General features: G+C 49.1%; 117 protein-coding genes and 3 pseudogenes (2 of these 120 cut by a window edge). 76 read left to right on the top strand and 44 right to left on the bottom strand.

Features of this window, described 5'->3' with window-relative positions:
* The 5 genes in view from EPYR_RS10390 to EPYR_RS10370 are tightly spaced (each overlapping or abutting the next) and all read left to right on the top strand, a layout consistent with a single transcriptional unit that may run on beyond the window.
* Positions 1–357, top strand: partial view of a helix-turn-helix domain-containing protein gene (locus EPYR_RS10390; RefSeq protein ID WP_012668363.1) — the 3' portion only. The gene continues 696 nt to the left of window position 1, outside the view; only the last 357 of its 1053 coding nucleotides appear in the window; its start codon lies off the left edge, out of view; its stop codon occupies positions 355–357.
* Positions 354–806, top strand: coding sequence for a PerC family transcriptional regulator (locus EPYR_RS10385; protein WP_012668362.1), 453 nt, complete (start codon positions 354–356; stop codon positions 804–806). Before EPYR_RS10390 ends, EPYR_RS10385 begins: the two co-directional genes overlap by 4 nt.
* A complete protein-coding gene (locus EPYR_RS10380; RefSeq protein WP_012668361.1) occupies positions 800–1681 on the top strand; it encodes a phage N-6-adenine-methyltransferase in 882 nt (293 codons plus the stop codon). Before EPYR_RS10385 ends, EPYR_RS10380 begins: the two co-directional genes overlap by 7 nt.
* Positions 1678–2754 (top strand): DUF968 domain-containing protein, encoded by a 1077-nt coding sequence (locus EPYR_RS10375; protein WP_012668360.1) that lies wholly within the window; start codon positions 1678–1680, stop codon positions 2752–2754. Before EPYR_RS10380 ends, EPYR_RS10375 begins: the two co-directional genes overlap by 4 nt.
* Complete coding sequence (locus EPYR_RS10370; RefSeq protein WP_012668359.1) at positions 2747–3118, top strand: antiterminator Q family protein; 372 nt, start codon at positions 2747–2749, stop codon at positions 3116–3118. The genes EPYR_RS10375 and EPYR_RS10370 overlap by 8 nt, the downstream gene beginning before the upstream one ends.
* A 35-nt stretch (positions 3119–3153) precedes the next feature.
* On the opposite strand, the gene EPYR_RS10365 is transcribed toward EPYR_RS10370, so the two are convergent.
* Both EPYR_RS10365 and EPYR_RS10360 read right to left on the bottom strand, forming a co-directional pair.
* Complete coding sequence (locus EPYR_RS10365) at positions 3154–3447, bottom strand: contact-dependent growth inhibition system immunity protein (protein ID WP_012668358.1); 294 nt, start codon at positions 3445–3447, stop codon at positions 3154–3156.
* Between the two features lie 5 nt (positions 3448–3452).
* A complete protein-coding gene (locus EPYR_RS10360) occupies positions 3453–4268 on the bottom strand; it encodes an RNase A-like domain-containing protein (protein ID WP_012668357.1) in 816 nt (271 codons plus the stop codon).
* A 236-nt stretch (positions 4269–4504) separates the two neighbouring features.
* On the opposite strand from EPYR_RS10360, the gene EPYR_RS10355 reads away from it, so the two are divergent.
* Entirely contained in the window at positions 4505–4705 is a 201-nt protein-coding gene (locus tag EPYR_RS10355; RefSeq protein WP_012668356.1) for a hypothetical protein, read from the top strand.
* A gap of 148 nt (positions 4706–4853) precedes the next feature.
* Positions 4854–5912 (top strand): site-specific DNA-methyltransferase, encoded by a 1059-nt coding sequence (locus EPYR_RS10350; RefSeq protein WP_012668355.1) that lies wholly within the window; start codon positions 4854–4856, stop codon positions 5910–5912.
* 54 nt (positions 5913–5966) lie between these two features.
* Here the strand turns inward: EPYR_RS10350 and EPYR_RS10345 are convergent, their stop codons facing one another.
* Together EPYR_RS10345 and EPYR_RS10340 are read right to left on the bottom strand one after the other, a co-directional pair.
* Positions 5967–6380, bottom strand: coding sequence for a type II toxin-antitoxin system HicB family antitoxin (locus EPYR_RS10345; RefSeq protein ID WP_012668354.1), 414 nt, complete (start codon positions 6378–6380; stop codon positions 5967–5969).
* A 56-nt stretch (positions 6381–6436) separates the two neighbouring features.
* Positions 6437–6619 carry a type II toxin-antitoxin system HicA family toxin gene (locus tag EPYR_RS10340; protein WP_041474006.1) on the bottom strand — a complete coding sequence of 61 codons (183 nt, stop codon included), beginning with the start codon at positions 6617–6619 and terminating at the stop codon, positions 6437–6439.
* Positions 6620–6777: 158 nt separating this feature from the next.
* Here EPYR_RS10340 and EPYR_RS10335 point away from each other — a divergent pair, with 158 nt between their 5' ends.
* From EPYR_RS10335 to EPYR_RS10205, 27 genes are all read left to right on the top strand, one after another.
* Positions 6778–7125 (top strand): phage holin, lambda family, encoded by a 348-nt coding sequence (locus tag EPYR_RS10335; protein ID WP_012668353.1) that lies wholly within the window; start codon positions 6778–6780, stop codon positions 7123–7125.
* Positions 7106–7525, top strand: coding sequence for a structural protein (locus EPYR_RS10330; protein ID WP_041474005.1), 420 nt, complete (start codon positions 7106–7108; stop codon positions 7523–7525). Before EPYR_RS10335 ends, EPYR_RS10330 begins: the two co-directional genes overlap by 20 nt.
* On the top strand, positions 7525–8085 hold the full coding sequence (locus tag EPYR_RS10325; RefSeq protein WP_012668351.1) for a lysis protein: 561 nt from the start codon (positions 7525–7527) through the stop codon (positions 8083–8085). The genes EPYR_RS10330 and EPYR_RS10325 overlap by 1 nt, the downstream gene beginning before the upstream one ends.
* On the top strand, positions 8063–8413 hold the full coding sequence (locus EPYR_RS10320) for an HNH endonuclease (protein WP_014539028.1): 351 nt from the start codon (positions 8063–8065) through the stop codon (positions 8411–8413). The genes EPYR_RS10325 and EPYR_RS10320 overlap by 23 nt, the downstream gene beginning before the upstream one ends.
* A 321-nt stretch (positions 8414–8734) precedes the next feature.
* Positions 8735–9202, top strand: a complete 468-nt coding sequence (locus EPYR_RS10315) for a phage terminase small subunit P27 family (RefSeq protein ID WP_012668349.1) — start codon at positions 8735–8737, stop codon at positions 9200–9202.
* The gene (locus EPYR_RS10310; protein WP_014539025.1) at positions 9156–10901 is read left to right on the top strand and encodes a terminase large subunit; all 1746 of its coding nucleotides are present in this window, start codon (positions 9156–9158) and stop codon (positions 10899–10901) included. Before EPYR_RS10315 ends, EPYR_RS10310 begins: the two co-directional genes overlap by 47 nt.
* Positions 10901–12205 (top strand): phage portal protein, encoded by a 1305-nt coding sequence (locus EPYR_RS10305; protein WP_012668347.1) that lies wholly within the window; start codon positions 10901–10903, stop codon positions 12203–12205. The genes EPYR_RS10310 and EPYR_RS10305 overlap by 1 nt, the downstream gene beginning before the upstream one ends.
* A gap of 11 nt (positions 12206–12216) precedes the next feature.
* Complete coding sequence (locus EPYR_RS10300) at positions 12217–13065, top strand: head maturation protease, ClpP-related (RefSeq protein WP_014539024.1); 849 nt, start codon at positions 12217–12219, stop codon at positions 13063–13065.
* A gap of 9 nt (positions 13066–13074) precedes the next feature.
* Positions 13075–14292 (top strand): phage major capsid protein, encoded by a 1218-nt coding sequence (locus EPYR_RS10295; RefSeq protein ID WP_012668345.1) that lies wholly within the window; start codon positions 13075–13077, stop codon positions 14290–14292.
* Positions 14293–14333: 41 nt separating this feature from the next.
* A complete protein-coding gene (locus tag EPYR_RS10290) occupies positions 14334–14750 on the top strand; it encodes a hypothetical protein (RefSeq protein ID WP_148217836.1) in 417 nt (138 codons plus the stop codon).
* A gap of 9 nt (positions 14751–14759) precedes the next feature.
* Positions 14760–15089 (top strand): head-tail connector protein, encoded by a 330-nt coding sequence (locus tag EPYR_RS10285; protein ID WP_012668343.1) that lies wholly within the window; start codon positions 14760–14762, stop codon positions 15087–15089.
* 1 nt (position 15090) lies between these two features.
* A complete protein-coding gene (locus tag EPYR_RS10280) occupies positions 15091–15480 on the top strand; it encodes a phage head closure protein (RefSeq protein WP_012668342.1) in 390 nt (129 codons plus the stop codon).
* Positions 15473–15979, top strand: a complete 507-nt coding sequence (locus EPYR_RS10275) for a hypothetical protein (protein WP_012668341.1) — start codon at positions 15473–15475, stop codon at positions 15977–15979. Before EPYR_RS10280 ends, EPYR_RS10275 begins: the two co-directional genes overlap by 8 nt.
* Positions 15976–16536 carry a phage tail terminator protein gene (locus tag EPYR_RS10270; RefSeq protein ID WP_012668340.1) on the top strand — a complete coding sequence of 187 codons (561 nt, stop codon included), beginning with the start codon at positions 15976–15978 and terminating at the stop codon, positions 16534–16536. The genes EPYR_RS10275 and EPYR_RS10270 overlap by 4 nt, the downstream gene beginning before the upstream one ends.
* A gap of 3 nt (positions 16537–16539) precedes the next feature.
* Positions 16540–16719, top strand: a complete 180-nt coding sequence (locus EPYR_RS10265) for a DUF2635 domain-containing protein (protein WP_012668339.1) — start codon at positions 16540–16542, stop codon at positions 16717–16719.
* Positions 16719–18215: a phage tail sheath subtilisin-like domain-containing protein gene (locus EPYR_RS10260; protein WP_012668338.1), complete on the top strand. Its 1497-nt coding sequence runs from the start codon at positions 16719–16721 to the stop codon at positions 18213–18215. Before EPYR_RS10265 ends, EPYR_RS10260 begins: the two co-directional genes overlap by 1 nt.
* Complete coding sequence (locus EPYR_RS10255) at positions 18215–18571, top strand: phage tail tube protein (RefSeq protein ID WP_012668337.1); 357 nt, start codon at positions 18215–18217, stop codon at positions 18569–18571. The genes EPYR_RS10260 and EPYR_RS10255 overlap by 1 nt, the downstream gene beginning before the upstream one ends.
* On the top strand, positions 18568–18891 hold the full coding sequence (locus tag EPYR_RS10250) for a phage tail assembly protein (RefSeq protein ID WP_012668336.1): 324 nt from the start codon (positions 18568–18570) through the stop codon (positions 18889–18891). The genes EPYR_RS10255 and EPYR_RS10250 overlap by 4 nt, the downstream gene beginning before the upstream one ends.
* A gap of 84 nt (positions 18892–18975) precedes the next feature.
* Positions 18976–20883 (top strand): phage tail tape measure protein, encoded by a 1908-nt coding sequence (locus EPYR_RS10245; RefSeq protein ID WP_012668335.1) that lies wholly within the window; start codon positions 18976–18978, stop codon positions 20881–20883.
* Between the two features lie 35 nt (positions 20884–20918).
* A complete protein-coding gene (locus EPYR_RS10240; RefSeq protein WP_012668334.1) occupies positions 20919–22220 on the top strand; it encodes a DNA circularization protein in 1302 nt (433 codons plus the stop codon).
* Positions 22217–23293, top strand: a complete 1077-nt coding sequence (locus EPYR_RS10235) for a phage baseplate assembly protein (RefSeq protein WP_012668333.1) — start codon at positions 22217–22219, stop codon at positions 23291–23293. Before EPYR_RS10240 ends, EPYR_RS10235 begins: the two co-directional genes overlap by 4 nt.
* Positions 23293–23829 (top strand): phage baseplate assembly protein V, encoded by a 537-nt coding sequence (locus EPYR_RS10230; protein WP_012668332.1) that lies wholly within the window; start codon positions 23293–23295, stop codon positions 23827–23829. Before EPYR_RS10235 ends, EPYR_RS10230 begins: the two co-directional genes overlap by 1 nt.
* Positions 23829–24242, top strand: coding sequence for a phage GP46 family protein (locus EPYR_RS10225; RefSeq protein ID WP_012668331.1), 414 nt, complete (start codon positions 23829–23831; stop codon positions 24240–24242). Before EPYR_RS10230 ends, EPYR_RS10225 begins: the two co-directional genes overlap by 1 nt.
* Positions 24235–25308, top strand: coding sequence for a baseplate J/gp47 family protein (locus EPYR_RS10220; protein WP_012668330.1), 1074 nt, complete (start codon positions 24235–24237; stop codon positions 25306–25308). The genes EPYR_RS10225 and EPYR_RS10220 overlap by 8 nt, the downstream gene beginning before the upstream one ends.
* Positions 25309–25310: 2 nt before the next feature.
* Positions 25311–25892 carry a YmfQ family protein gene (locus EPYR_RS10215; RefSeq protein WP_012668329.1) on the top strand — a complete coding sequence of 194 codons (582 nt, stop codon included), beginning with the start codon at positions 25311–25313 and terminating at the stop codon, positions 25890–25892.
* Positions 25885–26847, top strand: coding sequence for a hypothetical protein (locus EPYR_RS10210; protein ID WP_012668328.1), 963 nt, complete (start codon positions 25885–25887; stop codon positions 26845–26847). The genes EPYR_RS10215 and EPYR_RS10210 overlap by 8 nt, the downstream gene beginning before the upstream one ends.
* Positions 26844–27404: a tail fiber assembly protein gene (locus tag EPYR_RS10205; RefSeq protein WP_012668327.1), complete on the top strand. Its 561-nt coding sequence runs from the start codon at positions 26844–26846 to the stop codon at positions 27402–27404. The genes EPYR_RS10210 and EPYR_RS10205 overlap by 4 nt, the downstream gene beginning before the upstream one ends.
* A 120-nt stretch (positions 27405–27524) precedes the next feature.
* Here the strand turns inward: EPYR_RS10205 and EPYR_RS10200 are convergent, their stop codons facing one another.
* Entirely contained in the window at positions 27525–28349 is an 825-nt protein-coding gene (locus EPYR_RS10200) for a hypothetical protein (RefSeq protein ID WP_226060739.1), read from the bottom strand.
* Between the two features lie 263 nt (positions 28350–28612).
* Here EPYR_RS10200 and EPYR_RS19235 point away from each other — a divergent pair.
* A pseudogene (locus EPYR_RS19235) lies at positions 28613–28783 on the top strand (isocitrate/isopropylmalate family dehydrogenase); the annotation flags it as partial.
* Positions 28784–28903: 120 nt separating this feature from the next.
* Here the strand turns inward: EPYR_RS19235 and EPYR_RS21085 are convergent.
* From EPYR_RS21085 to EPYR_RS10185, 3 genes and pseudogenes are all read right to left on the bottom strand, one after another.
* Positions 28904–29110 (bottom strand): annotated as a pseudogene (locus EPYR_RS21085) (site-specific integrase); the annotation flags it as partial.
* Between the two features lie 479 nt (positions 29111–29589).
* A protein-coding gene (locus tag EPYR_RS10195; protein ID WP_104945024.1) for an IS3 family transposase occupies positions 29590–30725 on the bottom strand; the annotation gives its coding sequence in 2 pieces (ribosomal slippage) (positions 29590–30479 and positions 30479–30725; 1137 coding nt in all).
* A gap of 121 nt (positions 30726–30846) precedes the next feature.
* Positions 30847–31767, bottom strand: coding sequence for a GNAT family protein (locus EPYR_RS10185; RefSeq protein ID WP_012668325.1), 921 nt, complete (start codon positions 31765–31767; stop codon positions 30847–30849).
* 373 nt (positions 31768–32140) lie between these two features.
* On the opposite strand from EPYR_RS10185, the gene EPYR_RS10180 reads away from it, so the two are divergent.
* Both EPYR_RS10180 and EPYR_RS10175 read left to right on the top strand, forming a co-directional pair.
* Complete coding sequence (locus tag EPYR_RS10180) at positions 32141–32521, top strand: putative holin (RefSeq protein WP_012668324.1); 381 nt, start codon at positions 32141–32143, stop codon at positions 32519–32521.
* Positions 32508–32798 (top strand): phage holin family protein, encoded by a 291-nt coding sequence (locus EPYR_RS10175; RefSeq protein ID WP_014544100.1) that lies wholly within the window; start codon positions 32508–32510, stop codon positions 32796–32798. The genes EPYR_RS10180 and EPYR_RS10175 overlap by 14 nt, the downstream gene beginning before the upstream one ends.
* A 499-nt stretch (positions 32799–33297) precedes the next feature.
* Here the strand turns inward: EPYR_RS10175 and EPYR_RS10170 are convergent, their stop codons facing one another.
* The 3 genes from EPYR_RS10170 to ldcA all read right to left on the bottom strand — a co-directional run bounded on the left by EPYR_RS10170 (position 33298) and on the right by ldcA (position 35460).
* Entirely contained in the window at positions 33298–33543 is a 246-nt protein-coding gene (locus EPYR_RS10170) for a DinI-like family protein (protein ID WP_012668322.1), read from the bottom strand.
* Positions 33544–33844: 301 nt separating this feature from the next.
* Positions 33845–34519 carry an MBL fold metallo-hydrolase gene (locus EPYR_RS10165; RefSeq protein WP_012668321.1) on the bottom strand — a complete coding sequence of 225 codons (675 nt, stop codon included), beginning with the start codon at positions 34517–34519 and terminating at the stop codon, positions 33845–33847.
* On the bottom strand, positions 34516–35460 hold the full coding sequence (ldcA, locus tag EPYR_RS10160; RefSeq protein ID WP_012668320.1) for a muramoyltetrapeptide carboxypeptidase: 945 nt from the start codon (positions 35458–35460) through the stop codon (positions 34516–34518). The genes EPYR_RS10165 and ldcA overlap by 4 nt, the downstream gene beginning before the upstream one ends.
* Positions 35461–35654: 194 nt before the next feature.
* Here ldcA and emtA point away from each other — a divergent pair, with 194 nt between their 5' ends.
* Positions 35655–36290 (top strand): membrane-bound lytic murein transglycosylase EmtA, encoded by a 636-nt coding sequence (gene emtA, locus EPYR_RS10155; protein ID WP_012668319.1) that lies wholly within the window; start codon positions 35655–35657, stop codon positions 36288–36290.
* 658 nt (positions 36291–36948) lie between these two features.
* The gene (locus tag EPYR_RS10150; protein WP_012668318.1) at positions 36949–37197 is read left to right on the top strand and encodes a GlsB/YeaQ/YmgE family stress response membrane protein; all 249 of its coding nucleotides are present in this window, start codon (positions 36949–36951) and stop codon (positions 37195–37197) included.
* Positions 37198–37283: 86 nt separating this feature from the next.
* Here the strand turns inward: EPYR_RS10150 and treA are convergent, their stop codons facing one another.
* The 5 genes from treA to EPYR_RS10125 all read right to left on the bottom strand — a co-directional run bounded on the left by treA (position 37284) and on the right by EPYR_RS10125 (position 44341).
* Positions 37284–38960 carry an alpha,alpha-trehalase TreA gene (treA, locus tag EPYR_RS10145; RefSeq protein ID WP_012668317.1) on the bottom strand — a complete coding sequence of 559 codons (1677 nt, stop codon included), beginning with the start codon at positions 38958–38960 and terminating at the stop codon, positions 37284–37286.
* Positions 38961–39242: 282 nt separating this feature from the next.
* On the bottom strand, positions 39243–40172 hold the full coding sequence (gene argC / locus EPYR_RS10140; protein ID WP_012668316.1) for an N-acetyl-gamma-glutamyl-phosphate reductase: 930 nt from the start codon (positions 40170–40172) through the stop codon (positions 39243–39245).
* A 136-nt stretch (positions 40173–40308) separates the two neighbouring features.
* Positions 40309–40572: a hypothetical protein gene (locus tag EPYR_RS10135; protein ID WP_012668315.1), complete on the bottom strand. Its 264-nt coding sequence runs from the start codon at positions 40570–40572 to the stop codon at positions 40309–40311.
* Positions 40573–41001: 429 nt separating this feature from the next.
* The gene (gene fumA, locus EPYR_RS10130) at positions 41002–42648 is read right to left on the bottom strand and encodes a class I fumarate hydratase FumA (protein ID WP_012668314.1); all 1647 of its coding nucleotides are present in this window, start codon (positions 42646–42648) and stop codon (positions 41002–41004) included.
* A gap of 181 nt (positions 42649–42829) precedes the next feature.
* The gene (locus tag EPYR_RS10125; protein ID WP_012668313.1) at positions 42830–44341 is read right to left on the bottom strand and encodes a DASS family sodium-coupled anion symporter; all 1512 of its coding nucleotides are present in this window, start codon (positions 44339–44341) and stop codon (positions 42830–42832) included.
* Between the two features lie 577 nt (positions 44342–44918).
* On the opposite strand from EPYR_RS10125, the gene EPYR_RS10120 reads away from it, so the two are divergent.
* Both EPYR_RS10120 and EPYR_RS10115 read left to right on the top strand, forming a co-directional pair.
* Positions 44919–47696, top strand: a complete 2778-nt coding sequence (locus EPYR_RS10120) for a flavocytochrome c (RefSeq protein WP_012668312.1) — start codon at positions 44919–44921, stop codon at positions 47694–47696.
* Positions 47697–47769: 73 nt separating this feature from the next.
* Positions 47770–48738 carry an FAD:protein FMN transferase gene (locus EPYR_RS10115; protein ID WP_012668311.1) on the top strand — a complete coding sequence of 323 codons (969 nt, stop codon included), beginning with the start codon at positions 47770–47772 and terminating at the stop codon, positions 48736–48738.
* On the opposite strand, the gene dcuR is transcribed toward EPYR_RS10115, so the two are convergent.
* From dcuR to EPYR_RS10095, 4 genes are all read right to left on the bottom strand, one after another.
* Positions 48719–49438, bottom strand: a complete 720-nt coding sequence (gene dcuR, locus EPYR_RS10110) for a two-component system response regulator DcuR (RefSeq protein WP_012668310.1) — start codon at positions 49436–49438, stop codon at positions 48719–48721. The two genes, EPYR_RS10115 and dcuR, sit on opposite strands and share 20 nt — an antisense overlap.
* On the bottom strand, positions 49435–51075 hold the full coding sequence (locus EPYR_RS10105) for a sensor histidine kinase (RefSeq protein WP_012668309.1): 1641 nt from the start codon (positions 51073–51075) through the stop codon (positions 49435–49437). The genes dcuR and EPYR_RS10105 overlap by 4 nt, the downstream gene beginning before the upstream one ends.
* Before the next feature lie 357 nt (positions 51076–51432).
* Positions 51433–51663 carry a YgdI/YgdR family lipoprotein gene (locus tag EPYR_RS10100; RefSeq protein WP_012668308.1) on the bottom strand — a complete coding sequence of 77 codons (231 nt, stop codon included), beginning with the start codon at positions 51661–51663 and terminating at the stop codon, positions 51433–51435.
* A 15-nt stretch (positions 51664–51678) separates the two neighbouring features.
* Positions 51679–51912: a YgdI/YgdR family lipoprotein gene (locus tag EPYR_RS10095; RefSeq protein WP_012668307.1), complete on the bottom strand. Its 234-nt coding sequence runs from the start codon at positions 51910–51912 to the stop codon at positions 51679–51681.
* Positions 51913–52413: 501 nt separating this feature from the next.
* Here EPYR_RS10095 and EPYR_RS21080 point away from each other — a divergent pair.
* Both EPYR_RS21080 and EPYR_RS21075 read left to right on the top strand, forming a co-directional pair.
* Entirely contained in the window at positions 52414–52713 is a 300-nt protein-coding gene (locus EPYR_RS21080) for a transposase (RefSeq protein WP_011078074.1), read from the top strand.
* Between the two features lie 3 nt (positions 52714–52716).
* The gene (locus EPYR_RS21075; RefSeq protein ID WP_331387094.1) at positions 52717–53565 is read left to right on the top strand and encodes an IS3 family transposase; all 849 of its coding nucleotides are present in this window, start codon (positions 52717–52719) and stop codon (positions 53563–53565) included.
* A 269-nt stretch (positions 53566–53834) separates the two neighbouring features.
* Here the strand turns inward: EPYR_RS21075 and EPYR_RS10080 are convergent, their stop codons facing one another.
* Complete coding sequence (locus EPYR_RS10080; protein ID WP_012668306.1) at positions 53835–54023, bottom strand: hypothetical protein; 189 nt, start codon at positions 54021–54023, stop codon at positions 53835–53837.
* Between the two features lie 176 nt (positions 54024–54199).
* A complete protein-coding gene (gene ycgZ / locus EPYR_RS10075) occupies positions 54200–54445 on the bottom strand; it encodes a regulatory protein YcgZ (protein WP_012668305.1) in 246 nt (81 codons plus the stop codon).
* A gap of 1362 nt (positions 54446–55807) precedes the next feature.
* On the opposite strand from ycgZ, the gene EPYR_RS10070 reads away from it, so the two are divergent.
* Positions 55808–56440 (top strand): winged helix-turn-helix domain-containing protein, encoded by a 633-nt coding sequence (locus tag EPYR_RS10070; RefSeq protein WP_049779061.1) that lies wholly within the window; start codon positions 55808–55810, stop codon positions 56438–56440.
* Positions 56441–56769: 329 nt separating this feature from the next.
* Here the strand turns inward: EPYR_RS10070 and EPYR_RS10065 are convergent, their stop codons facing one another.
* Genes EPYR_RS10065 through EPYR_RS10035 form a run of 7 tightly spaced genes read right to left on the bottom strand, consistent with a single transcriptional unit; the run spans position 56770 to position 61015 of the window.
* On the bottom strand, positions 56770–57135 hold the full coding sequence (locus EPYR_RS10065; RefSeq protein ID WP_012668303.1) for a hypothetical protein: 366 nt from the start codon (positions 57133–57135) through the stop codon (positions 56770–56772).
* Positions 57122–57811 carry a hypothetical protein gene (locus EPYR_RS10060; protein WP_012668302.1) on the bottom strand — a complete coding sequence of 230 codons (690 nt, stop codon included), beginning with the start codon at positions 57809–57811 and terminating at the stop codon, positions 57122–57124. The genes EPYR_RS10065 and EPYR_RS10060 overlap by 14 nt, the downstream gene beginning before the upstream one ends.
* Positions 57792–58346, bottom strand: a complete 555-nt coding sequence (locus EPYR_RS10055) for an oxidoreductase (RefSeq protein ID WP_012668301.1) — start codon at positions 58344–58346, stop codon at positions 57792–57794. The genes EPYR_RS10060 and EPYR_RS10055 overlap by 20 nt, the downstream gene beginning before the upstream one ends.
* Before the next feature lie 4 nt (positions 58347–58350).
* Positions 58351–59112, bottom strand: coding sequence for a type III secretion system inner membrane ring lipoprotein SctJ (sctJ, locus tag EPYR_RS10050; protein WP_012668300.1), 762 nt, complete (start codon positions 59110–59112; stop codon positions 58351–58353).
* Positions 59112–59435 (bottom strand): type III secretion system inner rod subunit SctI, encoded by a 324-nt coding sequence (gene sctI, locus EPYR_RS10045; protein WP_012668299.1) that lies wholly within the window; start codon positions 59433–59435, stop codon positions 59112–59114. Before sctI ends, sctJ begins: the two co-directional genes overlap by 1 nt.
* Positions 59436–59478: 43 nt before the next feature.
* Positions 59479–59751, bottom strand: a complete 273-nt coding sequence (gene sctF / locus EPYR_RS10040; RefSeq protein WP_014539007.1) for a type III secretion system needle filament subunit SctF — start codon at positions 59749–59751, stop codon at positions 59479–59481.
* Complete coding sequence (locus tag EPYR_RS10035) at positions 59729–61015, bottom strand: PrgH/EprH family type III secretion apparatus protein (RefSeq protein ID WP_012668297.1); 1287 nt, start codon at positions 61013–61015, stop codon at positions 59729–59731. Before EPYR_RS10035 ends, sctF begins: the two co-directional genes overlap by 23 nt.
* A gap of 358 nt (positions 61016–61373) precedes the next feature.
* Here EPYR_RS10035 and EPYR_RS10030 point away from each other — a divergent pair, with 358 nt between their 5' ends.
* The 20 genes from EPYR_RS10030 (at position 61374) to EPYR_RS09935 (ending at position 85277) form a co-directional block, all read left to right on the top strand.
* Positions 61374–62240: a helix-turn-helix domain-containing protein gene (locus tag EPYR_RS10030; protein ID WP_012668296.1), complete on the top strand. Its 867-nt coding sequence runs from the start codon at positions 61374–61376 to the stop codon at positions 62238–62240.
* Positions 62233–63999: a type III secretion system outer membrane ring subunit SctC gene (gene sctC, locus EPYR_RS10025; RefSeq protein WP_012668295.1), complete on the top strand. Its 1767-nt coding sequence runs from the start codon at positions 62233–62235 to the stop codon at positions 63997–63999. The genes EPYR_RS10030 and sctC overlap by 8 nt, the downstream gene beginning before the upstream one ends.
* Positions 64000–64011: 12 nt before the next feature.
* Positions 64012–65127 carry an HrpJ domain-containing protein gene (locus EPYR_RS10020; protein ID WP_012668294.1) on the top strand — a complete coding sequence of 372 codons (1116 nt, stop codon included), beginning with the start codon at positions 64012–64014 and terminating at the stop codon, positions 65125–65127.
* A 41-nt stretch (positions 65128–65168) separates the two neighbouring features.
* Positions 65169–67244 carry an EscV/YscV/HrcV family type III secretion system export apparatus protein gene (locus EPYR_RS10015; RefSeq protein WP_012668293.1) on the top strand — a complete coding sequence of 692 codons (2076 nt, stop codon included), beginning with the start codon at positions 65169–65171 and terminating at the stop codon, positions 67242–67244.
* Positions 67234–67641 (top strand): InvB/SpaK family type III secretion system chaperone, encoded by a 408-nt coding sequence (locus EPYR_RS10010; RefSeq protein ID WP_012668292.1) that lies wholly within the window; start codon positions 67234–67236, stop codon positions 67639–67641. Before EPYR_RS10015 ends, EPYR_RS10010 begins: the two co-directional genes overlap by 11 nt.
* A 16-nt stretch (positions 67642–67657) precedes the next feature.
* Positions 67658–68953 (top strand): type III secretion system ATPase SctN, encoded by a 1296-nt coding sequence (gene sctN, locus EPYR_RS10005; RefSeq protein ID WP_012668291.1) that lies wholly within the window; start codon positions 67658–67660, stop codon positions 68951–68953.
* On the top strand, positions 68937–69398 hold the full coding sequence (locus EPYR_RS10000) for a hypothetical protein (RefSeq protein WP_014539003.1): 462 nt from the start codon (positions 68937–68939) through the stop codon (positions 69396–69398). Before sctN ends, EPYR_RS10000 begins: the two co-directional genes overlap by 17 nt.
* Positions 69379–70224, top strand: a complete 846-nt coding sequence (locus EPYR_RS09995) for a SpaN/EivJ family type III secretion system needle length determinant (RefSeq protein WP_041474003.1) — start codon at positions 69379–69381, stop codon at positions 70222–70224. Before EPYR_RS10000 ends, EPYR_RS09995 begins: the two co-directional genes overlap by 20 nt.
* Positions 70221–71147 carry a FliM/FliN family flagellar motor switch protein gene (locus EPYR_RS09990; RefSeq protein WP_012668288.1) on the top strand — a complete coding sequence of 309 codons (927 nt, stop codon included), beginning with the start codon at positions 70221–70223 and terminating at the stop codon, positions 71145–71147. Before EPYR_RS09995 ends, EPYR_RS09990 begins: the two co-directional genes overlap by 4 nt.
* Entirely contained in the window at positions 71137–71808 is a 672-nt protein-coding gene (locus EPYR_RS09985; protein WP_012668287.1) for an EscR/YscR/HrcR family type III secretion system export apparatus protein, read from the top strand. Before EPYR_RS09990 ends, EPYR_RS09985 begins: the two co-directional genes overlap by 11 nt.
* Positions 71805–72059, top strand: a complete 255-nt coding sequence (gene sctS / locus EPYR_RS09980) for a type III secretion system export apparatus subunit SctS (RefSeq protein WP_012668286.1) — start codon at positions 71805–71807, stop codon at positions 72057–72059. Before EPYR_RS09985 ends, sctS begins: the two co-directional genes overlap by 4 nt.
* A gap of 12 nt (positions 72060–72071) precedes the next feature.
* Positions 72072–72842 carry a type III secretion system export apparatus subunit SctT gene (gene sctT, locus EPYR_RS09975; RefSeq protein ID WP_012668285.1) on the top strand — a complete coding sequence of 257 codons (771 nt, stop codon included), beginning with the start codon at positions 72072–72074 and terminating at the stop codon, positions 72840–72842.
* 13 nt (positions 72843–72855) lie between these two features.
* Positions 72856–73947 carry an EscU/YscU/HrcU family type III secretion system export apparatus switch protein gene (locus tag EPYR_RS09970; RefSeq protein ID WP_012668284.1) on the top strand — a complete coding sequence of 364 codons (1092 nt, stop codon included), beginning with the start codon at positions 72856–72858 and terminating at the stop codon, positions 73945–73947.
* A 154-nt stretch (positions 73948–74101) separates the two neighbouring features.
* Entirely contained in the window at positions 74102–74659 is a 558-nt protein-coding gene (locus EPYR_RS09965) for a SycD/LcrH family type III secretion system chaperone (protein ID WP_012668283.1), read from the top strand.
* A complete protein-coding gene (sctE, locus tag EPYR_RS09960) occupies positions 74656–76557 on the top strand; it encodes a type III secretion system translocon subunit SseC family protein (protein WP_012668282.1) in 1902 nt (633 codons plus the stop codon). The genes EPYR_RS09965 and sctE overlap by 4 nt, the downstream gene beginning before the upstream one ends.
* A gap of 40 nt (positions 76558–76597) precedes the next feature.
* On the top strand, positions 76598–77599 hold the full coding sequence (locus EPYR_RS09955) for a hypothetical protein (protein WP_012668281.1): 1002 nt from the start codon (positions 76598–76600) through the stop codon (positions 77597–77599).
* A 65-nt stretch (positions 77600–77664) separates the two neighbouring features.
* Entirely contained in the window at positions 77665–78816 is a 1152-nt protein-coding gene (locus tag EPYR_RS09950; protein ID WP_012668280.1) for an IpaD/SipD/SspD family type III secretion system needle tip protein, read from the top strand.
* 269 nt (positions 78817–79085) lie between these two features.
* A complete protein-coding gene (locus EPYR_RS09945; protein ID WP_012668279.1) occupies positions 79086–80291 on the top strand; it encodes a hypothetical protein in 1206 nt (401 codons plus the stop codon).
* 206 nt (positions 80292–80497) lie between these two features.
* Entirely contained in the window at positions 80498–80827 is a 330-nt protein-coding gene (locus EPYR_RS09940; RefSeq protein ID WP_012668278.1) for a type III secretion system protein, read from the top strand.
* A gap of 295 nt (positions 80828–81122) precedes the next feature.
* Positions 81123–85277 (top strand): hypothetical protein, encoded by a 4155-nt coding sequence (locus EPYR_RS09935; RefSeq protein WP_012668277.1) that lies wholly within the window; start codon positions 81123–81125, stop codon positions 85275–85277.
* A gap of 352 nt (positions 85278–85629) precedes the next feature.
* Here EPYR_RS09935 and ychF read toward each other — a convergent pair whose 3' ends face one another.
* Positions 85630–86721 (bottom strand): redox-regulated ATPase YchF, encoded by a 1092-nt coding sequence (gene ychF / locus EPYR_RS09930; RefSeq protein ID WP_012668276.1) that lies wholly within the window; start codon positions 86719–86721, stop codon positions 85630–85632.
* Between the two features lie 358 nt (positions 86722–87079).
* On the opposite strand from ychF, the gene EPYR_RS09925 reads away from it, so the two are divergent.
* Both EPYR_RS09925 and EPYR_RS09920 read left to right on the top strand, forming a co-directional pair.
* Positions 87080–88561 (top strand): SulP family inorganic anion transporter, encoded by a 1482-nt coding sequence (locus EPYR_RS09925; protein ID WP_012668275.1) that lies wholly within the window; start codon positions 87080–87082, stop codon positions 88559–88561.
* A gap of 242 nt (positions 88562–88803) precedes the next feature.
* Entirely contained in the window at positions 88804–89376 is a 573-nt protein-coding gene (locus EPYR_RS09920) for an EAL domain-containing protein (RefSeq protein WP_226060738.1), read from the top strand.
* 34 nt (positions 89377–89410) lie between these two features.
* On the opposite strand, the gene pth is transcribed toward EPYR_RS09920, so the two are convergent.
* Complete coding sequence (pth, locus tag EPYR_RS09915) at positions 89411–89998, bottom strand: aminoacyl-tRNA hydrolase (RefSeq protein ID WP_012668273.1); 588 nt, start codon at positions 89996–89998, stop codon at positions 89411–89413.
* A 270-nt stretch (positions 89999–90268) separates the two neighbouring features.
* Here pth and ychH point away from each other — a divergent pair, with 270 nt between their 5' ends.
* Entirely contained in the window at positions 90269–90553 is a 285-nt protein-coding gene (ychH, locus tag EPYR_RS09910; protein WP_012668272.1) for a stress-induced protein YchH, read from the top strand.
* Positions 90554–90867: 314 nt separating this feature from the next.
* Here ychH and prs read toward each other — a convergent pair whose 3' ends face one another.
* The 3 genes from prs to lolB all read right to left on the bottom strand — a co-directional run bounded on the left by prs (position 90868) and on the right by lolB (position 93559).
* The gene (gene prs, locus EPYR_RS09905) at positions 90868–91815 is read right to left on the bottom strand and encodes a ribose-phosphate diphosphokinase (RefSeq protein WP_013201847.1); all 948 of its coding nucleotides are present in this window, start codon (positions 91813–91815) and stop codon (positions 90868–90870) included.
* A gap of 257 nt (positions 91816–92072) precedes the next feature.
* The gene (gene ispE / locus EPYR_RS09900; protein WP_012668270.1) at positions 92073–92936 is read right to left on the bottom strand and encodes a 4-(cytidine 5'-diphospho)-2-C-methyl-D-erythritol kinase; all 864 of its coding nucleotides are present in this window, start codon (positions 92934–92936) and stop codon (positions 92073–92075) included.
* A complete protein-coding gene (lolB, locus tag EPYR_RS09895) occupies positions 92933–93559 on the bottom strand; it encodes a lipoprotein insertase outer membrane protein LolB (RefSeq protein ID WP_012668269.1) in 627 nt (208 codons plus the stop codon). Before lolB ends, ispE begins: the two co-directional genes overlap by 4 nt.
* A gap of 225 nt (positions 93560–93784) precedes the next feature.
* Between lolB and hemA the strand changes: the two genes are divergently transcribed.
* The 7 genes from hemA to EPYR_RS09860 all read left to right on the top strand — a co-directional run bounded on the left by hemA (position 93785) and on the right by EPYR_RS09860 (position 99611).
* Complete coding sequence (hemA, locus tag EPYR_RS09890; protein ID WP_014544146.1) at positions 93785–95041, top strand: glutamyl-tRNA reductase; 1257 nt, start codon at positions 93785–93787, stop codon at positions 95039–95041.
* 39 nt (positions 95042–95080) lie between these two features.
* Positions 95081–96163, top strand: coding sequence for a peptide chain release factor 1 (gene prfA / locus EPYR_RS09885; protein ID WP_012668267.1), 1083 nt, complete (start codon positions 95081–95083; stop codon positions 96161–96163).
* Complete coding sequence (gene prmC, locus EPYR_RS09880; protein ID WP_012668266.1) at positions 96163–97008, top strand: peptide chain release factor N(5)-glutamine methyltransferase; 846 nt, start codon at positions 96163–96165, stop codon at positions 97006–97008. The genes prfA and prmC overlap by 1 nt, the downstream gene beginning before the upstream one ends.
* The gene (locus tag EPYR_RS09875) at positions 97009–97416 is read left to right on the top strand and encodes a SirB2 family protein (RefSeq protein WP_012668265.1); all 408 of its coding nucleotides are present in this window, start codon (positions 97009–97011) and stop codon (positions 97414–97416) included.
* Positions 97407–98213, top strand: coding sequence for an invasion regulator SirB1 (gene sirB1 / locus EPYR_RS09870; RefSeq protein WP_012668264.1), 807 nt, complete (start codon positions 97407–97409; stop codon positions 98211–98213). Before EPYR_RS09875 ends, sirB1 begins: the two co-directional genes overlap by 10 nt.
* A gap of 31 nt (positions 98214–98244) precedes the next feature.
* The gene (gene kdsA, locus EPYR_RS09865) at positions 98245–99099 is read left to right on the top strand and encodes a 3-deoxy-8-phosphooctulonate synthase (RefSeq protein WP_012668263.1); all 855 of its coding nucleotides are present in this window, start codon (positions 98245–98247) and stop codon (positions 99097–99099) included.
* 92 nt (positions 99100–99191) lie between these two features.
* Positions 99192–99611 carry an META domain-containing protein gene (locus tag EPYR_RS09860; RefSeq protein ID WP_012668262.1) on the top strand — a complete coding sequence of 140 codons (420 nt, stop codon included), beginning with the start codon at positions 99192–99194 and terminating at the stop codon, positions 99609–99611.
* 213 nt (positions 99612–99824) lie between these two features.
* Here EPYR_RS09860 and chaA read toward each other — a convergent pair whose 3' ends face one another.
* From chaA to EPYR_RS09830, 6 genes are all read right to left on the bottom strand, one after another.
* Positions 99825–100916, bottom strand: coding sequence for a sodium-potassium/proton antiporter ChaA (chaA, locus tag EPYR_RS09855; protein WP_012668261.1), 1092 nt, complete (start codon positions 100914–100916; stop codon positions 99825–99827).
* Positions 100917–101278: 362 nt separating this feature from the next.
* On the bottom strand, positions 101279–102307 hold the full coding sequence (locus tag EPYR_RS09850; protein WP_012668260.1) for a substrate-binding domain-containing protein: 1029 nt from the start codon (positions 102305–102307) through the stop codon (positions 101279–101281).
* Positions 102308–102335: 28 nt separating this feature from the next.
* Positions 102336–103745: a sucrose-6-phosphate hydrolase gene (locus EPYR_RS09845; RefSeq protein ID WP_012668259.1), complete on the bottom strand. Its 1410-nt coding sequence runs from the start codon at positions 103743–103745 to the stop codon at positions 102336–102338.
* On the bottom strand, positions 103742–105115 hold the full coding sequence (locus EPYR_RS09840; RefSeq protein ID WP_012668258.1) for a sucrose-specific PTS transporter subunit IIBC: 1374 nt from the start codon (positions 105113–105115) through the stop codon (positions 103742–103744). Before EPYR_RS09840 ends, EPYR_RS09845 begins: the two co-directional genes overlap by 4 nt.
* Positions 105116–105149: 34 nt before the next feature.
* Positions 105150–106694: a carbohydrate porin gene (locus EPYR_RS09835; RefSeq protein ID WP_012668257.1), complete on the bottom strand. Its 1545-nt coding sequence runs from the start codon at positions 106692–106694 to the stop codon at positions 105150–105152.
* A 279-nt stretch (positions 106695–106973) separates the two neighbouring features.
* On the bottom strand, positions 106974–107900 hold the full coding sequence (locus tag EPYR_RS09830; RefSeq protein WP_012668256.1) for an aminoimidazole riboside kinase: 927 nt from the start codon (positions 107898–107900) through the stop codon (positions 106974–106976).
* Between the two features lie 285 nt (positions 107901–108185).
* Between EPYR_RS09830 and EPYR_RS09825 the strand changes: the two genes are divergently transcribed.
* Positions 108186–108863: a gamma-glutamylcyclotransferase gene (locus tag EPYR_RS09825; RefSeq protein ID WP_012668255.1), complete on the top strand. Its 678-nt coding sequence runs from the start codon at positions 108186–108188 to the stop codon at positions 108861–108863.
* Positions 108864–109011: 148 nt separating this feature from the next.
* On the opposite strand, the gene tagH is transcribed toward EPYR_RS09825, so the two are convergent.
* The 4 genes and pseudogenes from tagH to icmH form a co-directional block, all read right to left on the bottom strand.
* On the bottom strand, positions 109012–110184 hold the full coding sequence (tagH, locus tag EPYR_RS09820; RefSeq protein WP_012668254.1) for a type VI secretion system-associated FHA domain protein TagH: 1173 nt from the start codon (positions 110182–110184) through the stop codon (positions 109012–109014).
* Between the two features lie 37 nt (positions 110185–110221).
* Positions 110222–110920 carry a type VI secretion system-associated protein TagF gene (tagF, locus tag EPYR_RS09815; protein WP_012668253.1) on the bottom strand — a complete coding sequence of 233 codons (699 nt, stop codon included), beginning with the start codon at positions 110918–110920 and terminating at the stop codon, positions 110222–110224.
* A 12-nt stretch (positions 110921–110932) separates the two neighbouring features.
* Positions 110933–113043: pseudogene (tssM, locus tag EPYR_RS09810) on the bottom strand (type VI secretion system membrane subunit TssM).
* Positions 113043–114266: a type IVB secretion system protein IcmH/DotU gene (icmH, locus tag EPYR_RS09805; protein WP_012668251.1), complete on the bottom strand. Its 1224-nt coding sequence runs from the start codon at positions 114264–114266 to the stop codon at positions 113043–113045. The pseudogene tssM and the gene icmH overlap by 1 nt, the downstream one beginning before the upstream one ends.
* A gap of 398 nt (positions 114267–114664) precedes the next feature.
* On the opposite strand from icmH, the gene EPYR_RS09800 reads away from it, so the two are divergent.
* Positions 114665–115100, top strand: the start of a protein-coding gene (locus tag EPYR_RS09800; RefSeq protein ID WP_041474113.1) for a YchO/YchP family invasin. 1052 nt of this gene lie beyond the right edge of the window; the window shows 436 of its 1488 coding nt (coding positions 1–436); its start codon is at positions 114665–114667; the stop codon falls past the right edge of the window.

The following is a 115100-nucleotide window of genomic DNA, read 5'->3' as shown; positions in this document are numbered from 1 at the left end:
ATTGCCAAAAACTGCCGCTGGATGCTGGAGAACCGGCCTGATGCGGCATCTGGCAAGACGTGGCGAAAAAAGAGCTTCGATTACTTGATAACCGTGAAGTGCTATATCGCCGTGATTGAAAAGCGGGCTAACGATCTGCCTACCGTTGCCCGGGTTAACGGCGCAGAGCGTGACGATGCGTTCAGCCGCCTGGTGGCGAACCCGGGAAAACCCAGAAATCGGGTTGAAGAGTTAGCCAGAGGTGCTGCGTCCGGCCTGGGGCGAATGAATGAAGTGATGGGCCGCGCCGCCTGGAAATCTATCTGGGCTGAGGCAGTCAGGAAAGCGTCAGAAGAAAACGTACAGAGGCCAGCATGAATATTCGTGAAAACGCCGTTGAATATATCCGCCTGAACCCGGGCTGCACGTCAACGCAGATCGCTAACGGCGCTGGCATACCGAAACGCATGGTTCAGCCGCTGATGACCGAGCTGTACACACAGGAAGTGGTTTTGCGCTATGCGCTGAAATCTCATCCCTTTTTCTACCGTCTTCCTGATGAGAGCGACAAACGCAGGTTAAACGATGCCTACGAGGCGCACCGGGAAAAAGCCGAAGAACTTGAAAAGAAACATCTCTGGAACCGCGCCGCCCGTGAATGGCTGCTGGCGATGGATGAAACAAGAGATGAAGAAGCCCGGGAGAAAGCAATCCGCCGAAGGGAATACTGCATCAGCCACGGTAAAAAGGGCGGTGTGGCAGAGACTTCCGGCATCAACGTTTTCTGTACTCGTTATCGGGCCGTGGGGGAACTCATCGCATGGTAAACGCCTATTGTGAATCACTGGCAAAGCTGCGCTCAGCGCCCACGCATTACCTGAAAGATGTTGGCGATCAGTGGCGCTCACCGGATCTGCTGTTCTGGGGTATTAACGCGCTGTTTGGTCCGCTGGTACTCGATTTGTTCGCAGACGACAGCAATGCCAAATGCCCGGCATGGTACACGGCAGAGGATAACGCTCTGACTCAGGACTGGTCAGAACGCCTGGCCGAACTCGGGGGCGCGGCGTTTGCCAATCCGCCGTACAGCCGCTCTCAGTATGTTGATAAGCAGGCGATTACGGGTATGAGGCACATTCTCAAGCACACGCTGGCCATGCGCGAGAAAGGCGGCCGCTATGTTTTCCTGATCAAAGCGGCAACCAGTGAAACCTGGTGGCGGGAAGAAGCGGATCACGTTGCCTTTATCCGTGGACGCATTAGATTCGACCTTCCTGCATGGTTTGTGCCTGCTGACGCCAGACAGCAGCCTACCGGCGCTTCTTTTGCGGGTGCCGTTGTCGTTTTCGATAAGAGCTGGCGCGGTGAGCGATTCAGTTATATCCAGCGTTCCGATCTGGAGGCGAAAGGAAGGGCGTTTATGGCGCTGGCGCAGTTTGCCGTCGGAAAGGTTCAGATCGCAGCACCAGAACCGAAACCTACCCGTACAGCACCGGTAACGTTGCCAGAATCAGATTCAAGGGTCTGGCCGCTGGAAGTCGGCATTGTATTTTCCCGAGTGGAAGGTGCTGGCGCTCTCGAAGTGGCGCAGCAAAACAAGCTGAAAGCACACATTAACCAGCTCTGGCTGGAGCGTATGCCGACCAGCGAGATCATTACTGTCGCTGGTGGTCTGGTCAGCAGTATGCAGGGGGTGGCATGAGAGCGCTGCTAACTCCGGAAATCGCACCGCGCCTTGGCGTGGTGTTATTCAGACCCGGCGCGGATGTGATGAATCTGTTCAGACAGGGGCGGGTACTGATCGAAAATGTCCCTGAACATCTGCAGTCCCTGCCGTCCGGCCACGTTCCGGCAGCATTGCAACCGCTGGCTGACGATCCGGCACTTCATCCGTTTCTCACTGATGAGCGGGTGATATCGGCTGCGGGTGGTCTCAACGGGCTGGAATACTGGCTAGTACGCCAGGATGGCGGCTGTCAGTGGGCGCATGGAGATTATCACCATCCCGAGTGGGTCACGCTTCGCCATCCCCCTGGCGCCGTGCGCCTGTGCTGGAGCTGTGACAACAGGCTCAGAGAGCAGTCAACCGATACGCTGGAAGGGTTAGCCGCCAGCAATGTGTTCCAGTGGGTGATTCACCAGGCGCGGCAGTCGCTGGGATTTGATGAAAGCCACGTACTGACGTTGCCGGAGCTGTGCTGGTGGGCCATTCGCTGTGATGTTGTGGCGGCGTTGCCGGAAGGGATGGCGCGTAAAGCCCTGCGTATGCCGGATGAGGTGATACAGTCAGTAACCCGCGAAAGTGACATTGTTCCCGCAGTACAGGCCACCCGCATCGTGCTGGCGAAAGCACAATCCGCACATACTGCATTAAGAAGTCACGAAAGCCTGCCGGTGCCGGAAAAGCCGGTTATGAAGCTTGCCGTCGACCCCGAAAGCCCGGAATCATTTATGTTGAGACCGAAGCGCCGCCGTTGGGAAAATCAGACCTATACCCGCTGGGTGAAAACGCAACCGTGCGCGGGCTGCGGCCGCCCTGCTGACGACCCGCATCACGTCATCGGTCATGGAATGGGTGGAACCGGCACGAAAGCCCACGATCTGTTTGTCATTCCCCTGTGCCGGTGTTGCCACAACGAGCTGCACGCAGACGTGGCCGCTTTCGAGAGGAAATATGGTACGCAACTGGCGCTGCTGTTTCGGTTCCTCGACCGGGTATTGGCGATCGGCGTTATTGCCACGGGAAAGAAAAATAGCGGAGACAAGAATGCGTGATATTCAGCTGATACTGGAGCGCTGGGGCAACTGGTCAAAACACCGGATTGAAAATGATGTCGGCTATTCTGCCATTGCTGCCGGGTTTAAGGGGCTGTTACCTGAAAACTCTGCGGGTATCAGTTGCACCGAAAACGATGCGCTGATCGTTGATGCATGCGTTGGACGGCTGAAACAGAAACGCCCGGATGAGTACGCTTTGCTGTCTGACCACTATATTAAAGATATTTCAAAACGCGCGCTGGGGCGCAAGTTGAAGCTGTCTGAGGGCATGATCCGGATAAAGTTTCAGATGGCAGAAGGGTTTATTGAGGGCTGCCTGGCGATGCTGGATCTGCGTCTGGAGATGGACGTAGAAGGGTAAACTGTCAGGCCCACTCCATTCTGTGGGCCTGACAGTCATATTTTACCGGACGCTATAACCTTCTCTTTGAAGAGGGTAAAGAATTCCTCAACATCATTAATGATCACTTCTGGGTGAAAGGTTTCTTCAAAAGTTTCATTGGCAGCGTCCGAATGTATGGTTATGAACGTTTCAAATTCGAGCAGCAATTCTTCCAAAATTTTAGGCGAAGAGTTGCGTATGTAATAGTCTACAGCGCCCTCAATAGTTTCTGACTCACATATATAATCGTAATCCTGGTTAAGCCAGGCATCCATCAGATTAGCTATCAACGGATAATTATTTTCCATTTAATTTACCATGTAGGGTATGCGGTAAGTATGTAATAGGGCTTGCCGTTGTAAGGCTTGTATTCAAGAACTACCCGGAATTTAGAGGTATGCACTAATTCTTTGCTCCCCCTTTGAATGTATGCTCCAACTGGAGATCCGGCAACGTGATTAAACGCTAAAGGTCGCTGTGGATAATGGCCCCACAATTTTATCCGTGTGGCGTTAGCCCTCATCGCATCAGTTATAGCCTTTTCTGCAATGTCGATATTAGTGAAGGAGCTTGAACCACGTAACCCCGGCGTCAACTCAAGACGTTTAAGTAACTCGTCTCTGGATTTGCCTATATGTTTCTCAATCGTGTGGCCACCGGGTTTCGCGCCGGTAGATGATTCATGGAGTTTTAGCCGAATACGCCCGATGCGGACAGCAGCAACTCTGGCAGCTCCTACCGAAAGAGCAAACCCGACAGGTACCGCGATATCAACGGTGAGGCCAATTTTCCAGGCGGTCTTATCATCAGCACCAAACTGTTTGGCAAGGGCCACTGCCGTCCTGTAGGTTGCTGTACGGGTATCATGCCCGTCGATCATTCTTTGGGCTGCGGCATTGATACTGTCCATACTATGCACGCCGCCGACAACGCAAATCGCCTTTGTAAACCCTGTAGGTTCAGGCACAAGGCATAAAGCCGTCGCACCGGCCAGTTCGAGGCTGCCCATCAGTAAATCAAGACCGCCCAGCAGTCTGTTACTCATCGTTTCAGCTTCCGTCACCGATTTGTCTGACATTACGGCGGCAAGCTGCACAGGAGACATTGCAATCTGAAGTCCATTGTCCACAGCGTCTATTCCTTATGAAATATTGTCTGTCCGATAGTAAATAATTCTACTGCGTTACGCAAAAAGTGTTGTAACGTGTTAAGAGTGGTGACAACGACAACAGCTTATCATCATAAGAATTCACAGCCCTGGCCCCTGCCGGGGCTTTTTTTTTATTCTGAAAACGATAAATGAGTTGCTGTTAAATTGAACACGAGTTATCTGTGTGTCATCAGACACGGAACGGATAAAAAGACATGTTAAAACAGCAGGATATGACATATAGCGCGAATATTCTTTATTACTGCCTCAGCAACACGCACTGGAAGTCGGTTGAATATCTGGCAAACCTTATGCGTATGAGCGTGGGGCGCTGCCAGCTGATACTGACTCAGCTTGTGATGGCAGGGATGGCGGTTGAGGATATTAACGGGGAAATGTACAAACGCTGCCTGTAACAGGCAATTTTAGCTGTGAAATGGGCGGCTGGCGGGTGTTAGTAGCATCCACCAGCCATTCGCCCGTTGTAAGAGTCACGGGCGAACCGGGGCCCACCGCTTTAGCGCTAAAGCAAAGTGAGCCTATCAAAAAAGGTCTTACTTATCCATGAAAAACACTGGTTATCTATCCAGTTGTGAGTTAGTTAACGCTGATTCACTCGTTTACATCAAAACCCTTCCCGATAATTCTGTCGATCTGATTGCGACCGATCCGCCGTACTACCGCGTGAAAAACTGTGCGTGGGACAGGCAGTGGGACACCGTGACCGACTATCTGGCCTGGCTTGATGAGTTCCTGGCAGAGTTCTGGCGGGTGCTGAAGCCCAGCGGTAGTCTGTATCTGTTTTGCGGTTCAAAGCTGGCGGCAGATACCGAAATTCTGGTGCGCCAGCGCATGCAGGTGCTTAGCGCCATCACCTGGGCGAAACCACACGGAGCATGGCTGCGGCAGAATAAAGCATCACTAAGGGCATTCTTTCCGGCGACTGAACGCATTATCTTTGCCGGGCATTATGGGGCAGAAGGTTTTGCCAAAGGACAGACCGGGTATGCCTCAAAATGTGCCGCGCTGAAAGGGGACGTGTTCGCGCCACTGACAGATTATTTTATCACTGCGCGTGCATCTTTAGGCGTTACTGCGAAAGAGATTAACGAGGCAACAGGGCGGCAGATGTGCAGCCACTGGTTCTCACGCTCACAATGGCAATTGCCAAATCGTGAGCAGTACGAGAGCCTGCAGCGCCTTTTCGCCAGCATAGCGAAAGCTAAGGGCTTGCACTCAACGCTCGATAATGATTATTCAGGACTGGCAGAAAACTACGCAACCCTGCAGCAGGATTACAGGCTGCTGCGTAAACAGTTCGATGAGTTACGCCAGCAGTATGAAGCCTTGCGCCGACCGTTCAGCGTTACCGCTGATGTGCCTTACACGGACGTGTGGACTTTCAGGCCTGTTGCCAGCTATGCCGGCAAGCACCCATGCGAGAAGCCAGCCGAACTAATGGAACATATCATCACCAGCAGCAGCAGGCCGGGTGATGTGGTGGCTGATTTCTTTATGGGATCGGGCGCTACTGTGAAAGCGGCGCTGAAGCATGGGCGTTCCGCGATCGGTGTTGAGCTGGAAGAAGAGCGTTTTTTTCAGACAAAAGCAGAGATTGGATGAAATAAAACCCCGGCAAAATACCGGGGTAGGGAAAGTGAAGACGGAGGAGAGCCGCTAAACTGCTTTGTGTAACTCGTTACGCGTAGCAGAGGCAATGAATCCGCTACGGCTCTTGTACTCTGGTTTGTTTCTGACAACATCATCAATTTGGTGTAATAACCGGTGCGGCAGCGTGATGTTAATTCTCTCTGCCCGTCCATCAAACTTATCCATGTTTACCCATACCAGCGCCCACTGGCCAGCTGTGTATTGCGCCGCGTCTTTCATGATGTGGTCCTGCATAGTTTTAGGTGCAGGAATGTCCATATCACTTTCGGTCAGCGCTTCAAAGTGCGCATCAATGGCGCTTTGTGCGTCAACATAGGCATCATCAATGGAGTCTCCGGCAAAAATGCAGCCATCTACATCGGGAAACCACCCGCTGGCCGTACCGTCTTTGTCGATCTCAATAAATGCTGGATAATGCATATTTATCTCCCCGTGGAGTTCGTCGTAAAGGAGCGCCCCGGGGGGACGCTTCCTGATTACTTGATCCCGGCCTTCTTCAATATCTGCCTGAGGGTTCCAGGTTTAATATCCTTGCTGGGATGGGGTACTGTGATTAAGTCAGTAAAATCTGGATTTTTGAACGTGTGGTGACTTCCTTTTACCCTTACCAACGTCCATCCCTTTTCTTCTAACCGCTCTATCAGTTTCGAACTCTTCAAGCATCCTCCGTCTCGCTAACTGACAGGGTAATTATACACACTACACACATCATAATGCAATGAAATAATGTGTACTGTGTGTATTCATCACAAGCCCACTTCGGTGGGTTTTTTGTTTCTTTCAACCCACACACCACGGCTGGCCGGAGGTGAGAGATATGCGTATGCCAAACAATCCAAACTCCTGGCCAGACCTGTATGACGTGATGCATAGCTGGTGGCGCGGTGAAACCCCGATCGGTGCAGTAGTGATGGCCTGTGGTATGGCGGTAATACGCATTGCCTACACGGGCGGCGGCTGGAAAAAGATGATCCTTGAGGGGCTGCTGTGTGGTGCGCTGACGCTCACCTTTGCATCTGCGCTGGAGTATCTCGATCTGCCCAAGTCAATCTCTATCGCCATCGGCGGTGGTATCGGTTTTATCGGCGTGGACGCGTTTCGTGCGTTTGCGTTGCGTTTTATCGGCAATCGTTTTGGAGTTAATGATGACAACCAGCGGCAGTAGAGGTATTCGCAACAACAATCCAGGCAACATCCGCTGGGGTGATGACTGGAAAGGGTTGGTTCCGGTAGCACAGCGTACGGACAAATCATTCTGCCAGTTTACAAAGCCAGAGTACGGCATCAGGGCGATGATAATCATTCTGCGCAACTACCAGAGAAAGCATGGCCTGAACACCATCACAGGGATCATTCACCGATGGGCACCCACGGTAGAGAATGACACCCAGGCGTATATCGACAGCGTTGCCAAATCGACAGGTGTGCCAGCTGATAAGCAGATTGATACAACGGATAGCCGATTTATGACCCGGTTGCTGCAGGCGATCATTAACCATGAAAACGGCAGTCAGCCCTATGCTTTTGACGTGTTTATTCGCGCCTTTGATCTTGCTGGTGGTTGATGATGCTCATAACCCTGCTAACGCGCTACTGGAAGCCATTGGTGATGTTGCTGCTGGTGGTTTTTTTATTTATTGGCGGCTGGTGGTGTGGAGCTATCACGACAACAAAGGTCTGGGAACTTAAATGGTCGCAGCGTGATGCTGCTGACGTTAAAGCCATTGCCAGGCGAGAGCAGGCAGAACGGGAAGACAGCCAGCGCCGCCAGCGTGAAGTTGCAGCGCTTGACGTTAAACATACACGGGAACTGAATAATGCGAAGTCTGAAAACGATGATTTTCGCCGCCGCGTTGCTCTCGGTGGCCGGGTGCACGTTAAAGGAAAGTGCAAGCCAGCAGATAAGCCAGCCGCCTCCGGCCGCATGGGCAATGATGCCACCGTCGAACTCTCTGCAACTGCTGGACAAAACTTTCTCGATATCAGAGAAGGAATTACCAGCGACCAGGCAAAAATAAAATATTTACAGGATTACATCCGAGCCAGCCAGTATGAAGGTGATACACCTGAGCCACCAGAATCCTTACCGATCGAGTTTACCAATGAAAGAGCCACGCATCTATAACAGCCGCTGGGACACCGCGAGGCGGTCATTCCTGAAATCTCATCCACTCTGCGTGATGTGCTTACGGCAGAACCGGGCAGAAGCCGCAACGGTTGTTGATCACATTAAGCCACATAAGCTGAAGGAAGCATTGAATGTCGGTGATAAGGCGACAGTCGCAAAAGCTCAAAAAATATTTTGGGATAAAGGCAACTGGCAAAGCCTCTGTAAGATCCATCACGACTCGACCAAACAACGCGAAGAGAAGCGCGGGCGCGCCATCGGATGCGATGAGAACGGCATGCCGCTTGACCCGCAGTCACACTGGAAGAACTCATGGGAAGCATAATGACAGAAGAAGATCAAACCATTCTGATGTTCAAAGGGCTGATTGCGTTCGGTCTGACCGGCTCACAGATGCGGGCAGGGCAGCGATGATGGCAAACGAGAAAGGGCGATAAGGGCATTAAATGATAATGATTATCAATCACGTTGAGCGAGGCCGACCATTTATCTCAAATGAGAATTAATATCATCTAGAGTAAATGAGAATGAATATCATCATCGATGGGGGGCGGGTCAAAACTTCAGGTGCAATTGTTCCCCTGACCGCCCGCCCCCCTTTTTACGCACAACCGCGAAATGAAAAGATTTTTTCTGGAGGTTGGAAATGGCCGGAAGACGACCAAAACCAACCCATCTGAAAGTTGTAACCGGCAATCCGGGTAAGCGCGCGCTGAATAAGAATGAGCCTAAGCCCGCCCGCGAAATTCCAAGCCCACCATCGCATCTTACTGACTGGGGTAAAACAGCCTGGGGCAAACTCACCGTGCTTCTTGACGGCATGAGAGTGCTGACGGTAGCTGATACCCTGGCGCTTGAACGTCTCTGCGATTTATACGCGGAAATCTTACAGCTGCGTCAGATAGTCGATATCGAAGGGCGCACCTATACGACTAAAACCCAGATGGGTGATTTTTTAATTAAAGCGAACCCGGCTGTAGCCATGCTGGCTGATACCGATCGCCGTTTCAAAAGTTACCTGGTGGAGTTCGGTCTTACACCTGCTGCCCGGTCAAAGGTGGATGTGAATGGTGGAGAAAAAGAAGAAGACCCGCTCAACCAGTTCTTCGGTTGATCCGGCTACGCAGTATGCACTCGATGTTACCAGTGGCAATGTTCTGGCTGGACCGGATATTCGGGCCGCTTGTGCCCGGCACATCCGCGATTTAGAGCATGGGTACAAGCGGGGCCTTGCATGGGATGTTGATGCAGTAACGCGTGTTATCAACTTTTTTGCTCAGGTACTGAAGCTTAACGGCGGAAAGCATGAGGGACAGCCCTTTAACCTGTTGCCCTGGCAGTGCTTCATTGTTGGCTCTCTTTTTGGATGGAAAGCAGAGGATGGAACACGCCGTTTCCGCATGAGCTACATCGAATCCGGTAAAGGCTCGGGCAAGTCGCCGCTGGCCGGAGGCGTTGGCCTGTATCTGCTGATGGCTGACAAAGAGCCACGCGCTGAAGTTTACGCCGCTGCCACAAAAAAAGACCAGGCGATGATATTGTTCCGCGATGCGGTGACGATGGTTGATCAGTCCCCCGCGCTGGCGAAACGGATCACAAAATCTGGTACCGGGCTGAACGTCTGGAACCTGGCATTTCTGCAGACAGGTTCTTTCTTCAAGCCGATAAGTTCCGATGATGGTCAGTCAGGCCCCCGCCCGCATGGCGCGCTGATTGACGAAGTGCATGAGCACAAAACAAACGCCGTTGTTGAGATGATGCGCGCAGGGACAAAAGGTCGCCGACAGGCGCTGATGTTCCTTATCACCAACAGTGGCCACGATAAAACCAGTGTGTGCTTTGAGTATCACGAATATGGACGAAAGGTCGCTGCGGGCGATCTGGAGGACGACAGTTTTTTCAGTTTCATCTGTTCACTTGATGAGGGCGACGACCCGTTTAAAGACGAAACCTGTTGGGGCAAAGCCAACCCATCGCTGGGCCAGACGTTTACAGCAAAATACCTCCGCGAGCAGGTTACCCAGGCTCGCGGCATGCCATCGAAAGAAAGCATCGTCCGGCGACTCAATTTCTGTCAGTGGGTGGAATCTGCCGATCCGTGGATTGATAGCGACACATGGATGAACTGCGAACAAGACTTCGATCCTGATGAACTGGCCGGCGAAGAGTGTTATGGAGGTCTGGACCTGTCCGGCTCACGGGACCTTACCGCGTTGGCGTTGTACTTCCCGAAAACGAAAAAACTTCTTGTTGAGTTTTGGACGCCCAAAGATTCATTGCTTGAGCGTGCTAAAACTGACCACGTCCCCTATGACGCCTGGCGTCGCAACGGTTATATCCATGCACCGCCCGGGAAGGCTGTTAATTACGGCTTTGTGGCAGTGCGCATCGGTGAGCTGGCAGCAAAGTACAACATTAAATGCATCGCGTTTGACCAGTACCGTATTAAATATTTGGAGCCAGAACTTGAAAGCGAATCGGTGAACGTTGACCTGATCCCGCACGGGCAAGGGTTCTACAAGGCGCAAGAGTCCGGCTTGTGGATGCCGCGCTCAATTGAGCTTTTCGAAGAGCACCTGAATAACAAAGTGCTCGTTATCCGCTCGAATCCCTGTCTTCGCTGGAACGCCGCGTCTGCAGTTCTTGAAGCTGACCAGAAGGACAACCGGATTTTCGCAAAGAAGAAGAGCACTGGGCGTATTGATGGCGTGGTGGCTTCAGCAATGGCTATCGGCGCAGCGGAAGATGCTGTACTGGTGGAGACTGGCGATCCTGATGATTTTTTTGACGACCCGATTATGGTAGGTATCTGATGAAGGAAAAAAAACGGCCGGGTCGCATAAAAAGCGCGATTGTTAACTGGCTCGGTGAGTCGATTGGACTCAATGACGCTGCGCTCTGGTATGAGTGGTACGGCACCAGTAGCAGCGGCAAAGTTGTGACAGCAGAAAAAGCGCTGGCCCTGGCTTCGGTATGGGCCTGTGTACGCCTGCTGAGCGAGTCAGTTTCAACCCTTCCTATGAAGGTTTATGAACGGGCTTCTGACGGTTCCCGCAAACTGGCAAGCACGCATCCAGCGTATCAGGTGCTGTGCCGCCGCCCAAACAGTGAAATGACACCGTCGCGTTTTATGCTGATGGTGGTCGCCAGTATCTGTCTGCGGGGGAATGCCTACGTCGAGAAAAAGATGATCGGTACCAAGCCTGTTTCCCTGGTACCGCTTCTCCCTCAGTGTATGAAGGTGGAGCGGCTGGACAGCGGGGAACTGCAGTATACGTACACCGAAAAGGGCGTAGCGCGCATCGTCCCAGTCAGAAACATGATGCACATCCGGGGGTTTGGTCTGGACGGCGTCTGCGGCATGATGCCAATGCGCACCGGCCGTGACGTCTTCGGCGCGGCGATGGCGGTGGAAGAGTCAGCAGCGAAGATCTTTGAAAACGGTATACAGACGTCGGGCTTCTTTCTGTCAAAGAATCTGCTGTCGAAAGAGCAGCGCCAGAAAAACCGCGAAAACCTCAACCGCTTCGTGGGCTCTAAAAATGCCGGTAAGGTAATGGTACTCGAGGGTGACATGTCTTATCAGGGCATCACCCTGAATCCCGAAGACGCCCAGATGCTGGAATCGCGGTCATTCAGCATCGAAGAAATCTGCCGCTGGTTCCGGGTGCCGCCGTTTATGGTGGGGCATGTTGATAAGCAAAGCAGTTGGGCATCAAGTGTCGAGGGTATGAACCTGCTGTTCCTGACCAATACACTGCGCCCTTTGCTGGTTAACATTGAGCAAGAGATTTCACGCTGCCTGCTTAACGGCGATGAAGATTTATTCGCTGAATTCTCTGTTGAGGGTCTGTTGCGTGCTGATAGCGCCGGACGTTCTGCCTACTACACCACAGCATTGCAGAACGGCTGGATGTCGCGTAATGACGTGCGCCGCCTGGAAAACCTGCCGCCAATTGAAGGTGGTGATATCTACACCGTGCAGCTGAACCTGACCCCGCTTGAGGACTTACGTAAAAACAGCAGTGCCGAAAGGGCTAAGCTGCTTCGCGAAATCCACAATGCCGTTTTCCCGGACATTCCTTTCGAACAATCACCGCTTAAACAAGCGGCTTAGGAGCACTCCCAATGACATTGAAAAGTCTTCCGGCAGCACCGGAGGGGCGGCCTTTTGCGCACGAAAAACGCCATTTGCCGCCTTCAGCTATGGCGCGCTGGAATGGCGGCATCAAAGCCGCTAAGTCTGATGAGAACAGTATCTCTGTGTTTGACGTGATCGGCGCTGACTGGTACGACGAAGGCGTGACCGCCAGCCGTATCGCCGCCGCGCTCCGCTCTATTGGGGGCGAGGACGTGACCGTGAACATCAACTCGCCTGGCGGCGATATGTTCGAAGGGCTGGCGATTTATAACCTGTTACGTGAGTACGAAGGGAAGGTCACCGTCAAAGTGCTGGGTCTGGCAGCGTCCGCTGCGTCAATTATCGCTATGGCCGGTGATGAAGTACAGATTGGACGCGCTGCATTTCTTATGATCCATAATTGTTGGACATTCGCGATGGGTAACCGTCACGAGATGGCAAAAATTGCGGCAGAACTGGAGCCGTTCGACAGGGCTATGAATGATATTTATGGCGCGCGCACAGGGTTGGATGCGGCCACTATAGAAACGATGATGAATGCAGAAACCTATATCGGCGGCAGTGAATCCGTAGAAAAANGATTTGCGGACAGGCTGCTGACTGCTGACGAAATTTTAGATGATGACGAAAGCCCTGCTGCCGCACTTCGCAAAATTGACGCAATGCTGGCGAAAACAGACGCGCCGCGATCTGAACGCCGAAAACTTCTTAAAGCTTTAACCGGCAGCAAGCCTGGCGCTGTTGCTACCCCTGAAGGTATGCCGGGCGCTACCGACGAAATCAACCCCGAAAATATTGCACAACTTAGAAACGCGCTGGCCGCGTTCGGCAAATAAGGACTAAAAATGTCTGAAGTAAATGAAGTACTGAAGCAGGTAACAGCCAGCATTAATGATGCCAGCAGCAAGTTTAACGCCAAGGCTGAAGAAGCCCTGACTGAGGCGAAAAAATCAGGCTCTTTGTCAGCGGAAACTAAAGTTTCTGTGGATAAGATGGCGAGTGAGCTTAACGCCATGCGTGAAGCAGAAAAAACACTAAAAGCGGCGCTGGGTGAGCTGGAGCAGCACGTAGCGCAGATGCCGCTGGCGAATGCGAAAAACGTTGTCGAAACCGTGGGCGGCCAGGTTGTTTCATCTGAAGCCCTGAAAGCTTTTTCAGCCAGCATCGAAGGCAACAAGCGCCTCAGTATTCCGGTTAAGGCTGCGTTGCTGTCAGTCAACGTGCCTGGCCAGATCGTTGCGCCCGACCGTCTTCCTGGTATCGATCAGCAGCCGAAACAGCGACTGTTTATCCGCGACCTGATCGCACCGGGGCGTACTGAGTCCAGCACCATCTACTGGGTGCAGCAAACCGGGTTTACCAACAAGGCGGCGACCGTCGCTGAAAACACCACCAAGCCTTACAGCGATATCACCTTTGCGGAAAAAATCACACCGGTCCGCACCATTGCGCACCTGTTCAAAGCCGCGAAACAGATTCTGGACGATATGCCACAACTGCAGTCGACGGTTGACGCTGAGCTACGCTACGGCCTGAAGTACGTTGAAGAGCAGGAGATTCTGTTCGGTGACGGCACAGGCACACACCTGAACGGCATCGTGCCACAGGCATCGAAATACGCTGCCGCCTTCAGCGTGGTGAATCAGAGCGGTATTGATGACCTTCGTCTGGCAATGCTGCAGGCTCAACTGGCACGCTTCCCGGCGTCCGGTCACGTATTGCACTTCATCGACTGGGCGAAGATCGAACTGACCAAAGACTCACTGGGTCGCTACATTCTGGCGAATCCGGCAGCGCTGGCCGGTCCTACCCTGTGGGGGTTGCCGGTTGTCGCTACCGAAGCTGCTGCGTTCCAGGGCAAGTTTCTTACCGGCGCGTTTAACGCTGGCGCGCAGATTTTCGAACGCGAAGACGCCAACGTGGTGATCTCCACCGAAAACGCCGATGACTTTGAGAAGAACATGATCTCAATCCGTTGTGAAGAGCGTCTGGCGCTGGCCGTCAAGCGCCCTGAGGCATTCGTGTATGGCACCTTCACCGCTCCGACCCCTGCTGCTGGGTAATGATGATGGCGGCCTTCGGGCCGCTTTTCCGGGATAAAAACATGAAACTGTTTCTTATTAAGCCGAACTACTTCGGCGGCACGGTCGTTTCCGAAGGCAATACCATCGAGACCACCGAACAGCACGGTCGAGAGCTGATTAAACTCGGCTATGCCACCGAGGTGGACAGCGCAGAACTGAAAGCGGCAGCTGAGGCAAAGGAAAAAGGCGAGGCCGAATCGCTGGCGAAGGCTGAAGAAGAGGCCAAAGCTCAGGCCGCTGCTGAAGCGCAGGAAAAAGCGGATGCCGAAGCCAGTGCGAAAGCGGCAGCTGAGGCAAAGGAAAAAGGCGAGGCCGAATCGCTGGCGAAGGCTGAAGAAGAGGCCAAAGCTCAGGCCGCTGCTGAAGCGCAGGAAAAAGCGGATGCCGAAGCCAGTGCGAAAGCGGCAGCTGAGGCGAAGGAAAAGGCAAAAAAATAAGGTCATGCCATGCTGCTGACGCTTGAAGAAATCAAAATGCAGTGCCGGCTGGAAAACGATTTCACGGAAGAGGATCGTCTGCTGGAACTGTTTGCGCGGGCGGCAGAGGCGAAGGCAACGACCTACCTCAACCGCAACCTTTATAAAACCGTGACCGATATCGGGCCGCTGGATACTGACGGTCTGGTAATTACCGAAGATATACGGCTTGCCCTGCTGATGCTGGTCAGTCACTGGTATGAACACCGAAGCTCTGTGTCCGAGCTGGAGATGTCGGAGACGCCGCAGGCATTTGAGTTCCTGCTCTATTCGCGGCGTCTTCCTGTGTCGGGGTATTAACGTGCAAAGAAGATCATCAAACACCAGTGCGGTATTCACACTGCCAGACCCCGGCGAACTCAATAAGCGCATTCACCTGCGCCAGCGCATCGACCAGGCGGCGGCAGACTATGGCACTGAGCCGCTCTATCAGAATGAGAAGGGCGTATGGGCAAAGGTGCGGCAGGTGGGCGCAACCACCTATCACGAATCCGTTCAGGCTGACGAGACCATTACCCATTACATGACCATCCGCTATCGCCGGGGGATCACGTCAGATTTTGAAGTGGTCTTCAGCGGTAATGTTTACCGTGTTAAGCGCCTTCGCGACCTCAACTCTGCCGGGCGCTACCTGCTGCTGGAATGCGAGGAGCTGGGTGCAGTCGAGCGCGACGGGGAGATGTATGGCTAAGCCGCTTCTGCACGTTGACTTTGAGCAGCCTAAAGACCTCGTTTTCAACCGGGCAAAAATGCGCCGCGCCTTTGTTCAAATTGGTCAGGTTCACATGCGTGACGCCAGACGCCTGGTGATGCGTCGAGGACGATCATCACCGGGACAGTATCCGGGGTTCAGGACGGGCAGACTGGCGCGGTCAATCGGCTATTACGTTCCCCGCGCATCAAAAAGCCGTCCGGGCCTGATGGTGCGCATTGCGCCAAACCAGAAGCGGGGAGAAGGTAACCGCCTTATTGAAGGTGATTTTTATCCCGCCTTTCTGTTTTTTGGTGTACGTCGCGGTGCCAAAAGGCGCAAGAGCCACCACAAAGGCAAATCAGGCGGCAGCGGATGGAAGGTTGCGCCACGTAAAAACTACATGACTGAGGTGCTGGAGTCGCGTAAAGCCTGGACACGTTATGTCCTGAGCCGCGCACTGCGCACCTCACTGCGACCCGAAAGGAAAAAGAAATGAAGCTTTCTCTTGTGATCGCCGCGTTGCGCATGCGTTGCCCGACCTTTGCCGGTAACGTGGCCGGGGCGGCAGAGTTTAAGTCCATCCCGGAAACGGGGAAAATGCGCCTGCCAGCCGCTTATGTGGTCCCTGTGGAAGATGTTACCGCTGAACAGAAGTCACTAACCGATTACTGGCAGAACGTCACTGAAGGCTTTGCAGTTGTCGTGGTGCTGGACAATACACGCGACGAGCGCGGGCAGGCCGCTGGTTATGATGCGGTACATGACGTGCGGGCTGAAATCTGGAGGGCGTTGCTGGGATGGGAGCCGGACAAAGATGCCGGGCCGGTAGCTTATTCAGGCGGCCAGCTGCTGGATATGGATCGGGGAAGACTTTATTACCAGTTTGAGTTCATATCGACGCGTGAAATTTCTGAAGAAGACACCAGGCAACAGGACGATCTGGAAACGTTGGATGAACTAAAAACCGTCGCCATTGATATGGATTACATCGATCCAGGTAACGGGCCTGACGGAAATCCTGAACACCACACCGAAATAAAACTCAGCGAGTAAACCATGCTAATCAAACCCAAACGCGGGCGGTCAGTTCCTGACCCTGTCCGGGGCGATCTGCTGCCTTCAGAAGGCCGGAACGTCGAAGAAAGCAGCTACTGGCACCGCCGCATTGCGGATGGTGATGTCGAAGAAGTCATCACGGATAAGTCCGTGGCGGACACCAAGAAGAAAGGTGAATAATGTCAATTTCCTTCCCGACCGTTCCATCCGGCCTTCGTGTGCCGCTATTCTGGGCAGAGATGGATAACAGCGAGGCCAACACAACGCAGGATAGCGGCCCCGCTTTGCTGATTGGTTGCGCGAATACCGGCAGTGAAATCGTAAAGAACAAACTCACTATCATGCCGTCAGCGTCACTGGCCGGAAAACTGGCCGGGCGTGGCAGTCAGCTGGCGCGTATGGTTGCGCGCTACCGTGCGGTTGATCCGCTTGGTGAACTCTGGGTTATCGCTACTGAAGAACCTAAGGGGGACACTGCCACAGGGTTTTTGACTATCAGCGGAAAAGCGCAGGAGTCTGGCACAATCAGCATGTACATTGGTGTTGTACGTGTCCAGGCGCAGGTATCAACTGGCGATAGCGCTACTACTGCCGCTGCTACGCTGACTGCCGCGATAACTGCTAATCCCGATCTGCCCGTTACCGCGATCGCAGAAGCCGAAGTAATCACGCTGACGGCGCGACACAGGGGGTTGCCTGGCAACGATATTCCACTAATGCTGAACTATTACGGCACAGTCGGCGGTGAAAATATCCCTGATGGCATCAACGTGGTAATCACGCCTATGGCGGGTGGAACGGGTGCGCCGGAGCTTGGTAACACGATTGCAGCGATGGGCGATGAGCCGTTCGATTTTATCGGCACGCCGTTCAGTGATTCAGCATCACTGGCAACTATCGCGCTGGAAATGAACGATACGGCCGGGCGCTGGAGCTATATGCGCCAACTGTACGGTCACGCATACACGGCCAGAAGCGGTTCTCTGTCTGACTTGGTGGCGTTCGGTGACACGCTGAACAACCAGCATATTACCGTTGCAGGTTATGAGGCTGATATCCAGACACCGATTGATGAGCTGGTTGGCTATCGCCTGGCGCGTGACGCCGTGTTTTTACGAAACGATCCTGCACGACCGACGCAAACCGGTGAGCTTAACGGGGCGCTACCCGCACCTACAGGAAAGCGCTTTATTACTACTGAGCAGCAGTCGCTTCTGACCCACGGTATCGCGACCGCGTACACCGAAGGCGGTAGCTTACGTATCCAGCGTGATATCACCACCTACAAGAAAAACGCTTACGGCGTGGCAGATAACAGCTATCTGGACAGCGAAACGTTGCACACCAGCGCCTATGTTCTGCGCCGCCTTAAATCGGTGATTACCTCGAAATATGGCCGCCAAAAGCTGGCTAACGATGGCACCCGCTTTGGGTCAGGTCAGGCCATTGTGACGCCGGCCGTGATTCGCGGTGAGTTGTGTGCGACCTATCGCCAGCTTGAGCGCGAAGGCATCGTTGAGAACTTCGAAATGTTCCAGAAGTACCTGATTGTTGAGCGTAACGCCAATGACCCAAGTCGTCTGGATGTGCTGTTCCCACCGGATTACATCAACCAGTTGCGGGTATTTGCCCTGCTTAATCAATTCCGTCTGCAGTACAACGAGGAGGCCGCCTGATGGCTAAGATCGCCGGTACCTGTTACCTAAAAATTGACGGCCAACAGTTGTCGCTGACCGGGGGCATTGAAGTGCCGATGAACACCGTGGTCCGTGATGATGTGATTGGCCTGGCGGGGGACGTGGATCACAAAGAGACCCACCGTGCCCCTTATGTGAAAGGCACCTTTAAAGTGCCGAAGGCGTTTCCTATCAACAAGCTGGTGTCATCCACGGCGATGACCATTACCGCCGAGCTGGCAAACGGCATGGTGTACGTGCTGGGCAATGCCTGGTTGAGCGGTGAGGCCAACCACAACCCTGAGGAAGGCACGGCCGACCTGGAATTCCACGGTGAAGAAGGATTCTATCAATGAAACCCATTGCACTGAGCAAACCGATCACGGCACATGGCGAGACGCTGCATGTTATTGAGCTGCTGGAACCCACCTATGACCAGGTGGCGAAATTTGGCATGCCGTTTTCGCTGGCCGAATCGGGTGTCGTCAAGCTGGACGCTGCTGCGGCGCTGGCGTATATCCCGGAGCTGGCAGGCATCCCGCTTTCGTCCGCCAGGCAGTTAGCCCTGTACGATATTTTCGTTATCTCGATGTCAATTCTGGGTTTTTTTACGGGGTCGAAACCCCAGGAGAACTCCGAAAACGACTCTACAACACAGCCTACTTCTGGCGAATAAACCCGTTGGAACTGCGCCGGCTCGCCCTGAGCCGGTTTTTTGAGCTGGAGGCTGAGGCCGTCCGCATTGATGAGGAAATGAAACGTGGCTGACAGTTTCCAGTTAAAGGCGATCATTACGGCGGTCGATCAGTTGTCCGAACCCATGAAGAAGATGCAGAAGAACATCAAGGGGTTTGGCAAAGAGTTCTCTTCCATCATGGCCGGCGCGGCTGCCGTGGGCGCCGGTATTGTCACTGCGATGGCTGTGCCGATCAATCAGGCCATTCAGTTCGAATCGACTATGGCCGATGTGCGTAAGGTGGTGGATTTCGATACCCCCGAACAATTCAAGCAGATGAGCGAGGATGTGCTGTCGCTGTCCACCCGGTTGCCGATGGCCGCCGAGGGGATAGGGCAGATTGTGGCGGCGGGCGGCCAGGCGGGTATTGCCAAAGAGGAGCTGCTTTCCTTCGCTGAGTCTGCGGTGAAGATGGGGGTTGCATTTGATCAGACCGCCGAAGAGTCCGGGCAGATGATGGCGCAGTGGCGTACGGCCTTCAAAATGACCCAAACGGACGTTGTTGGGTTGGCGGACAAGATTAACTACCTGGGTAATACCGGTCCGGCGAACGCCGCCAAAATTTCAGAGGTGGTGACCCGTATTGGCCCGTTGGGCGAAGTCGCCGGTGTGGCATCCGGTGAGATTGCGGCGATGGGCGCAACCATTGCTGGGATGGGGGTAGAGTCAGAGATTGCTTCGACGGGGATCAAAAACTTCATGCTGTCATTGACGGCGGGTGGTGCAGCGACGGCTTCGCAGAAGAAAGCGCTTCGGGCATTGAAGATCAACCCGAAAGCACTGGCCGCTGACATGCAGAAAGATGCCAAGGGCACCATGTTAAAGGTGCTGGACTCTATGGCGAAGGTGCCCAAGGCCAAACAGGCGGCAGTGATGACCGCTTTGTTTGGTAAGGAGTCTCTGGGGGCAATAGCACCTCTGCTGACTAACCTTGACTTACTGAGGAAGAACTTTGCCAAAGTGGCTGACCAGCAGGCTTATGGCGGATCGATGGAGAAGGAGTACGCTGCGCGCGCCGCCACAACGGCAAACGCCATTCAGCTTTTCAAAAACCAGATGGCCGCGGTCAGTGTGACGATTGGTGAGATGTTCTTGCCGGCACTGAACAAAGGTATCGGAAAGCTGATGCCGTTTATTGAGAAGCTTCGCGATTGGGTGAAGGAAAATCCCGAGCTGATCAAATCTGTTGCCAAGTTTGGTGCCTACCTATTGGGGACGGCGACCGCAGTGGGCGTGGTGACCAAGGCGTTCGGCCTGCTCAATGGTGTCATGAATATGTCACCGCTGGGTAAGCTGGTGACGTTGCTGGTGCTGGCAGGGGGGCTGATTGTCGAGAATTGGAAGACTGTTGGGCCCACGATTCAAGCCGCCCTGGCGGAGATCAACAAGGTTGTCGAGGCTATTGGCGGCTGGGAAACCGCCCTGAAAGGGATCCTGGCCTTTATGGCTCTCAAGTGGGCCGTTGATATGGTCAGCTCCATCGGCAGCGTAACAAAAGAGATGGGCAAGCTGGGCAAGGCCACCAAGGGGACGGGGTTGTTCGGTGGTGGTGGTGCAGCGCTTGGTCGTCTCGGCGTGATTGGTGCAGCACTCACAGCGAAAGAATACGTCGCCGATCCGCTGGAGGAGCGCTTTACCTGGTTGAAAGATAACGTGGTGACCCGTTCGCTGAATGAGTTACCTTGGCTGGATAGCGTCGATGCGCTGGGCAAGAAGCTGCTGCCCTGGCGGCGGAATGAAGCAAGTGAGGGGGGGTATCAACCTTCAGCGCCTTTGCTCAAACCCATCGGCGCGCCACAGCAACAACCGCAAGGGGGCGAGTTCACCTTCAAATTTGAGAATATGCCGGCAGGCATGAAGGTACAGACCGACAGCAAGTTACCTCCTGGGATCTCCTACGATGTCGGCTACAACCGATTTGCCAAACCCTGACCCGCTCTGCGGGTTTTTTTACGCCTGGAGTGACTATGGCTGAATGGAAAAACAGGCTGCAGCCCGCCTCGTTTCGTGGCGTGCCGTTCAGCATTGAAAGCGATGAAGGCACGTTTGGCCGCCGGGTGCAGACGCATGAATACCCGAATCGCGATAAACCCTATACCGAGGATCTGGGGCGGGCCACCCGGCGCTTCACTGTCAGCGCCTACTTGATCGGTGATGATTACATTGACCAGCGCGATCGGCTGATCGCGGCGGTTGATACGCCGGGTTCCGGTACGCTGGTGCATCCTTATTATGGCGAAATGGCCATCTGCGTAGATGGTGAGGTTCGTGTCAGCCACAGCAACACTGAAGGGCGCATGTGTCGCGTCAGCTTCAGTTTCGTTGAGGCGGGGGAGTTGTCCTTTCCGACGTCCGGCGTGGCTACGGGCCAGGTGCTGGTTTCGTCCTGTTCGGCACTGGATGACAGTATCGGTGAGGTGTTTTCCAGCTTTGGTATGGATGGGCTTTCTGATTTTATTCAGAGCGATATGTTGGATCGGGCCACCGGGATGCTGAATACCGTAGCGGATGCCTTCACCATGGTGGATGAGGGGATCGCCGCTGCTGCACGTTTGCTGCAGGGGGATCTGTCTGTTCTGCTGATGCCACCCTCGTCGGGGATGAATTTTGTCAATGCCCTGCAAAAAATGTGGCGCGCCGGCAATCGTCTCAGCGGTGATGCTTCCGACCTGGTCACCATGGTCGATTCGCTTTCTGGGGTGACGCTTGGACATGATTTGGCCCCGCGTGGCGTCTGGAATACCGACAGTACAAGCACTCAGGCCGTCAAGACCCAGCAAAATTATGTGGCGGAAGCGATCCGCACCACGGCGATCAGTGAAGCGGCGTTTACCGTGACACGGTTGCCTCAACCCAAAACACCGATTAATCAACGCACGCCCGACAGCGCATTACCCGTCGTTTCACATCCCGCGCTGAATGACGCCGGTGTTGATATCCCCGGGTCGCGGCCAGTGACTTGGGACGACCTGATCACGGTTCGCGCTGAACTCAATCATGTCATTGATACCGAATTGCAGCGCACGGCGGATGATGGGCTGTTCCTCTCTCTGAATCGGGTACGTGCGAATACCAATCGGGATATTTCGACACGCCTGGCTCAGGTAGAAAAAACGGTCACCCGTACGCCGCCAGAGGTGTTGCCGTCACTGGTCCTCGCGGCTACCTGGTATGACAACGCCGCACGCGAAACCGACATTACCGGGCGTAATGCCGTGAAACACCCCGGCTTTATTCCTGCTCAACCGTTGAGGGTTCCCGTTCGATGAATAATACCGTCACGTTAAGGGTCAGTGGCCGCGAGTGGGGCGGCTGGACCACCGTCAAGATTGCCGCCGGTATTGAACGTCTGGCCAGAGACTTCAACGTGCAGATCACCCGGCAATGGCCCGGCGAGTCCGGCAGCGTTCCGCTGGCTCCCCGCGTTAAAAAAGGGGATGCCGTGGAAGTCCTGATCGGTGACGACCTGGTGATCACCGGCTGGGTTGAGGCGACACCTGTGCGTTATGACGCTCGCGGGGTCAGTTTTGGGCTTATTGGCAGGAGCAAGACAGCCGATCTGATTGACTGCACCGCAGCACCCACACAGTTTTCGGGTCGGACGTTGGCCAAAATCGCCGAACAGCTGGCCAAACCGTTCGGTGTTTCGGTGGTGGATGCAGGGGCCCCTTCTGGCGCGCTGCAGGGTGTTCAGGCCGATCACGGTGAAACCGTCAATGAGGTGCTGAATAAACTGCTGGGCCAGCAGCAGGCATTGGCCTATGACGATCCACAGGGACGGCTGGTGGTCGGGGCCATCGGTACTACGCATGCCACAACCGCCCTGGTCTTGGGTGAAAACGTGCTGCGTTGTGATACTGAACAGAGCATTCGCGACCGGTTCTCAGATTACCAGGTGGCTGGCCAGCGTGCCGGTGGGGATGACGATTTTGGTGAGGCGACGATTTCGGCGATCCGCGCCACGGCAAAAGACAGCGGCGTCACCCGTTACCGACCGCATTACCTCCAGCAAACCGGCAATGCGACCGGTTCAACCTGTCAGTCACGCTGCCAATTTGAAGCACGGCAGCGCGCCGCGCGAACCGATGAAGCCACCTATACGGTGCAGGGCTGGCGGCAAGGGGATGGCAGCCTGTGGCAGCCGAACCAGCGTGTAATTGTGTTTGATCCGCTGCTGGATTTTAACAACCGAGAAATGGTGATCGCCGAAGTGACGTATTCCCAGGATGAGGGCGGCATGGTGACCGAGCTGCGCGTGGGGCCGGAGGATGCATACCTGCCAGAGCCGGAGAAACCCGGCAAGCGGAAAAAGGCCAAGAAACAAGACGAGGATGATTTTTGATGCGTAACCCGATGGAAGCAATACAGCGCGGCCTGTCCAATCTGCTTGCCCGCGCGGTGGTGCGGGGACTGAATAGCGCCGCCAAATGCCAGACGGTGGATGTGGTGCTGGTGGCCGGTGACCCCAAATCCAGCGTTGAGCATCTGGAGTCCTACGGTTTTACCGCAGCCGCCCACCCCGGCGCAGAAGCTATAGCACTGTTTCTTTCTGGTGACCGCTCGCACGGCGTGGTGATCACCGTCGCCGATCGGCGTTACCGGCTTACCGGTCTGAAAAGCGGGGAAGTGGCGATGTACTCCGATGAAGGTGACAGCATTGTTCTGCGCCGTGGCAATCGGGTGGAGGTGAACACCAAGCACTATGTTGTCAATGCCGTGGATAAAGCCACGTTCAATACGCCGTTGTTCGAAGTACCCAACGGTGAAATTTCCGATAAAACCAGCACGTTGAGCAAAATACGCGAGCAGTACAACGACCACGACCATGACGACACGCACGGTGGCCAGACCGGTAAACCGAATCAGGAGATGAAGTGATGATCTTGACTGTTAATGGTGTACGCACCCCGGGGAATACGCCGCTCGATCGGTTGACGCGCTCGGTCGTGATATCACTCTTTTCCTGGCGTCGGGCAGAGCCGGACGATAACGCTGAGCAGCCAATGGGATGGTGGGGCGATACCTGGCCTACGGTCCAAAATGACCGCACAGGCTCACGGCTGTATCTGCTGCGTCGTACGACACTGACCAATAAAACCCCGCTTCAGGCCAGAACCTATATCAATCAGGCGCTGGCCTGGATGATTGAGGATGGGGTTGCCGCGCGGATTGACACGCAGGTGGAGCGAACCGGCATCGATGTGCTGGCCACTGCGATCACCCTTTGGCAGCGGGACGGTGCCCGCCACACGATTACCTTTGATGACTTATGGAGTGAAGTCAATGGCTGACAGTGAGTTTAGCAGGCCGCCGCTGCCGCAATTAATTGCAACTATCCGCAGCGATTTGCTTACGCGGTTCAATGAAGATGTGGTGTTGCGTCGTCTGGATGCGGAGGTGTACGCCCGCGTACAGGCTGCCGCCGTCCACACGCTGTATGGCTACATTGACTATCTTGCGCGGAACATGTTACCGGACCAGGCTGACCCTGATTGGTTAGTGCGGCACGGCGCTATGAAGCGTTGCCCACGGAAAGCGCCAACGTCCGCTGTCGGCTTTGTTCGCTGGCAGAACGTCAGTGGCACGCCTGATTTGCCTGTTGGCACAGTGTTGCAACGGGATGATCAGCAAACATACACGACCACTCAAGCCGCCAGTGTGGTAGGCGGTGTGCTGCGCGCGCCTATATTGGCGGATGCCGCAGGGCGTGAGGGTAACACCGATGATGGCATTGCCCTGCGTCTTGTGACTCCGATTGGCGGTTTATCCTCGACGGGCTATGCCGATGATGTTGCAGGGGGGGAGGATATCGAGCCGTTGGAAATCTGGCGTGGCCGCATTATGGAGCGGTGGTTTTACACTCCGCAAGGTGGCGCGGATCATGATTATGTGATCTGGGCAAAAGAAGTTGCCGGTATTGCCCGCGCCTGGACGTTTCGCCATTACAAGGGGATCGGTACGGTGGGGGTGATGGTGGCCACGGGAGATGCTGCCCATCCTGCACCGCCAGTCGAAACCGTCACGGCAGTTCGGGATCACATTTTACCGCTGGCACCGGTGGCAGGCGGAGGTTTGTTCGTGTTCGCAGCCACCGAGAAAGTGATCCCCATGACCATTGCGCTGGCAAAAGACACGCCGGAAATCCGGGCAGCCGTTATTGCTGAGCTTAACTCTTTGTTTTTACGTGATGGTGTTCCGTTCGTAACCATACACCTGTCGCGCATCAGCGAAGCTATCAGCATCGCTACCGGGGAATATGCCCACCGGCTGGATGCACCGACTGCCAATATCGTATTGGGCAACGTGGAGCTTCCCGTTCTGGGCGTGGTCACCTGGTCAAACTACAGTGCGGGGTAACTATGGCGCTTGAAGATGATTACACCCAACTGCTTTATCACCTGCTGCCTCCTGGCCCGGCATGGGAGGGCGATAATCCGTTGCTGAATGGGTTGGCACCGTCTCTGGCGGCCGTTCACCAACGAGGTGATGACCTGATGCGGGAGATTGATCCAGCGCAGACAGTTGAACTGATCGGCCGTTATGAAACGCTGTGCGGCTTGCCGGACTCCTGCGCCCCACCAGGGGTGCAAACAATACGCCAACGCCAGCAGCGCCTTGACGCAAAAATTAATATCGCTGGTGGCATCAACGAGCAGTTTTACCGTCAGCAACTGGATGCCCTGGGCTATTACACCGCCACTGTCGATCAGTTCCAGAACCTGGACGCCACACCCGATCCGGAGTGGGGCGACAAGTGGCGATATTACTGGCGTGTGAATATCCCAACGGATGCCACCGCTGCCTGGCAAACCTGCACCAGCGCCTGCAATATCGCTATTCGCACCTGGGGCGATACGGTAGTGGAATGCGTTATCGACAAGCTGTGCCCCTCCCACACCGTAGTGGTATTTGCTTATCCAGAAGGAAAAAAAGATGCATAGAATTGATACGCCCACGGCGCAAATCGATAAATTTGGCCAGGGGCGAAATGGTTTCACAAATGGTGACCCTTCAACCGGTCGACGCGCTACAGATCTGAATAGTGACATGTGGGATGCAGTACAGGAAGAGCTGGCTAATGCTATAGAAAAGTCGGGCCTAGCCCTGAATAAAAACAGGCACGATCAACTGTATCAGGCAGTAAAAAAAATCATTAGTGATGATATCAATGACCGGGCTTTACTAAAATGGAATAATCTCTCAGATTTATCAGATAAAAGCACATCACGAAATAATTTGAGTGTTTACTCAAAGGCCGAATCTGATGGTGCGTTTGCCCATAAATCTGGCGACAGAATACAATGGCTGGATGTGACAGATGGGCTGGCAGTAGGGAAAAATGTGGTCGTGGACGGGGATGTTTATATCGATGGCCACGATTATGTTACTAAGCGCGGAACAAATAACACAGTTAATAATGAACGAGGAACATCCGGCTATCGCATCCGAGGCGGCAGCGATCTTTTTGCAGATATATTCCACAACGAGCGAATCGGAATTAATCATTATTTGGGCATACATGTAGCTAACGGCGGCGCGGATGGCTGGTTTGAATTTAGAAATGACGGTTCATTTTGGGCTAACGGCGGCGCATCATTCGGCTCTAACATACACGTATCGTGGGGTGGGCGAACTGCCACGTATCAGGAAAACGGTGATGTGCACGGAACTGTTTGGGGCGGCGCGCTGAGTAGTTATATCAATGGAACATTTGTCAGTGACATCCGGCTGGTTAGCCGAGGTGTTATAACAACAGACGGTGGTATGAACGAAGCGCCATGGGGTGCGGTGATAACGGGCGGTAATGGCAACGAGGGGAACCAAGTCGGGCAGATGTTTTTCCGCTATTTACAAAAAAAAATTAATAATAACTGGTATACGGTGGCGTACGAATGAAAAAGTACGGTATTTTCAAAAATTATATCCCAACGCCCGGAACACACGCCGGAGCACTGGCGGCGCAATTTAGCGCGCAGTTTATCTGTGACGTTCAAGGAAACGACTGGTATGAGCTGCAACACTCATTCAGTGACGACACAATAAAAATTGTGTATGACAGCGCTGGAGTAATTCAATGCGCCAGCACTGACGCCAGCACACTATGGCCGTCAGATGCGTGCATTGCAGAAATCAATAAAAACCAGTTGCCAAAAGATTTTGAGTTACCAATAAATACTGATGGCTGGCAATTTGATGGTAAAAAAATAGTACCACGCGCATATACACAAGAGGAATTACAAGAAAAAGCAGGTTTGATTAAAGAAAATTTATTGCAGCTGGCATCGGTTAAAATTGCTCCGCTTCGTGATGCTCAGGAGCTGGATATAGCAACTGATGATGAGATTAACGCGCTAAAAATATGGATGACATATCGCGTTCAGATTAATCGTATTGATATCACTAATGCACCCAATATTAAGTGGCCAGGCATGCCTGATGTGTCGCGGCGGTAATTTTGGCGTTGTGACAAATGCGGTTAACAGCATGACCTGTTTTGAGTTTGATGACAGTCAGTGTATGTGATGATCGAATGGCACAAAAAACCCGGCGCGGTGGTCGGGTTACATTTTGATTTATGGATGCAATATGTTAATTAACTGCCCGGCTGAAACATGATTGTTCTCTGTGACCTCCAGGTAACTGACTGTCAATGATGACTCTTGAGCCACAGCATCAGTCAACTCTTTCAATTCGTCTGTAGATGTAATTTCTGAGCTGGTTTTGATGGTGAAACTTTCACCATTAGATGCACGCGTAACGGTGATGCTAATGTCTTGGTTTGTAGGCCCAGTTCTAGTTACACCTTTGATATAAAATTCATCTTGCCTGGTTTGTTTTTGCCTATCTACAGATTGCCGCTGAGTGTAAGTGTTCAGCTGTGACCTTGAAATTGTTTCATCGCCCAATTTAACTTTGGAAACCTTGGGGTCCTGCGCAATGTTTTTAAGAAATTTATGTCTTCCATCCTCACCGTGCGCCATAACTTCGCGGCTGATGTTTGTCTGGCCAGTCTGCAAAACCTCGAGAACATTTCTTTGGGATTGGTTCAGTGCTGAGGCTGTTTCTTTGACAAGAGCTACCTGGTCGGATGAGGCTTGTCTTTGAGTTTCCCAGTACTCATTAGCCACTTTCATTCCAACCGTACCTGCAGCTATAACCATGGCAACGACTGCGCATAGTGCCTGCCGCCCTGTCATTTTCCCAATAGCTTCTCTAAGCACGCTTACCGCTCCGTTGACAATCGCATCTGAATCACCATCGGCTTGACTTGAACCCTCGCTGATGTGATAAACAATATCAAGTAAGTTCTTGTCAGAATTAGTTAATTTCTGCCTATTGTGAGTGTCATGCCTAATTACTGTAAATGCTTTTTGAATTTCATTGGTCAGTTCAGCCATGCCAAAAAGCATTGATGCTGTAAGTGATGAATTATATCGTACTTTATCACCTTTGACATTGATGCTTATGGTTGGCCAGCCCTTAAACTCAATGCTAGGGAAGAAAGCAAGTCTAAACCTTGCTCAGAGTAGTAGAAAGTGGTTATCAAAACCCAAAAACTATACAGCTAAATCAATCGGTTATCTTAAGAGTGAAATCACACGCGCACTGACAAAAAACAGCAATTTATGCATTAAAATCAGAGATTAATAGCCAGCACCCTGAACTACTGCTGCGTCATATGGGCTGGACCGAAGCAGCCGACCTGATTGTTAAAGGTATGGAAGGGGCAATCGCCGCTAAAACCGTGACCTATGACTTTGAGCGTCAGATGGACGGCGCTAAGTTACTGAAATGTTCAGAGTTTGGCGATGCGATGATTAAGCATATGTAACCTGATTTTTGTAACAAACAGCCAACATATAATGTTAAATTTATGTTGGCTTTTAGATCTCAAAACCTTTCCCCAAAACCCCACCAAAACTCTTCCCCAAAACTGTTCAAAAAGAACCCATTACACGGCAATCACCATCCACTCTTTTCCCCGGTCATCATTATATTTGTTCGTCATTTTTGTGATTTATGTTCCAACAGTTTTTGCGTTTCCAAACCTTGTTCCCGATACAGATGTTTAGACAGAGAACGTTGGCGCGGTACTGAACGGCCATATTATTCCGGAGCGGTCTCTGGCCTTTTTGAACGTAGTTGTTATGGCGTTTGCTAACAAATCGAATAGGCTTAATGACAACAAATTTCCCGGTAAACAGAGCCGACTACCGGTAATCAAGCCAGTTTTTTACAGCTTCAATATCATTCGACTGAGTGGACTGTGGTTAGAAAACGATAATCTTAGTGGGCAAATAGTAAACTGCAAAAAATTTGCCACTTTCCTTGATAGTCATCGGCGGGACTTTTTTTCACCAATAACAGCTGTGACGACATCTTTAAATCCGGCGAGAGTATTAATTACCCTCTTAATCGGCTTATCGGAGAGGTTCCGGAGCATACTGGGCACAAGTGGGCTAAATGCAACTTTAAAGTCATTGTCACTCAGATCTATCGATAGTCTGTCAGGATTCCATATTTGGACTGCCCCTATGCCAGTAGACGATCCTACCGTATATTTGGACTGCCCCTATGCCAGTAGACGATCCTACCGTATATTTGGACTGACCCCACAACGGTAGACAAATTCTGTCCTCACGACGAGGCCTGTTCAAAGGCCTCCGGGCTGACGCCACCGAGATGGCTGTGACGCCGGGCCCGGTTGTAGAACACTTCAATGTAATCGAAGATATCCGCGCGGGCCAGATCCCGTGTTTTATACATCCGCTTTCTGATCCGTTCTTTTTTCAGTGAACTGAAGAACGATTCGGCCACGGCATTATCCCAGCAGTTACCACGCCGGCTCATACTCGGGACCAGGTTATTGGCCCGGCAAAACCGTTGCCAGTCGTCGCTGCCGTACTGGCTGCCCTGATCGCTATGCACAATCACCTCGCCGTCCGGTTTTCGTCGCCAGACCGCCATCATGAGCGCATCCAGTGCCAGTTCGCGTGAGAGGGTGGGCTTCATCGACCACCCCACCACGTTACGGGCAAAGAGGTCGATAACCACCGCCAGATACAACCAGCCCTGCCAGGTGCGGATGTAGGTGATATCGGTCACCCAGACCTGATTGGCCCGGACAACAGTAAACTGCCGCTGCACGCGATTAGGGGCAACCACTGAAGGTCTGCCAGCAATACGACGCGGAGCTTTATAGCCGCGCACGGCTTTAATCCGGTTCAGTTGCATAATACGGCCCACCCGGTTTTTACCGCAGGTTTCCCCGATTTCGTTCAGGTCGCCATGAACCCGCCGGTAACCGTATACGCCTCCGCTCAGTGAATATGAGTCACGGATAAGCGTCAGCAGACGCTGGTTATCTTTATCACGCGCCGAGACCGGGTTGTGCAGCCACGCATAGAACCCGGCCCGGGCGACATGAAGTACCCGACACATCGTCATCACACCCCATACAGTGCGGTGCTCATTGATAAAGCGGTACTTCAGTCGGGCTCCCTTGCAAAGTACCGCGCGGCCTTTTTCAGGATATCCCGTTCTTCTTCGGTGCGTTTTAGCTGCGCCCGTAGTTTCAGGATCTCGCTTTTGGCTTCCAGTAAATCCCGGGCATGCTGTTCGCTGTTATCAGGTTTGACAGCCCGAAGCCACTTGTAGAGACTGTGTGCAGAGACGCCCAGACGGTCNGAAACTTCAGCGACGGAATAGCCGCGTTCCGTTATTTGACGGACGGCTTCTTCTTTAAATTCAGGTGTAAATCGTGGTGTGCCCATACGTTCCTCCTATGCTCAAAATATACGGTAGGATCGTCTACTGGCATAGGGGCAGTCCAANATACCACGATGGCTAAGGTGCTTACATTGAAGCCGTGGAACCCCCGGCACAATACATGAATTAAAGCGAAATTACACGGCCCAACGGAGAGCGATAACACCATCTTTCCTTGTAACCTTCTGTTGGCTTTCCAAAAGAATAGCGCATTGTCTTACCCATTGATGTGCACAAATCATAGGCGGAATTAACATTTAGCCAGGTTACGATGGTTCCCGGACAGAATGAATCATGTAAGCGGTCAAGACCACCATTAACATAATCAAAACATATCCATTCTGGACTCTCTGCCTTAGTAATTAGTTGAAATGCGCAGGGTTTTCCATCAAAAAGCAATACATATCCAAAGAACATTTCTCGCAAAACACTTATCATATCAAGCATTTCTGCCTTGTTACCCGGTTTACTTCCCCATCGTTTTTCGTACAAATCACAGTAGATAGCGGTGAGTTCTTCAGGTGAAAACTGCGATTGATCGCGAAACTCGCCTCCTGCATTAAGAAATCGCTTCAGCTCCCTGCGCCGACTATTTTTTGTTGACGATGAAAAACCACTTTCACCACAGCCCTTAGCCAGACAGATGGAACGCTGACTGTTAAATTTGTAGGTTACGTTTCTGGTTTTATCACCGTTTATGCAGGACAGGATCTTGGTTTTGAAAGGCAGAGACGTTTTTAAATCAAAACCTAAAGGTAATATAATTTCATCCTTGTTAAACGGATAAAAATCAATGCCAGATCTTTGTACGTCCTTACCCGTTGCGGCAAAACTGCGGTTATTCCATGTGCAGAATCCCCCTAGCAATTTGTTGTCTTTGTCACGCTTCACAAAGTAAGTTGACTTTAAATTCAGACGATTTTCTAAAAATGAAAGCACATCAGGATGGGTCATAAAGCTGCCACCATACAGGTTGTAGCACAAATTATAATCATCTGCCGTGCCGTGTTTCCATCCTGAGAAGAAAGTAGTTAATGTTCGCGCCATTGAGATCTATCTTAAAAAAACAAAAGCCAATAATACTACAGAATTCAATAACTTCAAGCGTGGATAATGTCGAATATACCTTATTTAAGTTATTTATTCAGGCTAATTTACCTGTAAATTATGATTGTAACGAATCTTCATTACCTTTATTTCTGGAAGTGAGTAGAAAATGAAATTTTAACTCAAAAGCACATACAAATCTGCTGCCGAACGCGATGTGAAAATTTTTTTTTGCCAGGCTCACGCGTACGCAAAATGCGATGTAATGTGAGCAAAATGGCGGTTTCACAGGGAACTGAATATCGCTACCAGCCCTGGCATAAGCCGGGGTTTTAACCCGGAATAACTTTTCTGGAAGAGTATAGGGGGGAGTATGTCTACATCGATTCTTACATCAATTCAGGGCAGTCTGATGACTGCTGTCATCAGTGTCATTGGAGATAATGGCAGCGCTGACTACTGTATTCTGTTTGGCGCTTTCGCTGGAGCGGTCTTTTATGTCGCCACTGCGGCATATATGAAGGTCATCAGGCGTGCCGCCTACTTTTTAGTCTCGTGGATTGTTGGCGTCTATGGTGCCGGGCTGGTCGGTACGAAGCTTGAGCAAATACTCGGATACAGCGACCAGTCGCTTGACGGTTTGGGTGCCGTATTACTTTCGGCATTGGCCATCAAAACGCTGACTTTTTTCAGTCAGCAAGATCCCACAACGTGGTTCACCCGTTTAAAAGGAGGCCCTCATGGTAATAAGTGATTTAATGGTTATTGTTAATGTTTTGCTGTGTACGGCAATAGTGCTTCGCATAATGTTCTTCTGTAAACCCGGTGGCAGGCACCACTGGTGGGCATCGTGGCTAGCCTACCTGATTATTCTGGCATACGCTTCGGTACCCTTTCGTTTTCTGTTTGATAGTTACAAACACACGCATTGGGCCGTTGTAATAATCAACCTTATCCTGTGTGCGGCGGTACATCGGGCTAAAGGAAACGTGGCGCTGGTTTTTGCCGTACTTCGGCCCGACGATAAATGAAATACCGACGCCGTCACTTAAAATGGCTACTTGCTGTTTATTGGCGGCGAACAATAAATTGCTATAAATCTGTACGGTTGTAGCCGATTTTTTAATTTACCGCTAATCATCGCCCGGTGATTTAATGGGGTTGATTCGAATGGTAAGTCATTAACGCTGCATTCAGTGTTAAAGCCGCCACAAACTCTTACTGTCGTCCGGATGGGCTAAGGGCCATAATTCGTGCTGCCAATCTCAATTAACCCGGTGAGCCGAAAAGCCAGCTAAAAATTGAGCTGTGAGTAGCTGCACGTTCGTTCGCAGAGAAGCTTCACCTGACAAGTCATTTTTGGTCCATGAATTGTTTGGGTGGGGCGCGGGGTGGGTACGCTAATCTCTCTTGAACAAACCAACGTTATACAAACATAGGCTATAAGTGACAGCAATGCCTTTCATGCAATCGAACGGGCAGCATATTCACCAGTGCTGGACCATGTTGACTCACCCCGCGCTGACGAAATCAAAATTCTGCCATTACCAGCCACTGATCTGTTTCTTCAAACATCTCTTCGATAATGCGCAGCAGGGTGGATTTATCACTTTTGCTGGCATCGGTTTTGACACCGTTAGCCTGCATGGGTTTTACTTTGACCTGCGCATCCGGAAATACACGCTGAATCCGTTTTTCTAACTCGTTGAGAATGAGCTGTTCAGCATTAGGCAGTCCGGCCACGTTGCGCTTATCATAGATCAATTCAACGTACATTTTTGCTCCTCATTTTTTACTGTATAAAAATACAGGCATATACCGCCAGATTCAATGACTATTTCAATTTATATGCCTTGCAGAGCGGTCACGTTGACACTCTCACTCCAGCGCAGACCGATCGGGGGGAAGCCGATGTATACAGTCACAGGTGAAATGAGCGCACTTTGGACAACGCTTTTGCGGGGTCGGGCTGGCTACCACAGCTTTAATCTGGATCGGCGTGGTATAAAGAAGTTAACCCCGGGTGAATGTTGAAAAAACCGATGTCACTGACGCGTTAGAGTGATGGCCATGTTTCTTAGCCACCGTCGTTAGATGCCGAGATAAGGCAGAGATCTACCGGGTGATTTTCTGCATCATCCAGCAGAGCCAGCCACTGGCGCAAATCGACTTCCTGCCAGCCCTGGCGCCCTAACGTGGAGCTCATTAAAACTACGTCCGGGCGTAGTGCGCGATAAAATTTCAGCGTCTGACGCAGTGCACGCGCGTTACTTTCTGCGACACGTACTGTTACCCAGCGTTCGTGCGAAAGCGTGACGGTATCGCCGACAAACAGATAGGTCTTGCCGTAGGGGGAAGCATAAAGATAGCTCGAGCTGCCGGGCGTGTGTCCTGGCGTTGGCACTACGTGAAAGCTGCCGCAGTGGACCTCAGCGCTATTAAACGTCGCATCTGCTTCGGCATAACGGCTGACATGGCCAAGAGCGCGTGCATGACAGTATAAAGCACTGTTAAAACGAGACTGTAGTTGATGCGTGGCCGGTCCTGCTTCATGCCAGTGAGTCAGGTAGTGGCGGATGATACCGCCGCGTTCGGCAATAAAATCGTGATCTGCTGGATTTTCGACGCGCGATATCAGTATGTTGCCGCGTAAATGCTGCAATAAAAAACCGTGCATCATCAGCTCTGGCTGAACCTTATTGACGTTAACTTCAGGAGTGGAAATCCACAGATCTTCATATAACTGCTTCATGCCCGGTCTCCTGGCAGCTGGCGCAGTACAGGATATCCTGATAGCCGCAGCGTAGCAGACGTTTCATCCACCTTCAGCAAACCCTGCGCACCAACTGGCAGCGTGACGGTGTCGGCATCATGTCCAAACGGCAGCCCGTTCACCACGGGTAGACCGGTCAGATCGCGAATCAAGTTCCAGACACTGTTAAAATCGTAGCCGCTGTCGTAAGTGGGTGAGGTCGTTCCGCTAAAGCTGCCGGTCACTATGGCTCTCTGACGGGCCAGAATGCCGCTGTGGTGCAGTTGAAGCAGCATGCGTTCAATGCGGAAAGGGGGTTCATTGACATCCTCAATCACCAAAATGCCCTGTTGAATATCGGGCATCCAGGCAGTACCGATCATCGCAGCAATCATCGCCAGGTTACCTCCCCACACGGTGCCACTGACCTGAAGTTGCTGCGGCAACGTTGTCCATCTAAGCGTCATTTCAGGCGTCGTTAGCGCCTGCCAAAAATGGCTAACGGTAAATTCAGACACGACCTCAGCGCCAAAATTCCCGGTCAGCATCGGCGCGCTAAAGCTTTGCACGCCACTTTGTGCCAGCAGGGCAAGCTGAATGGCGGTGAAGTCACTGTGGCCACAAATAGCCAACGGCGCAGCGTGCAGGCGCTGGCGTAACGCAGGATAGTCGATGTTGGCTAACAGGCGACTGGCACCATAGCCGCCGCGCACCGCCAGCACAATATCCGGCAGCGTATCGAGGTGCGCCAGCTCGTTAATATCCTGCAGACGCTGGTTATCGTTACCAGCGAAGCGCCGATCGCGGCGGGTGATAATGCCGCTATTTTCGACCCTGTGGCCAAGAGCCTGCAGGCGGGCTATACCGCGTGCCGCAGCTGACTGATTTTGGCAGTAGCCTGATGGGGCGACCAGACGAATAGTGCGTGGCGTGATGCTCATAATGCTCCCTGAAACGATTTTTAATCACTGCGGGGGATTTTTTCCCGCTCAGTGCTGTCCAATAACGTTCGATGATGACGAATCGAAGCACAGAAGTCATCCTGCCGGAGCATAAATTAAGATTAACGGCAATTATCTGAGAGCGGGTTCACCGTATGATAGATGCGAAGCCAGAACATTGAGGATAAAACAGCGTGAATAAAAGCGTGGGAATAGCGGCACTTGTCGCGGTAGTCATGTTGGCAGGCTGTGCCAGTAAACCTAAAAACAACAGTGGCCTTAAGCCCAATACGGCATTAACTCAGGCGCCTCCGGCAACGGTAGCATCCGCCTGGTCAATGATGACGGAACAGGCAGCGCAGCGAAACGGGGTGGATCAAAAACTGGTCGAGGCGATTATTACAGTAGAATCGGGCGGCAATCCAACGGTAGTCAGTAAATCGAATGCCATTGGGTTAATGCAGATCAAAGCCTCGACGGCAGGTCGCGAAGTTTATCGTGCACAGGGTCGGCGAGGTGAGCCGACCAAGGCCGAACTGCGAGATCCGGTAAAAAATATCAATATTGGCACGGCCTATCTGCGCATCTTGCAGCAGCAGCATTTGGCTGGCATCCGCGACCCTGAAACGCTGCGCTACGCGACCATTGTGTCTTATGCCAATGGAGCAGGTGCGCTTCTACGCACCTTCGCCAGCGACCGTGATCGGGCGATCGCGATGATTAATGCCATGAGTCCTGAGGATTTTTACCAGCATGTGCAGAAGAGACATCCGGCCGCCCAGGCCCCACGCTATTTGTGGAAAGTGACCACCGTCTACCGTACGATCTGACTTTTTACTGGTAACGGTTGGCTTTATCGCTGGCCAGCCGTTCCAGAGAGAATATGACCCATTGTAATGCACGCTCCTGTACGGCATTGAGAGAAATAAAATGCAGACTCAGGCGCGGGTTGACAATTGTTTCACATTTACCCCCGATACCCCCTGACTACGCTGTGGTTGCCAATGGATATCAGCCGTGCATCAACCACGAAACGACCCTATTCGGCCATCTCAAGGCGAAGGTTTTTTATGCTGTCACCGTATTTCAACCAGTCGGCAACGGAGCAGTCAGAAAGCACCGCGCTGCCGCCGATAGAGATATCCGGTAGCGCCCTTCACCAGAGCCATCCAGCCACGGGATGTAGCTGTAAAAGACCGCGCTGATGTGAAACCCGTATTAGGGTCTGATTCCTTACCAGGTCGCGCAGAACTGCTAGTGTACCCTGTTTTAAATACTGCCCTTTATTCTCCTGCTCCACGTCCCCTCCTGTCGAAGTACAAACTATGCGTCAGTAACGCTATCGGCTCAGTAGGTGAAGGCTTTACAAATAATTTACCGAAATAGTAAGATACTTTGGATTTAAATCACAGAGTTAGAAACTTCGCCTATACTTACTGGTTCTTATAGGGTGACGAGTTTAATCAGTAAATCTTAAGGAGTTTTTTAATGGGTATTCTTTCGTGGGTCATCTTTGGTCTGATCGCAGGTATTATTGCTAAGTGGATTATGCCAGGTAAAGATGGCGGCGGGCTGATCATTACTGTGATCCTGGGGGTTATTGGTGCGGTCGTTGGCGGCTGGATCAGTACATTCTTTGGTTTTGGCAGGGTAGACGGTTTTAACTTCGGCAGTTTCGTGGTTGCGATTATCGGTGCCATCGTGGTGCTGTGGATTTACCGTAAAGTGCGTAGCTGATACCGAGTTGCTGTATGAAGCAGGAAGGCTGAAGCCTTCCTGTTTTTTTTGGTCATTTTCACGCATTGTGGGGGCAATCGGAAGATTTACTGGCTTGTTTTGCCGCCGTGAAGATCGCCTGCATTGTTACAGGTCACGCCATGCGGGCAGTAGAGATCCAACAATTTCAGCGTTACCGCATTAGTCCAGCCAAATCCATCCTGCAGCGGATACTCCCCACCGTCGGCCCGCGCTTTGCCCTCTACCACGTATTTTTCTACCAGCTTGTGCTCATTATCATAGGTTGCCTGTACGCTGTTGAGGAAACGCAGGGCAATGTCTTTCGCCAGCTGCTGTTGGCCGTAGTGGTTCAGCCCTTCGACGGCAACCCATTGCAAAGGCGCCCAGCCATTAGGCGCGTCCCACTGTTGATCGGTTTTTACCCTGGTGGTGACCAGCCCACCTTCTTTCAGCAGGTGTTTGTTGACGGCGATGGCAGTTCGGCGGGCGCGTTCGTCGTTGGCCGCCCGCAAATACAGCGGGAACAATGCGGCTGCGGTCAGCTGCGGTCGCACCCGGGCTTTCTGCCAGTCGTAATCGGCGTACCAGCCCTGTTTCTCATCCCACATATAGCGGGCGATAGCTATTTTACGCCGTTCGGCAAGCTGCTGGTAACGCTGGCTGGCAGCGTGATTATTGGCTATTTGGCTGGCGCGGGCAAGAGTGGTTTCCAGGTGGAAAATGAGCGCATTGAGATCGACCGGCAGGATTTTCGTGGTGCGAAGGGTGGCGAGATCGTCTGGCTTATCGAACCAGCGCGAACTGAAATCCCAACCGGATGCGGCTCCGGCGCGCAAATCACGGTACAGCTGCGCTTTATCGCCACCTGTCACTTTCTGTGCCGTGGCGATGTCGGCCATCCATGATTCCGTGCGCGGCACATCGCGTTCATCCCAGTAGCGATTCAGCAACGTGCCGTCGGTTAACTTCACGACGCGCTGAATAGAGCCACCGGCCTGCAGCTGCTTGCTGTCTGCGCCAGCCATCCAATAGTTATACTCTTTCTCCAACTGGGGCAGATAATGGCTGTATACCTTGTCACCGCCGTGCCGCGCCAGCAGATCAACCATCATGCTAAAGAAAGGCGGCTGCGAACGGCTGAGATAGTAACTGCGGTTCCCGTTGGGAATATGGCCATACTTATCTAACTGATATGCGAAGTTATCCACCATATCCTGCACCCGATCCCAATGACCACTTTCCGCCAGTCCCAGCATAGTGAAGTAGCTGTCCCAGTAATAAACCTCGCGGAAGCGGCCGCCGGGTACCACATAGGGCTTAGGCAATGTCAGTAGTGAATCCCACTTATTTTTCGCCTGTGATGAACGCGTGAGTAATGGCCACAGGGCATTAATATGGGCGCGCAGACTTTGGCCAGGCGGTGAAACGTAAGTTTCATCGGCGGCGGGCAGGGTAAAGTTGGCGGCAACAAAATGCCTGAGATCGAAATTTTGCTGCATTTTCTGCATCTGCCAGTCGCTGAGAATTAATGATGGATCGTTTTTGGGGACGGCATCGGCAAAGGTTTTCTGGTCCGGATAGAGGTTTGCCGCCTGCACCGCCGCAAATAGTGGCCCCAGCCGGACATCAGGCGGCTGAGGGGTATTGTTGAATAGCCGTTGACTTTCTTGTGCCTGGGCGGCACAGCTGGTAACCAGCGCGCCAGCCAGCAACAAAGGGGCAAAAAGGAGGATATGTGATTGATGCCTGGAAGGTATTCTCATCGGGTACTCTCCATTTTCATGTCGGTTTTGAATGTTATGAAGCATATACAGAACCTTAAACTATCTGTGGCAATCGGACGTCACGGGAATGACAAAGTGTGAATCAGGCAGGGATTTTGGAATTACAGAGGATGAAATTGCTGCCCAAACGGGTGATTTGTCGTCAGAGGCACTTTTGCCGGCGTTGTGAGTCGCTGTTACTGATTGGCGCAGAAATAGCGCTGCGGGGGGTTAAGAAGACGATAAGCCGGCGGGGACGGCGATGGTCCCCGCAAAAGCCCTTCAGAGGTTAACGCAAGTCTCCTCCGCCAAACCGAGCATCAGGTTCAGGTTCTGCACGGCGGCACCCGAAGCCCCTTTACCCAGGTTATCCAGGCGCGCTGCCAGAATGCACTGACGCTGCTGTGCGTGGCTGAAGACGAATAGCTCTAAATTGTTGGTATTGTTCAGCGATTCCGGCAGCAGGTAAGGTGCGCTGTCTTCATCCAGTGCGTTCAGGGGATTGACCTGAATAAACTGTTGGCCGGCGTAATAATCTGCCAGCGCCTGCTGTAACGGCTCGCCGTCAATGTCATTTAAAGGGATAAACACCAGCATGCCCTGTGCGTAGTCACCGACCGCAGGCTGCAAAATGGGTCTGCTACTCAGACCGCCCCACGCCTCAATCTCTTTAATATGTTTATGATCAAAGCCCAGACCGTAAGCAGCATAACCGTTGCCCGCATGGCGATACTTCTCGATCATCTGATTACCGCCGCCGCTGTAACCGGAAATCGCATTGATTGCCAGCTGGCTGTCCGCCTTCAACAGACCCGTTCGGGTCAGTGGCGCCAGCAGGGCAATAGCCCCGGTGGCATAACAGCCCGGGTTCGCAACATGGCTGGCGCAGCTGATTTTTTCGCGTTGTCCAGGAGCAAGTTCTGGCAGGCCGTATACCCAGCCGGCCTCCACCCGGTGAGCGGAACTGGCATCCAGCACGCGTGCGCCTACCTCGTTGGCCAGCGCTACCGCATCCCGCGCGGCGGCATCCGGCAGGCAAAGGATACTGACATCAGCCTGTTTCATCAGCGCCTGACGGGCGGCGGCATCTTTGCGCTGCGCTTCATCAATCTGCAGCATTTCAATCTGAGGATGACTGGCTAACCGTTGTTGGATCTGCAATCCGGTAGTGCCTGCCTGACCGTCAATAAACACGCGATATTTCTGACTCATTACAGTTTCAGCCTTGGATAAGTAAAAGCAGTGCTTCAGATTATGCGAGATTTAAGCCTTGTGGTAAATAAATATTGACTGAATATTTGTTTTATATGCATAAAAAGTCATTTTCCGGACGGAGAGGATAGCCGCATCACAGCGCACCATCCTGGTGTTTTAAAGCATGAAATGGCAATTGACGAGCATTAAGCATCAATACCACAACGCCGCGATACCAGCGGGAGGCGACCAGACGCAGTTCGTCCTTTTGCCGCCACAGGGCGTACTGAACAATGCCCGGCTGAAGGGGAGTGCGCAGTCCTGACAGCGCCGCAAGGTAATCGGCGTAGTTGGACGCCGAGTGCCGCCCCAGGTAACTCTGTACAACCCACTCATCAATTGGCAGTGCATTCAGCATGGCAACATGATCGGTTTTAGCCCAGTCCAGCAGCCCGGTTACCCCAACGCGTATTCAGCAGGCATCCATTTTACTGGCCGCTGCAAGAACTGCCCTTAGCGTGCCAGCCGCCAGGTGTTGATCCAACGGGGATTTTAATCAGAAGGTTTTTTTCGCTATGGCGAGGCAAAATTTGTCGCCGAAGCTGTTGCGTTGCCCGTGGCGGATGAGGTGAGGTTCCCGCCATTCAGGTTGCCCGGAGGCCCCGAACCGAGAAAGGCGCATAATAACAGCCGGCAGTGGTCAGAAAATTTGGCCGCAGAGAACAAAGCTGAATGGGGCTGAAGCGGTCAATCAGGCCAGCCATCTCACGATGTCTGGCCATTCTGGTGACGAGCCTGATGCGCTGTTTATCTTAACGCCGCCCGGAGGAACTAAAACAAGTCAAGGTTACTTCACGCACTTACCGCACGGGTTCTGCTGGATGCGCTGAAAGAAATCATTGCCTTTATCATCGACCAGAATAAAGGCCGGGAAGTTGTCAACGTCAATCTTCCAGATTGCTTCCATTCCCAGTTCAGGATACTCCAGGCACTCCAGGCTCTTAATGCTTTGCTGCGCCAGCACGGCAGCCGGGCCGCCGATACTGCCGAGGTAGAAGCCGCCGTGCTGCTGGCAGGCATCCGTGACCTGCTGACTGCGATTGCCCTTTGCCAGCATGATCATGCTGCCACCATTCGCCTGTAGCTGGTCAACGTAGGAGTCCATGCGGCCTGCTGTCGTAGGGCCAAGCGATCCTGACGCGTAACCCTCAGGGGTTTTTGCCGGGCCGGCGTAGTAAATCGGATGGTCTTTGATGTACTGCGGCAGACCTTCGCCCTTGTCGATACGCTCCTTGAGCTTTGCATGAGCAATGTCGCGGCCGACGATAATGGTACCGCTAAGCGACAGGCGGGTAGCGACCGGGTAGTGAGAAAGCTGGGCAAGGATCTCGGTCATTGGACGGTTCAGGTCCACCTGCACCACGTCGCCTTCACCCTGCTGGCGCAGTTCAGCAGGTATGTAGCGACCCGGATTATGCTCCAGCTTCTCAATCCAGATGCCGTCACGATTGATTTTTGCTTTGATGTTGCGGTCGGCCGAGCAGGAAACCGCCATCGCCAGCGGGCAGGACGCACCATGTCGCGGCAGACGCACCACGCGAATATCATGGGCAAAGTATTTGCCACCAAACTGCGCGCCCAGCCCCAGCTGCTGGGCGGCAAGCAGCAGTTCCTGCTCCAGCTCAATATCACGAAACGCCTGACCGTGCTCGTTGCCTTCGGTGGGCAGCCGATCGTAATAGTGGGTTGACGCCAGTTTCACCGTTTTCAGCGTACTGTCGGCAGAGGTGCCACCAATCACAAAAGCGATATGATAGGGCGGGCAGGCTGCGGTGCCGAGGCTGCGCATTTTCTCGGTCAGAAAGGCTTTCAGCTTAGCGGGGGTGAGTAGCGCTTTGGTTTCCTGATAAAGATAGGTTTTATTGGCTGAACCGCCGCCTTTGGCCATGCAAAGGAACTGGTATTCATCACCATCAACGCTATACAGGTCAATCTGCGCAGGCAGGTTGGTGCCGGTATTGACCTCTTTATACATATCTAATGGGGCGTTCTGCGAATAGCGCAGATTATCTTCGGTGTAAGTATTGTAAACGCCCTTAGCCAGAGCGGCCTCATCGCCGCCACCGGTCCAAACGCGTTGACCTTTTTTGCCCATAATAATCGCCGTACCGGTATCCTGGCAGGTAGGCAAAATGCCTTTGGCCGCGATCTCAGAGTTGCGCAGAAATTGTAATGCCACATATTTGTCGTTCTCACTGGCCTGGGGATCAGCCAGTATGGCGGCAACCTGGCGCTGGTGGGCAGGACGCAACATAAATGAGGCATCATGAAAGGCCTGCTGGGCCAGTAAGGTCAGCGCTTCTGGCGCGACTTTGATGATTTCCTGACCATCGAATGTGCTGACCGATATATGTTCGCGGGTAAGCAGATAGTATTCGGTTTCGTCTTTGGCGAGCGGGAAGGGCGGCTGATAATGGAACGGTTTATTCGACATTTTGCTCTCACTTAATGATCTGCTGCCTTCCTTCTCTGATGCGGAGGTTCGGCAACATTCAGGGCGATATCGTTGTGCGTTATCCTGCCGGGTGCAATCAGCCGGCAGGCAGGTGCAGAATGGTATAACAATATGGCAACATCTGCATATCCGATGTGCGTAGCTGTCGTTCAGTTACACATCAGAACATCATCACCATCCACGGGTAGCCAATCAGCATAAGCAGGCAGAGGAAGATGGCTCCGAAGATTGTCCCCAGGCGCCAGTAGTCTTTCACAGGCAGGTAGCCACTGCCATAGTAAATCGGACTCGGCCCCGTACCGTACGGCGTGATGATCCCCATGATGCCCAGCGAGGTGCACATCATCAGGCAAAATACCGGCATATTAATTCCTGGTATCGCAGCGGCAATGGTGAGCATTGCAGGTAACAGCGCAGTGGTATGCGCGGTGGTACTGGCAAACAGATAGTGCAGCAGGAAAAAGGCGACCATCAACACCACTGCGGAGATCTGTGGGTCATAGCCGTGCAGCAACAGGCCGCCCTCTTTGCCCAGCCAGGTGATAAATCCGACGCGAGCCAGACCATCCGCCAGCGCCACCAGGGTGGCGAACCAGACAAAGGTATTCCAGGCCGGTTTATTACTGGTGATATCGTTCCAGTTCAGTACGCCGGACCACAGCATCATTACCACCACCACCAGGGCAGCCGTTGCGGGTTCAATCCATGCCGTGGCAAAAATCCACATCAGCAGGGCAGAGACCACGAACACCAGTAACAGGATCTCATTGCGGGTGAGTCTGCCCAGCTTTTCCAGTTCGCTCACCGCCCAGCGCGGCACTTCGTCATTCAACTTGACTTCCGGCGGATAAAACCAGTAAGCCAGCAGCGGCATGGTAAGCAGTAACAGCAGGCCGAGCGGCAGGAAGGCAATGAACCACATGCCCCATGAAATATCGAAGCCGACCACGCTTTTCACCAGTGCCAGGGCAAGCAGATTAGGCGCCAGCGCTGAAAGGAACATTGAGCTGGTGATACAGGTTGCAGCAATCGCCACCCACATCAGGTAAGAGCCAATTTTTCGCGCACTCGGATCGCCGGGTTTTGACTCGTAGAGCGGCGGCAGGTTGGCAATTATCGGGTAGATAGTACCGCCGCTGCGAGCGGTGTTAGACGGCGTAAAAGGTGCCAGCAGCAGGTCGGCGAAGGTGATGGCATAGCCCAGCGTCAGACTGCGCCGACCAAGATATTTAACCAATATCAGCGCCAGCCGGCGGCCAAACTGCGTTTTGTCATAGCCTGCGGCAAACATAAACGCGCCGAAAATCAGCCAGACCGTAGCGTTACCGAAGCCGCTGACTGCCCATTTGAAAGCCTGGCTGGCGGTTTTAAAAGAGGGGTCGGCAAGTTCTGCCGGGCTGAACAATAGCCACTGGCTGAACAGGGCGATGACCACCAGGCCGGTCAAGCCGATAACAGCTCCCGGCAACGGTTCAAAAATCAGGCCGACGATCACCCCGACGAAGATAGCGAAAAAGTGCCAGGCATAGGGTTCCAGCCCTTGTGGAACCGGAGCCAGCAATAGCAACACGGCAACCAGCACCGGTATAAGCAGCATAATCGGCCGTTTTTTCGGCCGGACAGAAACAGGAGGAGCCTTGGCATTTTCACTGATAAGGGATGTTTTTTTCATCGTATTTGTCTGCAAGTTATTGAGAATTTGTTAAGCGCCCGGCAGTAGCTTGAGCTTTATTAATACATTTTAGTTTTCTGAGCAGTTTAATCGTGGCGACTACATAACGTCTTTTTTCCCGTTCAAGTTTTGGGATATGTAGTTATTGAATATAATTATAGTGAGAGTTTTGCAAATAAAATTATTGATCCAGATCAATAAATCACAGGCTTCCTTTATATTTTTTAAGGGGTTAAGGAGATAAATAACTTGCTCTTTATAATAATGGCTTTCTTTTTTCTACGGTGACGGAAATTAACTAAAATTCGAGGTATATCTGCCACATCGTATTGAATTTTATAACTTATCTCTCGTGAATAAAATGTTGCCTGTCTGCGATCTAAATTAACAATTGTAAAATAAAATGACGTATTTCTTTGTAATTAATTCATTTAACTGACAAAGATATTTTGATGCTAAATTTACTGGAAATCTAACCGGCTGAGTTGTTATATTGCCAGCATGAAACCGGGCCACTAATTTAATTAAAAATGCCCGCTGCCAAATTCGAGCCTTTTAATTTTGGAGTTCATGCGATATGAATAAACTCACCCCTGTCCTTAATCCGCTGACGCTGCCGAACGGGGCCGTGCTAAAAAACCGCCTGCTGATGGCTCCGATGACGACCTGCAGCGGTTTTCATGATGGAACCGTGACCAGTGAACTGGTTGAGTACTATCGCGTCCGTGCTGGCAGTATCGGTACCATCATCGTGGAATGCTGCTTTATCGATGCGAAAGGCCCGGCTTTTCCCGGGGCGATTGCCATCGACAGCGATAACAAAATTCCGGGACTGGCTAAAATTGCTGATGCCATTAAATCGGCCGGGTCGAAAGCCATTCTGCAGATCTATCACGGCGGCCGCATGGTGGAGCCGGAACTGATTGGCGGTAAAACCCCGGTAGCGCCGAGTGCGATCGCCGCCGCGCGCGTCGGCGCTACCACGCCACAGGCGTTAAGTGCTGAAGAAGTCGAGGTGATGGTCACCAGGTTCGGGGATGCGGTGAACCGGGCGATCAAAGCCGGGTTCGATGGCGTAGAAATCCACGGTGCCAACACCTATTTGATTCAGCAATTCTATTCACCACATTCCAACCAGCGCCGTGATAAGTGGGGAGGAAACCGCGATAATCGGGCCAGATTTGCTCTGGAAGTTCTGGATATAACTCACAAAATGGCGAGGCGATTTGCCGATCCTTCATTTATTATCGGCTATCGCTTCTCGCCGGAAGAGCTGGAAGTGCCGGGTATCCGCTTCGATGACACGATGTACCTGCTGGAAAAACTGGCGGCGCAAGGTCTGGACTACGTGCATTTCTCAGTAGGGCAGCTGCTGCGGCCCTCCATTGTTGATAGCGACGATACAACACCGCTGATTAGCAAATATCTGGCGATGCGTTCACCACGGCTGGCACGGATCCCGACGATCGGTGTCGGCGGGGTGGTGAACAAGGCCGACGCGGAAAGTGCGCTGGAGCACGGTTTTGATCTGGTGGCGGTAGGTAAAGCCTGCATCGCCTTCCCGGACTGGATCGACCGCATCATTAATAACCACCATCTGGAACTGTTTATGCACAGTTCGCAGCGTGAAGCGCTGAACATACCGGAGCCGCTGTGGCGCTTCTCACTGGTTGACGCCATGATCCGCGATGTCAGTAGCGGCAGTCGCAAATACAAAGCCGGGGTTTATCAGGAAAAAGTGGAAGCCGAGGCGTTAAAACTGCAAATCAACGTCACGCTGGATACCGATCGTATTACCGATATTTCACTGATACCGGACGCGAAGCTGGACGTTGATTTCACCACAACGTTTGAAAGTCTGCGCTCGCGTATTCTGGTGGCAAACAGTCCTCATGTTGATGCCATCACCGGGGCAACCACACAGAGTGAGGCACTTAAAAAAGCGGTTTCCCGTGCTTTGACCACCTCCAGCAAAGAGCATGTTATCGAAGAGGGCGGTAACCCGCAGGCACCACAGCACTACGACGTGGTGGTGGTGGGCAGCGGCGGCGCCGGTCTGGCGGCGGCGATTCAGGCCGCAGAAGAAGGGGCAACAGTGCTGGTCGTCGAGAAAATGCCCACCATTGGCGGTAATACCATCAAGGCTTCCGTTGGCATGAATGCCGCAGAAACCCGTTACCAGAAGCTGAAGGGTATTCAGGACAGCAAAGAGCGGTTCTTTGACGAAACGCTGAAAGGGGGCAAATTTAAAAACAATCAGCAGCTGCTGCGCCAGTTTGTTGATCTGGCACCAGAAGCCATTGAGTGGCTGGCGCGTCATGGTATCGAACTGAACGACATCACTATTACTGGCGGCATGAGCATTGACCGTACCCACCGTCCGGCTGACCGTTCCGCCGTTGGCAGTTTCCTGATTAGCGGTTTAGTTAAGAATATCAACCAGCACAATATTGAGGTGCTGCTGGAGACATCAGTCGATGAGATCCTGTTTGAGAATGGCGCGGTCACCGGGGTAAAAGTGGTTGATGAGTACAACGACAGCCGTATTTTTCATGCGAAAAGCGTGATAGTTGCCACCGGCGGATTTAGTGCCAACCGGAAGATGGTGGTGAATTACCGCCCGGAGCTGGATGGCTTCGTGACGACCAATCACCAAGGTGCTACCGGCAGCGGTATCGCTATGTTACAGCATATCGGCGCGGCCACTGTCGATATGGGTGAGATACAGATTCACCCCACTGTAGAACAAACGACCTCTTACCTGGTTTCAGAATCTATACGGGGGGGCGGGGCAATTCTGGTGAGCCAGGCAGGCCAGCGTTTCTTCAATGAAATGGAAACTCGCGATAAAGTCTCTGCGCAAATTATTGCCCTGCCCGAAAAGAGTGCATGGATTATATTTGATGACCGGGTACGCCAAAACAATAAGGCTGCCGATGAATATATCGCTAAAGGCTTTGTGATCGCTGCGCCGACTGTGCATGAACTCGCTGTTAAGCTGAATATGGATCAGGAAACGTTGCAGAGTACGTTGGGGCGTTATAATCGGTTTGTCGGGCAGCAACATGATGAGGACTTTGGACGTCAGACCGCGCTGCGCCATCCGCTGCGCGAGGGGCCATTTTTTGCTATCCGCATCGCTCCCGGGGTGCATCACACCATGGGCGGGATAACCATCGATACCGATACTGCGGTACTGGATACGCTTAAACATCCCATCAAGGGAGCATGGGCGGCGGGTGAAGTGGTTGGTGGTATCCACGGTGCGAACCGTATCGGCGGCAACGCGGTGGCAGATATTATCATCTTCGGTATGCTTGCCGGCCGTCAGGCTGCAGCATGGGCTTTAGGTTAAAGATATTCTCAGGCTTGTGGGCGACCCGAAATGCGTGTCGCCCTGAAATTCTCACTATATCCCTGGTGTTGTCATGTTTTCAGAAACCGGCGTCTACAGTTATTCCGCTGTACTGATGGGATCTCCGATCCTGCTAAAGCTGTATCAACTTAATCAGAAGCTGGCGGGCAATGTGTTTCGCTTGATTAAACAACAGGAGGATATCTTCACCGTTAATCGTCCTCACTCTGAAGTCATGGCCATTAATCGTGCAGCCGGTAAGCATGCGGTTGCCGTTAGCCGGGCGCTTTACGGGGTGATCAAACGAGCTAAAGAGGCCAGCGTGCTGCCTGACAGCCGTTTCAACTTGACTATCGGGCCGTTGGTAAAACGCTGGAAGATTGGATTTAACGGTAACAGCGTGCCGACAGAACCTGAATTGCGCGCTTTACTGACACTGACCGATCCGCGTCAGGTTGACCTTGACGATGCGACAGCATCTGTATATCTGCAACGCCCGGGCATGGAGATCGACCTGGGGGCGATTGCTAAAGGCTATATCGCAGACGTGGTGCGTGACTACCTGCTTCAGCAGGGGGTTAGCGATGCGCTGATTAATCTCGGTGGTAACGTGCTGGTACTGGGGAATAACGTACAGCAAGCCTGGAGAATAGGGCTTAAGCAGCCGTTCGCTGCCGACAATGCGCCGCTCGGAATAATCAGTGTTGCTAATAAATCGGTGGTGACTTCCGGTATCTATGAACGTTATTTCATGCAGGACGGGCGCTGCTACCACCATATTCTAGACCCGCAAACTGGCTATCCACTGGATAACGAGTTGCTGAGCGTTACCGTCATTTGCGACAACGCAATCGACGGCGATATCTGGACCACTCTGATTTACGGGCAAGGCGTGAGAAAGGGGCTGGAAACACTTTCGCAGAACCCGGGAATTGAAGCTATTTTCATCACCCGAAACAGGCAAATTATTTGCTCCTCGCAGCGTTATTTCGGCTTTAATCTGCTAAACGACAGCTATCAGCTCACTGACAGTACTGCTTAAGCTGAGCACTATATTCTGCCTGAAGACGGTAACGGTATACCGGCCGGCCGGTGGCTCCGTAATGAATGCTGGTGAACAGGATATTGATCTGCGCGAGCCAGATAAGATATTTGCGGCAGGAGACGCGTGAAATATTGACGGCGGCGGCCAGATCATCGGTAGAGAACTCTTCGGTTGGATGAGCATTGATCCACAGGCACAGAGTACGCAGCGTTTGCGGGGTTAACCCTTTCGGTAGCCTTTTTGCATCATCCATCGCCGGGTGATTACCGTGAATCAACTGGTCTACATCGGCCTGTTGATAGAATGGGTGAGAGTCAATAAGCTTTTTTTTCTGTTGCCAGCCTGTCAACGCTTCTTCAAAGCGTGAGAACTGAAAGGGTTTGATTAAATAGTCTACCACGCCATAATGCAGTGACTGTCTGATAGTAGCAGCGTCGGCGGCGGAGGATATCACGATCACTTCGACTGGCAGTTTTGTTTCACGCAATGTGGGCAACAGATCCAGCCCGTTATCCTGATGCAGGTAGATATCCAGCAGGATCAGGTCAAAAGCCAATTCATTGTTCTGTAACAGTTCTCTTGCCTGCTGTAATGTCGATGCCACACCACAGCAGGTAAAGCCGGGAAGCTGTGCAACATAGCAACGGTTAAGTTCTGCGACCATCGCGTCATCATCGACGACTAAAACATTGATCATGCCTTTTTGTGCTCTCCATCCCAGGGCAGTTTTACAAAAAATTGCGTGTAAACGGCAGGTTCGGACTCTACAATAATTTTTCCACCAATGCTTTCGGTTTGTTGTTTTGCCAGGAAAAGCCCGACGCCACGATTGTCGCCTTTTGAGGAATAGCCTTTGGCAAAAATGTTTTTCAAGCGCGGTGCCGCTATGCCCGGGCCATCATCGCTAACCTCACAATTGAGCCAGCCATTCTGATAATGTAGCAATACGCTGATCTCGCCATCACCACTCTCGCCAGCGGCATCCAGGGCGTTTTCGATCAAATTACCGAGCACGGTAATTAATACCGCTACCTGCTGTTCGTTCCCATTGTCAGGGAGCAGGCTATCCTCAATAATCGTCAGACGATTACCTGTGTCGTAAGCGCGGCTGATTTTACTTATCAGAAAACCCGCGATAACAGGTGATTTGATTATTCCTGACAGCGATCCAATCTCGGTCTGATAATTATACGCCGTCTTAAGGATGTAATCTTCCAGCTTGTCGTAGTTCTTCATATGCATCAGACCGAGGATGACATGTAGCTTATTCATAAACTCATGGGAACGTTCACGCAGCGCATCGATATAACTGACCATACCATCAAGGCGCTGGAGCAGCCGGCTTATCTCAGTCTTATCTCTGAAGGTACAGATGGCTCCAATAATAGCCGTATTTTTGCGCACCGGCATCGTATTGCACAGCAGTATCCGGCCATTGAAATTGATCTCTTCATCGCGCCGCGCAACACCACTTTTCATCACGCCATGCAGATTATCAATAAGCGGCCCGCAAGCGGCGACAATCTCAGGGCTATCACAATCAAGCGCCTGAAGGAGACCCGTTTCACGCAACAGCTGGCGTGCAGCACGGTTGATCAGTGTGGCTTGCTTACGATCGTCGACCGCAATCACACCCTCTTTCATTGACTGTAGCATGGCCTGATGCTGTTCAAGCAGGGTTGATATTTCATAAGGCTCCAGCCCAAGCAAAATGCGTTTGGCTGCCCTGACCAGCAGGTAAGTTCCCATTGCGCCGACCAATATACCAAACAAGGCGCTCCAGAAAATATTCCAGCGACCATGGTTGATCTGGTGTGCCACATCACCAAGAGAGATCCCAATCGCGACTACGCCAATTTGCCGCTGCTGGCTGTCATATATTGGGGTGAATACCCGAAGTGCGACGCCAAGCTTGCCACTGTTAATCGCTGTATTTTCGCGGCTTTTCAGGGCTGGGTAGAGGTCATCCCCAATAAAATGCTGGCCAATTAAGTTTTTATTAGGATGAGAGTAGCGAATACCCGCCATATTGGTGACCACCACAAAAAGTAGGCCGTTACTCCGCTGTGTTGCACTGGCGATCGTCTGAATTATGCCGTTGTCAGGAACCTGCTGCAGGCCACGTTGAATATCAGGAGAAATCGCCAGCGTCCGTGCTAACGCCAGTGCTTTATCTCTGATACTGTGCTGTGTCATGCAACTTATCTGGACTAAATAGAACAGATGTACAATTAACAATACGGTAGCTATAACAGCGCTAACCAGCAGGCTGACAGAAGCACTGAGTTTCATCGGGCGCTTGCATGAGCAATTCGATGACTTCGGGTTATTCATTGGCGCTCCGGTAAACAGGGACGGCTGAGCAGTTTTAATCATGACTACTGTCTGTAGCGCGTAATGAGGCAGATACAATACCAGGGCATGATAAATCATTGAAGCTCCCTTTTGCAGAGTAAGGTTCTAAAAATAACCAAATAATTGGGGCTTATCTCTGAGTTAAGCGGAAGCGTTCGCGATGAGCCTTTGCTGTAGTGAAAGTAGCGTTTAGAGACAGCCGTGGCGGCTAAGAGAATGATCAAGTCGATGCCAATAAATTTATAGTGTTAATAATAAGCTGGAGATGTTTTGCCGGGAGGATATAGTGTATGTTTCGATCTGTAGCAGAAAAGCCCCGAAGGGGCTTTTCAACATTTATTTAGGAAGTTCGCTCATTTCCTTCACATCACTTTTACTAATTTGCTGCTTGATGCCGTTAGCGTCGGTATAGGCAATAAGGCCAGTTTTGGAATCTTCATGTGGCTTGCCATCACTAATAATAGTTCTGCCATCGCTGGTATGGATAGCATAGCTGGAGCGGGTGCACCCGCTAAGCGCGGCAACACACAGAACAGCAGCAAGAGGCAATGCAATCATTTTATTCATATGGACTCCGTTTTCTTAGTTGCTAAGTTCACTCATGTTCTTAATCAGCTCGCGATTAATCTGTTCAGATTTGCCCGTTTGAGCATCTTTATATGAAACCAGACCCGTATCGCTATCAATTTGTGGTTTCCCGTCAGTCACAATGCTCCTGCCGTCAGTTGTTCTGATTGTCTGATTAGATGAACAGCCAGCGACAAAGAGTAGTGAAAGCACAGCAATAGATGCAGTTTTGAATATTTTAACTTTCATCAAAAATTTCCTTATGGGTAGAAAAGCTTCATCCGGCGTAATTATAGACGAGATTCTGGAATATGCATGGTACAGATGAGATTTTTCAGAGTGGGGCATAAAGCATTCAATTTCATTTCAAGCATTCACAAAGGTTATGGGCAAACTGAAGATATAAACGTAACGCAATAATCATCTTTGGTGATTACAGGGCAGCGAAATTAATAAAGCTTACTTCAGGGTCATAACCACGTCCTGTTATGCTAATGGGGCAAATTTAATTCATGTGCTCTCCGTCAGATATGGCTACATAGGGTAACAAATCTGAAAATTAAGTTTTGACAGTAACGGACTGAATATTGAAAGCACTTACCACGCCAAGGTGATGTCTGTCGGCTAAATTATGATCAAAAAAAAGAGCCGTTTAGGGCAAGAGTTTAAGACATCTTCAGGCGTGTTGATCCTACCCGCCAATAGTGGACACGCGACTAAGTGAGTAAACTCTCAAGCAAGAGGTGACTCATGACAAAACCAGCATCAACCAGCAAAAAGCCACGCAAACAACATACGCCTGAATTTCGCAACGAAGCCCTGAAACTTGCTGAGCGTATCGGTGTGGCTCCAGCTGCCCGTGAACTCCGTCTGTATGAATCGCAGCTTTATGCCTGGCGCAGCAAGCTCAAAAATGCACATTCCTCTTCTGAACGTGAGCAGGAAATGTCTGTTGAAATTGCCCGCCTTAAGCGGCAACTGGCGGAGCAGGCTGAGGAGCTGGCCATTCTCCAAAAGGCCGCGACATACTTCGCGAAGCGCCTGAAATGAAGTATGTCTTTATCGAAAAAAATCGGGCTGAGTTCAGTATCAAGGCCATGTGTCGTGTGCTTAGAATTGCCCGAAGCGGCTGGTATGTCTGGTGCCTGCGTCGCCATCAAATCAGCCCGCGCCAGCAGTTCCGCCTCATCTGCGATAAGGCCGTCGGTAAGGCATTTACTGAGGCAAAACAGCGTTATGGCGCACCTCGTCTTGCTGACGAGCTGCCGGAGTACAACATCAAAAACCATTGCCGCCAGCCTGCGACGTCAGGGGCTGCGGGCGAAAGCGGCCCGCAAGTTCAGTCCGGTCAGTTATCGTGAACACGGCCTGCCCGTGTCAGAGAACCTGCTGAAACAGGATTTTTACGCCAGCGGCGCAAACCAGAAGTGGGCAGGTGACATCACCTACTTACGTACAGATGAGGGCTGGCTGTATCTGGCGGTGGTCATTGACCTGTGGTCGCGTTCCGTCATTGGCTGGTCGATGTCGCCGCGTATGACCGCACAACTGGCCTGCGACGCACTGCAGATGGCGTTGTGGCGGCGAAAACGTCCTGAAAAAGTGATTGTTCACACTGACCGTGGTGGGCAGTACTGTTCATCGGATTATCAGAGCTTGCTGAAATGTCATAATCTGCGCGGGAGCATGAGCGCAAAAGGCTGCTGTTATGACAATGCCTGCGTGGAAAGCTTCTTTCATTCGCTGAAGGTGGAATGTATCCACGGAGAACGCTTTGCCAGCCGGGAAATAATGCGGACAACGGTGTTTAATTATATCGAGTGTGATTACAATCGGTGGCGTCGTCACAGTGCCTGTGGCGGCCTTAGTCCTGAACAATTTGAAAACCAGAACCTCGCTTAGGGCTGTGTCCACATTACGTGGGTAGGATCATGTTGCTGGTGAACTCCAGCAAGCTAACGATAAGTGCTTAGTCGCGAATATGTCTTCCCTCTGAAGCCAGCTCGATCCTTAAGATTCCAGTAAAATTTAGCTCAGGTAACATGTTAGGTGCTGTACGATACCTTTCAATGTTTTTTTGTACCATCAACAGAGCCTTCGTGGGTGAGAAGCTAAAAGTGTTGGTTGACTCGATCCATCGATGTAAGCGTATTAGTAGCAGGTTTAGAACGTTAATAACTGACTTCTACCATAGCCCTCTTTAGAGCGACTTGCCTTAGCAAATCTATTTCAACGGCAAACGTAGAATGAAGCATCATCATCAGGGCAGAATTATTAATGGCGGCATCTTGCTTCAGTCGAGCCATTACGGCCTCGCCCAACATTTTATCTGATGATTTTTCTTCTCGTCTTTGGTACATACCAACTTCTGTGAATCAGTGATGCAGACATACATAAGTGCTCCATAGAGACTTGCGTGCCAGAACCAGAGAACCAGCAAATGATTGGCGACAGTAAATTCTGTGAATAATGTAGGACTGAGTCAATGATCAACAAGCACAGGAACGAACTTATTGTAAACATAATGCCTGGTAAGTCAGTCAGCACGTCCGAACAGTATGCCTATCAATTGTTGATAGTGGCGCTCCTGCTCTGGGCCAGAAGCCAGTTCCAGTCGCGTCAACAGTTTTGAACAAATCGCTTTACGGTTTAAATGACGTCCTGAACGCAAAATTTCAACCACTATCTGGCCAAGTGTTTCTTGCTGAGAGGGCATGATCACCTCAACGAAGTAACGGCTGATGTCATTTTCAATCATAGGATTGGAACCGTCCAGACGCATGGCAATATCCCTTAGTCTTATTGTTAAAATAATGTGTAGATGCTTGAGAGGTAAAGTTATACAACGAAAGTACTTTTGTACAGTAATTGTCTTTTTTTAAACGGCGGGATCTTATGCATAAAGTGCTATCTGATAATAATCAATAGGTTAGTCTAAGGTTGCTCTTGGGTGAACTCAAAAGAAAGAACAATTTACCCTCACTAACCATCAAAAAGAAGCCATAATCGTGAACGGGAATTTAATTTTTAAAACACATGAAAAAATATTTTCCATTGAATTTAGCCGAACAGACACTGAGAATCTATGACAATACCAGACAGAGGATCAGGTACTGCTGAAAAGAATCTCAAGTTATAATCGTTGTTATAAGGGGCGGAGGATTTATCATTCTAAAAGTGTTTATTTACTGGAAGTACGAAATGCGTGGTGATTGACATAATGATATGATTCATATCGACTAAGCTGATAAGATAAAACAAAATCTTATGTACATGAACATTATTGGTGGAATATATTAATCAAACCAGTACGTGGGATTAGCATTATGAGGTGAATTTACGTGATAGTCGACTAATTGGGTGATTGTAACATTGATATGCACTTAGTCAGAAGAGGGTAATTTATCTGGAAAATTGCAGTTTTACTGATGCTGCAGGTTAGCTAATTCGGATCATATTGGTCGAGAAGGATATGCAGCGCAGATCTTTAACAGTCAGGTTTATTTCAAACAACTGTAAGAACTGAAATGCTGACTTGTAATTCAGATTAAAATAATCGAACTGTAAATCTGATTCTAGGAAAATAGATAAAAGTAAATACAATCGATAACTGGAAATTTTTGTATGATTAATATTATTTAATCTGGGCGCTAAATTACAAATTCAGAACTGAATTTGACCTGCAGGTAAATGGAATAATTGTCATACAGGTAACGTAAAGATGCAGAAAGGTGAAGAAGATGAGAGTAGATGTTGGCGCTTTCTTTTCATGAGTTATAGCGAGAGTTTACGAGTTTTGATAAAATCTGCAGGATCATTTCAAGTTACAGAATTTTTAAAATTTATTAAATCAACGGGGGAGGGCACGATGTTAATTAATTTTCATACAACTAACCGATATCATCCTTATAAAATGAGACCGTTTGAATTTATTTGTCGAAACATATTCAAGAAGAGTGTCGAAGACTGGCGTATCCAGTTTTTCTGTTTATGACGCCATTATAATCTCAACAATGGGAGGATAAGATAGGATCAGAGCGAAAATTAGTTTCTTTAGAAAAAATTAAGGGTTGTGATCAGCTAATTATGAAGTTGTACTGGCTCATAAAGAATATACACGAAAGATAGCAAAATGGGAAAAAATATGGATGACTCGAAAATCTACTTCCTTGATTTCACCTTTAATCCAAAGGCAAGGACGTTGAAAAATAGAGAAAAAACAATTCAGCTTAGAAAAAAACAGGCCGATGTTCTTATTCTTCTATGTGCCAAATATCCAGAGCCTGTGTCGCAAAAAGATTTTTTGGCTGGAGCATGGGGCGGGGGGTATGTAACGCCACAGAGTATCGCACAGGTTATTCGCTCGCTAAGACTAAGCTTAGACGATATTAATAAAAATATTATTGTAACCATCCCTAAGTTGGGATATCAGTTTACTGCTAAACCCTCCGATGAAGAACCTGTAATGAATGATCATTTGGAAAACATGACATCTAAAAGCAGGATGGGAGAAAATAGAACCGCTTACGAAACTTGCACTGAAGATGGTGAAAAAATCATATATTCTGGTTTGACCATAAATGAAGCCAGTGGCGTGAAAAAAACTCATACGCCTAGAAAAAACTTCAAATTAAGGAAGGCATTTTTTTATAGCATGGTTGTGATGTTGGCAGTGCTACTTTTACATTTATTCGTTGCGCAAAGTGCCCCCCTTAATGTCGGAATCAATAAAAAATTCCAATACAGAGAGTTAAATGAACTGAACATTCGTGGATGAAGATGAATTAATCAGCAGGGATAATCGCTATGAAATGTGGTCGATGAAGATATCTGATTGAAATTGAAAAGACAGATTAATTAGATAATGTCGAAGCCTGATGTATTGAATGTGTGGAGAATAGTAGTTGGCAGCACCGTTTGCAATTAAATTTTAAATGATAATTAACTCGTGAAACAGGGTGTCAAAAAATAGATGTCAGATGTTAGTTATTTACATTACATGCATCATATATTGAATAATGCATTAGAGTTTGAGAGGGAATTGCATGTTCCCGGCGAATGCCGGGAAAGTAGACTTGACTGAAGTTTTGAATGAGGGGACGTATCCTATAAAAATTCACTTTCTTCAATATCAGGGGTGAGCATCTTATAAATCATTATTTGTATCATCATGTCTCTTGCTGTAAGCTGATTAACGTAATTATCAAGCATTTGTATTTGATGTTCATAACGTTCACTTTTCTCATGAAGTGCAATATTTATGTTGGATAATTCCTTTTTCAAACAATGTGTTGAAAGATCCATATAAGGGCATAGTTCTCTTATACTACTTAGGAATATATCCAAATTACTATTGGGTTTTGCATTCGTCATTTGAGCTAATACTATCTGCTCGAAACTTAACAGACTGGTATCATATGTTGCCTCATTAAAGCTTTGCAATTCATTATTAATTGATTCAGGTGATATCATTATTTTCCTCTGATGATGTAGTAGGGCGTCGTTTATTTCTATTTTCCTCACCCAATTTAACAAGTGTCATGCCCATATCAATGAAAATATCAGGTATGATATTGCTAATATCTTCATTGATGTTAGCCATCTTATTTTTAGCATGAATTAACCATTGCCGGCATAGTGGGGCGCTTTGAAAACGTATCGCCTCTTTCTCACTCTCAACTGTGATATGTTTATCATCCGTGTATTGATAATTAGGCATTTCAACGCTGTCAGGTAGCTGAACTGTACGAGGGACAATAATTTTATTTATGTTCTGTTGACAACAGTTTCTTTTAATATGGTGAATAATTCTTTCAACAATAACCATGTCGTCAAATGATATTTGCACAGCGTCAATAACAGATTGTTCAAATGACGCCATACGAATATTCTGCTGTACCTCATAATCGTCAAGCATATTCATTAATTGTGTAAAGAAAAGCTGTAAGCCAGAAGAATAACCTTCTTTTTCACAATTTTCACGCGTCTCAATAAGACGCGATTCACACTCGATACGAATTTCATTACAATGAGAAAGCGTACGTTCAAGCGCGCTTGCCATATTGCGGTGGCGCGTAATCAACGTGGATTTTATTAAGATATTCCCATAGATACCATTGGGTAATTCTTTACTTGAAATGAATCGCATAGTTAATTGCCATCTTTAAAAGATTATGGTGTCCAAGTGTTCTCTCTATATGGAGCTGCGGCAACTTAATGTCTGTAGGGAAGCTCATAAGTAGGCGCCTCATGAGTGCAAGAGGTAGTGGGCGAATCTGACTGAGGATAAAAGCAACTCCCAAAGCTATAGTATCAACACTTCGTGGTAATGTGAGTGATGAAATATGAGGGATTAATGGCAGAGAAATAAATGCGAGTAACCGAGAATCTGACATCAGTACTGCACATTGGCTGAGGAGCCGAGCTCGTAAAAGATAACCCCCAACCAAATGAGCAGTAACAGGCATATGCTCCCATTGAGTCAGGACAAGTAACAACATAGTGTCATCAGCTTGCCAAAGTGAAGGCAAATCCTCAAGTTTGTAGTAAGAAATAAGCCAATAATTTAACAGTACATCCTGGGATATAAACTTTTGTAGAAGGTTATCAGTGATGTACGTAGGATGGGTGTAATCTGCTGGACGATATAAAATTTTTAGCAGTTTTTCTTCTCTAATAAACATCACCTTATGACTCCTTTTTATCATTTGGCTTTGTCGGCGTAAGGTTCTCGATAATGGAACGACCGGGTGACTTATTTATTAGATAAAAAAGTGTAAATATCGCTAAAACAGTACAGATTACTAGAGGTATAAGCCAGAACCACAGTCGTGATCTCGATGCTTTCATCGGCGTAGAATATTGGATAACAGGTGCATCGAACAGAACCACTGAAATATTTTCATAACGTACATCACTTAGGCTGTTCTTTATAAGGGATTTGATTTGAGAGATGAAAAGATTATCATCTATCTCCCCTTTATAAGAGATGAGTACACCAACATGAGATAGAGTTTTATTTCCTTTATCACTTCGGACACCGGGATAGCTGATATGTACGCGTGCATTGACTACTTGGTTGATAATCCGCAGTGACTGGCCTAATCTCTGTTCAAGTAAAGAAAGGACCCTTGTCTGTTCAGCGTTTGGTGAGGCGACAAGAGCGCTTTCCGGAAATGCTTGGGCAATCTGAATTTCTGCTGACCAAGGAAGCTGATATTGGTTAATAATCGAAAGAGCGGCTGTGTTTTCTTGTTGACTAACGCTGATAGCAAAACCATCTTTTACAGCACCGCTTTTTTGAGCAGAGATATTATGCTGCTGTAAAATGGCTAATACTTGATTAGTTTGCTCTTGAGTAAGATTTTCAAGTAGCTTCTCGTTATTACAGCCAGATATTGATCCGGCCGATATTAAAACGAAAAGTATGTGGAGATATTTACTCGTCATTATTGTGATTTTTCCAGAGTTTCAATAGCGCTGATTCCTTTACGTGCAATGCTGGTGACTAAGGAAATATAATTAGTATATTCGCCGATATAACTTTGCAACTTTAGAAGATACTCAGGGTCACCAGTCAATTGAGACGATTCAGTTAACTTATTAATCATGCTTTTATGATGTATATTATTTTCGCTGAAATCCTTAAATGAGCTGAAGACAAGATCGTTAAATGATTGGTCATGTGAAATAACCGTAGTTTCAACGCCATTATTTAGTGTGTCAGGTGCTAATCGTGTTAATGAAGATAAAATCTCAGGGTGATATTTCATAAAAAACCTCAGGTGAATTGTCAGGATAAACACATGTTAAAGGTTAACGGAAGTTTTGTATAATTGCAGCAGCAATATCTTTATAGGCTTTTATAGTGCTGGTTTGGGCGTTACGAAATAGAGTATATTCTTGAAGCTTTGCCTGATAGCTAGCCAATACTGAAGGATCAGAAGGATTAAGTTCAAGATTACTTTGTGCAAGATTGAGGGCTTCCATCATATTTTTAGCCCCACTTTCGAACGCAGCAGAAATCTCATCTAAAAAATGCCCATCTTTGGCACTGGATGTAGCATTATCTTTGAACGGATCTGTCATTATTTATTTCTCCAGAATTCAATGGGAAGTACCAGTGATGGGGATTTAAAAAAAGGTAGCCATTAGTTGAATCAATGTAAGACTTATTTAGCAGCCAGTTTTCATCAAGATTGACAGAAAAGTTGACTATTTTATTCCCCCATTTGAGCTCGAATTCCTGAATGAAATGTCTTAAAGTACTAATAATAACATCGCTCAGGGCATCACGAATAATTAAACTATAACCTGTATTTGTAATGATCTGGCGGTACTGAATGTTTAGACTGTCCAAACCATTGCGAGCTTCAGACAGAAGTTGTTCTTTAGATTTGATAATTATTTCCACATCTGTTGCGTAAGGAATAAATTCCAATACCGTTGTTTTCAAAGACTCCTCTTCGTCTAGGGTTAATTGGCGATATACGGCAATAACAGGCTGCGAAGGTCTGCTGTATGCAAGCTGTAATATAGGGTAGCCAACCTGAAGCAATTGAGATACGACAATTTTTTTTTGTTGAGTGATCCAGACAGGAACGACACTGGAATTTTCCTGAAGTTTGACCAGAGCTTCTTTCAGCCATTCCATTTCATGTAGTTTGGAGACTAATATGTATATAAATTTACTATCCCTGTCTTTAACAATATCAAATGGGAATGAAATTCCTGAGAGCGAATCATTTAATGTTGATACATGATTTTCGTATTCATTAGTTTTATAAAAATAACCAGCTGTAATAAAAAGAGTAACCATGAGTATGACCGACACTAATGAGATTAACCGAAGATTAGTTATTTTTAAGTGGTGCGATTTGTTGTGTTCAAGACCTGCTTGTTGTGCCTGGTGAAAACTATAATTACTGATGTTTTCATGCCATTCTTCATCATTGCGTTTGAAGGCAAACCGGACATGTTCATCAGTAAAGATTTCATTTTCATGTAGTACTACTTGGTAACTATGGGTTGGCTGATTAATTACGATATCAACACTTATACCTTCATCACCCTGAAAACTTTTCGATAATTGTAGCAAAATATTAGGCGAAGGTAAATTACAGGGTATATAAAGCGTATTAGAAGCGTAATGTGCTGAATGAACTGAGGCTAAAGCAGATTCCGGGTTTTTATGCCGGATTGAAGACTCAGAGTCTATGATAATAAAGTAATCTTCGGAGGTAAGATGCAGTTCGCAGCCGAACATAGGCCCGAAGAGAATCTTTAAGGTAAAGTTTGTGTTATTGCAGTAAATGGATTTAGTCGTATTTGAATCTTTTACATTGCTGATCATAAACATCTGCCATTAGCATAATAGAAGTGATAAATAGTTCTACATTTCGCCTTGTTAGTTGTTTGGAATAATTTCCATGGAGATATATAGGCTTGTCAATTATTAGATAAGACTCATTAATAGAATAGTATTGCAACATCAGAACTAACATCCCATCTTTGGTATCTGATGAAATTGTATATTAACGGTTTATTCGAATGATCGCAAATCTTACCTATGATTTTTTTTTGAAAAAAAAACATTTATTTTATAAAAAAGTTAATTTTTATAAATTGAGTTGACCTGATTGTTTTATCTGATATAGATGTTAATACATTCGTCATTGTTTATTTCTCACAAGTGAAACTATAGAGGCTCTATGGGTAATTTTTATTCTAATGGTGTTCAGTTTAGAGGAGCTAAACGATTTCTCCTAAACAGTGATGGAAATAGACCTGTGACTACTGTGGATCTTACGGGGAATGACGTTATTGAATTCAGTAACTCTCTAGTTTTCGCGAAACCATTGAATGAGTCATCTTATTTAGGTTTTTCTTCAGATGGCAATCGAATCGATGGGGAGCTTAGAATCAACCAATCCAGCGTGTTTGCATCTCTTGATACTATGAAGATAAAGGTTACCGGAGACTGGTTATTTGAACAGCTGTCTATGCCGCAGGTTGCAATACTCATTTCATTTTTGGATTATCATGATAATCCTTGTCGAATTATACACTCCAAAACAGGAAATTACTATGATGAATCTTTGATAATCCAGAATGATCGCTTTTACATTTCCAAAGTAAATTATAGCGGCAGATGTCTGGTAGCACTGCTTATTGGCAGAAGGTTAAGGTCTGTTGATTACGGAATAGAAAATCTTTTCAATTTCGTCAGAAGGATTGAAAATTATTGGATATCACACTTCCTGTTATCTCAGTTTTTGAAAGAAGAAAAAGACAGCAGTGCGGACAGGTTGTATAACGCTAGCAAGAGTTATGGCGTATCAGAGTCTTATTTCAGGAAGCTTTGCCATAATACATTTTCTCGCGGGCCAAAAAAACAGTTACGCATCTGGAGAGCTTCTTATAGTGCTTTGCAACTGATAGAAAAGGATAATTCGATAGCAACCATTGCCGGGAATAATGGATATGCATCGTCCTCGCATTTTTCAAGTGAAATAAAGTCGATTTTTGGAATTCGGCCACGAGAATTTAAAGACTTGAAAGGGTTTTTTTATGAATAAAAATTGTGTCAAAAAAATAACCTTTAAATTTCTGATTATTATTGTTTCGCTGTTTTTCAGTAATCATGCGCTCGCAGACTTTCTCAATAGAGAGGCAGCACGCAACAGTATAGCCGAAAAAAGTGAAGCCCCTTATGAGGCAGACAATATTTATGTGGCCAGTGATAATAGCATCCAGCAAATTTTTAATGTCATTGCAGGAGAAATACATAAACCTGTCATCGTAAGCAGTAACGCTGCTAAAAAGCGTATTACAGGAAATTTCGACCTCAACGATCCCAGAAAACTGTTGGCTAAGTTGGCTGCTCGAACAGGACTTATTTGGTACGATGATGGTAGTTCGATATATGTTTACGATGTCAATGAAATAAAGAATAGCGTGATTCGTCTGTCATATGCGACCTTCGACCGATTGGTTGCTTATTTGAAAACATCAGAGCTATATGACGTGCGTTTCCCGCTACGTTCTGACGGACAATCAGGTTCATTTTATGTCTCAGGGCCACCAGTGTATGTAGAGCTTATCACGGCGGCAGCAAAATATATTGATTCGTCTTATTCAAGGCCCGGCACCGGCGAAGCGACCGTGCGCGTGATAAAACTGAAAAACTCCTTCGTTAACGATCGTAACTATACACAAAGAGATACTCCACTCACCATACCAGGGGTGGCTTCAGTATTGAATAAGTTACTTAATAATTCAGGAAGACTCTCAGTATTGAGAGGTGTAAGAATAAGCGTAGATGAAGAAAACCAAAATGTGAACGATTCAGCTACGTCGAAGAGGAGAGGTGACTTTAAATCTTTTATGCCGGATTTCTCTAACGAAGAAGTGGAGGCTGACAACCACGGATCTGATACGGCAAGTAATGATTCAGTCAATATAGTTGCTTATTCAGATACCAACAGTTTGCTTGTCATGGGTACTGAGCGACAGGTCAGTTTCGTAGAAGATATAATACAAGCTATAGACATTGCTAAACGACAAATTCAACTCTCATTATGGATAATAGACATTTCAAAAGAAGATATTAACGAATTAGGTGTTCAGTGGAGCGGTTCTGCAAAGATAGGTAGTACAGGCGTTATATTCGGCACCAGTTCATTGACACCAGAAAGTAGTATAAATTTCCTAGCAGATGTTTCTGCATTAGTTGAATCAGGATCTGCACAGGTTATTTCCCGGCCTGAAATTCTGACGCAGGAAAATGTGCCCGCTCTTTTTGATAATAATAGTAGCTTTTATGCCAAGCTGGTAGGAGAAAGGAACTCTTCTTTAGAGAAAATAACCTATGGAACTATGATAAGCGTACTACCGCGTCTGGCAGAACATCAGCAGGAGATCGAGATGATACTTAATATCCATGATGGCAACGTACCTCGGGATGCTAGTGGGGCTTCTGCTCATGTCGATAGTCTGCCGGTAATTAGTAACACGCAAATTAGTACTGAAGCACGAGTTCCTTTGGGATATAGCTTACTGGTAGGAGGTTATAGCCGTAATCAGGATGAATACCATAATATAGGAATACCATTATTACGGGATATTCCTTATTTAGGAAAGATATTTGACTATAGTTACACAAGCCAAACAAAGATGGTCCGCTTGTTTCTCATTCATCCAGAGTTATTGGAAAACGGTGAAACATGGCATGGACCTCAGAATACGAATCCGGTTGTTGGCCTAACATCTGAAGGTAAAGAGTTGACGTTGAAATCAACAGTATCAATGTTACGTAAAATTATGAACCAAAAATGAGAGGTATAAAATATGGAAATCAGGCGTTCATATCAGCCAGGCTCGCTACCTCCAACTATGGATGGCCAAGATGAAAGTTATTCCGATTTAACTGGTAAGTCATTTTCAAAATCAGAATCGACAGATCAAAATGAGATATTGAGTAATATCGCTGAGGAGTTGGCAGATACAGTTAGTACCTTTGGTCGGGCCAGTAAGTTTGGGCGAAAAAATGACAGTTTTGACAATGACACTGTTTCAGCTATTCTTGAAGAAAATGCTGAAGAGAAGATCTTCATTTTGATAAAACAAATTACAAAATTCCAGGGTCAAACATCTATTCTTAATTATGCACGTCAGTTTTTTCCGAATGAATGGGATTTGTTTCAGGCATTGCGTGAAATACTCTTAAGCCGGAAACTATCTGAATTACAGAAGAAAAAGGTCAGGGAAGCGCTTGTCGATTTGAGGAATTTTGGCGATCAAAAAAAAATAAAATCGTCCATAAACGTGGCTTTTGTAGCCAGACGATTTAGTGAAAATAGAAATGGGAATAAAGTAACAGCTAAAGAACTGCGTAATAGTTATCTTCGTTTCCTTGAGCTTGAAGTACCTGCGACTTACATTTACCACGACTGGATTGATGAATTTGGTTTCAATAATCGTAAACGTGTATTATTATTTACCCGTTCTGCACTTATCGCTGATATGAAGGCCAATGAACCAGGGCTTCATGTAAATGAATTTGGACCGATTTCTGCAAGGATTTCTGATGCACGTATACTTCACACGCTCGATCTAAAGCTAACCAGTAGCTTTAAAGACTTTGCATTTAGTAGCTTTGCGGGACATAGCGAAATATTATTTAGTGAAGAACATATATTAACTCTTTTTTTAACGGGATTAATCAATTGTGATGCTCTAGGTCCGGTTTTTGATAAGTTCAAAAATGACTTTATGTATGGGATGACTTTGAACAGGCAGGCGATTGCGGTTCAGATGATCAAAAACGTTTATAACCTTACTCCTGAATTTCTTTATGCGAACCTCGCCTATCAAGAAGCCACAATCGATTTTTTAACCGAAGAGTTGAACTCGCTACATGAAAAAGAGCGCAATTTAGTGACTTATGATAGATGTTTTCGATGAAGGCATATGTAGAATTTTCTTACTTTTAACCACTGGTGAATATGTTAAGTAATTTTATTGGGCAAATGCGAACACGTCCTGAGCTGATCGTCTTGCTGATGATGATTATGGTCGTCGTTATGTTGATAATTCCACTGCCAACATACTTGGTCGATTTTTTTATCGCACTAAATTTGACAATGGCATTATTGATATTCATCGGCTCTTTCTATATAAACAGAATTTTGGATTTTTCGACGTTCCCATCGATGATTATGATCAGTACCATATTTCGTCTGGCTATTTCTATCAGTACTAGCCGCTTAGTTCTAACCGACGCGGATGCTGGTAAAATTATTTCGAGTTTCGGTGAATTCGTTATTGCAGAAAGTCTTGTAGTTGGGATGGTTATTTTCTTTATCGTCACTGTAGTGCAGTTTATCGTCATTACAAAAGGCTCTGAGCGTATTGCCGAGGTTGCAGCCCGCTTTTCTTTAGATGCCATGCCGGGTAAGCAAATGAGTATTGATGCTGACCTTAAAGCAGGCGTGATCGATGAAAAAGAGGTCAGACGGCGCCGTAGCGATCTGGAGGCAGAAAGTCAGCTTTATGGTGCTCTGGATGGCGCAATGAAGTTTATCAAAGGCGATGCTATCGCCGGGATAATTATTATTTTAGTTAACCTGCTTGGAGGACTTGCTATTGGTGTAGTGCAGAAAGGGATGAATATATCACATGCTTTGTCCATATATGCATTGTTGACTATTGGTGAGGCTTTAGTTGCCCAAATCCCCGCATTACTGATCTCAATAAGCGGTGGATTGATTGTAACGCGCGTAAATAATAATGAAAATACAAATTTAGGTGCTAAGATACTGCAAGATCTTTTTCTCAATAAGTCAACCTTAGTGATAACAGCAATATTAGCCGTTACATTAGGCTTATTGCCCGGATTCCCATTAATTGTATTTCTTTTACTGGCTATTATTCTACTTGGGGTCTTTTATAAGGATAAATACAATAAAAATAAGAATAACAGTCTTGATCCAGATGACTCAGAGGTTGCAGAACAGTCCACTGTCAAAAGTAAGCCTGTAGTTATAGATGGAGAATACATTCCTGAGACTGTTCCGCTTATTGTGAGTTCCTGGAATGGATATGAAAAATATTTTGCCAAGAATAATTTTTCTTCTTTACTGAAACGCCATTTTTTTATCGAGTATGGCGTTCGTCTGCCTGATTTGATTATGAATTATGACCAGCATGTTGAACAGGGGAAGTTGACTGTTGCTATCAATGAAATACAGGTCGCAAGTTATGATTTTTTCCCTGAAATGCACAAAGTTCTTTTCAGAGGAGATGAGTTAAAATTAATAGATGACAACGTAAAGGTGGTAAATACTTCCCATGGAAAAACCTACTGGATACCTGAGGAAAGACATGAAACAGCTTTGAAACTCGGATTTTACTCAAGGGATGCAGTTAACGAATTTTACTCCTGTATATCTACGTTACTCGTTCATAATATTTCTGAGTTTTTTGGTATTCAGGAAGCCAAAACGTTGCTTGACGACCTTGAGAAGAAATATCCTGACTTGCTTAAAGAGTGCTACCGAAATAATACAGTTCAACGAATCACTGAAGTGTTTCAACGGTTACTCAAGGAGCGTATTTCAATCAGAAATATGCGTTTGATTCTCGAGGCTTTAGTCCAGTGGGCTCCTAAGGAGAAAGATCCAATTATGCTGGTTGAACATGTACGTGGAGTTTTAGCACGCTATATTTCAAGCCGATTCTCAGCTGAAGGTCGTATCAGAACTGTGGTGATGTCGCATGATATGGAGAGTATTATCCGCGACGGAATCCGCCAGACTTCTGGGGGTACATTCGTCAATCTGCCGCCATTGGAAACAGAAAATATAATAAAATCTCTCGAAATCTGCTTGCAAAACAATAGGGTAAATGCAAGAGACATTATTCTAATGGTATCTATGGATATCAGACGCTTTGCTAAAACCATCATCGAAGGGACTTATTCAGAATTAGATGTACTCTCTTTTAGTGAGGTCTCTGCCGGCGTAGAAATTGACGTCATTGGTTCATTAGAAAACTATAGTGAGGCTGTAAATGAAATATGATGTTGCGGAATTAATTTCAACGATGCTGAAAGAAGCTGGTATGTCAGAATTTATCAGTGATGATTTAAGTAATCACTCAACGATTTCTCTCAATATGAAGGATGACATCCCTGCTATAAATATAAAAAGTATAGATGATGATGTATGGCTCTGGGCAAAACTTGGCGAATTTAATATCAATTCATTAGCCTACAGTAGTATCAATCTTTTACCACTCATGTTTGATTACAATGAAGAATACTTTATTACGGGACAGCCTTGCTTATATCCGGTAGATGGGCAGCTAGAACTACGTGCACAGGTTCTGGAGAAGCATTTGGCGTCTGCTAATGACTTCCTATCTGTTCTGGATCATTACCTCACTATTATGTTGAACTATCGTAGTGTTCTGGCTTAATAACAGAGGGTTTTATATGTTTACACACATGTTGGTTCGTCTCGCTCATCCACTACGTATTCAAGGAAATGTGATAGAAGCATACCTTCCAGGAACGAAGATTGGAGAAATTTGTCAAATCCAGAAATCATTAGTTGAAAGTGAAGTTTTAGGACTCGCGCAAATAACCGGATTTAATAATGAACATACATTTTTAAGCCTCTTAACGGATAGTCAGGGTTTTTCACGAGAAAACGTATTGTTGCCAACGGGTAAGCCTCTGCGCGTTGAGGTTCATGAGGGCATAAAAGGGGCCATCATTGATGCTACTGGAACGATCAAAGGGCATCTGGTTGATATGCCTGTTACTCCTTACACAAATGTAAAGAGTATTATGGCCTGCGGTTCGGCGCGTGATTTTAGCTTACGTAAACCAATAACAGAGCCATTGTTAACCGGAATTCGTGCCATTGATGGTTTGCTTACCTGTGGTCAGGGACAACGAATCGGAATTTTTGCGACGGCTGGCTGTGGTAAAACATCGCTGATGAATATGCTAATCGAGCATTCAGAAGCGGATATCTATGTTATCGGCCTGATAGGTGAACGAGGACGAGAAGTAACTGAATTCGTCGAATCAATGAAAAAGTCTTCAAGACGTTCAAGGATCGTAATAGTTTATGCTACCTCGGACCGCTCTTCGGTGGAACGTAGTAATGCCGCACAAATTGCATCAAGTATTGCCGAGTATTTCAGTGAGTTGGGCAACAATGTACTACTTTTTGTGGATTCGATCACCCGTTACGCCCGTGCGTTGCGTGACGTTGCACTGAGTATGGGGGAAATGCCCGTGCGTCGCGGCTATCCTGCATCAGTGTTTGAGGCGTTACCAAAGCTGCTCGAGCGGCCTGGTCGTTTCCTCACCGGATCAATAACAGCATTTTATACTGTGCTAATTGAAAACGAAGAAGATCCAGATGTAATCGGTGATGAAGTGCGCTCGATTTTGGATGGACATATCTACCTGAGCCGTAAACTCGCCGCTAAGGGGCATTATCCGGCCATTAATGTACTTAACAGTATTAGCAGAGTTTTTTCACAAGTAACAGAACGAAATCAGCAGCAAATGGCGAACTGCTTCCGTGATTTATTACAGCGTCAACGTGATATGCAGCTATTTATTGATTTAGGCGAATATCACCGGGGTGAAAATGAGAATAATGATATTGCTTTTGATAAGAACGAACAAATGGAAGAATTTCTCAAACAAGATATGACAGAAAAAATGGAAATTTCGACCTGCATGGATATGTTATATGGATGCGTGGCATAAAGGGCGTCAGTTTATTGATCTTATCGAGTATAAAAGAACATTGATTGATATGAAGATGGTTAAGGTTGAAAGGCTTATAAGTCAAACCAAGCGGCTTCTGAATCAACAGATTCATGAATATAATTTAATAAGACAGAAAATAAATTCATTGACACCTTCAGGCGTACTCGAGAAATCAAAAATTCACCAAGGCATCAGGTGTCAGGGTGTTTTACTATCACGTCAACAACTTATTATTATTAAGATAAACCAGCTTGAAGAAGAAAATATAACGCAAGAAAAAACACTCCAGAATTTTCAAATTCAAAAGGGCTTTCTGGAAAAGAAATACTTCAAAGTCACTCGTGATTTATACCGTCGATACAATGACTATACTATACGCAGTGATGAAAATTCTGAAGATGACGCACTGGAGACGATCTGCTATGGCAAGAGTAAATTCTGACATTGATACAAAACAATTTATCGATAATGATGTTTCAGCGGTAGAAAAACCTTTTGATGATATGCTTGACAAGGTGCGAGAAAAGAAAGATCCAGACCCTGCAGATGATTTATACAATCTTCAACAATATATTCAGCAATATTTAGCTGTCAGCTTAGCGAGCGGTGGAAGAAAAACTGAGCATAATAGAACTGATAAATTATTTTCATCTCATAACAGTGAAGAACATTTTTATCGATTTAAGCCAGGTGCAGACAGGCTTGGTTTAAACTCTGGACTTTCTATATCGCAGCAATTGCAAAGTAGAGATTGTAAAGAAGTTAAAAACTCTGTGCAGGCTAATAGCAGCGTACTAACAATGGATAAAAGTAATTCTGACAAGCTTTCTAAGCACATAGGGGGACTCGAAGAAAAGGAAGATTTCACCACGCTTAAAAGCCATTTTTCTGTTCCGCCTGCTCATGGAGATTCGGCTTCACTGGGAGAAGATACTATATCGCGTGGAGAAAACATGCACCGTTCCAGGACACAGCAGCTTATAAAGTTCGCCAACGAAGCTGCAAGTTTAAGCGAGGTCCGCGTTGATAAACAAGATGTAAATCTGGTTTATCAGTTCCAGCGATGGACAGGCGATCATTCGGTGAAAGTGTCAATACCTTTCGACTCAAGCAGCGGTAATATCACTTTGTTACCATCTGACGCGCGTGTAGCCGATGTACTTTCCAGAAATATGGATCGAACAATACACCGTATGTCAGACCTCCTACTGCAACAACATGATAAAGATGAACGTCAACATCATCAGGATGAAGAAGATAAAGAATGAGTCTACGTCATCATTTGCGTCATGTAGATCAGAGCCAGAGAGCATTAGAGTTTCTCAAAAATAGCCATATTGGTAGTGAAGTCATCGTTCCAAATGCAGAAGGTCGCTACCTGCGACTTATTCTGAAAAACGATTCTGACTTACGAAATGAAGCATTGATTAATGTCGATGACTGGTTGCAGATGATGGATTATCGGTTGCCCGGCATTCCATGGCAACAGGTACCATTAAGCTACTTGATCCGATGGTTAAATAGTCTGAATCATATTTTTATATTGAAAGCAGAAGAGTGGGGGGTAGAGGAAATTAAATTACCTTGTGCCTCTTTGCCAGAAAAAATACTCTGTATACCTGCTAAGCCATGTCCACTATTGTGCATCGATTGGTCAGAGGGCATAAATCCTGAATTCAACAAGTGGCATCTAAGACAATATGGTATTAACTTTATATTAGACCTACATTTAGGATACAGTCAATTACCCATATCATTGATCAGTGATATAGCTTTAGGAGACTTATTACTAATTCAACATCAATTGCCCTCTCTGCAAATCGGAAAAAATAAGCTATTTCACTTGAGTCTTATCAATAATCAGGAGGTGGTTGTGCTAGAGAAGTTCACAGACCAGCAAGAAGAATACCGTGATGAAGAAGAAACGTTGCATAAATGGTCGGATCTCCCAATCGAAATAGAGTTTGTGCTTGATAGTAAGTCTACTACTCTCGCAGAACTCGATACTATAGAGCCGGGAACGGCGTTTCCTTTAAATCAATGTGCTGAACAGCGAGTAAAAATTTATCTTAACAGAAAGTTTTTTGCTCGTGGTGAATTGGTGGCACTCGATAACGGTAATCTGGCTGTAGAGATCAGGCAGATTAATACAGTCTTAGTAGATGATATGGATATCTACAATGCTGAATAATGACATTTCCTTAATTGGCGTACTTTCTTTTTTTACGTTGCTTCCATTCCTTATTGCAGGTGGTACTTGTTTCATCAAATTTTCAATTGTATTAGTGATGATGCGCAATGCATTAGGAATCCAGCAAGTACCTTCTAACCTTACCCTCAATGGAATTGCACTTATTTTAAGCGCATTTGTAATGATGCCTGTATGTCAGCGTATTGCTGATGATGTTGAAAGCCGGCATATTGATTTTAATCAAAGTGGAGCTATTCCACAGTTGATGGATGATGGGTTGGGGAGCTATCGTGAATATCTGGTGCATTATTCCGACCATGATTTGATTCATTTTTTTAATAAAGTTCAAAAGAAAAGAAATGATGACAATGAAGTCGATATTACTGAACATGAATTGAGAAGATTACCATTAATGACTTTGATGCCTGCTTACGCACTAAGTGAAATTCAAAGCGCATTCAAGATTGCTTTTTATATTTATATTCCCTTCGTTGTAATAGATATGGTTGTGTCCAGTATTTTACTGGCATTAGGTATGATGATGATGAGTCCGGTGACCATCTCTATTCCAATAAAACTGATTCTTTTTGTTGCAATGGATGGTTGGAGCTTATTGGCGAAAGGGCTTATCACACAATATGCTGACCTAATGACATCATGAATAATACTCTATTTATTAGTAACGCTGCTTTAGTTGTCGTATTGAAACTGACAGCAGTACCTATTGCATTCGCCACTTTAGTTGGAATAATTGTAGGCCTGTTTCAAACTATTATGCAAATACAGGAGCAAACGTTACCCTTTGGTCTGAAAATGTTGGCAGTGTTTGCCAGTATTTTTATGTTAATTGAATGGTTTTCAGCTGAAATGTTGAATTTTGCAAATCAAGCTTTCTCAATGGCTTTTAATTAATACGGTATATTTATGCTGTTTATTTCACTTTACTTCAATTTCCAGCACTATTTACTTATTTATGCAATAGCTTATGCGCGCTTGGCGGTAGTCTTTTATATGCTTCCCATATTGGGTGAGCGTATTCTTTCTCATTTAATCATTAAGAATTCAATCATAACGTTGACCATAATAGGTTTATGGCCCTGCTTCGAAAATGTAGCGATAATTGAGCGAGGATGGTACTTGCTGTTGGTTCAGGAGTGCATTGTCGGTTTAATCCTTGCTACCGTCTTGTGCCTCCCATTCTGGATTGTTATTGGGCTTGGTGAAATTCTGGATAACCAACGAGGGGCTTCAATGGCAGACAATATCGACCCCCTGAATGGAGGACAAAACTCTATATTAGCTGGTTTGCTTAATTTTACATTTGGTATGATATTTTTCACCAATAATGGCATGCGTTTATTAATGGAGGCATTCGTCGAAAGTTATCATATTTTCCCAACAAGTAGTAAGTGGCTGGGGTTTCATTGGCAAGAAGCCGGTAGGATTCTAGTCATGCTAATTGAAAGTGGTATTATGCTGGCAGCACCCGTTATCATAGTCATGATGGTAGCTGAAATATTATTGGGAGTATTTGCTCGTTATTGCCCACAGCTCAATCCGTTTTCACTCTCGCTGACGATAAAAAGCTTCATCACATTTATAACTTTCCTTTTTTACGGTTTCAATGCACTGGCTGAAAAGCCATTGAATTTATTCTCTACTGGTATTTTCAAAGAATTCTTTCCAGGCTTGTAAGGTTGATTAAACATTGGCACAAAAGACAGAACTTCCTACGGAAAAAAAGCGAAAAGATTCTGCCAAAAAAGGGCAGTCCTTAAAAATTAAGGATTTTATTACCACGGTTACACTCATCTCCGGTAGCTACTTTCTACTTTATGGGATGGACTTCAGCAGTTTTATATCCTATTTTTCTAAAATTTTGCTCAATGAAAACTCGGTGAACATCGATGATTTTATGCTGCAAATGATGTACATTTTTCTGCAACTCTCGTTTCCTCTAATCGGTGTTTGTTGTTTGTCAGGAATAATAGCCACGCTATTTCAAACGCGCTTTACTATTGCCACACAAGCGTTAAAGCTCAACTTCAAAGCTTTGAATCCTGTTGAAGGTATAAAAAAGATTTTTAGCATGCGAACTGTGAAGGAATTCATCAAATCTTTATGCTATTTGATGGTCTTCTTATTCACTTGTTACAACTTTATCACTAACGATCTAAAACATGCATTGGTTATTCATCATGCGGGTATCGGCCAGTTGATCGTAAGTTTGTTATCATTAACAGTCAAAGCGGTTACGATTTTCATTGCATATTCGTTATTTGTTCTCTGCGCTGATTTCATTATGGAATACTTCCTGCATGTTAAAGATTTGAAAATGGATAAACATGAGGTAAAACAGGAGCATAAAGAAAGTGATGGAAATCCGCAAATAAAAAGTGCCAGGCGACGTGCGCATCAGGAACTGCTTTCCGGGGAAGAAATGGCGGCTGTCAGAAACTCGTCGGTGGTCATGGCAAACCCAACGCATATTGCTATGGCTATTTATTTTAATCCTCAGGTTGCGTCTTTGCCTTTCATTGCATTACGAGCTTCCAACTTCAAAGCTAAAGCAGCTTTATTATATGCGGAGGAAATTGGTATCCCTGTTGTCCGCAATGTTTTGCTTACACGACGTCTTTATAAATCTTATGTTCAGTACAGCTTTATTTCAATTAATGATGATGATTTGATGGCAGTGATGGATATTCTCATTTGGCTCCGTCAGGTCGAGATAGCAGGTATGGAAAGCGCGGTACCTTCCAGCGATGTGACTAGCGATGAACTCCTAACGGATGAATAAGACCAGCGTTTAAAATAGCTACAACAGCAATACGGTTTTTTTGTATTAAAGCTCGATTATAAACAGGTATAATATAGCAAGTATTCTCCATCGTCTGCATTTGGTTTAATTGGACGTTCCATGCGTGTTTAGCTAATCATGTAAGAGGTCAAGAATGGAATATGAGAATATAGCGAAAGATTCGAACGCTCAAAATCAATCCCAAAACGATGATGAACTGGAAGAATTCTCTGATAATCTCATTGAAGCGATCCAGCATGGCGCTGTTCTTAAAGATGTGCAGGGTGTTACTAATGATACGATGAACGATATCTATAAAATAGCGTACGAATTTTATCATCTAGGTAGATTAGACGACGCTGAATCTCTTTTTCGTTTTTTATGTATCTATGATTTTTATAACTCTGAGTATGCCATGGGTCTTGCCGCAGTTTATCATTTAAAAAAGAATTACCGCAAAGCTATAGATTTCTATGCTTTGGCTTATTCTTTATCAAATGAGGATTACCGACCCATGTTTTATGCCGGGCAGTGTAATTTATTGTTGCGTCAAGAAGTTCTGGCTAGAAAATGTTTTACTATTGTTATGAACAAGTGCACCATTATACAGCTTAAAGAAAAAGCAGAAAAGTATCTGTCAGCACTCGATGAAATGAGTGCAGATACAAACATGAATACTGAAAATAAAAGTAATAAACAGGAGGCACAATGAATATACCTGTTGATAGCTCAGATCGTATACTATACATTCCCGCAGCATTAGAAGCAAGTCACGAAGAGTCTAAAAAAGAGTTTAGCCAATTTCATCGTTTTGCTAATTCGCAAAATGGACTTCACTCTTGGACAGGTGATGTCAGAGAAGCATTGAAGTCGCTTCAGCCGGATCAGTTGCACGAAATTTTAAAAAAAACGGGCAGATCATTGTCTGGGGCCGGAAGCAATCTTCCTGTTGATCGGCAGGATATACCTAAACTGAAGGTTCCTGTTGGTAGTCAAAATATGGCTTATGATATGGATTCCGATCTGTCTACCAAGAGCGAAGCGGTAAGTTACTCAAGCACATCAGCTGAAATGACAGCGTTAATAGGGAGAGTCAATCAGCTATCTGTCGAATGTTCCTTAGAGAAGATGGTGTCCAAACTTCAGGCTTTCAACGCCACGATGAATGGGGCAGGAAAAGCTTACTCAAATTTGGCTGCAGACCTTGAAGCGCAGGGGCTGCATTGGGCAGGTAATGCTGATACTCTTAGAGCAGCCTATGCACATGCCGAAACCCTTGAGCAGATGAAATTCGATGCACAATCCAGGCTGGATGAAGCGCATAGCACTTTAAAAACTCTGCAAGTTAAAGCTGAAACTCAAGAGCCACAATCCGCGCTTTTGCAACTACAACTTATTGCTGCGAACATAGAAGTTACGGCAGCGTTATCTGCCATGAACGGTACATCAAAGAATTATGAAAACTATGTCATTGCGGTACTCAACCCTGCAATTGCGGCTAAAAAGCTGGCTCAGGAGCGACTTAATTCAACACTCGGGCAAGCCAAGTCGTTAATTGCTTCATTAAGTGTCCAACAGCATAGCATTATCCAAAATCTCCATCACGAGAGTGTAAAGGAGGCAAAGAGCCTGACTTTTTTGATCGCATTAATGTCGCAGTTGATCAGCCAAAACTCCAGTGAACACTTCAGCGCCCTGACTTTACTCATACAAAAGTTATCTGAAGCAGCAGCCAAGTATGCTGAAAAACAGGCTCAAGAGTATGCAATTGAGGTCCGTAAGGCAGAAGACTTACAAAATTCCATGGGCTTGGCATCTAAGATTTTTGGTTGGGTAGCATCTTTCCTCTGTTTCGCGGCGTCAGCACTTACTGGAGGGGCCACATTCGTATTGGGGGTAGCGTTGCTGGGTGTAATGGCAGTAGATGAAGGTTATCGAGGGATCACCGGATATTCATTCATTCAAGAAGGGATGGAGCCGTTCATGGAATATATTGTACAACCTTTGATAAAATTTTATTCTGATATATATACAGCTATAGCAATCTTTGTCTTCGAAGACGAAGAACTCGCTGAGCGTATAGGGCAATTCATGGGAACAATAGCCGCAATATTGATTATCATTGCGTGTACTCTTCTTATAGGATCTGCTGTCGGGAAGATTGTTGGTTCAATGGCCAGCAAACTTGCAGATAAAATAGGTGAGAAAATGCTTAAAAGGATAATGGACCTAATGTTCATGCAGGTATTGAGATCATTTTATCAAGGTGCCGGTAGTGTGTTTAATATGAGTGCTCTCAGAATTTCGCAAATTTCATATTATACTCAAATGGCTGCTGCGGTAATAACATTGGCAAATAGCATTATTCAAACTGCAGGAAGTATTGCAGCCGCTGATATGCTGGTTGAAGCGGCCAAAGCGCGCGCAAAATTAATAGAAAATTCTGCACTGCAAGAAATAATCCAAAGTATCCTGAATCAGGCGGAGGATGCATTCAGGTTTAATATGGAAGCGGTAAATAAAATTTTAGAGGACATCTCGTACGTCGCTGAAAATCAAATGCAGGCGGGAAAATATATCACTAATAAAATGAGCCACGTAGCAGGTTAAACTTGTTTTTTTACGATTGTAATAAAAGGAAATTAAAATTATGACTTGTGTTACTAATAGTTCCTATACTGAAATTTTCGCTCCGCCGAACGCATATTCAGGTCTAAGCGGTGGTTTTGATGAAAAACACATATCGGCAACAAAAGGGGGGGCATCATCAAACATTCTGCAAGATGCAGAGATAAGCGAGTTACTTAACTCCCAAGGGTCTCGCCTGAATGGCGAGTCTCAAATCAATCCTCCGTCATATAAAAAAGATCAAGCTGATGTTCGAGAAAATGAAGAAAACGATGGGTCTTATATAAACGTATTAGGAGATCCTTCAATCTTCTTAATTAGTACAAAAATAGTCAAAATCATAAATTATATGCGTGACAAATTAAATAAATTGATTACTCAGAGCAGCGAATCGTCAACGCTTGCTGCCCAACGTCAGGGGCTGCATAACATTCATAGCGCTGAGAAGAATCGGGACGGTGCAATCTTTGGTGGCGTGGCAGGTGTGGGTTTGGGTTTGGGAGGAGCCGTGGCTTCTGTGAAAGGATTGAATGCCGTGGGTCGATCGACTAATCAAAACCTTAAGCCGGCAAAACTCAAACAAGAGGCATTAGAAAGTGACAGAAAAACGTTTATAGATATTCTTGATAAGAAAAAAGCTGCAGGTGACCCGGTTGATCCCAAACTGATGTCCAGAATGGATCATCATAAAGATTTAGAATCGCAAATACAGGCGCATCATGATAAGCACAGAAAAGTAGAGATCAACGCACAAAAAACCAGTTTAATCAGTGGCCCGCTCAACCAATCTTCTCATTCTGTGACACAAATAATTACCAGTAGCTATGGGGTTGATGCTGCTGGAGAAACCAGCAATGCGGGTTTAGCAGAAGCTGATAAACAGATTAATTTACAGACTGGGGAAAATCATAGGCAAATCATCAGTTCAAATGATAATGCCCTCAATACGATGAACAAGACAGTGGATGACGTATTGCGCAGTCGAAATAATGCTACAGATGCTATAGTCAATAAAATTCACTAAGTTATCAAGCTCAAAAATGAGGGGCATTTTATTGCCCTTCGATTGTTGTTATAATGAGGTTAATCATGTCTGAAATCACTAGCCTCGGGGATCAAACTATAGCCGTGACCGCTGGAACTTTTCCATCCAATGCTCAGGTAGGTCAGGCTTATTCGCGTAGCCTCGAAGTTCCCTCTTTTGAAACACAAATTATTGATAATGAATATGTGCGATATGAGATAAATAAGAAATTATTACTTAGATTAAGTAATATTCTCACAAGCGAAAGATGTAAAGATAAACTATCAGAAGTCAGGCAATTCCTTAAAGAAGAAGATATGCTTGATGACTCTGGTGATTTTGATGAAATTAATGATATTATCTGTGGTTTACAGGATTCATATGAAAATATCAGTAAGAGTAATAAGAATGCAGATGTTGATATTAACGACCAGGAAAAACTGACAGGTATTAACGAACGTTATATACAAAAAATATATAATCATATTCGAAAAAGCTCGATTTTGTTAGATACATCAACAGTTGAATCTTCACTGCAGCTGGAATTAGCTAAAGACGGTGCTTCTGCAAATGTAGTTGAAGTATTGGCTAATGAGGAGATTACACCAGGCACAAGTTATGCTGAACTGTGGTCTAAAATTGCCAAGGCCATAGCCAGTATCAAAGAAGATTATGTCGATTTTTATGCTTCACTAATGAAGCAATATACAGACTTGTATCAATCCTATAATGAAAACGTACAAAAGGCTTCTTCAGATGCCATGTCAACAGGAGAAGATGGTAATAATATATCTTTTGACCAAGAAAAAATGGAAAATGGATACAAGAAATTTAAGGAATATTTGGCTGATGCTGACCCCGGCGTGGTCAAAAATTGGGATAACATGTCTATCCAAGATCAGGAGAGCATGCGACTCGCCCTTGCACCAGCTTTTGATATTTCCGTAGATGGAAAAATTAGTTTTAATCTAAGTCAATATGCGACGGTCGATGGTTCATTACCTAAAGGCGAAGGTAATAAAGTGCCTACCGTAAATTATCACGCGTGGCTGGCAACCTTCAATACAGCCGGCAGCGCATTGCAAAGTAATATGCAGTCTTTTGCACAGCGATACAGTCAATCTAATAGCACATTCGATCAGTTAAACAAAGTACTGAGTGGCGTGATCAGTACACTTGGCGACAGTGCAAGAGACGTTTTCAAAGGATTGGGATGAAACATTTAGGCGTTCCTGTCTCTTTATATTTAAATCGATTGTGTATAGTGAAAAGGCCTGCATATCATTTGGATGTATCGACAATTTTAATGACATGACATACTTTTAAATTTAATCAATCTGTAAGCTTGTTGCGAACCGCATTATATCTTGAGGCAACTTACCTCTACTTGTCCATGAAGTATAGTTTGTTGAACGAGTGAATCTGATCTGCTTTAAAATGAGACATTCCTCAATTTTGAGGATGATAAAATACTATAGGGGAATATATGTCTTTGATTCCAAGCAATTCTATTAGTACTGCCAGCGATATATACTCAATTCAACTTTGCCAGAACGAGGTAAAACCGCCAGACGATGCCAGAATATTGAACTCAGTAATTTCGGTGGTTCAAACCGCTAGTGATTTATCAAACGTACAGCAACGACCCGATACGCAAATAAATAAGGGATCTGAAAACAGGTGTAGTTCTCCAGAAAGTATGAAGAAAGAGCAACAAGATGCCACCCTTGGAAAAGGAAAATTTATATCCCCCTTTTCACCTTCAAATACAGCATTTTCTTGTTTTGTAGAATCGCCGACGGTGCCTTGCAAAGCTCAAGATTTAATCGAAAATATGAGCTTTAGGAGCAGTAATATTAAAACTAAGCAACACGCACATCATAAAAAAGCAGATGTGAATGTCAAGCTTATTGATAATATAACAAGAAAATTCCTTGATTCCGGGCATGCTGACGATAAGTCTTATTCTGACTCTGATAAAATTAATCGAGTCTCAACAAGCCAGTCGATGTGCGGAGTTATTAATGAAGATCTGATTAAATTGTTACCTACTCATGGAAAAGCAGCTTTAAGTTGCTTCTGTGCGTCATTAGATGAAACCTGTCAACAGGCATGGCGGAAACTACATCCAGGTTTCGATGATAATTCATTGCAGGCACGACAATTTAAAAGTACTCAGGATTTTCTCAGTCAGTTGGCTGAAAGTCATATAGAGTCACTCACCGATCCAAATGCTGGAAAGGCCACTATTCAGGCATATTCGTCACTTTTAAAAGGGATAATTTCTCTTAAATTAAAGATGGTCGTAGACTCTCCTGAATCGAAGGATGAATCCCTCCGTGAACTTGAAAAACAATTAGTAAATAATACGACAGTATCTGATGGAATTGCAGCAAGCAAAAATCCGCTGTTAGTCCCTTCAGGTTTACCTGCTCGGAAAAGAAAATTAGTACCATTAATTTCCAGTACGCATTTCGAGGACGGGACTTTAAACAGCAACGAGAAAATAAAACGGCGTAAAATATCTAACGAGGATGCGAAAGATCCCCACAAGGATTTTCAGATAATGACAGTGACCGCGGAGGTGCATGCTCCGCCTTCAACTTCATTAAAAGGCAAGCAACCTGACGAGTTCCTGAACGATTCAGAAACCCCTTCTTTAGCTTACGGTCAAGAAAGAGAAAATAAGTGATAATATATCCTAAGTAACTCAGCATGCAATATAACCTGAATCTGAATCAGTTCTGTGGTATACAAACTTCGAATCTTTTTATCTTTCTTGCATTATTCAGTTATGGATAAGCTTGTACTAAGGAATAAGTCGTCGGATTCACTGATTTAAGTAAATGAGTTAATTGCTCAATGCAATATCAATCAAAGATAAAGGAGTTGTGGTTAGTGAAAAAATTTAGCTCGTTGTCCACGTTGACTCATCTGATTCACCAGGTTAACGGCTTTCTGCCACAGCATATTACTCTTCAGCATCGTCTGGTGAAAGATCTGCAGATAGACTCTGTGAAACTTTTTGATCTCTTATTACGACTGGAGAAGATTGGAGTGATTTTTAACGAGTCACAAATCAGCAGCCAAATCACCGTCGGCGATATTGTAATAATAATGGAACATGCTGACGTAAAGATGTATGTCAGTGCCAAAATATTACTTCATACTTCGAGAATGCAGGCATTTAAACTTATAATTTGCAATACTGTTATTACGACTAGTTAAAATTTTAGTTGTCAGTTATTAATTAATTCTACAACGATCAATTAAATTTACCCCCAAGCCTTTTCTGATCATATAAATAATAATAGCGTATGTGCCTGAATGCTAATTTAAATATCATTCTTATTACGCCTGATACTCGCTAGAGAAAAATATAACTAAATTGTGATCATCATAAATAGATTATAACCGTCAGTTTAATTCCATTTAAAAACCAGTAGCGCGCCAGTTTTTTAAAGGTAATTACAGAGTCAAATGCTTTGCTGTGGAAATAACCCTGGAATAATGAGAGGTTCAAATGCCGATTATAAATGAAAATATCGATGGTCAAAAACTGTCCCCGCCTTTTTCAGAGTCTACTCACTTCTTCAGGATATTTGAAAGTACCATGGTGAATTGCTTACTAAGGAAAACGCTCAAATTTGTCTGGAATAATTGTACTGAATCCTGTGTTAAATGTTGCACAAGCGCTCATTTGACGGTTAAAAATGGCCATTGCAATGGGTATAATAAGCTGCTAACTGAAAATCACCTTGTTATGCCGGGAGACGATATTGAACTAAGTACAATTTTGTCTGAAGGAAATGCACTCATACAACAGGCCGAAGTGACTCGTGAATTACTCTGTGAAAAGGGTGTTCCTAAAAAGACAGCATTATCATTAAAGAGCAAATGTGGATATATAATGGGTGCAGCCGCTGCACTCGCCTGTACTGGCGTAGGAGCCGGATTATATGTTGGGCACAGAGCACAAAATAAAAGGGATAGATACTCCACGGGAGTTCAACCAGGCTGGAACGTGAGTGATACTCAGAAGGTTAATTCTGTAATGAATTATTCTGTCCCATATTATGCTGCTCTCAACGATAAAAGGCATCACAAACGGCATATAGACCATCCTCAGCCTATCCTTCCAACAAAAAATAAACATTCTGGGAATAGAAATCTATCTGTAAAACCTAAATGTTACACATATACTGGGAATGAACGTGCTTTGACTAAAAAGGAAGTGGCCTGTCCACTGGCAGCAGAACGTCAGCAGCCTAAAAGAAAAAAAAATAAACCTTCACCTTTTCGCTATATTTATACTGATAAGCAACCGGCCAAGTGTAAAACAGTAAATTTTAAAAATAAATGTCACAAAGCCCACGCTGATTCACGCAAAAATAACAAAAACAAAATCGTTTCTCCGATGGTCTTAAAGATGGGCAAAACCCATTGTCTGTGCCCACCGCCAGATGGGGTGACAGTAAAAATTGTGCCGCCCCATATCGACAAAATAAATCATCAAAGTCATATATTCACTTCATCAAAACCGCCTGGCACCCTGACTAAAACGACGACATCAGGTTCGGTGATTATTACCGATGTGGTTGATAAATTGAACCCTTATAAAACAGGGCAGGGTACCTTCTTTGTTCGACCATCTTCAGAAACTGATTCTCATTACGGCGGAATGAGCGAGCATTTTGTTGCCCCTAAGATCAATCACCTGCCTTCAGCTGGAGAGTCAGATGCGACCTACAGACAATCAGATAGGGAGGATGTTAAAATAGAGAAGATGTATGATTTTTCATGCATTGATAATAGAAATGAGTTCTCTTGGGCTGCTATTATCCGTCAGTTAGGTCGAACTTTAAGCTATCCGGTTGATACTCTGGCAGAGGAGTCACAGATTATATATCACTATAATCTGCACATGCAGGGATGCCCATCAAATCAGGAAAGTCAGGAACTGTCTGACATCACGCGTAAGATTGATTCCGTATTGACGCAAATCTTAACATTACTTCCATATTCTCAACCTGTTATTGTACTTCAGCTCATAATTGGCCCGGCACTGGAAGTTTTTGCGGACGAGCTGGAAGGAAAATCTTTAGATTCTCAGAAAATTAATGATATCAACCAGCAAATTTTGTTTATGGCTAAACATGCTATATCTTTTCTGTCTCCGAAACAAGCTGTTAATTTACATAAAAAAACTAAATCAATATCTAAGCCAGTGCCGAAATTCATTTCTTCAAATTCAAGATTGGCAATAAAGTTAAGAGGTAAAGATTATTATATATTTGATAATGCCTCAGGCTTCCCAACTATTCGTGACGGTCTTTATGATAAGTCCGTGTATTACAACTGGGCGTCAGGTGAATGGAATTTATTACCTCAAGGTGCAGAGGGTTTTTATTCCTATTACAACAACGAAATGATTGAAACGTATAGAAATAACATGCTAGATTTGTCCAAAGAAGCAGAGTTTGTTACAAGGGAAGGTTTTATCACTGTAGCAGAAGGAGCTGTGGATAGTTTCACGAAAAACTATTTGTATATGAATGGTCGGTTTGTACAAATTACAACAGATAGCGTATCAGGTAATGATGTTGTTTATCCATATTCTTCTGCAATGTATTATCCTAATATAATCAGAAAAGATGTGTTGTGGTTTTTTGAACAAGAAAGTACAAAAATTGATTATGACTTTGAATCTTTTCTGGAGAAGGCCGATGTGTTTAATTTAGTTAATCTACCTATGACCAATATTTTAACTGATGGTTTTTCGTATGATGACTACGGCGGTAAGTATATTAAGAGAAAGGGTAGGTACTATCCTGTCGAATGTACAATTTGGGGTGATGAGTTTATAAAGAGTGGTAATTTAAAATATATTATTTCCAATTCTAATTCGGGGTTTTATATCAAAGGGTTGCGGCTTGTCGGGAGCGATCTCTTTGTTAAACTTAACAGGGGCATGTTTATATCGAAATCCCTGCGTAACAAAATAGAAAAAGAGGGGGAAGTGCTTACTGGTGAGCGTGAGGATGAAAATTATAGTGGTAAAATTGCAATATTGAATAATGGCAGGAAAGGTTTTCGGCTCAATGAGAATTTGTATAGCGTTGAGTTTACTGATAATGCAGATGCTACCAATATATTGTTGAAGTCAAAAAATAAGGATATAAAGTTGTATCTCCTTAATAAGGCGGTGGTAGAAGGCAGAGATGTGCTGCCGTGGGGTGTAGATGAATTGGAACAGTACGGGAAATGTCTTTTCAAACGTTCACCCGTCGCTGCCAGTTTTTGCAAGCATATTTACGTTACAAATAAGATTAAAAATCTTCTTAAAGATGGTCGAGGTGCTGTAAAACCTGACCCGAATAAGTTATTCATGGTCGACACTTACTTCCCCGGCGCTTACAGGGAGATAGGCACGGAAAAAATTTTTTTTAAATACAATGAGCAATACTTCGATGCAGAATGGGTTGATAAAGGTGAACGTCTGCTATCTCATAATTCTTTACAACTTTACAAAATCCAGCAGCTCTCACCTGAAAAAATTCCTATATGTAGGATTGTCTCCGTAGAAGAAAGCAATAGATTCTATATTGCTACGGAGGAAGAAGAGTTTGCCAGGAGGGCATTAGTGGCGGATGGGACGTCCGCAGCTACTTTTAATACATTCAAGTATCCAGGTATTATCCCAAGACTGCGAGAAAGACTTGAGTCGGTCAAACTGGACGATATTGAACTCAAAGCTATCAAAGAATCCAGGATAAGAAATATGCTATCAGCATATTTTGGTGACCACAAATATGAAATATCCCGTGGCTTAAAATTTGTTAATGGAGTTACAAATGAATTCTTGATTGAGGGCAAGATATCGGCAAAGCAACACCTGGTTTCTGCCAGCAGACTTCTGGATCTCAATTTGAACTCAATCAAGGAAATGGATGCAAAAACAAATCTGGGCATATCTTTTCGCCTGCAACTGGAAGCTTACTTTGGCCGTTTTCTGCCAAAAAAAGATCAAGCAGTTCTGAATGCGATGATTTCTCGCTACAGAACGGTGATGATTTTAGCCAAAGGCTTTCTAAAAGAATCATACAAGAATAACTATCAGAATATATTATTTGCCGCAACGGAAGGAAAAAAGGTTCCTGTAGGAGGTGCGGGTTACCACGAAATCCAGACCCTTCTGTCTGCAAAAGAACTTGATAAAGTGCCATTCATGGTTTCGACATTTGAACATCATACTCTACCGCCAGTAGTGACTGTTTTTCCTGAGAAGTTATATCTCTATAATCCTGAGCATCAACAAAGTTACAGACATTATCCCACTAAAGATATGAGTGATACCTTTATTCATGAATTCACTCATGCAGCAGCGGCTACACAAGACTACATGTATTTCACTTTCAATACAGATGGAACGACTAAAAGTGCTCATGATATAATTAAAGAATTTGATAAAAATATTGTTATGAAAAATTATAATGACGATCTGCATTTTTTATTTCAGCAGTACTTTTCTTCCCTTGGCAGAGATATTCCCGTAGATTTATTGGGTTTTTTGAATTCGAACGGTGCCTTAAAAAGTTATATTCTGATGAACAATGCTGCGAGCTATGAGATCTTTGTCAGAGACATCGCTAAAATAGTGCCCAACGCTGATAGCTGAAGGCCCTATATTATCTAAAGGTACACTTCAGGACTCTAATTCCTCTGGCAGAATCATATATAATAGCCTGTTATTTCTGTCTTATTTATCTTTAATTTCACTTTAAATTAAAGTGAATTGGTTCCCAAGCTCAGGTCATTATTCGCGCTCTGTTAGTCAGGTAGCATATAACATCCCGTTATCTTCGCTGCATCAGCGGTCTGTTTCGTATTTATTGTCGCACTCAGGTGTCGAAGTGTTCAGATATAACTTGATAAAAGGCTTTAAAAGAAAATCCACGCATATGCGTGGATTTTGTAAATTCTGTCAAGCAGCAAGAATCATTCTGTGAGCCTTGTGAGACAACAAACCTTTACACGTTAAACAAGAAGTTCATCACATCGCCATCTTTTACGATGTAATCTTTGCCTTCTGAACGCATCTTGCCGGCTTCTTTCGCGCCTTGTTCGCCTTTGTAGGCGATAAAGTCATCGAAAGCAATAGTCTGGGCGCGGATAAAGCCTTTCTCGAAATCGGTGTGAATTTTACCGGCGGCCTGAGGAGCCGTTGCCCCAACCGGAATGGTCCAGGCGCGTACTTCTTTTACGCCAGCCGTGAAATAGGTTTGCAAGTTTAACAGGCTGTAACCGGCGCGGATAACGCGGTTCAGACCCGGTTCTTCAATACCCAGTTCGGCCATAAACTCTTCGCGATCGCCATCTTCCAGCTCGGCAATGTCTGATTCTACAGCGGCACAAACCGGCACCACCACAGAACCTTCTTTAGCCGCAATCTCACGTACTTTATCCAGATAAGGATTGTTTTCGAAGCCATCTTCGTTAACGTTTGCGATGTACATGGTTGGTTTAAGAGTCAGGAAGCTCAGATAACGTATGGCCGCTTTATCTTCGTCGCTCAAATCCAGTGCGCGCAGCATGCCGGCTTTTTCCAAATGCGGCAGGCATTTTTCCAGTGCAACCTGCTCGGCTTTCGCGTCCTTATCGCCACCTTTGGCTTTTTTCTGCACGCGCTGCAGAGCACGTTCACAGGTATCTAAATCGGACAGAGCCAGTTCGGTATTGATGGTGTCAATATCGTCAGCAGGATCAACTTTATTGTTAACATGGATGATATTATCGTTCTCAAAGCAGCGTACTACATGGCCGATAGCTTCAGTTTCGCGGATGTTGGTCAGAAACTGGTTTCCCAATCCTTCGCCTTTCGAGGCGCCTTTGACCAGTCCGGCGATGTCAACGAATTCCATTGTGGTAGGCAAAATACGCTGGGGTTTAACGATCTCCGCCAGCTGGTCCAGACGTGAATCAGGCATTGGCACTACGCCGGTATTAGGCTCAATGGTGCAAAACGGGAAGTTGGCAGCTTCGATACCCGCTTTGGTTAACGCATTAAACAGGGTGGATTTCCCGACGTTTGGCAGGCCCACAATACCGCATTTGAATCCCATGTTTGAATCACCTTAATAGCTTGATAATCTGGAGGTTTATTAACGCCCCGGATGTAGTCACAGACGGTTGTCTTAAAAGTTTCTGCGCATTATACACCTAATTTTAGCCTTTATGGCGTTGATTTCTCGTGCGTGCGTTAACTTATCCCTTGAGATCCTGCTCACAATTTTTCATACTGACGAGACTTTACAAATAATCTGGAACCAGTGCAGATGCCTTGTTCGCTGCTTACGCCACCTTGAGATACCTCCTTCCTGAGCAACGCCTGTTGCCGCTTCTCGCCATTCTGACGAGCCAGCTGTGCCCGATAAATGCGGCACGAACTCACGATCACCCTAATTAAAGACTGGAAATATTATGTTTAACCTGAAAGATTTCAGGGCTAAAGACGTTAAAAATGACGTACTGGCCGGAGCCGTAGTATCAGTAGCGCTCATCCCGGAAGCGACCGCCTTTTCTCTGCTGGCCGGTCTTTCGCCAACTATTGGTCTGCATACCGCTTTCATTCTAGGACTGGTGACCGCCTTTTTTGGTGGCAAACCCGGAATGATTTCCGGTGCGGCGGGTTCCATTATTGTGGTTTTGATTAGTCTGATAACCCAGCACGGCTACCAATACGTGTTGCTGGCGACCATACTGGCCGGATTGATCCAGTTATCGATTGGCGTGTTGCGGCTCGGCAAGTTTATTCGTCTGGTGCCGCAACCGGCTATTTACGGTTTCGTCAACGGGCTGGCGATTGTCATCATGCTGGCCCAGTTCCCGATGATTAAAGGGCAGGGGCCGGTGATGTATGCCCTCGTAGCGCTGGCTATGCTGATAGTCTGGCTGTTTCCTAAACTGACTAAAGCCATTCCGGGTTCACTGGCCGCGCTGATTGCCATCAGCGCTCTTGCCGTTGGTTTTGGCCTTGATACCAAGCGAGTAGGCGACCTGGCCGATATTTCCGGCACGTTGCCGCAGTTCCATCTGCCAACGGCTCCCCTTAACTGGGAAACGCTAAAAATTGTGCTGCCGTATGCGGTGGTGATCGCGCTGGTAGGGCTGATTGAGTCGTTGTTGACCCTGTCGGTTCTCGACGAAATGGGCAGTAAAAAGGGGGCAGGGAATCAGGAGTGTGTGGCTCAGGGGATCGGAAACACGATTTGTGGTTTTTTCGGCAGTTTCGCGGGCTGTGCAATGATCGGCCAGTCGATTATCAACTTTACCTCCGGCGGGCGCGGGCGCATCTCTAATCTGGTTGGTGCGCTGCTGCTTATCCTGTTTGTCGTTAGTCTGTCGCAGTATATCGCGCTGCTGCCCGTAGCGGCGCTGGCGGGCATTATGTTTGTGGTCTGTATCAACACCTTCGAGTGGAGTTCTCTGCGCCGCCTGAAGCGCATGCCAAAAGCGGATGCGGTCATCATGGTGGCCGTGACGCTGGTTACCATCTTCACGGATCTGGCGCTGGCGGTAATTTGCGGCGTGATTATTTCAGCGCTGGTTTTTGCCTGGCAGCATGCGCGTATCAGCGTTGTCGGGCAGTCAATGGCCGAGGACCAGAAAACTTACCGGCTGGAAGGACCGCTGTTTTTTGGCTCCACCACGGCTTTTCAGGAGTTATTTAATCCACAAAATGATCCGGATAACGTGGTGATTGATTTTGCGCGTACCCGCGTGATGGATTCCAGTGGAGTGGAGGCCATCGATAAATTGACGGCTCGCTATCTTGAAGCAGGTAAGAGTTTGCGGTTGCGTCATCTTAGTGCGGATTGTATCAGCCTGCTGCGCCAGGCCGGGCCATTCTGCAGTCATGAGATAGACGACCCGGACTATAAAGTTGCCAGTAACGATGTTTGAAGCATAAAGCTGCTGTCGAGCCTGCCGATAATCTGAAAATCGTCGTTCATCACGGCGAAGACGGTTTTTATTCATATAGTTATATGAATAGAGATTATTCCATCGGCAGGATGCCCATTAATTGGCCTGATGGCATGAAAAACGATTTTTTTTGTGTTCCTGTGCACACACTGCACGGAGAACTTATCGCTATTGATTGTTGTTATCGACCACCGGGCGCAGCGAGCTATGGGGGGGCGTTGGTGGGGCAGTCATTCATTTCAGCGCAGGATCTGTTGCTCAATCAGCTGCTGTTTATTGAGCAGCAAGCGGAATTTTTCCGCCAGCACGGGCTATTATGCAGCCTGACGATCGATTTTCAACAGGCTCGGGCGGTCGTAGAATCAACATTTATTCAGCAAATTCTCAGCCATCTGCCGTTTATACGGCTCAAGCTGTCGGAACACTTTCCTAATTTGCACGACGGCATGAATAACCCGCTGCTGCGCACGCTGGTAGAACAGCTGAACATCCTTTGGCTGGACGATTTAGGCTCCGGCTGTGCCAACCTGCATGCCCTGCAGTCGAACATGTTTGAGGCGGTAAAGCTTGAGCGCTGTTTTTACAGAGAAAACGTTTGTAAACCCTGGTTCAGCGTGTTGATCAAGCATATTCGACGCTACGCTAATCGGGTGATTGTAGAAGGCGTGGCCGATGACGAACAGTTACAGACGCTCTACAGCAGTGACATCTGGGCTGTGCAGGGCTATTTTATGCCGATGATGGCGTTTGATCATTTGCGCTATGCCATTGCTGCGCGGGGCGACGGGGGTTAACCATCGCCCCGCGCAGGTGGCCGGGATTGCCAGCTCAACCGCCCCGATAACTGTGCAGGCGGCTCATGGCTTTCAGGCGATCCTCTTTTAGCCACACTTCAGTACAACGCGCTGCTTCATCTACCGCATTATCAATCAACGTTTTTTCCGCTGCCTGAGGCTTACCCAGCACGAATCCCACCACTTTATTACGGTCACCCGGATGGCCGATACCAATGCGCAGACGATGGAAATTCAGGTTGTTACCCAATCGGCTAATGATATCTTTGAGGCCGTTATGACCGCCGTGACCACCACCCTGTTTGAATTTCGCCACGCCAGGCGGCAGGTCCAGTTCATCGTGAGCCACCAGGATTTCTTCTGCAGGAATGCGGTAAAACGTCGCCATCGCAGCGACGGCTTTACCGCTAAGATTCATGAAGGTGGTGGGAACCAGCAGGCGCACATCTTCGCCGCCAATATTCAGGCGTGCGGTATAGCCGAAGAATTTGTTCTCTTCTTTTAAAGACTGATTATGCCGTTCGGCCAGCAAATCAACATACCAGGCCCCAGCGTTATGGCGCGTGGCGGCATATTCAGCGCCGGGATTGGCCAGGCCAACAATCAGTTTAATTCGGCTCACTTATAGATTTCCTGCAACGTACGGATGAAAGCGGTCATTTTACTGAAGCGGAGCAGATAACTCAAAGATCTGCACGTAAACCCGACAAATAACGGCGAGATTTGCCGGTTTTGCGTAGGGCCTGCAATGAGAACACGCCGTAAACGTAAAGTTCCGTCAAATTATCCCTGCTAATTGTGATCGCTGACTCATCAATAATACTTGATATTTATTAGACTAATCCTATCTTGCAATGGAATTGGCTTTCTGAAAAGATCTGGAGGCGCACAAATGAAGCGACAACATACTCATTTGTTGGGTAATAGTCTGATGATATTGGGATTGGTGGTAATGATCGCTGGCATCGTTTATTCGGTAGTTAATCAGTTCCCACAGCTTAGCCTGCCGCAGTTTATGGTTCATGGGGCTATTTTCAGCGTCTTTATCGGCGCTTTATTGTGGCTGGCAGGAGCCAGAATAAGCGGCCGTGAGAAAATTACTGACCGGTATTACTGGGTGCGCCACTGTGGCGACTCGCGCTGCCGTCGCGGTGGCGATCGGCACCACCACCAGTAGGCGTTGTTTACGATCCTTTGGTCGGAGCATAAAATGGTTTAGCAGCATTTTCTGTTATACCAGCATGCCGATCCCTCTGGCTGTCCTTCCGCCGTCTTCAGCCATTTCCTGCTGTTCTCCCGAATCGGTCTGGTCAATGTTCTCAGCGGCTTATCCAAACGCAGGCCAAATAAAAGGGACAGGCCAGAGCCTGTCCCTTAAAGACTGACGGAACAACTGTCCGCTACCCGGCGCTAAACGGCAGAGCCTGATTTGAAACGATGCCGATGCACAATAGCCAAAGCGGGCATCGGCTTCAGTTCGCTGATGCCCCGTTAATGCTCGAACATCGCAGAAATTGACTCTTCGTTGCTGATACGCCGAATCGCTTCAGCCAGCATGCCAGACAGAGTCAGTGTACGCACGTTAGGCAACGCTTTGATCTCTTCCGGCAGTGGGATGGTATCGCACACCACTACCTCATCAATGACCGAGTTACGCAGATTTTCAACCGCATTACCCGAGAAGATAGGGTGGGTAGCGTAGGCAAATACACGCTTGGCTCCGCGTTCCTTAAGGGCTTCCGCTGCTTTGCACAGGGTTCCACCGGTATCGATCATATCGTCAACCAGCACGCAGTCACGGCCAGCCACGTCGCCAATGATATGCATTACCTGTGAAACGTTAGCACGCGGACGGCGCTTATCGATAATCGCCATATCCGTATCGTTCAGCAGCTTGGCAATCGCACGCGCACGAACCACACCGCCGATGTCCGGGGAGACCACAATCGGATTTTCCAGGCCAATCTGCAGCATATCTTCCAGCAGGATAGGGCTACCAAATACGTTATCAACCGGGACGTCAAAGAAGCCCTGAATCTGTTCAGCGTGCAGATCCACAGTCAAAACGCGGTCAACGCCAACGCTGGAAAGGAAGTCGGCAACGACTTTAGCAGTGATAGGTACACGGGCGGAACGCACGCGACGATCCTGTCGTGCATAACCAAAGTAAGGGATCACTGCAGTAATACGACCAGCGGAGGCGCGACGCAGGGCATCAACCATCACAACCAGTTCCATCAGGTTGTCATTGGTAGGAGCACAGGTGGACTGGATGATGAAAATATCACCACCGCGTACATTTTCGTTAATTTGTACGCTCACTTCCCCATCGCTGAAACGACCTACGGCGGCGTCTCCCAGGCTGGTGTAAAGGCGGTTGGCAATACGTTGTGCTAGTTCCGGGGTGGCGTTACCAGCAAAAAGCTTCATATCAGGCACGAGAAGAACCTCAGGCTTTGCGTCCAGAGAATGAAATATCGACAACAGCACTGGGCGGGATACTGTTGACGTTTTCATACGGGTGTCTTACCCGACGTCTTTGACGCCTTAGCCGCGTTGGCTGCATACCATCGTCCCGGCCACTTACTCAGTAAGCAACTGAGGAGGGAGTGCGCTTGCCGCCTTGCTAACGTGCCAATGACTCGGGTTATTTAAGAGCAGTTGTGCAGCATCAGGATCAGAGTGACGCTGTCACATTAACTCATTTGCTGCGTAAGGGTGCGGTGCAGCGGTGAAACGTTAACGCCCCGCGCTACAAATCCCTGCAACCCTTTCGGAGCCAGCTCAAACACCTGACGAGCCGCGCACTCGGTGTCAAATTCTGCAAACACACAAGCACCCGTTCCGGTCAGGCGTGACGGCGCGTATTCTAGCAGCCAGGAAACGAGCTGTTCAACCTCGCGAAAACGATTTCTTACGACTGCTTCACAATCATTGCGGAATTCGCTCGATAATAAGGCGCTGATTTCCCGATGTGGCGTATTTCTGGTCAGTTGTGGATCGTTAAAGACGATGGGAGTGGCAATACTGACGCCAGGGTGCATCACCAGGTACCATTTTTCAGCGGGGAAGACCGGCGTCAGCCGCTCGCCAACGCCCTCGGCAAAAGCGGCAAAGCCATGGACGAATACCGGGACGTCGGCACCCAGCTGCAGGCCGAAGGCTGCCAGCTGGGCGAAACTGAAGCCGGTCTGCCACAGATGATTAAGCGCCACCAGCACCGTAGCGGCGTTGGAGGACCCGCCGCCCAGACCGCCACCCATTGGCAACCGTTTCGTCACCGCGAATTTTGCACCGGCGTTAGCGGGTAGGGTGCCGGACAGGAGTGCCTGTTCACGTAACAATTTTGCCGCACGCACAATCAGATTTTCATCGTCGTCCACGCCGACCAGCGGGCTTAACAGATGCAGTTGCCCACTCTGATTAATTTCAATCGTCAGGGTGTCGCCATAATCGAGGAACTGAAACAGCGTCTGCAGATTGTGATAGCCGTCCGGACGACGGCCAGTGATGTACAGGAACAGATTGAGTTTTGCCGGCGCGGGCCAGGTGGTTGTCATTTTAACGTCCAGCTATCCATCTTCAGCTTAATGCGCTGGTCGCCCTGTTGCAGCTCGATACTGGCCGGCAGCTGTGGGTTTTGCTCATTGTGGTAAGCCTGGTAGGTGACGTGCCACCGTTTGCCTTCTTCGCTGAAGTTGACTTCGCGCAGGCGGTACTGGTCATCCAGCTGAAAGTCAGTGGCATCGCCCGGCAGGCCCATCATCCACTGGCGCAGGTTATTCAGCGGGATCGTCATGCCGGTCAATTGGGAAATCATCTGTGCGGCATCGTTACTGACGTAGCGTTTGCCTTTGTTATCGACGATCTGCGCCACCTGACCCTGTTGATCCAACTGCAGTTCAGTGCTGCCCAGCGGATTGGTCAGCAACAGGCGGTAGCGATCCGGCGCGGTTTGCTGCCAGTTGAAACGGGCATACACTTTCTGCCGATCGGAAAGCCAGGCGAAAGCCCCACGGGTTTGATACTGAGTGATTTTTTCTACCGCCTGCTGGTGCTGGTGCCACTGTGCAGCGGTCGGGCTTTGACCCGGTTTTTGCGGCTGCGTGTGCAGTCCACAGGCCGTTAACAGCAGGCTGGCGAGGGGAAGGAGCCGCAAAAGGCGGCGATTCGACGATAACATAACAGGATCAGCTCCTCAGACTTGGGTCGGGCATACTTGCCGCATTAACCGCTCACGCTAACCAGCTAAACTGACGCCGTCAATGAACAAATTATCTGATTTGACCAGAGAAAGGTATATCTTGTTACAGGGATAGATGAAGCATGTCTTTTATTGGCCTCGCTCATCTTGTAGAATGCGCCTCACAAAACCCTATCAACAGTGGGATCTCCCCGACCTGTCACCATGACGTTACTGGCTCTCGGAATTAATCACAAAACGGCACCCGTGGCCCTGCGTGAGCGTGTCACGTTCACGCCAGACACCCTTGAACAGGCGCTCGACAGCCTGCTGGCTCAGCCGCAGGTGCAGGGCGGCGTGGTGCTGTCTACCTGTAACCGTACCGAGTTGTACCTTAGCGTTGAGCAGCAGGAAAATCTGCAAGATCGGCTGATCGCCTGGCTATGTGATTATCATCATCTGAATCCTGACGAGGTGCTGCAAAGCCTTTACTGGCATCATGATAATGAAGCGGTCAGTCACCTGATGCGCGTTGCCAGCGGGCTTGATTCGCTGGTGCTGGGTGAACCACAAATTCTTGGCCAGGTGAAAAAAGCCTTTGCCGATTCTCAGCGTGGGCACTCGCTGGACAGCGAGCTGGAGCGCATGTTTCAGAAATCGTTTTCCGTGGCGAAACGGGTGCGTAGCGAAACGGAGATCGGTGCCAGTGCGGTCTCGGTGGCCTTTGCCGCCTGTACCCTGGCACGTCAGATCTTCGAATCGCTGGCGACGGTCAATGTGTTACTGGTTGGCGCGGGGGAAACCATCGAACTTGCAGCCCGCCATCTGCATCAGCATAAGGTGCAGAAACTGATGATCGCCAACCGCACGCGCGCGCGCGCGCAGCGGCTGGCCGACGAAGTCGACGCTGAAGTCATTAGCCTCGCAGAGATCGATGAGCGCCTTGCTGAAGCCGATATTATTATCAGTTCCACCGCCAGTCCGCTGCCGATCATTGGTAAAGGAATGGTCGAGCGGGCGCTGAAAAAGCGGCGTAATCAGCCCATGCTACTGGTTGATATTGCCGTGCCGCGAGACGTGGAACCGGAAGTTGGTAAATTGCCAAACGCCTATCTTTACAGCGTCGACGATCTGCAGGCGATTATTGAAAGCAATATGGCACAGCGCCAGGCCGCTGCGGTTCAGGCCGAATCCATTGTGGTACAGGAGAGTAGCGAGTTTATGTCCTGGCTGCGCTCGCAGAGCGCGGTTGAAACCATTCGCGATTACCGCTCTCAGGCGGACAGGGTGCGCGCCGAGCTGGAAGCGCGCGCCATTCAGTCTCTGCAACAGGGGGCGGATGCTGAACAGGTACTACGTGAACTGGCTCATAAGTTGACTAACCGTTTGATCCACGCCCCTACCAAATCTCTTCAGCAGGCCGCTCGCGATGGCGACGGCGAACGTCTGCACATTTTACGCGACAGCCTCGGGCTGGAATAGCGTCTCAGGTCCCACTTTTTACAAGGTAAAATGATACGAATGAAGCCTTCTATTGTTGCCAAACTGGAAGCCTTACAGGAGCGCCACGAAGAGGTCGAGGCACTGCTGGGCGATGCGGGCGTCATTGCCGATCAGGAACGTTTTCGCGCGTTATCGCGTGAATATGCCCAGTTAACCGATGTCAGCCGCTGTTTTCGTCAATGGCAGCAGTGCCAGGAAGACATGGCAACCGCAGAAATGATGCTCGGCGATGCCGAAATGCGCGAAATGGCGCAGGAAGAGTTACAGGCAGCACGCGCCGCCAGCGACGAGTTGCAACAGCAACTTCAGGTACTGCTGTTGCCAAAAGATCCCGATGACGAACGCAACTGCTATCTGGAAGTGCGTGCCGGAACCGGCGGCGACGAAGCGGCAATTTTCGCCGGCGACCTGTTCCGCATGTACAGTCGCTATGCCGAATACAGGCGCTGGAAAGTGGAAGTGATGAGCGCCAACGAAGGCGAGCACGGTGGTTACAAAGAGGTCATCGCCAAAGTGATCGGCGAGGGGGCTTACGGACGTCTGAAGTTCGAATCTGGCGGGCATCGCGTTCAGCGCGTGCCGGAAACGGAATCGCAGGGCCGCATCCACACCTCGGCCTGCACCGTGGCGGTGATGCCTGAGCTGCCGGAAGCCGAGCTGCCGGATATCAATCCGTCCGATCTGAAAATAGATACTTTCCGATCCTCCGGCGCGGGAGGACAGCACGTTAACACCACCGACTCGGCTATCCGTATTACCCACCTGCCAACCGGGATCGTCGTGGAGTGTCAGGACGAACGTTCTCAGCACAAAAACAAAGCCAAAGCGCTCGGCGTGCTGGGTTCACGTATTCGTGCTGCCGAGATGGCGCGCCGCCAGCAGGAAGAGTCGTCGACACGTCGCAACCTGCTCGGCAGCGGCGATCGTTCCGACCGTAACCGGACTTACAACTTCCCTCAGGGCCGCGTGACCGACCACCGTATCAATCTGACCATTTATCGTCTGGATGAAGCAATGGAAGGTAAGCTCGATGCGCTCATTGAGCCAATCGTGCAGGAATATCAGGCCGATCAGCTGGCGGCACTTTCCGGGCAGGACTAATGCAGATACGTGACTGGCTGCGTGCCGCAACGGCGCAACTCAGCGAAAGTGACAGCCCCAAACGCGACGCGGAGATCCTGCTGGGGTTCGTAACAGGCAAATCCCGCGCCTGGCTGATCGGATTTGATGACAGCGAGCTGGATGCAGCCGCGCTGGCACAACTCGATGCGCTTCTTAAACGGCGCACGGCCGGTGAGCCGATAGCTTACCTGACGGGTGAACGCGAGTTCTGGTCGCTTTCGTTGAGCGTAACGCCGGATACGCTCATTCCCCGGCCAGACAGCGAAGTGCTGGTGGAGCAGGCGCTGGCGCATCTTCCCGTCGCGGCCGGTTCGATACTGGATCTCGGCACCGGCAGCGGAGCAATAGCGCTGGCGCTGGCCAGTGAACGCCCTGACTGCCAGGTCATTGGTATCGATCGCATTCCGGCTGCAGTCGCGCTGGCACAGCACAATGCCGCCAGGCTGGGCCTGACTAATGCCACCTTTATGCCAGGCGACTGGTTCTCGGCGCTTAAGCAACAGCAGTTTGCCGTGATTGTCAGCAACCCACCGTATATCGATGCCACAGATAAGCACCTGTCACAGGGGGACGTGCGCTTTGAACCTGCCAGCGCGCTGGTTGCTGGCGATGGCGGGCTGGCCGATATCAAAATTATCGCCGCACAAGCCGGGCAATATTTAGCCAATGGCGGTTGGCTGCTGTTAGAGCACGGCTGGCAGCAGGGCGCACAGATACGACAAATTTTAAGTGACCACCACTTTTGCCAGATTGCAACCTGCCAGGATTACGGCGGCAACGATCGCGTCACTTACGGGCAAAAGACCGTTGATAAGGAACTTTAAATGGCCGACGGCTACATTCCGCTTAACAACCTCTGTCTGCTAACCGTCGCCATCACCCTGTTGATGTTCGTGCTGCGTTGCTACTGGTTACAGACGCCCGCAACTCTGCTGCAAAAGCGTTGGGAGCGCATTGTGCCGCATCTGAACGACACGCTGCTGCCTATCGCCGGCGGGTTGCTGGTCATGATGACTCATTTCTATCCGTTCAGCGTGCAGGGCAACTGGCTGACTGAAAAACCGTTTGGCGTTATCATCTGCCTGGTTCTGAGCTTTATCGCCCTGGGGGGCCGTCCACGCGCGCAGAAAGTGCGTTGGCGGGCGTTCATTGTGGCACTGGTCGCCTTGCTGGCGGTTATCCGATTAGCCACCACTAAAATGCCACTGCTGGGGTTTGTATCATGTCGTTAATCGAATTCGATTTTAGTACCACATCACTGAGTGAGGCGATCATTACTGCATCGCAATCTATTCGCAGCGACTTCCCGGCAGAATATGCCAGAAACCAGCTTTCGACGCTGGTTGATGAGGCGCGTGCTGAAATCTCCCCCGAACTGGCTGCGGATTTGCAGTTTGAGCAACTGATTGAACTTTTTTGGGGTCGCTGGGGGTTTGGTGGTGCCAGCGGCGTTTACCGCCTTTCAGATACGTTATGGCTGGATAAGGTACTGCGCACCCGCCAGGGGACTGCGGTGTCACTTGGCATTATTTTTCTGCATATTGCCGGCAAGCTGAATCTTCCTCTGCTTCCGGTGATCTTCCCGACGCAGCTGATCCTGCGTGCTGAATGGGTCGATCAAGATTTGTGGCTGATTAACCCGTTTGACGGCGAAACGCTGGATGAACATCAGCTGGAAGTGTGGCTGAAGGGGAATATCGGGCCGGGGGCAGAATTGTACGAAGACGATCTCCAGGAAGCTGAACCCATGATGGTACTGCGCAAAATGCTGGATACCCTGAAGTCCGCGCTGATGGACGAAAAGCAGATGGAGTTGGCACTGCATGCCAGCGAGGTGCTGGTACAGATGGACCCGGAAGATCCGTACGAAATCCGCGATCGCGGACTTATTTTTGCCCAGCTTGAATGCACTCACGTCGCGCTCAGCGATCTGACCTACTTCGTTGAACAGTGCCCGGAAGATCCGATCAGCGAGATGATAAAAGTTCAGATCCACTCCATTGAACAGAAGCAGATTGTCCTTCACTAACGCAAGTGAACCTAAGAAATAAGGCGAAGAGATGAAACAAAAAGTGGTTAGCATTGGCGATATCAACGTAGCAAACGATTTGCCTTTCGTGCTGTTTGGTGGCATGAACGTGCTGGAATCGCGCGATCTGGCGATGCGTATCTGTGAACATTACGTCACCGTCACCCAGAAACTGGGCATCCCTTATGTGTTCAAAGCCTCGTTTGATAAAGCCAACCGTTCTTCGATTCACTCCTACCGGGGGCCGGGTCTGGAAGAGGGGATGAAAATCTTCCAGGAGATCAAACAGGCCTTTGGGGTGAAAATTATTACTGACGTTCATGAAGCGAGTCAGGCGCAGACGGTTGCCGACGTGGTGGATGTTATCCAGCTGCCCGCGTTCCTTGCGCGCCAGACTGATTTGGTTGAAGCAATGGCGAAAACCGGCGCGGTGATCAACGTCAAAAAACCGCAGTTTGTCAGTCCGGGTCAAATGGGGAATATCGTCGATAAGTTCGCTGAAGGCGGTAATGAGAAGGTCATCCTGTGCGATCGCGGCGCTAATTTCGGCTATGACAACCTGGTGGTCGACATGTTGGGCTTTAACGTGATGAAGCAGGTATCGGGTAACAGTCCGGTTATTTTTGACGTAACCCATGCGCTGCAGTGCCGCGATCCGATGGGTGCCGCATCCAGCGGCCGTCGCGGTCAGGTGACCGAACTGGCTCGCGCCGGGATAGCGGTCGGCATTGCGGGTCTGTTTATCGAGGCGCATCCGGATCCGGCAAACGCTAAGTGCGACGGCCCGTCGGCTCTGCCGCTCGACAAGCTTGAGCCGTTCCTGTTGCAGATGAAAGCCATCGACGATTTGATAAAAAATTTCCCGCAGCTTGATACCAGCAACTGACTGATATCCGATGCCTACGGGCCTGTCACCGGCCCGTTAATGCTGCACAATGCGTTTTGAACCAAAAATGGAAAGTCTCTTAAGGAATGATCATGAAGAAAAGTAGCTTGTTAATGCTGGCCGCCGTCGCCGTGAGCGGCTGTAGCGGTAATGCCGCGCAGTCTGACAGCGCACTGTTGGCAAACCGTATGTTTGTGTTGAGCGCCGTGGATGGTAACGCGGTGACGTTACGAGATGGCATTAAGCCTGGGATCGGTTTTAACGCCGGGTTAAAGGTAAGCGGCGTAATGTGTAACCGTTTCTTCGGTCAGGGTAAGCTGGAGAAAGGCCAGCTGAAGGTGCCGCAGCTGGCATCAACCCGGATGATGTGCAACGACCCGCTGCTAAACCAGTGGGAACAGACGTTAAGTACGGTGCTGATGAACGGGGCTGCCGTTAAGGTGACCGCACAAAGCCTGACGCTGACGGGAAGCGGGCATTCGCTGGAATATAAGGTGCAGGCTCAACAATAATCCCCGTCAATACCCGTCATACTTCAAGCTGCAGGTGCGTTGGCTGCATGTGTTCACCCGAATCACTGACTGGTGTCAGCTCATCGGGATTCACACATTTGCCGTCTTCCTGCAACTCGAATTATTTAGGGTATACCCGTCATACTTCAAGCTGCAGGTGCGTTGGCTGCCAGGCTGAAAGGGGGCGCGGTAACGGCCGTGCCCCGGCGCAAATCAGAGCATAACCGTCATCAGATAGGCAATAAACAATGCCAGATGCGCCGCACCGTTCAGTACATTGGTGCGGCCGGTGGAGAATGATATCTGGCACAGCAGCAGCGCAGATATCATTACCACCATCTGGGGTGCTTCCAGACCAAAGATCAGCTGTTGTCCTGTCAGGGTAGCGATAATCGTCACCGCAGGAACCGTGAGTGAAATGGTGGCCAGTACTGAACCGAAGAACAGGTTCATTGCACGCTGTACCTGGTTGGCCAGAACCGCTTTAATCGCACCCAACCCTTCAGGTGAAAGGATCAACAGTGCCACCAGAAAACCGGTAAATTGCTCCGGAGCATCCAGCTCGGTCAACAGTGATTCCAGGGTATTGGCATTCATTTTCGTGACTGCAATCACCGCAATCAGATGCACGATCAGCCACAGAGTATGCCAGGTACTGGAATGAGAGGAGGGTTTACCATGCTGTGGATCTTCCCCTTCATCTTCATGCTCATAGATAAACAGACTCTGGTGAGTTTTAGTCTGTATCAGCAGGAATACACCGTACATCGCCGCCGAAATGGCTGAAACCAACAATGCCTGAGCGACGGTAAAATTGCCGCCCGGCAGTGCATTCGGCAATACCAGCACAATCATGGCTAACGGGAAGATGGCGATCAGGTACTGCTTAACGCCGGCCAGGTTAACGTACTGGGTGGCAAATTTACGCCCGCCAAGCAGTAAAGCAAAACCCACCAGCCCGCAGGTTACGATCATGATGATGGAATAGAGCGTATCGCGCATTAGCGCCGGCGCGGCGTCGCCGGTGGCCATCAGCGCGGAAATCAGGCTGACCTCCAGAATCACCACCGACAGGCTGAGGATCAAAGAGCCATAAGGCTCGCCAAGACGATGAGCCAGCACGTCAGCATGACGTACCACGCTGAAAGCGCTGCTAAGAATTGCCACCAGCGCAATCAGGTTGATAGTTGTCACCAACGCAATGGAAGAGGTGTTACCCCAAAACCATAAAATAACCAGTGCAGCGAGGGGTAAAAGCAGGGAAGACTCTTTATGACGGGTTTTAATGCTGTCGTGTGCATTCATAGGCGAACGCTCCTTATCCATAGCCTGTGACCTGTAGCGACACTGCAGGTCTGTTAGACACAGTCTGACAAAATGAAAGACAAGTGGTGAAAGTATAACCTCTTATTCTCAGCCATAAGGGTTTTTTACGTCATTTTACGGTTTGTTAAATACAAATAAAATGAGTGGCGTTAATTCTGCACTTTCACCTTTCATCTGAATGAAAAATAGCGATATTTATTGTTATATTCTAAGCTAAGTAAGCTTTCTTGACCCTATTTTGTTGCCATTATGCGATGAAAATAGGTGTTTGCCGCGTAAACCCTGCATGGGTCGTTAATTAACCCGCTGAAAAAACTTGTGCAGCATGCGGACTGCCCGCATCACATTTCATTGGTGAACGGCGTGGCGCGCCGCCATTTAATGCGCGCCGGCAGCCAACGCTGGGTGGAGTGCGGCGTCTGCTCGTCAATCAGCTGTGTGACCATCTCAAAGCAGTTCCAGGCCAGCAGGCGTTCGTCCTGTTCCACGGTATCAATGCTCACCGACAACGCGTCATACAGGTAGTGATCGTCAAAGCTGCTCAGATGCATCGGGGTATTCAGCAGGCGATGCCGGCTAAGATAGCGCAGCACGCCTTCCTGTAGCCCGCAGGCGGCGCAGAACAGCGCCTGTGGCACGCGTCCAAGCTGCGCGTGGAGTTCAGCAAACAGTTCATAGCCTGAACTGGCATGATAGTGTCCGTGCATAATCCATTCTGGTTTAGCGGCGATCCCGGCGCGCTCCAGGCCAAGATGGAACCCGGCGAGGCGGTCGCGCGTGGGCGAAATGCGCGGCTGTCCGCCGAAAAAATAGATCTCGTCATAGCCTTCGCGCATAACGGCCTGTACCAGCGTGGCGGTCGGCTCTACGGCGGCGGTGATCACCAGCGGCAGCGACGAGTCTCCGAGGTGGCGGTCAAACAATACCACCGGCAGCTGCTGGTTAATTTTCTGATACTGTGCGTCGTTTAACATACTTGAGGCGACGATAAGCCCGTCAACCTGACGCTGGATGAGGTTGTTTACCGCCAAAGTTTCCTGACTGGCATTTTCGGCGGTACAGGCGATCAGCAGCTGTAATCCGGCGTCGCGGCACAGCATTTCAAGCTCATGTGAAAAACGCGCAAAACCGTGGTTGGTCATCTCCGGCACCACCAGCCCGAGGGTATGACTGCGGCTGGCGTTGAGAGCGCGGGCGTGAATACTGGGTTGATAGTGCTGCTGGCGGGCGATATCGAGCACACGATCGCGGGTTCCTTGCGCTACGCGTAACTCTTTCCCCCGGCCGTTCAGCACCAGGCTGGCGGTAGATTTTGACACTCCCGCCAGCCGGGCAATATCGTTAATGGTAATACGTTTGTTTTTAGTCACAGTGGCTTAGGCGCGATGGATCGTGGTCCTATTCTATCACGCATTGTTGCAACCTCCAGTAAAGCAGCGCTATCTGCGCGCTGCCGCTAAAACGCAGTCGCGGTTCCGCAGCGGGGAAGTAGCGCGATGACATCACCCCTTCACCATCGTTAATAAATATCTCAATGCTTGAACGATCGCAGAGAATGCGCAACGTGCGCACCTCGCCCATCCAGTCGCGCTCTTCCGCTTCGCCGCTGCGCAAATTATTCCGGCACAGCTTGATGCCCTGCTGCTCAATGCACAGCGTTAGCCCGTCGCCGAAGCTGGCACGGCAGACGCCGTCGACGGACAGTTCCAGCTCGGCGCTGTCAATATCCAGCGCCGGCAGATCTTCGGCACAGCCATCAAGCCGGATTTCCTGCTGGCGCAGCTGTTGCAGTTCGCGCGCCGGCTGCTGGTGGATCCGACCGGCGCACAGCGTCAGCTCGCGCGGGCAGGTCATGATGTGCATCCAGCCGTGCGCTTTGGTTGGCTGATAAAACTCATCGCCATCCGGGATGCCCATCCAGCCAATCAGCAGCCGCCTGCCATCATCGCTCAGACAGGTTTGCGGCGCATAAAACTCAAAGCCGTGATCCAGTTCCTGAAATTGCCCGTGACAGAAGCTGGCGCTGTCATGGTCAAGCTGGCCGCAAAAGTAACCACTCTGGAAGGTATTGCGGTAACGCCTGGCCTCGCTCGCCAGGCCCTGGGGGCAGACCACCAGAACGTGACTGCCGTCCAGCTCGAACAGATCCGGGCATTCCCACATATAGCCGAAGTCACCCAGCCCGTTAAGCTGACTACCGGCAATCTCTCCCAGCAGCGTCCACTGGTGCAGGTCAGCCGAACGTAACAGCAGCACTTTGCCCTGCAGCTGCAGATCCTGTGCGCCGAGCACCATATACCACTGGCCATCGTGCTGCCACACTTTGGGATCGCGCACATGGCCGGTGTAGCCTTCCGGCAGAGCCAGAACCGGTCCCAGCTTGTGAAATTCACCCTGTTCATCGCGCGTCGCCAGGCATTGCCAGGCCGTGCGGCTGCCGTCGTCGTATTTGACGTTGCCGGTATAGACAAGCGTCAGCACGCCCTGATTATTCACCGCGCTACCTGAATAACAGCCGTGGCTTTCATAGTTTTCCGAGGGGGCTAACGCCAGCGGCTCATGCCGCCAGTGCACCAAATCGGAGGAGCTCCACTGACCCCAGAACTTGGCACCGTGCTTGCATGCCAGCGGGTTCCACTGGTAGCACAAGACATAGCGCTGATTAAACTGGATAAATCCATTGGGATCGTTCAGCAACCCAACGGGAGGGGCAAGATGCCACGCCGGGCGGTGGTGGTCACGCGCCGCACGCTGCTGACCGCTCAGGACTGCGCACAGCGCCTGTTTCAGCAAATGGGCTTCGCTCATGCTTTAACCTCAAACTTGATTTTCAACAGCAGGGACAGCACGAAAGCGGTACTGAACGCGATAACCATTCCGATCAGATAATTGACCAGCGAACTGGCCTGTACGATCGCCATTCCGGGCAGGGCGGTCAGGCCAACGGCGGTCATATTGACGTGCATAGTGACCACCCAGGCTCCGCCAGCCGCGCCGCCGGCCAACCCGGCAATAAACGGTTTAATATAGCGCAGGTTAACCCCGAAAATGGCCGCCTCGGTAATCCCCAGCATGGCAGAGAAGCCAGAGGGCAGGACGATGCTGCGAACTTTGACATCACGGGTTTTAAACCATACTGCCAGGCAGGCTCCGCCCTGAGCTATATTAGCCATCGACCAAATCGGCAGCAGGAAATTTACCCCAATTGAGGGGTTACCCAGCAGCCCGGCTTCCACCGCGTGGAAGCTGTGATGCACGCCGGTGATGACGATAACCGAATAGAGTCCGCCGAACAGCAGCCCGGCCAGCCAGCCTGCATGGCCGATCAGCGTACTCAGCACCAGTGAAAGGCCATCACCGAAAGCGCGTCCCGCCGGGCCGATAATCAGCAGCGCAACAAAACCAGAGATAATCACCGTGAGGAACGGCGTCAGGATGATATCCAGCGCATCCGGGATCAGCCGCCGCAGACGTTTCTCACAGTGGCTCATAAACCACACCGCCAGCAGAACCGGGAACACCGTGCCCTGATAGCCGATCATCGCAATTTCCAGACCGAAGAAGTTCATGGTGTGGAAACCGCTGGCTACGCCCCAGGCGTTAGTCAGCGCGGGGTGAGTGAGGATCCCGCCCAGCGTCGCGCCGAGATAGGGGTTGCCGCCGAATTCACGCGCGGCGGTGAAACCGATCAGGATGGGCAGGATAATAAACGCCGCAGAGCTACACATATCGAGCATGATAAACAGTGCGCTGTCGGCGCCGACCCAACCATAGGTTTTCACCATCCCCAGCAGGCCCATCAACAAACCAGACGCGACAATCGCCGGAATGATCGGTACGAAAATATTGGACAGTACGCGTGCAATACGCTGTAGCGGGTTGAGTTTCTTCGCGGCGATATCTGCCGCTTCGCTTTTACTCGACTCGCCGATCCCGGCCTCACGCACAAAGGCCGCATGAACTTTATTGACGATGCCACTACCGAAGATAATCTGCATCTGACCGGCATTACGGAAGCAGCCTTTGACCCCTTCCAGCGCTTCTATCGCCTCTTTCTGCACTTTTTCGTCGTCTACCATCACCAGGCGCAGGCGTGTGGCGCAGTGCGCGGCGCTGGCGATATTCTCGCGGCCGCCGAGTAGAGGTATCAGTTCACGAGCTGTTTTTTCAATATTCACTTTTTCACCATCTTTTCATGTTGTCAGGCGCGTATCAGAACCAGGTTTCCATCTGTACGCCGAAATTCCATTCGCCACCGGCAGCGAAGCCGCTGCTGCCGAAGGCATCATCGCTGGCATAGCGATCGAGAGAGCGGTTCCAGTCCATCCAGCTGGCAAAAATGCGGATTTCAGGGCGGGTAAAGAAGTCGCCAATGTCTGCGACCTTAAAGGTTGGGGCGAAGGTTAGCTTCCAGAAGCTGCCGGACACGGCCTGGCGGTCTTTGTATCCTTGCGGATTGAGATCCATGTACTGATAGCTTCCCTCGTATGCCAGCGCGAAATTCTGGTTTATCGCCTGGATAAATCGAGCGTTGAGCGTCGCCCAGCGATAATGGTCGCCGGCGGCATAGCGATCGCTGCTGGTTTGCGCCAGTATCGCCGGAGCGAAGCTCCAGGTGTTGTTTATCGGCGTGACACCGTAACTAGCCAGGCGCCAGGTTTCCGCCTGCTGCGTCAGATTTCCGTCCGAACCGACGCCTTTCACCTCGGCGCCCAGACCACGACCATACAGCAGCGCGGTTTTCGCCGTACCTGCTCGCATGCCCCAAAAGCTGTCGTTGTGTAATGCCAGCATGGCGTGGAAGCCGCTGTCGCCGGCGTTGTGGTTTTCACGGCTCTTATTTACGCGCAGGTCGTTATCTTTGGCACGCAAGCCGCTCACCATCAGCTGCAACGGGCCGGCAAAGTTATTGCTGGTGACGATATAGTTCTGGATAGTGTTATCAATGGTTTCGATATCACCAAAGTTACGTCCGTACAGCGAGAAATTACTTTTCAACCCGTTCTGCCACTGCACGTCATAGATGCCGCCGCCCGTTCCGGCAAGGAACACCACGTCCGAATCGAGCCAGTGAATATCGAAATTGTCACGGTCAAAACGTTTACCTGCCCAAAGGGTACTGTCTGTAAATACGCCGCTAAAGGTCGGCAGGCTACCCAGCTCGACGAACGCCTGGCGGATATTCAGTTCACTGGTGCTGCCCGTCCAGTCGTTATAGTCACGCTGCCCGTCTGCCAGCATGGCCTTGAAGCGGGTGGTGGCGCCGTTGGCTAAGCGCTGCTTGTGTTCAAGATTGAGTTCAACGTAAGTATTGTTCTCATTGCCCAGACGGCCCACCGCCCCGCCGGTTTCTCCGGCCGGGGTGAGATACGGCCCGCTCTGCGTTGCGGCCGCTGAATCGTTCATAATCAGCCCGGAACGCGCATAGCCATGAAACTCAAACCCTTCACTTGCCGCCATGGTCGGCGCGGGCAGCGCGGCCACGGGCGCCGGGGAAGTGGCACTCACCGGGGCAGAAGCAACGGCCACCGGTTCGACTTCAGAATCTGTTGCCTGTTGCTCCAGGCGTGCAACCTGCTTTTCCGCCTCGCTGGCGCGCGTTTCAGCCTGTGCAGCGCGCTTTTCAGCCTGTTGCAGGCGTTGTTCCATGGCCATCATCCGCGCCTCAAGACTGCTCAGAGTCGGGGCCGCATAGCCGATAGCCGGCGCGCCCAGGGCAATGCCGATGGCCAGAGAAATCAGATAAGGTTTGGTCATTTAATGCTTTCCCAGAGTAATAATTTTATTGTTTTGCTAAACCGGTTCGGCAGGAGGGTAAGCGAAATGAATTAGGCTGTTCAATCAGATTTATTCACCCAAACAGGGAAGTGTGACCTGGTTAGCAATTCTCCCGGCAATACTTCAGGCAGCAGGGGGGGTGGCAGCCGCTTGCTACCCGGCTCAACCCCGCGCCTCGCCCCTTCGGAGCCAGCACCCGTGCTGCTCAAAACGCATGACGTTTTTGAGCAGCCACTGGAATCGGGCAGGTAATGCCTGCTACTGGCTGAAGCGAACGAGATCGGCAGCGTAAGGCAAGGCCGTCATAGCCCCTTTCGCGGTGGTGGCCGCCGCACCGCTATGCTGTGCCTGCTGTACGGCGAACTCCAGCCGCTGTGGTTGCAGAGGATTTGTTTCCAGCACCAGCGCCGCCAGCAGGCCGGCAACAAAGGCATCGCCGGCACCGGTAGTATCTGTCACTTCAACCTTCGGGGCGGCAAAGTGCTGCAGGCGACCCGACTGCCAGACGCTGACGCCCTGACTGCCGCGTGTCACCAGCAATAATGCAGGCTGGTAACGGGCTGTAAACTGGTCGATCCCCTTTTCCAGGGCTGCACTACTGGTCAGGGAAACCAGCTCATCCTCAGACAACTTGATGATGTCTGCCAGCTCGAAAGCCTGTGCCACGACCCGTGCCATCTCCTCATCATCCGGCCACAGGTCCGCTCGCAGATTAGGATCGAAACTGACCCAGCCACCCGCTTGCTTAATGGTGTGCATGGCATGCATCGCCGCGCTGCGTGAGGGTTCAGCACTCAGGGCTATTGAGCACAGATGCAGGCCTTCACCCCGGGCAAATGACGGCAGGCGATCCGTGCTCAAAAAGAGATCGGCGGAAGGACGAACCATAAAGGTGAAGTGGCGTTCGCCTTCCGTATCCAGGGATACCAGAACCGTTGAGGTTCGCTGGCCGTCGGCGCGGAACATCTTGCCGATATCGACGCCTTCGGTTTGCAGGGTTTTCTGCAAAAACGCGCCGAACGGGTCGTCCCCTACGCAGCCGATAAAGGCACTGTTTCCCCCCAGTCTGGCGATACCGACCGCCACATTGGCCGGAGCGCCGCCGGGGCATTTCAGCAAGTGGTTGTCCTGCTCGGGGATCAGGTCCACCACCGCATCACCCAATACCCAGATTCTTTGTTTCATCGTATTTGTCCTGAAATGAATAACTGCCAGCAAGCTAAACGGGTTTAGCCAAAAAATCAAAGCTCTTTTTGCCATGAGATGGTGCTCACGGCAAGCGAGGTGAGTGATTTTCCACCGGTGGCGGCCGGAGCCAGATATAACTTTTTTTCTTTTTGTGATCCTAATCAAACTTGATTGCCAGATAAGAAATGCATAAGGTCTTTAATAACGAGCATTTTTTGCTTAAAAATCGGCTATTACAGGGAATGTGACATAAAAAAGAGAGTAGCGGTGTAAGAGGTGGCAATGTTAACGAGAGATTTTCTATTAAAAGCAGACTGCAAAACCGCTTTTGGCGATATTGAAGATTCACTGCTGTGGAGCGTTGAACAGCGTGCTGCTTCACTGGCGGCAACGCTGGCCTCTCGCCCCGATAGCAGCCCGGTGTGGATATTTGGCTATGGCTCCCTGATGTGGAACCCGGTGTTTGTCGCGGATGAGGTGGCGTCGGGCGCGCTGCATGGCTGGCACCGGGCTTTTTGTCTGCGGCTGACGGCCGGCCGGGGTACCGCCACGCAGCCCGGACGCATGCTGGCGCTGAAAGAGGGGGGGCAAACCAGCGGGCTGGCATTCCGGTTACCGGAAGATAAGCTGCATGAAGAGCTGGAACTGCTGTGGAAGCGTGAGATGCTTACCGGATGTTATCTGCCAATCTGGCATCCCCTCAGACTGGATGATGGCCGCGCGGTGTGCGCGCTGGTGTTCGTTATGGATCCGCGCCATGCGCTGTATGAAGCCGACTCCTGTGCGCAAACCATCGCGCCGCTGATTGCCCAGGCGCAAGGCCCGCTGGGAACCAATGCACAGTACCTGTTTTCACTTGAGCAGGTATTAACGCAGCGCGGAATGTATGATGACTGTCTGACCGATCTGGTCCAGCGAGTGCGGCAACTGCAACAGTGCCGCCACGGACTGGCTGGATAACGCTGATCAGCCTGCTGCGTCAGGGGTGAGCGTAAAAGCGCCATCGCTGACGCGCATCAGTTTCACTTAACCCGTAGTCAAGGCCTTTTCCCCGACAAATACCCCCGCCGGCACTGCCGGGCGTCCCGGACTTTGCTACGGCTGCTATCTACCCCTCTTCCGGCCGTGACTGTGAGTCTTTATATTGATTCACTTCCATATCGTAGGCCTGCAGAAATGCCTCGCCAAACAGCGTATGGAAGTCATCCTCAATGTCACCGCTGGTATTTTGATAATGGCGCATAAAATAGTCCCAAAGTGCGGCTTTGCGCCGGCAGCTCAGTGCGATACGTGGCAGCTGATTATCTCGCTGGGCGGTGTCCTGTAGCCGTTGCGGATTAAACGATTGCAGCATGGCGGCGATGATCGCTCTTATCCCGGCAATCATTCCCAGCTGATGAGCCTGTAAATCGACCAGCGCATCGCGAACCGCCCGTTCCGGTGCCATGAATCCTGGCATCTGGCTTTGATAGATTTGCATCAGCACCGTTTTGCCGGATGGCAGGATTTTGAAAGGGTTGTTTGCCTCATTCAATACCATGGTCATATCCGCTTTGACCCCGCGTTTGAGAATCGAACGTGATGACAGCAGCGCTACAGTTCCCTGGGAGAACAGGCTCAGCATTCTGCCGGTGGTATACATTTGCTCTTCATTCAGGGGGATTTCATCCCGCTGGCTGTCCAGCCCCATGCCTTCCAACAGTGCGGCCAGCAGTCGCTGTTCACGCGGGCCTTCCGTGCGGGGAGCGCTGTGCTCATTTGAAGCGTTGTGTATGACCGGGTCGATGCCCAGTCTTGCCGACATCTGTCGGGCAGCACGCTCTTCAGATCCTTGCGGACCAGGCGTCTCTGGCAGATGGGGAGCCGGGTGGTCAACGGGCTGCAGGATGTCGAACGCATCGTGCTCGCTATCGTCTTTTGCAGCGAACAGGCTCAGCGGATCCAGCCCCAAGGCTGCGCCACGAATGGCCTGTGGTGCACCGCTGACGCTCATCTTATAACGTCCAATATCAAGCGTGTCACCGTGCTCCAGCTTCACCTGATCGCCGCGAGCCAGCGGTCTGCCATTATGGAAAATGACCGTGACGCTGCCCTGATTGGTCAGACGGCAGCCGCCGTTTGCCGCGACATGGATCAGCGCCTGCAAACGCGAGATATTACGATCCGCATCGGGCAGCACCAGGTGATTTTCGGGGCTGCGGCCGATAGTGCCGCCGGGTGGGGCAAAATCACAGGCGGTAAGAGAAACATCTGTCGGGTGCTGAAGAAGGGTCAGTCGCATGCATTTTTCCTGCATTGAGGTTCGTAGGGTGAACAGGCTAATCGAACATCGGTGGATAAAGCCCGTGGCGACCCGGCTGCGAACCTGCCGCTGGATGAAATAATTGCGCAAACAGTCGGGCAGTCAAAATCCCACTGTGCTTGTGCGTCTTCAGCGGGTAGCCGTCTCCCTGGTTCGTCCACCAGTAGCTGGTGTACTGCAACGGATCAAAGCGGCGGGCTACTTCAGTCCATTTTAGCGTGCAGGGCAGGTCATGATAGCCGAGCACGTCGAGAATTTCAGAGCGCCCGGTATTCGGCAGGGGCAGTGGCGCCACGCCGCGCAGCGCCTGATCCAGCCAGTCTGCGCTATGCAGTTCTCTTACCGCCTGAAACATGGCGCAGCCAAGTTCTGTAAACCAGTCATCGGCCATGGCAAGCCGGGAGGGATGCCACTTTGCCAGCGGAACACTTTTTACGGCCAACAGCGGCCAGATGCGCCCCACGCGGTCGCGTGAGGGCATCACGCAGCCAATCTGCACGCGCTGCACGCCGAGGGTGGCTGGCAGGGCGAAATTCCATATCGGTGCCAGGCCGAACGGTTCGTCACGGCTGGCGTGCTCAAGGTGCCAGTAAACCAGCCCGGCCTGAAACCAACTTGACCAACTGTGAATTGCGTCTTCCTGTCCCCCCTGCTGCACGAAATCGCCCGCTGTTGGAAGTTTGCCATACCATTCCAGCTCATATGCTGCTGCCATCATCATCACCTTCTAGTGGTGCACCGCGCCAGTCTGCACCGTTAAATGCGTGACGACAGCAGCGGATGCGTCGAAAGGGGGCAACCCGCCGGCGGTGTCGAGATTTGAGGCTAAGATTTTCATCATCAGTGCATTATCTGATCTGTAAGGTGAACCGAGGATTTGTCGGTCGAGTAACTGAACCAGATGCCAGTTCAGCTGTTGCAACTGGCGGGGGCTGACGTCAGAAGGCAGATTTCTTTGCAGATTCTGCATCAGCCATCCGCGCAAAAATTCGCCGTCGTAGCTACGTGGTTGATAAAGCATCTGGTAAGCGCGCAGCGCATTGCTGCTGAACAGGGCGTCTCCTCCTTTGTCATTGCGCAGGATCCCGGAGATAGTTTGTGCCACGCGCGGCATCAGTAACGATTGCAGTGCAGCCCGATACAGACCCCAGCTGGCACGGCTGATCCGATCGCCGCTATACAGTCCGGCGCGCAAACTGATGGGGGGATCATCGAAGGCAAAGGCATTACTTTGCGGGAGTTTGGCCAGGTTATTTAAGAAAGGCAGCAGGGAAAACAGGTCACCGTTCTTTTCATCCCCCAGCCTGCTGGCCTGTTGGGTAATGGCGGGTAAACGTGCGGCAACCTCGTCCATGTAATGCTGGTTGTTATCATAGCTGATGAACCACAGGGCAGATGCCATTAACAACGCAAGGCTTAGCAGTGCGTAGCCCACCCGGTGCAGAACGCGGTTACGGTGCTCCCATGAACGATCGCTTCCCGCCAGCCGGCTTTCAGGGAAAATGACCCCATTGAGCAAGCCGTGGATAAAGAAACTCTGGCCCTTGTTCGCCGGGATCGGGGCAGCGCGGTTGACGCTATCCCAGCTGGCGATAGGTCGTCGCGGAGCCTGCGGGAGCTGTAACCTGCGCGATAACTCGCCCATTACCCGGTCAAAGGGTAAACCCTCCTGGGTGGCGCTGGTAAAGAACAAGCCGCGCGCGGCCCAGGATATCTCCCGTGTTGCGTTGAGAAAACGATATCGAGGAACTCGGCCAGCAGAGGGCGCAAGGCGTTGAATTCCTGGGGAAACTGAAAACACTCGGCGCGCATAGTCAGGTCTGCTTCCTGAGCCATTTTTTCGCTCAGGTCGGCCATCAGCCCGGATGAAAGCCGGCTAAACTGCCGGTTGAACACGGTATGCGGACAATCGGCTGACTGGCTGTTGGCAGGCCAGGGGAAGACAAATCCCCACAGCTGCTGACGCTGATTTTTATCCAGCGTGGCGAAATAATGCATAAAGCCTTTAAGTAAATCTGTTTTGGTCACCATCACATAGACCGGGAAGTGGATGCCTGTCTGCTGGTGTAATTCAACCATGCGGCTGCGCAGCGCGCTGGCCTGTGCATAGCGCGCTTCAGCGGAGTTGCTCAGCAGATCCGCCACGCTGATGGTCATAATGACGCCGTTGATCGGCTGGCGCGGACGATATCGCTTTAACAAAGTGATAAATGTCTGCCACTCGCAGGCGTCGCGCATACGCTGGCTTTCTTGCAGGGTATAACGTCCGGCGGTATCCAGCAGGACACCTTGCCTGGTGAACCACCAGTCGCAGTGACGGGTGCCGCCTACGCCGCGCAGTGCGGTTTTGCCAAACACGTCGCCGAGCGGGAACTCCAGCCCGGAGTTAATCAGCGCAGTGGTTTTCCCTGCTCCCGGAGCACCGACAATAAGATACCAGGGGAGCTGGTAAAGATATTGTGTTCCGAAACGCGCCAGCATGCCTTTACGCCTGGCAAAATGCGTTCTTTTCAGAAAAAGTGTCGCTTCGTTAAAGCGGTTATCCTGCATTTCACCGCTGGCCTGTAGCTGGGCGCTGACGGCTTTATCAAGCTGCATCCGGGTGAGGAGTCTGCTGTTAGACCAGGCGCGATAAAGCTGCGGGACAAGCTGGAACATAAGCCATGATAACCAGACCAGGCCGATCGGTAGCTCGCGGACAAGCACAACGTTGAGCGCCTGGAAATGAGGGAGTAAAAACAGTGGCCCGAGCAGCCAGATTAGCGCTGACAGGGCAGTTGTGCCGATCAGGCCCCATAAGAGGCGGCGTCTTAGCACTGAAAAAAAGGCGTTCAGCATCAGTTGTTCCCCGCAGCGTGGCTGCAATCGTCTTTTTCAGGTGCAGCAAACAGAGTTATTTCGACGCGTCGATTTTGCGTGCGATTGCTCGCGCTGTTATTTGGCAGCAGCCCCTGGCTATCGCCGCGCCCTTCGGCACGCACATTGATACAAGGCTGGGCGATTAGCTGCAGCATCATGGTGCCGATCGCCTGCGCCTGGGCGGCAGAATATTCATCGTTGGACATAAACTGAGTGGAAGGTAGCAGCCGGTTGTCGGTATAAACGGCAATCAGGAGAGTACCTTTGAGGGATTCCATCGCGCTGGCGACACGGGCAATCAGTGCACGCCCCTCTGGGGTAAGCTCTGCGCCCGGGGGGGAAAACAGGCTGTCGATTGGCAGGATGACCTTATTGCCGTCGTCACCGTCGGTGATATTCAGCTGGTGCGAGGCGATAAGATCGCTCAGGCGCTGGCGCAGGTCGAACGATATCTGCGAAACGGCTCCGTACTTACTGCCTGGCAGCTGCGGCAGCGGTGTTTGCCAGATTTGCCGCAGCAGCGGTTCTGCGGCGCGCCCCAGCCGCCAGTTCATGGCGGAAAAGATCGTACAGCCGATCAACACCGTCACACAGATGCAGGCCAGGAGTGGTACCGGGGGGCGCCACGGCGCGCAATGGAGAGCATTTTCGCAAGGCTGCGGCAGATCGCTGGCAGGCGCAGCACGCACGCTCTGGATGAGTTTTGCCAGGCGGCTACGCACCACATCACGTTGCAGACGCCCATTGTCCATATTGCGGTAGCGACCTTCGTAGCCCAGCAGCAGGCAGTAATGAATGACTTCAAGTAAAAACAGGTGCTGCGCGGGTTTTTGGGTAATCCGCGTCAGCAGCTGGAAAACTTTGTCCCCGCCCCAGCTTTCATTGTGAAAAGTAATAAGCAGACCATTGCCAGACCAGACTCCCCGGCTACCCCACGGGGTTTGTGCGGCGGCTTCATCCAGCACTGCGCACAGGCAATAACGGGCGCCGATAATCATTTCGAACGGCAGTTCAGACCGTTTACAACGGGCCTCAAACTGACGTATTTCATCGATCAATTGGTGACGTAACCCCGACGGGTCGTCGTGAGTAGCCGCCAGGCGGATCTGCACAATCGCATTCAACAACGGTAAAGCGGCAGCGAGCAAGAGATTATCCTGGCTGACCGGCGTGACCGGATTTGCGGGAGATTGCAACGTCATCAGGGTCTTATTTTCTCAACGGTGTGCCTGTTGGCAAAAAGTCATTCATTATTGAAAGTGACTCAAAGCGCTTACTGCCGTCCCTGGCTATCTGCAATGTGTGGCCGGCATTCCGCTTTCGCAGCGCATAATCTTGCGAAAAAGTGTGATGCGCAAACCCACCTGAAATTGTTAAGTTTACTTAAGGATAAATCCGCAAGTTAGTCTACATCAGGCTTTTAGCAATGGGAACCATTGCGGGGACGTGGCGAACATGTTATCTGGCCCGCAACAACTGAAAGCGCTGTTACCGGCGGTTAAAAGCGATTCAGGCGTTATGACAGTTCATGAATTCTGATTTTCTTCCCCTGAACCCACAGTCCGGCAGTTTGTGTTACAGTTATCATTCTGGTTTTGTGATGAAACTCTCTCTTACGCCGAAAAAAAGTGTTGCCAGCGACGTTATGAGCCAATTCTACCGCTATCTGACCCTCTCCTGTTTGCTGCCGGCCGTGCTGGTCGTCGGCGGATTTACGCTCAATGATGCCCTGGCTTTCACCGAACAGGCGCGTGTAGACGACGCGCCTTTCGCCGATCCCGCCCGTTTCGCGAAGATGCAGCAGCAATTGCCTGAACTTGGCACGGTGCACGATAACGACCAGCTGGCAAAAAAAATTGCCGAAGCCGCTAAAAGTATTGGCGAAGCCAGCATGAACAGTGATAGCGACAGATCGCTGCGTGAGGAAGCGGGAATTTGGGTATTTAATCGCTTTCGTGATGCGGCAAAACAGCGCGCAGCCAGTGAAGGAGAGCAGTTGTTGTCTCCCTACGGCCGCGCCAGCGTTTCTCTGGCGC

Origin of the sequence: Erwinia pyrifoliae DSM 12163, assembly GCF_000026985.1 — a bacterium.
GTDB lineage: Bacteria > Pseudomonadota > Gammaproteobacteria > Enterobacterales > Enterobacteriaceae > Erwinia > Erwinia pyrifoliae.
Note: the sequence above shows the minus strand (reverse complement) of the source record. Positions and strands in the feature narration are given on the sequence as shown.

Coding starts and splice junctions, on each gene's coding strand:
- EPYR_RS10385 (WP_012668362.1), top strand. CDS start 354: ATGAATATTCGTGAAAACGCCGTTGAATATATCCGCCTGAACCCGGGC.
- EPYR_RS10380 (WP_012668361.1), top strand. CDS start 800: ATGGTAAACGCCTATTGTGAATCACTGGCAAAGCTGCGCTCAGCGCCC.
- EPYR_RS10375 (WP_012668360.1), top strand. CDS start 1,678: ATGAGAGCGCTGCTAACTCCGGAAATCGCACCGCGCCTTGGCGTGGTG.
- EPYR_RS10370 (WP_012668359.1), top strand. CDS start 2,747: ATGCGTGATATTCAGCTGATACTGGAGCGCTGGGGCAACTGGTCAAAA.
- EPYR_RS10365 (WP_012668358.1), bottom strand. CDS start 3,447: ATGGAAAATAATTATCCGTTGATAGCTAATCTGATGGATGCCTGGCTT.
- EPYR_RS10355 (WP_012668356.1), top strand. CDS start 4,505: ATGTTAAAACAGCAGGATATGACATATAGCGCGAATATTCTTTATTAC.
- EPYR_RS10350 (WP_012668355.1), top strand. CDS start 4,854: ATGAAAAACACTGGTTATCTATCCAGTTGTGAGTTAGTTAACGCTGAT.
- EPYR_RS10345 (WP_012668354.1), bottom strand. CDS start 6,380: ATGCATTATCCAGCATTTATTGAGATCGACAAAGACGGTACGGCCAGC.
- EPYR_RS10335 (WP_012668353.1), top strand. CDS start 6,778: ATGCGTATGCCAAACAATCCAAACTCCTGGCCAGACCTGTATGACGTG.
- EPYR_RS10330 (WP_041474005.1), top strand. CDS start 7,106: ATGACAACCAGCGGCAGTAGAGGTATTCGCAACAACAATCCAGGCAAC.
- EPYR_RS10325 (WP_012668351.1), top strand. CDS start 7,525: ATGATGCTCATAACCCTGCTAACGCGCTACTGGAAGCCATTGGTGATG.
- EPYR_RS10320 (WP_014539028.1), top strand. CDS start 8,063: ATGAAAGAGCCACGCATCTATAACAGCCGCTGGGACACCGCGAGGCGG.
- EPYR_RS10315 (WP_012668349.1), top strand. CDS start 8,735: ATGGCCGGAAGACGACCAAAACCAACCCATCTGAAAGTTGTAACCGGC.
- EPYR_RS10310 (WP_014539025.1), top strand. CDS start 9,156: ATGGTGGAGAAAAAGAAGAAGACCCGCTCAACCAGTTCTTCGGTTGAT.
- EPYR_RS10305 (WP_012668347.1), top strand. CDS start 10,901: ATGAAGGAAAAAAAACGGCCGGGTCGCATAAAAAGCGCGATTGTTAAC.
- EPYR_RS10295 (WP_012668345.1), top strand. CDS start 13,075: ATGTCTGAAGTAAATGAAGTACTGAAGCAGGTAACAGCCAGCATTAAT.
- EPYR_RS10290 (WP_148217836.1), top strand. CDS start 14,334: ATGAAACTGTTTCTTATTAAGCCGAACTACTTCGGCGGCACGGTCGTT.
- EPYR_RS10285 (WP_012668343.1), top strand. CDS start 14,760: ATGCTGCTGACGCTTGAAGAAATCAAAATGCAGTGCCGGCTGGAAAAC.
- EPYR_RS10275 (WP_012668341.1), top strand. CDS start 15,473: ATGGCTAAGCCGCTTCTGCACGTTGACTTTGAGCAGCCTAAAGACCTC.
- EPYR_RS10270 (WP_012668340.1), top strand. CDS start 15,976: ATGAAGCTTTCTCTTGTGATCGCCGCGTTGCGCATGCGTTGCCCGACC.
- EPYR_RS10265 (WP_012668339.1), top strand. CDS start 16,540: ATGCTAATCAAACCCAAACGCGGGCGGTCAGTTCCTGACCCTGTCCGG.
- EPYR_RS10260 (WP_012668338.1), top strand. CDS start 16,719: ATGTCAATTTCCTTCCCGACCGTTCCATCCGGCCTTCGTGTGCCGCTA.
- EPYR_RS10255 (WP_012668337.1), top strand. CDS start 18,215: ATGGCTAAGATCGCCGGTACCTGTTACCTAAAAATTGACGGCCAACAG.
- EPYR_RS10250 (WP_012668336.1), top strand. CDS start 18,568: ATGAAACCCATTGCACTGAGCAAACCGATCACGGCACATGGCGAGACG.
- EPYR_RS10240 (WP_012668334.1), top strand. CDS start 20,919: ATGGCTGAATGGAAAAACAGGCTGCAGCCCGCCTCGTTTCGTGGCGTG.
- EPYR_RS10235 (WP_012668333.1), top strand. CDS start 22,217: ATGAATAATACCGTCACGTTAAGGGTCAGTGGCCGCGAGTGGGGCGGC.
- EPYR_RS10230 (WP_012668332.1), top strand. CDS start 23,293: ATGCGTAACCCGATGGAAGCAATACAGCGCGGCCTGTCCAATCTGCTT.
- EPYR_RS10225 (WP_012668331.1), top strand. CDS start 23,829: ATGATCTTGACTGTTAATGGTGTACGCACCCCGGGGAATACGCCGCTC.
- EPYR_RS10220 (WP_012668330.1), top strand. CDS start 24,235: ATGGCTGACAGTGAGTTTAGCAGGCCGCCGCTGCCGCAATTAATTGCA.
- EPYR_RS10215 (WP_012668329.1), top strand. CDS start 25,311: ATGGCGCTTGAAGATGATTACACCCAACTGCTTTATCACCTGCTGCCT.
- EPYR_RS10210 (WP_012668328.1), top strand. CDS start 25,885: ATGCATAGAATTGATACGCCCACGGCGCAAATCGATAAATTTGGCCAG.
- EPYR_RS10205 (WP_012668327.1), top strand. CDS start 26,844: ATGAAAAAGTACGGTATTTTCAAAAATTATATCCCAACGCCCGGAACA.
- EPYR_RS10200 (WP_226060739.1), bottom strand. CDS start 28,349: ATGGCTGAACTGACCAATGAAATTCAAAAAGCATTTACAGTAATTAGG.
- EPYR_RS10185 (WP_012668325.1), bottom strand. CDS start 31,767: ATGGCGCGAACATTAACTACTTTCTTCTCAGGATGGAAACACGGCACG.
- EPYR_RS10180 (WP_012668324.1), top strand. CDS start 32,141: ATGTCTACATCGATTCTTACATCAATTCAGGGCAGTCTGATGACTGCT.
- EPYR_RS10175 (WP_014544100.1), top strand. CDS start 32,508: ATGGTAATAAGTGATTTAATGGTTATTGTTAATGTTTTGCTGTGTACG.
- EPYR_RS10170 (WP_012668322.1), bottom strand. CDS start 33,543: ATGTACGTTGAATTGATCTATGATAAGCGCAACGTGGCCGGACTGCCT.
- EPYR_RS10165 (WP_012668321.1), bottom strand. CDS start 34,519: ATGAAGCAGTTATATGAAGATCTGTGGATTTCCACTCCTGAAGTTAAC.
- ldcA (WP_012668320.1), bottom strand. CDS start 35,460: ATGAGCATCACGCCACGCACTATTCGTCTGGTCGCCCCATCAGGCTAC.
- EPYR_RS10150 (WP_012668318.1), top strand. CDS start 36,949: ATGGGTATTCTTTCGTGGGTCATCTTTGGTCTGATCGCAGGTATTATT.
- treA (WP_012668317.1), bottom strand. CDS start 38,960: ATGAGAATACCTTCCAGGCATCAATCACATATCCTCCTTTTTGCCCCT.
- argC (WP_012668316.1), bottom strand. CDS start 40,172: ATGAGTCAGAAATATCGCGTGTTTATTGACGGTCAGGCAGGCACTACC.
- EPYR_RS10135 (WP_012668315.1), bottom strand. CDS start 40,572: ATGCTGAATGCACTGCCAATTGATGAGTGGGTTGTACAGAGTTACCTG.
- fumA (WP_012668314.1), bottom strand. CDS start 42,648: ATGTCGAATAAACCGTTCCATTATCAGCCGCCCTTCCCGCTCGCCAAA.
- EPYR_RS10125 (WP_012668313.1), bottom strand. CDS start 44,341: ATGAAAAAAACATCCCTTATCAGTGAAAATGCCAAGGCTCCTCCTGTT.
- EPYR_RS10120 (WP_012668312.1), top strand. CDS start 44,919: ATGAATAAACTCACCCCTGTCCTTAATCCGCTGACGCTGCCGAACGGG.
- EPYR_RS10115 (WP_012668311.1), top strand. CDS start 47,770: ATGTTTTCAGAAACCGGCGTCTACAGTTATTCCGCTGTACTGATGGGA.
- dcuR (WP_012668310.1), bottom strand. CDS start 49,438: ATGATCAATGTTTTAGTCGTCGATGATGACGCGATGGTCGCAGAACTT.
- EPYR_RS10105 (WP_012668309.1), bottom strand. CDS start 51,075: ATGAATAACCCGAAGTCATCGAATTGCTCATGCAAGCGCCCGATGAAA.
- EPYR_RS10100 (WP_012668308.1), bottom strand. CDS start 51,663: ATGAATAAAATGATTGCATTGCCTCTTGCTGCTGTTCTGTGTGTTGCC.
- EPYR_RS10095 (WP_012668307.1), bottom strand. CDS start 51,912: ATGAAAGTTAAAATATTCAAAACTGCATCTATTGCTGTGCTTTCACTA.
- EPYR_RS21080 (WP_011078074.1), top strand. CDS start 52,414: ATGACAAAACCAGCATCAACCAGCAAAAAGCCACGCAAACAACATACG.
- EPYR_RS21075 (WP_331387094.1), top strand. CDS start 52,717: ATGTCTTTATCGAAAAAAATCGGGCTGAGTTCAGTATCAAGGCCATGT.
- EPYR_RS10080 (WP_012668306.1), bottom strand. CDS start 54,023: ATGTACCAAAGACGAGAAGAAAAATCATCAGATAAAATGTTGGGCGAG.
- ycgZ (WP_012668305.1), bottom strand. CDS start 54,445: ATGCGTCTGGACGGTTCCAATCCTATGATTGAAAATGACATCAGCCGT.
- EPYR_RS10070 (WP_049779061.1), top strand. CDS start 55,808: ATGGATGACTCGAAAATCTACTTCCTTGATTTCACCTTTAATCCAAAG.
- EPYR_RS10065 (WP_012668303.1), bottom strand. CDS start 57,135: ATGATATCACCTGAATCAATTAATAATGAATTGCAAAGCTTTAATGAG.
- EPYR_RS10060 (WP_012668302.1), bottom strand. CDS start 57,811: ATGCGATTCATTTCAAGTAAAGAATTACCCAATGGTATCTATGGGAAT.
- EPYR_RS10055 (WP_012668301.1), bottom strand. CDS start 58,346: ATGTTTATTAGAGAAGAAAAACTGCTAAAAATTTTATATCGTCCAGCA.
- sctJ (WP_012668300.1), bottom strand. CDS start 59,112: ATGACGAGTAAATATCTCCACATACTTTTCGTTTTAATATCGGCCGGA.
- sctI (WP_012668299.1), bottom strand. CDS start 59,435: ATGAAATATCACCCTGAGATTTTATCTTCATTAACACGATTAGCACCT.
- sctF (WP_014539007.1), bottom strand. CDS start 59,751: ATGACAGATCCGTTCAAAGATAATGCTACATCCAGTGCCAAAGATGGG.
- EPYR_RS10035 (WP_012668297.1), bottom strand. CDS start 61,015: ATGATCAGCAATGTAAAAGATTCAAATACGACTAAATCCATTTACTGC.
- EPYR_RS10030 (WP_012668296.1), top strand. CDS start 61,374: ATGGGTAATTTTTATTCTAATGGTGTTCAGTTTAGAGGAGCTAAACGA.
- sctC (WP_012668295.1), top strand. CDS start 62,233: ATGAATAAAAATTGTGTCAAAAAAATAACCTTTAAATTTCTGATTATT.
- EPYR_RS10020 (WP_012668294.1), top strand. CDS start 64,012: ATGGAAATCAGGCGTTCATATCAGCCAGGCTCGCTACCTCCAACTATG.
- EPYR_RS10015 (WP_012668293.1), top strand. CDS start 65,169: ATGTTAAGTAATTTTATTGGGCAAATGCGAACACGTCCTGAGCTGATC.
- EPYR_RS10010 (WP_012668292.1), top strand. CDS start 67,234: ATGAAATATGATGTTGCGGAATTAATTTCAACGATGCTGAAAGAAGCT.
- sctN (WP_012668291.1), top strand. CDS start 67,658: ATGTTTACACACATGTTGGTTCGTCTCGCTCATCCACTACGTATTCAA.
- EPYR_RS10000 (WP_014539003.1), top strand. CDS start 68,937: ATGGATGCGTGGCATAAAGGGCGTCAGTTTATTGATCTTATCGAGTAT.
- EPYR_RS09995 (WP_041474003.1), top strand. CDS start 69,379: ATGGCAAGAGTAAATTCTGACATTGATACAAAACAATTTATCGATAAT.
- EPYR_RS09990 (WP_012668288.1), top strand. CDS start 70,221: ATGAGTCTACGTCATCATTTGCGTCATGTAGATCAGAGCCAGAGAGCA.
- EPYR_RS09985 (WP_012668287.1), top strand. CDS start 71,137: ATGCTGAATAATGACATTTCCTTAATTGGCGTACTTTCTTTTTTTACG.
- sctS (WP_012668286.1), top strand. CDS start 71,805: ATGAATAATACTCTATTTATTAGTAACGCTGCTTTAGTTGTCGTATTG.
- sctT (WP_012668285.1), top strand. CDS start 72,072: ATGCTGTTTATTTCACTTTACTTCAATTTCCAGCACTATTTACTTATT.
- EPYR_RS09965 (WP_012668283.1), top strand. CDS start 74,102: ATGGAATATGAGAATATAGCGAAAGATTCGAACGCTCAAAATCAATCC.
- sctE (WP_012668282.1), top strand. CDS start 74,656: ATGAATATACCTGTTGATAGCTCAGATCGTATACTATACATTCCCGCA.
- EPYR_RS09955 (WP_012668281.1), top strand. CDS start 76,598: ATGACTTGTGTTACTAATAGTTCCTATACTGAAATTTTCGCTCCGCCG.
- EPYR_RS09950 (WP_012668280.1), top strand. CDS start 77,665: ATGTCTGAAATCACTAGCCTCGGGGATCAAACTATAGCCGTGACCGCT.
- EPYR_RS09945 (WP_012668279.1), top strand. CDS start 79,086: ATGTCTTTGATTCCAAGCAATTCTATTAGTACTGCCAGCGATATATAC.
- EPYR_RS09935 (WP_012668277.1), top strand. CDS start 81,123: ATGCCGATTATAAATGAAAATATCGATGGTCAAAAACTGTCCCCGCCT.
- ychF (WP_012668276.1), bottom strand. CDS start 86,721: ATGGGATTCAAATGCGGTATTGTGGGCCTGCCAAACGTCGGGAAATCC.
- EPYR_RS09925 (WP_012668275.1), top strand. CDS start 87,080: ATGTTTAACCTGAAAGATTTCAGGGCTAAAGACGTTAAAAATGACGTA.
- ychH (WP_012668272.1), top strand. CDS start 90,269: ATGAAGCGACAACATACTCATTTGTTGGGTAATAGTCTGATGATATTG.
- ispE (WP_012668270.1), bottom strand. CDS start 92,936: ATGACAACCACCTGGCCCGCGCCGGCAAAACTCAATCTGTTCCTGTAC.
- lolB (WP_012668269.1), bottom strand. CDS start 93,559: ATGTTATCGTCGAATCGCCGCCTTTTGCGGCTCCTTCCCCTCGCCAGC.
- hemA (WP_014544146.1), top strand. CDS start 93,785: ATGACGTTACTGGCTCTCGGAATTAATCACAAAACGGCACCCGTGGCC.
- prfA (WP_012668267.1), top strand. CDS start 95,081: ATGAAGCCTTCTATTGTTGCCAAACTGGAAGCCTTACAGGAGCGCCAC.
- prmC (WP_012668266.1), top strand. CDS start 96,163: ATGCAGATACGTGACTGGCTGCGTGCCGCAACGGCGCAACTCAGCGAA.
- EPYR_RS09875 (WP_012668265.1), top strand. CDS start 97,009: ATGGCCGACGGCTACATTCCGCTTAACAACCTCTGTCTGCTAACCGTC.
- sirB1 (WP_012668264.1), top strand. CDS start 97,407: ATGTCGTTAATCGAATTCGATTTTAGTACCACATCACTGAGTGAGGCG.
- kdsA (WP_012668263.1), top strand. CDS start 98,245: ATGAAACAAAAAGTGGTTAGCATTGGCGATATCAACGTAGCAAACGAT.
- EPYR_RS09860 (WP_012668262.1), top strand. CDS start 99,192: ATGAAGAAAAGTAGCTTGTTAATGCTGGCCGCCGTCGCCGTGAGCGGC.
- chaA (WP_012668261.1), bottom strand. CDS start 100,916: ATGAATGCACACGACAGCATTAAAACCCGTCATAAAGAGTCTTCCCTG.
- EPYR_RS09845 (WP_012668259.1), bottom strand. CDS start 103,745: ATGAGCGAAGCCCATTTGCTGAAACAGGCGCTGTGCGCAGTCCTGAGC.
- EPYR_RS09835 (WP_012668257.1), bottom strand. CDS start 106,694: ATGACCAAACCTTATCTGATTTCTCTGGCCATCGGCATTGCCCTGGGC.
- EPYR_RS09830 (WP_012668256.1), bottom strand. CDS start 107,900: ATGAAACAAAGAATCTGGGTATTGGGTGATGCGGTGGTGGACCTGATC.
- EPYR_RS09825 (WP_012668255.1), top strand. CDS start 108,186: ATGTTAACGAGAGATTTTCTATTAAAAGCAGACTGCAAAACCGCTTTT.
- tagH (WP_012668254.1), bottom strand. CDS start 110,184: ATGCGACTGACCCTTCTTCAGCACCCGACAGATGTTTCTCTTACCGCC.
- tagF (WP_012668253.1), bottom strand. CDS start 110,920: ATGGCAGCAGCATATGAGCTGGAATGGTATGGCAAACTTCCAACAGCG.
- icmH (WP_012668251.1), bottom strand. CDS start 114,266: ATGACGTTGCAATCTCCCGCAAATCCGGTCACGCCGGTCAGCCAGGAT.